The organism is Flagellimonas lutimaris (assembly GCF_051494225.1).
GTDB classification, from domain to species: Bacteria; Bacteroidota; Bacteroidia; order Flavobacteriales; family Flavobacteriaceae; genus Flagellimonas; species Flagellimonas lutimaris_A.
Genome location: NZ_JBNPYE010000001.1, coordinates 634,385 through 749,727, shown reverse-complemented (window position 1 = coordinate 749,727; position 115,343 = coordinate 634,385). Strand labels below are relative to the sequence as shown.

The 115,343-nt window shown below is 38.8% G+C and carries 115 protein-coding genes (2 of these 115 running past the window's edge); 63 read left to right on the top strand and 52 right to left on the bottom strand.

Annotated features, from left to right (window positions below):
• The 3 genes in view from ACQQ5U_RS03405 to ACQQ5U_RS03395 are tightly spaced (at most 32 nt apart) and all read right to left on the bottom strand, a layout consistent with a single transcriptional unit that may run on beyond the window.
• A protein-coding gene (locus ACQQ5U_RS03405; protein WP_437395536.1) for a TerC family protein crosses the window boundary here: on the bottom strand, window positions 1-315 show its 5' portion. 504 nt of this gene lie to the left of the window's left edge; the window shows 315 of its 819 coding nt (coding positions 1-315); it begins with the start codon at window positions 313-315; the stop codon falls past the left edge of the window.
• A 2-nt stretch (window positions 316-317) separates the two neighbouring features.
• Entirely contained in the window at window positions 318-695 is a 378-nt protein-coding gene (locus ACQQ5U_RS03400; protein ID WP_437395535.1) for a DNA topoisomerase IV, read from the bottom strand.
• A 32-nt stretch (window positions 696-727) separates the two neighbouring features.
• On the bottom strand, window positions 728-1,123 hold the full coding sequence (locus ACQQ5U_RS03395; protein WP_437395534.1) for a helix-turn-helix domain-containing protein: 396 nt from the start codon (window positions 1,121-1,123) through the stop codon (window positions 728-730).
• Window positions 1,124-1,406: 283 nt separating this feature from the next.
• On the opposite strand from ACQQ5U_RS03395, the gene ACQQ5U_RS03390 reads away from it, so the two are divergent.
• From ACQQ5U_RS03390 to ACQQ5U_RS03380, 3 genes are all read left to right on the top strand, one after another.
• Window positions 1,407-2,510, top strand: coding sequence for a M14 family metallopeptidase (locus tag ACQQ5U_RS03390; RefSeq protein ID WP_437395533.1), 1,104 nt, complete (start codon window positions 1,407-1,409; stop codon window positions 2,508-2,510).
• Window positions 2,511-2,609: 99 nt separating this feature from the next.
• On the top strand, window positions 2,610-3,089 hold the full coding sequence (locus tag ACQQ5U_RS03385) for an Lrp/AsnC family transcriptional regulator (RefSeq protein WP_119609545.1): 480 nt from the start codon (window positions 2,610-2,612) through the stop codon (window positions 3,087-3,089).
• A gap of 16 nt (window positions 3,090-3,105) precedes the next feature.
• Window positions 3,106-3,624 (top strand): DinB family protein, encoded by a 519-nt coding sequence (locus ACQQ5U_RS03380; RefSeq protein WP_437395532.1) that lies wholly within the window; start codon window positions 3,106-3,108, stop codon window positions 3,622-3,624.
• 1 nt (window position 3,625) lies between these two features.
• Here ACQQ5U_RS03380 and ACQQ5U_RS03375 read toward each other — a convergent pair whose 3' ends face one another.
• On the bottom strand, window positions 3,626-3,952 hold the full coding sequence (locus ACQQ5U_RS03375; protein WP_437395531.1) for a hypothetical protein: 327 nt from the start codon (window positions 3,950-3,952) through the stop codon (window positions 3,626-3,628).
• 94 nt (window positions 3,953-4,046) lie between these two features.
• Window positions 4,047-5,102 (bottom strand): 3-dehydroquinate synthase, encoded by a 1,056-nt coding sequence (aroB, locus tag ACQQ5U_RS03370; RefSeq protein WP_437395530.1) that lies wholly within the window; start codon window positions 5,100-5,102, stop codon window positions 4,047-4,049.
• Between the two features lie 91 nt (window positions 5,103-5,193).
• Between aroB and ACQQ5U_RS03365 the strand changes: the two genes are divergently transcribed.
• A complete protein-coding gene (locus ACQQ5U_RS03365) occupies window positions 5,194-6,366 on the top strand; it encodes a proline dehydrogenase family protein (RefSeq protein ID WP_437395529.1) in 1,173 nt (390 codons plus the stop codon).
• Here the strand turns inward: ACQQ5U_RS03365 and ACQQ5U_RS03360 are convergent.
• The 6 genes from ACQQ5U_RS03360 to ACQQ5U_RS03335 all read right to left on the bottom strand — a co-directional run bounded on the left by ACQQ5U_RS03360 (window position 6,363) and on the right by ACQQ5U_RS03335 (window position 10,904).
• Window positions 6,363-6,737, bottom strand: coding sequence for a DUF4258 domain-containing protein (locus ACQQ5U_RS03360; RefSeq protein WP_437395528.1), 375 nt, complete (start codon window positions 6,735-6,737; stop codon window positions 6,363-6,365). The genes ACQQ5U_RS03365 and ACQQ5U_RS03360 overlap by 4 nt on opposite strands.
• A gap of 5 nt (window positions 6,738-6,742) precedes the next feature.
• On the bottom strand, window positions 6,743-7,942 hold the full coding sequence (locus tag ACQQ5U_RS03355; protein ID WP_437395527.1) for an alanine dehydrogenase: 1,200 nt from the start codon (window positions 7,940-7,942) through the stop codon (window positions 6,743-6,745).
• 44 nt (window positions 7,943-7,986) lie between these two features.
• Window positions 7,987-8,532 carry a hypothetical protein gene (locus ACQQ5U_RS03350; RefSeq protein WP_437395526.1) on the bottom strand — a complete coding sequence of 182 codons (546 nt, stop codon included), beginning with the start codon at window positions 8,530-8,532 and terminating at the stop codon, window positions 7,987-7,989.
• Window positions 8,533-8,627: 95 nt separating this feature from the next.
• Entirely contained in the window at window positions 8,628-8,759 is a 132-nt protein-coding gene (locus tag ACQQ5U_RS03345) for a hypothetical protein (RefSeq protein WP_437395525.1), read from the bottom strand.
• Between the two features lie 175 nt (window positions 8,760-8,934).
• Window positions 8,935-9,351, bottom strand: coding sequence for a tRNA (adenosine(37)-N6)-threonylcarbamoyltransferase complex ATPase subunit type 1 TsaE (tsaE, locus tag ACQQ5U_RS03340; protein ID WP_437395524.1), 417 nt, complete (start codon window positions 9,349-9,351; stop codon window positions 8,935-8,937).
• An 8-nt stretch (window positions 9,352-9,359) separates the two neighbouring features.
• The gene (locus ACQQ5U_RS03335) at window positions 9,360-10,904 is read right to left on the bottom strand and encodes a PglZ domain-containing protein (RefSeq protein ID WP_437395523.1); all 1,545 of its coding nucleotides are present in this window, start codon (window positions 10,902-10,904) and stop codon (window positions 9,360-9,362) included.
• Window positions 10,905-10,941: 37 nt separating this feature from the next.
• Here ACQQ5U_RS03335 and ACQQ5U_RS03330 point away from each other — a divergent pair, with 37 nt between their 5' ends.
• From ACQQ5U_RS03330 to hisIE, 22 genes are all read left to right on the top strand, one after another.
• Window positions 10,942-12,165 carry an HD domain-containing protein gene (locus ACQQ5U_RS03330; protein ID WP_437395522.1) on the top strand — a complete coding sequence of 408 codons (1,224 nt, stop codon included), beginning with the start codon at window positions 10,942-10,944 and terminating at the stop codon, window positions 12,163-12,165.
• A 23-nt stretch (window positions 12,166-12,188) separates the two neighbouring features.
• Window positions 12,189-13,214, top strand: coding sequence for a UDP-3-O-(3-hydroxymyristoyl)glucosamine N-acyltransferase (lpxD, locus tag ACQQ5U_RS03325; protein ID WP_437395521.1), 1,026 nt, complete (start codon window positions 12,189-12,191; stop codon window positions 13,212-13,214).
• Window positions 13,207-14,619, top strand: coding sequence for a bifunctional UDP-3-O-[3-hydroxymyristoyl] N-acetylglucosamine deacetylase/3-hydroxyacyl-ACP dehydratase (locus ACQQ5U_RS03320; RefSeq protein WP_437395520.1), 1,413 nt, complete (start codon window positions 13,207-13,209; stop codon window positions 14,617-14,619). The genes lpxD and ACQQ5U_RS03320 overlap by 8 nt, the downstream gene beginning before the upstream one ends.
• Window positions 14,620-15,405, top strand: a complete 786-nt coding sequence (gene lpxA / locus ACQQ5U_RS03315; protein ID WP_437395519.1) for an acyl-ACP--UDP-N-acetylglucosamine O-acyltransferase — start codon at window positions 14,620-14,622, stop codon at window positions 15,403-15,405.
• A gap of 4 nt (window positions 15,406-15,409) precedes the next feature.
• A complete protein-coding gene (efp, locus tag ACQQ5U_RS03310) occupies window positions 15,410-15,976 on the top strand; it encodes an elongation factor P (RefSeq protein ID WP_437395518.1) in 567 nt (188 codons plus the stop codon).
• 6 nt (window positions 15,977-15,982) lie between these two features.
• Complete coding sequence (locus ACQQ5U_RS03305; protein ID WP_437395517.1) at window positions 15,983-16,918, top strand: UDP-3-O-(3-hydroxymyristoyl)glucosamine N-acyltransferase; 936 nt, start codon at window positions 15,983-15,985, stop codon at window positions 16,916-16,918.
• A 62-nt stretch (window positions 16,919-16,980) separates the two neighbouring features.
• Entirely contained in the window at window positions 16,981-17,853 is an 873-nt protein-coding gene (sucD, locus tag ACQQ5U_RS03300) for a succinate--CoA ligase subunit alpha (RefSeq protein ID WP_437395516.1), read from the top strand.
• Between the two features lie 107 nt (window positions 17,854-17,960).
• On the top strand, window positions 17,961-18,710 hold the full coding sequence (gene fabG, locus ACQQ5U_RS03295) for a 3-oxoacyl-[acyl-carrier-protein] reductase (RefSeq protein WP_437395515.1): 750 nt from the start codon (window positions 17,961-17,963) through the stop codon (window positions 18,708-18,710).
• Between the two features lie 4 nt (window positions 18,711-18,714).
• A complete protein-coding gene (locus ACQQ5U_RS03290; protein WP_437395514.1) occupies window positions 18,715-20,748 on the top strand; it encodes a VWA domain-containing protein in 2,034 nt (677 codons plus the stop codon).
• Between the two features lie 12 nt (window positions 20,749-20,760).
• Window positions 20,761-21,576: a prohibitin family protein gene (locus tag ACQQ5U_RS03285; protein ID WP_119609562.1), complete on the top strand. Its 816-nt coding sequence runs from the start codon at window positions 20,761-20,763 to the stop codon at window positions 21,574-21,576.
• Between the two features lie 199 nt (window positions 21,577-21,775).
• The gene (gene hisG, locus ACQQ5U_RS03280) at window positions 21,776-22,633 is read left to right on the top strand and encodes an ATP phosphoribosyltransferase (protein WP_437395513.1); all 858 of its coding nucleotides are present in this window, start codon (window positions 21,776-21,778) and stop codon (window positions 22,631-22,633) included.
• Window positions 22,634-22,643: 10 nt separating this feature from the next.
• Window positions 22,644-23,081, top strand: a complete 438-nt coding sequence (locus tag ACQQ5U_RS03275) for a GNAT family N-acetyltransferase (RefSeq protein ID WP_437395512.1) — start codon at window positions 22,644-22,646, stop codon at window positions 23,079-23,081.
• Entirely contained in the window at window positions 23,078-24,367 is a 1,290-nt protein-coding gene (hisD, locus tag ACQQ5U_RS03270) for a histidinol dehydrogenase (protein ID WP_437395511.1), read from the top strand. The genes ACQQ5U_RS03275 and hisD overlap by 4 nt, the downstream gene beginning before the upstream one ends.
• A 33-nt stretch (window positions 24,368-24,400) precedes the next feature.
• Window positions 24,401-25,450, top strand: coding sequence for a histidinol-phosphate transaminase (gene hisC / locus ACQQ5U_RS03265; protein ID WP_437395510.1), 1,050 nt, complete (start codon window positions 24,401-24,403; stop codon window positions 25,448-25,450).
• The gene (gene hisB, locus ACQQ5U_RS03260; RefSeq protein WP_437395509.1) at window positions 25,450-26,586 is read left to right on the top strand and encodes a bifunctional histidinol-phosphatase/imidazoleglycerol-phosphate dehydratase HisB; all 1,137 of its coding nucleotides are present in this window, start codon (window positions 25,450-25,452) and stop codon (window positions 26,584-26,586) included. Before hisC ends, hisB begins: the two co-directional genes overlap by 1 nt.
• 81 nt (window positions 26,587-26,667) lie before the next feature.
• The gene (gene hisH / locus ACQQ5U_RS03255) at window positions 26,668-27,252 is read left to right on the top strand and encodes an imidazole glycerol phosphate synthase subunit HisH (RefSeq protein ID WP_437395508.1); all 585 of its coding nucleotides are present in this window, start codon (window positions 26,668-26,670) and stop codon (window positions 27,250-27,252) included.
• Window position 27,253: 1 nt separating this feature from the next.
• Window positions 27,254-27,670, top strand: coding sequence for a GNAT family N-acetyltransferase (locus ACQQ5U_RS03250; RefSeq protein ID WP_437395507.1), 417 nt, complete (start codon window positions 27,254-27,256; stop codon window positions 27,668-27,670).
• 3 nt (window positions 27,671-27,673) lie between these two features.
• Window positions 27,674-28,405, top strand: a complete 732-nt coding sequence (gene hisA, locus ACQQ5U_RS03245) for a 1-(5-phosphoribosyl)-5-[(5-phosphoribosylamino)methylideneamino]imidazole-4-carboxamide isomerase (protein WP_437395506.1) — start codon at window positions 27,674-27,676, stop codon at window positions 28,403-28,405.
• Window positions 28,398-28,925, top strand: a complete 528-nt coding sequence (locus ACQQ5U_RS03240) for a DinB family protein (protein ID WP_437395505.1) — start codon at window positions 28,398-28,400, stop codon at window positions 28,923-28,925. The genes hisA and ACQQ5U_RS03240 overlap by 8 nt, the downstream gene beginning before the upstream one ends.
• A 157-nt stretch (window positions 28,926-29,082) precedes the next feature.
• Window positions 29,083-29,361 carry a GIY-YIG nuclease family protein gene (locus ACQQ5U_RS03235; protein ID WP_437395504.1) on the top strand — a complete coding sequence of 93 codons (279 nt, stop codon included), beginning with the start codon at window positions 29,083-29,085 and terminating at the stop codon, window positions 29,359-29,361.
• A 43-nt stretch (window positions 29,362-29,404) separates the two neighbouring features.
• Window positions 29,405-30,160, top strand: a complete 756-nt coding sequence (gene hisF, locus ACQQ5U_RS03230; protein WP_437395503.1) for an imidazole glycerol phosphate synthase subunit HisF — start codon at window positions 29,405-29,407, stop codon at window positions 30,158-30,160.
• A 48-nt stretch (window positions 30,161-30,208) separates the two neighbouring features.
• Window positions 30,209-30,805, top strand: coding sequence for a bifunctional phosphoribosyl-AMP cyclohydrolase/phosphoribosyl-ATP diphosphatase HisIE (hisIE, locus tag ACQQ5U_RS03225; protein ID WP_437395502.1), 597 nt, complete (start codon window positions 30,209-30,211; stop codon window positions 30,803-30,805).
• A 13-nt stretch (window positions 30,806-30,818) separates the two neighbouring features.
• On the opposite strand, the gene ACQQ5U_RS03220 is transcribed toward hisIE, so the two are convergent.
• The 5 genes from ACQQ5U_RS03220 to ACQQ5U_RS03200 form a co-directional block, all read right to left on the bottom strand.
• Complete coding sequence (locus ACQQ5U_RS03220) at window positions 30,819-31,541, bottom strand: head GIN domain-containing protein (protein ID WP_437395501.1); 723 nt, start codon at window positions 31,539-31,541, stop codon at window positions 30,819-30,821.
• A 188-nt stretch (window positions 31,542-31,729) separates the two neighbouring features.
• On the bottom strand, window positions 31,730-32,395 hold the full coding sequence (locus ACQQ5U_RS03215) for a hypothetical protein (RefSeq protein ID WP_437395500.1): 666 nt from the start codon (window positions 32,393-32,395) through the stop codon (window positions 31,730-31,732).
• Window positions 32,396-32,468: 73 nt separating this feature from the next.
• Complete coding sequence (locus ACQQ5U_RS03210; RefSeq protein ID WP_437395499.1) at window positions 32,469-33,560, bottom strand: hypothetical protein; 1,092 nt, start codon at window positions 33,558-33,560, stop codon at window positions 32,469-32,471.
• Window positions 33,538-34,080 carry a hypothetical protein gene (locus ACQQ5U_RS03205; protein ID WP_437395498.1) on the bottom strand — a complete coding sequence of 181 codons (543 nt, stop codon included), beginning with the start codon at window positions 34,078-34,080 and terminating at the stop codon, window positions 33,538-33,540. The genes ACQQ5U_RS03210 and ACQQ5U_RS03205 overlap by 23 nt, the downstream gene beginning before the upstream one ends.
• Complete coding sequence (locus tag ACQQ5U_RS03200) at window positions 34,080-34,619, bottom strand: RNA polymerase sigma factor (protein WP_437395497.1); 540 nt, start codon at window positions 34,617-34,619, stop codon at window positions 34,080-34,082. Before ACQQ5U_RS03200 ends, ACQQ5U_RS03205 begins: the two co-directional genes overlap by 1 nt.
• A gap of 206 nt (window positions 34,620-34,825) precedes the next feature.
• Between ACQQ5U_RS03200 and ACQQ5U_RS03195 the strand changes: the two genes are divergently transcribed.
• The 4 genes from ACQQ5U_RS03195 (at window position 34,826) to ACQQ5U_RS03180 (ending at window position 40,840) form a co-directional block, all read left to right on the top strand.
• Window positions 34,826-37,231, top strand: a complete 2,406-nt coding sequence (locus ACQQ5U_RS03195; RefSeq protein WP_437395496.1) for a TonB-dependent receptor — start codon at window positions 34,826-34,828, stop codon at window positions 37,229-37,231.
• Between the two features lie 3 nt (window positions 37,232-37,234).
• A complete protein-coding gene (locus ACQQ5U_RS03190) occupies window positions 37,235-38,083 on the top strand; it encodes a DUF4249 domain-containing protein (protein WP_437395495.1) in 849 nt (282 codons plus the stop codon).
• Between the two features lie 115 nt (window positions 38,084-38,198).
• Window positions 38,199-39,362: a vWA domain-containing protein gene (locus tag ACQQ5U_RS03185; protein WP_437395494.1), complete on the top strand. Its 1,164-nt coding sequence runs from the start codon at window positions 38,199-38,201 to the stop codon at window positions 39,360-39,362.
• A gap of 8 nt (window positions 39,363-39,370) precedes the next feature.
• Window positions 39,371-40,840, top strand: a complete 1,470-nt coding sequence (locus ACQQ5U_RS03180; RefSeq protein ID WP_437395493.1) for a magnesium chelatase — start codon at window positions 39,371-39,373, stop codon at window positions 40,838-40,840.
• A 13-nt stretch (window positions 40,841-40,853) separates the two neighbouring features.
• Here ACQQ5U_RS03180 and ACQQ5U_RS03175 read toward each other — a convergent pair whose 3' ends face one another.
• From ACQQ5U_RS03175 to epsC, 3 genes are all read right to left on the bottom strand, one after another.
• Entirely contained in the window at window positions 40,854-41,336 is a 483-nt protein-coding gene (locus ACQQ5U_RS03175; RefSeq protein ID WP_437395492.1) for a hypothetical protein, read from the bottom strand.
• 148 nt (window positions 41,337-41,484) lie between these two features.
• Window positions 41,485-42,369, bottom strand: a complete 885-nt coding sequence (cysM, locus tag ACQQ5U_RS03170) for a cysteine synthase CysM (RefSeq protein WP_437395491.1) — start codon at window positions 42,367-42,369, stop codon at window positions 41,485-41,487.
• On the bottom strand, window positions 42,362-43,153 hold the full coding sequence (epsC, locus tag ACQQ5U_RS03165; protein WP_437395490.1) for a serine O-acetyltransferase EpsC: 792 nt from the start codon (window positions 43,151-43,153) through the stop codon (window positions 42,362-42,364). Before epsC ends, cysM begins: the two co-directional genes overlap by 8 nt.
• 92 nt (window positions 43,154-43,245) lie before the next feature.
• Here epsC and ACQQ5U_RS03160 point away from each other — a divergent pair, with 92 nt between their 5' ends.
• Window positions 43,246-43,929 carry a DUF2461 domain-containing protein gene (locus tag ACQQ5U_RS03160; RefSeq protein WP_437395489.1) on the top strand — a complete coding sequence of 228 codons (684 nt, stop codon included), beginning with the start codon at window positions 43,246-43,248 and terminating at the stop codon, window positions 43,927-43,929.
• Here ACQQ5U_RS03160 and ACQQ5U_RS03155 read toward each other — a convergent pair.
• Window positions 43,915-44,328, bottom strand: coding sequence for a glyoxalase (locus ACQQ5U_RS03155; RefSeq protein ID WP_437395488.1), 414 nt, complete (start codon window positions 44,326-44,328; stop codon window positions 43,915-43,917). The two genes, ACQQ5U_RS03160 and ACQQ5U_RS03155, sit on opposite strands and share 15 nt — an antisense overlap.
• Window positions 44,329-44,637: 309 nt before the next feature.
• Here ACQQ5U_RS03155 and ACQQ5U_RS03150 point away from each other — a divergent pair, with 309 nt between their 5' ends.
• Together ACQQ5U_RS03150 and ACQQ5U_RS03145 are read left to right on the top strand one after the other, a co-directional pair.
• Entirely contained in the window at window positions 44,638-45,537 is a 900-nt protein-coding gene (locus ACQQ5U_RS03150; protein WP_437395487.1) for a DUF72 domain-containing protein, read from the top strand.
• Between the two features lie 171 nt (window positions 45,538-45,708).
• Complete coding sequence (locus ACQQ5U_RS03145) at window positions 45,709-46,128, top strand: acyl-CoA thioesterase (RefSeq protein WP_437395486.1); 420 nt, start codon at window positions 45,709-45,711, stop codon at window positions 46,126-46,128.
• Here the strand turns inward: ACQQ5U_RS03145 and ACQQ5U_RS03140 are convergent.
• Entirely contained in the window at window positions 46,125-47,408 is a 1,284-nt protein-coding gene (locus ACQQ5U_RS03140; protein ID WP_437395485.1) for a dipeptidase, read from the bottom strand. The two genes, ACQQ5U_RS03145 and ACQQ5U_RS03140, sit on opposite strands and share 4 nt — an antisense overlap.
• A 102-nt stretch (window positions 47,409-47,510) precedes the next feature.
• Here ACQQ5U_RS03140 and ACQQ5U_RS03135 point away from each other — a divergent pair, with 102 nt between their 5' ends.
• Together ACQQ5U_RS03135 and ACQQ5U_RS03130 are read left to right on the top strand one after the other, a co-directional pair.
• Entirely contained in the window at window positions 47,511-48,317 is an 807-nt protein-coding gene (locus ACQQ5U_RS03135) for a hypothetical protein (protein WP_437395484.1), read from the top strand.
• Window positions 48,318-48,328: 11 nt separating this feature from the next.
• Window positions 48,329-48,688, top strand: a complete 360-nt coding sequence (locus ACQQ5U_RS03130; protein ID WP_437395483.1) for a hypothetical protein — start codon at window positions 48,329-48,331, stop codon at window positions 48,686-48,688.
• Between the two features lie 410 nt (window positions 48,689-49,098).
• Here the strand turns inward: ACQQ5U_RS03130 and ACQQ5U_RS03125 are convergent, their stop codons facing one another.
• Window positions 49,099-49,962, bottom strand: a complete 864-nt coding sequence (locus ACQQ5U_RS03125; RefSeq protein WP_100818963.1) for a sigma-70 family RNA polymerase sigma factor — start codon at window positions 49,960-49,962, stop codon at window positions 49,099-49,101.
• Window positions 49,963-50,207: 245 nt separating this feature from the next.
• Here ACQQ5U_RS03125 and ACQQ5U_RS03120 point away from each other — a divergent pair, with 245 nt between their 5' ends.
• Together ACQQ5U_RS03120 and ACQQ5U_RS03115 are read left to right on the top strand one after the other, a co-directional pair.
• Window positions 50,208-51,719 carry a DEAD/DEAH box helicase gene (locus ACQQ5U_RS03120; protein ID WP_437395482.1) on the top strand — a complete coding sequence of 504 codons (1,512 nt, stop codon included), beginning with the start codon at window positions 50,208-50,210 and terminating at the stop codon, window positions 51,717-51,719.
• A 115-nt stretch (window positions 51,720-51,834) separates the two neighbouring features.
• Window positions 51,835-53,070 carry a glycosyltransferase gene (locus tag ACQQ5U_RS03115; RefSeq protein ID WP_437395481.1) on the top strand — a complete coding sequence of 412 codons (1,236 nt, stop codon included), beginning with the start codon at window positions 51,835-51,837 and terminating at the stop codon, window positions 53,068-53,070.
• Here ACQQ5U_RS03115 and ACQQ5U_RS03110 read toward each other — a convergent pair.
• From ACQQ5U_RS03110 to ACQQ5U_RS03100, 3 genes are all read right to left on the bottom strand, one after another.
• Window positions 53,067-53,564 carry a hypothetical protein gene (locus ACQQ5U_RS03110; RefSeq protein ID WP_437395480.1) on the bottom strand — a complete coding sequence of 166 codons (498 nt, stop codon included), beginning with the start codon at window positions 53,562-53,564 and terminating at the stop codon, window positions 53,067-53,069. The genes ACQQ5U_RS03115 and ACQQ5U_RS03110 overlap by 4 nt on opposite strands.
• 93 nt (window positions 53,565-53,657) lie before the next feature.
• Window positions 53,658-55,340 (bottom strand): N-acyl-D-amino-acid deacylase family protein, encoded by a 1,683-nt coding sequence (locus ACQQ5U_RS03105; protein ID WP_437395479.1) that lies wholly within the window; start codon window positions 55,338-55,340, stop codon window positions 53,658-53,660.
• Window positions 55,341-55,408: 68 nt separating this feature from the next.
• The gene (locus tag ACQQ5U_RS03100) at window positions 55,409-56,122 is read right to left on the bottom strand and encodes an NUDIX hydrolase (RefSeq protein WP_437395478.1); all 714 of its coding nucleotides are present in this window, start codon (window positions 56,120-56,122) and stop codon (window positions 55,409-55,411) included.
• A gap of 83 nt (window positions 56,123-56,205) precedes the next feature.
• Here ACQQ5U_RS03100 and ACQQ5U_RS03095 point away from each other — a divergent pair, with 83 nt between their 5' ends.
• Window positions 56,206-58,617 (top strand): glycoside hydrolase family 3 C-terminal domain-containing protein, encoded by a 2,412-nt coding sequence (locus ACQQ5U_RS03095; protein WP_437395477.1) that lies wholly within the window; start codon window positions 56,206-56,208, stop codon window positions 58,615-58,617.
• Between the two features lie 45 nt (window positions 58,618-58,662).
• On the opposite strand, the gene ACQQ5U_RS03090 is transcribed toward ACQQ5U_RS03095, so the two are convergent.
• From ACQQ5U_RS03090 to ACQQ5U_RS03065, 6 genes are all read right to left on the bottom strand, one after another.
• Window positions 58,663-60,441 (bottom strand): serine hydrolase, encoded by a 1,779-nt coding sequence (locus tag ACQQ5U_RS03090; RefSeq protein ID WP_437395476.1) that lies wholly within the window; start codon window positions 60,439-60,441, stop codon window positions 58,663-58,665.
• A 243-nt stretch (window positions 60,442-60,684) separates the two neighbouring features.
• A complete protein-coding gene (locus ACQQ5U_RS03085) occupies window positions 60,685-61,308 on the bottom strand; it encodes a class I SAM-dependent methyltransferase (RefSeq protein WP_437395475.1) in 624 nt (207 codons plus the stop codon).
• Window positions 61,309-61,383: 75 nt separating this feature from the next.
• Window positions 61,384-61,983, bottom strand: coding sequence for a hypothetical protein (locus ACQQ5U_RS03080; RefSeq protein ID WP_437395474.1), 600 nt, complete (start codon window positions 61,981-61,983; stop codon window positions 61,384-61,386).
• A gap of 105 nt (window positions 61,984-62,088) precedes the next feature.
• Window positions 62,089-63,738, bottom strand: coding sequence for an AMP-binding protein (locus tag ACQQ5U_RS03075; RefSeq protein WP_437395473.1), 1,650 nt, complete (start codon window positions 63,736-63,738; stop codon window positions 62,089-62,091).
• 128 nt (window positions 63,739-63,866) lie between these two features.
• The gene (locus ACQQ5U_RS03070) at window positions 63,867-64,220 is read right to left on the bottom strand and encodes a DUF3088 family protein (RefSeq protein WP_437395472.1); all 354 of its coding nucleotides are present in this window, start codon (window positions 64,218-64,220) and stop codon (window positions 63,867-63,869) included.
• A gap of 94 nt (window positions 64,221-64,314) precedes the next feature.
• A complete protein-coding gene (locus tag ACQQ5U_RS03065; protein WP_437395471.1) occupies window positions 64,315-65,289 on the bottom strand; it encodes a carbon-nitrogen hydrolase family protein in 975 nt (324 codons plus the stop codon).
• 170 nt (window positions 65,290-65,459) lie between these two features.
• On the opposite strand from ACQQ5U_RS03065, the gene ACQQ5U_RS03060 reads away from it, so the two are divergent.
• Window positions 65,460-66,302, top strand: coding sequence for a 1,4-dihydroxy-2-naphthoyl-CoA synthase (locus ACQQ5U_RS03060; RefSeq protein WP_437395470.1), 843 nt, complete (start codon window positions 65,460-65,462; stop codon window positions 66,300-66,302).
• On the opposite strand, the gene ACQQ5U_RS03055 is transcribed toward ACQQ5U_RS03060, so the two are convergent.
• A complete protein-coding gene (locus ACQQ5U_RS03055) occupies window positions 66,299-67,459 on the bottom strand; it encodes an ATP-grasp domain-containing protein (RefSeq protein WP_437395469.1) in 1,161 nt (386 codons plus the stop codon). The genes ACQQ5U_RS03060 and ACQQ5U_RS03055 overlap by 4 nt on opposite strands.
• Window positions 67,460-68,001: 542 nt before the next feature.
• Window positions 68,002-69,336, bottom strand: a complete 1,335-nt coding sequence (locus ACQQ5U_RS03050) for a serine hydrolase domain-containing protein (protein ID WP_437395468.1) — start codon at window positions 69,334-69,336, stop codon at window positions 68,002-68,004.
• 51 nt (window positions 69,337-69,387) lie between these two features.
• On the opposite strand from ACQQ5U_RS03050, the gene ACQQ5U_RS03045 reads away from it, so the two are divergent.
• Genes ACQQ5U_RS03045 through ACQQ5U_RS03020 form a run of 6 tightly spaced genes read left to right on the top strand, consistent with a single transcriptional unit; the run spans window position 69,388 to window position 74,969 of the window.
• Complete coding sequence (locus tag ACQQ5U_RS03045; RefSeq protein ID WP_437395467.1) at window positions 69,388-70,260, top strand: pirin family protein; 873 nt, start codon at window positions 69,388-69,390, stop codon at window positions 70,258-70,260.
• A gap of 35 nt (window positions 70,261-70,295) precedes the next feature.
• Entirely contained in the window at window positions 70,296-71,786 is a 1,491-nt protein-coding gene (locus ACQQ5U_RS03040) for an FG-GAP repeat domain-containing protein (protein ID WP_437395466.1), read from the top strand.
• On the top strand, window positions 71,735-72,226 hold the full coding sequence (locus ACQQ5U_RS03035; RefSeq protein WP_437395465.1) for a 3D domain-containing protein: 492 nt from the start codon (window positions 71,735-71,737) through the stop codon (window positions 72,224-72,226). Before ACQQ5U_RS03040 ends, ACQQ5U_RS03035 begins: the two co-directional genes overlap by 52 nt.
• Entirely contained in the window at window positions 72,213-72,872 is a 660-nt protein-coding gene (locus tag ACQQ5U_RS03030; protein WP_437395464.1) for a peptidoglycan recognition protein family protein, read from the top strand. The genes ACQQ5U_RS03035 and ACQQ5U_RS03030 overlap by 14 nt, the downstream gene beginning before the upstream one ends.
• Before the next feature lie 2 nt (window positions 72,873-72,874).
• Window positions 72,875-74,323 carry a M14 family metallopeptidase gene (locus ACQQ5U_RS03025; RefSeq protein WP_437395463.1) on the top strand — a complete coding sequence of 483 codons (1,449 nt, stop codon included), beginning with the start codon at window positions 72,875-72,877 and terminating at the stop codon, window positions 74,321-74,323.
• Window positions 74,324-74,363: 40 nt separating this feature from the next.
• Window positions 74,364-74,969: a 3-keto-disaccharide hydrolase gene (locus ACQQ5U_RS03020; RefSeq protein ID WP_437395462.1), complete on the top strand. Its 606-nt coding sequence runs from the start codon at window positions 74,364-74,366 to the stop codon at window positions 74,967-74,969.
• 50 nt (window positions 74,970-75,019) lie between these two features.
• Here the strand turns inward: ACQQ5U_RS03020 and ACQQ5U_RS03015 are convergent, their stop codons facing one another.
• Window positions 75,020-75,967 (bottom strand): 3-keto-disaccharide hydrolase, encoded by a 948-nt coding sequence (locus tag ACQQ5U_RS03015; protein ID WP_437395461.1) that lies wholly within the window; start codon window positions 75,965-75,967, stop codon window positions 75,020-75,022.
• A gap of 73 nt (window positions 75,968-76,040) precedes the next feature.
• Window positions 76,041-77,123, bottom strand: a complete 1,083-nt coding sequence (locus tag ACQQ5U_RS03010; protein WP_437395460.1) for a vWA domain-containing protein — start codon at window positions 77,121-77,123, stop codon at window positions 76,041-76,043.
• A gap of 215 nt (window positions 77,124-77,338) precedes the next feature.
• On the opposite strand from ACQQ5U_RS03010, the gene ACQQ5U_RS03005 reads away from it, so the two are divergent.
• Both ACQQ5U_RS03005 and ACQQ5U_RS03000 read left to right on the top strand, forming a co-directional pair.
• The gene (locus tag ACQQ5U_RS03005; RefSeq protein WP_437395459.1) at window positions 77,339-77,590 is read left to right on the top strand and encodes a MoaD/ThiS family protein; all 252 of its coding nucleotides are present in this window, start codon (window positions 77,339-77,341) and stop codon (window positions 77,588-77,590) included.
• Window positions 77,590-78,237 carry an NTP transferase domain-containing protein gene (locus ACQQ5U_RS03000; RefSeq protein ID WP_437395458.1) on the top strand — a complete coding sequence of 216 codons (648 nt, stop codon included), beginning with the start codon at window positions 77,590-77,592 and terminating at the stop codon, window positions 78,235-78,237. Before ACQQ5U_RS03005 ends, ACQQ5U_RS03000 begins: the two co-directional genes overlap by 1 nt.
• Here ACQQ5U_RS03000 and ACQQ5U_RS02995 read toward each other — a convergent pair.
• Window positions 78,234-78,380 (bottom strand): hypothetical protein, encoded by a 147-nt coding sequence (locus tag ACQQ5U_RS02995; RefSeq protein WP_437395457.1) that lies wholly within the window; start codon window positions 78,378-78,380, stop codon window positions 78,234-78,236. The genes ACQQ5U_RS03000 and ACQQ5U_RS02995 overlap by 4 nt on opposite strands.
• A 58-nt stretch (window positions 78,381-78,438) precedes the next feature.
• Complete coding sequence (locus ACQQ5U_RS02990; RefSeq protein ID WP_437395456.1) at window positions 78,439-79,077, bottom strand: GntR family transcriptional regulator; 639 nt, start codon at window positions 79,075-79,077, stop codon at window positions 78,439-78,441.
• 86 nt (window positions 79,078-79,163) lie between these two features.
• Between ACQQ5U_RS02990 and ACQQ5U_RS02985 the strand changes: the two genes are divergently transcribed.
• Window positions 79,164-80,750, top strand: a complete 1,587-nt coding sequence (locus tag ACQQ5U_RS02985; RefSeq protein ID WP_437395455.1) for a trehalase family glycosidase — start codon at window positions 79,164-79,166, stop codon at window positions 80,748-80,750.
• A gap of 6 nt (window positions 80,751-80,756) precedes the next feature.
• Here ACQQ5U_RS02985 and ACQQ5U_RS02980 read toward each other — a convergent pair whose 3' ends face one another.
• On the bottom strand, window positions 80,757-81,227 hold the full coding sequence (locus ACQQ5U_RS02980) for a hypothetical protein (protein ID WP_437395454.1): 471 nt from the start codon (window positions 81,225-81,227) through the stop codon (window positions 80,757-80,759).
• Between the two features lie 148 nt (window positions 81,228-81,375).
• On the opposite strand from ACQQ5U_RS02980, the gene ACQQ5U_RS02975 reads away from it, so the two are divergent.
• The 3 genes from ACQQ5U_RS02975 to ACQQ5U_RS02965 all read left to right on the top strand — a co-directional run bounded on the left by ACQQ5U_RS02975 (window position 81,376) and on the right by ACQQ5U_RS02965 (window position 84,570).
• On the top strand, window positions 81,376-82,164 hold the full coding sequence (locus ACQQ5U_RS02975; RefSeq protein WP_437395453.1) for a hypothetical protein: 789 nt from the start codon (window positions 81,376-81,378) through the stop codon (window positions 82,162-82,164).
• Window positions 82,165-82,267: 103 nt separating this feature from the next.
• On the top strand, window positions 82,268-83,638 hold the full coding sequence (locus ACQQ5U_RS02970; protein WP_437395452.1) for an aldehyde dehydrogenase: 1,371 nt from the start codon (window positions 82,268-82,270) through the stop codon (window positions 83,636-83,638).
• Between the two features lie 131 nt (window positions 83,639-83,769).
• Window positions 83,770-84,570 carry a universal stress protein gene (locus ACQQ5U_RS02965; RefSeq protein ID WP_437395451.1) on the top strand — a complete coding sequence of 267 codons (801 nt, stop codon included), beginning with the start codon at window positions 83,770-83,772 and terminating at the stop codon, window positions 84,568-84,570.
• 640 nt (window positions 84,571-85,210) lie between these two features.
• Here the strand turns inward: ACQQ5U_RS02965 and ACQQ5U_RS02960 are convergent.
• From ACQQ5U_RS02960 to ACQQ5U_RS02935, 6 genes are all read right to left on the bottom strand, one after another.
• Window positions 85,211-85,861 (bottom strand): hypothetical protein, encoded by a 651-nt coding sequence (locus tag ACQQ5U_RS02960; protein WP_437395450.1) that lies wholly within the window; start codon window positions 85,859-85,861, stop codon window positions 85,211-85,213.
• A gap of 232 nt (window positions 85,862-86,093) precedes the next feature.
• Entirely contained in the window at window positions 86,094-86,495 is a 402-nt protein-coding gene (locus tag ACQQ5U_RS02955) for a DUF6527 family protein (protein ID WP_437395449.1), read from the bottom strand.
• Complete coding sequence (locus tag ACQQ5U_RS02950) at window positions 86,479-87,684, bottom strand: ThiF family adenylyltransferase (RefSeq protein WP_437395448.1); 1,206 nt, start codon at window positions 87,682-87,684, stop codon at window positions 86,479-86,481. The genes ACQQ5U_RS02955 and ACQQ5U_RS02950 overlap by 17 nt, the downstream gene beginning before the upstream one ends.
• Window positions 87,659-87,919 (bottom strand): multiubiquitin domain-containing protein, encoded by a 261-nt coding sequence (locus ACQQ5U_RS02945; RefSeq protein WP_437395447.1) that lies wholly within the window; start codon window positions 87,917-87,919, stop codon window positions 87,659-87,661. Before ACQQ5U_RS02945 ends, ACQQ5U_RS02950 begins: the two co-directional genes overlap by 26 nt.
• A 93-nt stretch (window positions 87,920-88,012) precedes the next feature.
• Window positions 88,013-89,014 (bottom strand): helix-turn-helix transcriptional regulator, encoded by a 1,002-nt coding sequence (locus ACQQ5U_RS02940; protein WP_437395446.1) that lies wholly within the window; start codon window positions 89,012-89,014, stop codon window positions 88,013-88,015.
• Window positions 89,015-89,022: 8 nt separating this feature from the next.
• Entirely contained in the window at window positions 89,023-90,978 is a 1,956-nt protein-coding gene (locus tag ACQQ5U_RS02935) for a DUF2779 domain-containing protein (protein WP_437395445.1), read from the bottom strand.
• 564 nt (window positions 90,979-91,542) lie between these two features.
• On the opposite strand from ACQQ5U_RS02935, the gene ACQQ5U_RS02930 reads away from it, so the two are divergent.
• A complete protein-coding gene (locus ACQQ5U_RS02930) occupies window positions 91,543-92,445 on the top strand; it encodes a DUF6268 family outer membrane beta-barrel protein (protein WP_437395444.1) in 903 nt (300 codons plus the stop codon).
• A gap of 96 nt (window positions 92,446-92,541) precedes the next feature.
• Here ACQQ5U_RS02930 and ACQQ5U_RS02925 read toward each other — a convergent pair whose 3' ends face one another.
• Entirely contained in the window at window positions 92,542-93,417 is an 876-nt protein-coding gene (locus tag ACQQ5U_RS02925; protein WP_437395443.1) for a hypothetical protein, read from the bottom strand.
• Window positions 93,418-93,670: 253 nt separating this feature from the next.
• Window positions 93,671-93,883: a helix-turn-helix transcriptional regulator gene (locus ACQQ5U_RS02920; protein ID WP_437395442.1), complete on the bottom strand. Its 213-nt coding sequence runs from the start codon at window positions 93,881-93,883 to the stop codon at window positions 93,671-93,673.
• Between the two features lie 200 nt (window positions 93,884-94,083).
• Here ACQQ5U_RS02920 and ACQQ5U_RS02915 point away from each other — a divergent pair, with 200 nt between their 5' ends.
• Entirely contained in the window at window positions 94,084-94,311 is a 228-nt protein-coding gene (locus ACQQ5U_RS02915; RefSeq protein WP_437395441.1) for a hypothetical protein, read from the top strand.
• A gap of 15 nt (window positions 94,312-94,326) precedes the next feature.
• Here the strand turns inward: ACQQ5U_RS02915 and ACQQ5U_RS02910 are convergent, their stop codons facing one another.
• Window positions 94,327-95,649, bottom strand: a complete 1,323-nt coding sequence (locus tag ACQQ5U_RS02910) for a hypothetical protein (protein ID WP_437395440.1) — start codon at window positions 95,647-95,649, stop codon at window positions 94,327-94,329.
• Window positions 95,650-96,024: 375 nt separating this feature from the next.
• Between ACQQ5U_RS02910 and ACQQ5U_RS02905 the strand changes: the two genes are divergently transcribed.
• The 8 genes from ACQQ5U_RS02905 to ACQQ5U_RS02870 all read left to right on the top strand — a co-directional run bounded on the left by ACQQ5U_RS02905 (window position 96,025) and on the right by ACQQ5U_RS02870 (window position 104,265).
• Window positions 96,025-97,239 carry an FG-GAP repeat domain-containing protein gene (locus ACQQ5U_RS02905; protein WP_437395439.1) on the top strand — a complete coding sequence of 405 codons (1,215 nt, stop codon included), beginning with the start codon at window positions 96,025-96,027 and terminating at the stop codon, window positions 97,237-97,239.
• Between the two features lie 247 nt (window positions 97,240-97,486).
• Window positions 97,487-98,101: a TetR/AcrR family transcriptional regulator gene (locus ACQQ5U_RS02900; protein WP_437395438.1), complete on the top strand. Its 615-nt coding sequence runs from the start codon at window positions 97,487-97,489 to the stop codon at window positions 98,099-98,101.
• Window position 98,102: 1 nt separating this feature from the next.
• Entirely contained in the window at window positions 98,103-99,353 is a 1,251-nt protein-coding gene (locus ACQQ5U_RS02895) for a TolC family protein (RefSeq protein ID WP_437395437.1), read from the top strand.
• 10 nt (window positions 99,354-99,363) lie between these two features.
• Entirely contained in the window at window positions 99,364-100,257 is an 894-nt protein-coding gene (locus tag ACQQ5U_RS02890; protein WP_437395436.1) for an HlyD family secretion protein, read from the top strand.
• Window positions 100,258-101,160, top strand: coding sequence for an ABC transporter ATP-binding protein (locus tag ACQQ5U_RS02885; RefSeq protein WP_437395435.1), 903 nt, complete (start codon window positions 100,258-100,260; stop codon window positions 101,158-101,160).
• A gap of 69 nt (window positions 101,161-101,229) precedes the next feature.
• Window positions 101,230-101,958 (top strand): ABC transporter ATP-binding protein, encoded by a 729-nt coding sequence (locus ACQQ5U_RS02880; RefSeq protein ID WP_437395434.1) that lies wholly within the window; start codon window positions 101,230-101,232, stop codon window positions 101,956-101,958.
• Window positions 101,955-103,061, top strand: a complete 1,107-nt coding sequence (locus tag ACQQ5U_RS02875; RefSeq protein ID WP_437395433.1) for an ABC transporter permease — start codon at window positions 101,955-101,957, stop codon at window positions 103,059-103,061. The genes ACQQ5U_RS02880 and ACQQ5U_RS02875 overlap by 4 nt, the downstream gene beginning before the upstream one ends.
• 85 nt (window positions 103,062-103,146) lie before the next feature.
• On the top strand, window positions 103,147-104,265 hold the full coding sequence (locus ACQQ5U_RS02870) for an ABC transporter permease (protein WP_437395432.1): 1,119 nt from the start codon (window positions 103,147-103,149) through the stop codon (window positions 104,263-104,265).
• A gap of 181 nt (window positions 104,266-104,446) precedes the next feature.
• On the opposite strand, the gene ACQQ5U_RS02865 is transcribed toward ACQQ5U_RS02870, so the two are convergent.
• From ACQQ5U_RS02865 to ACQQ5U_RS02850, 4 genes are all read right to left on the bottom strand, one after another.
• The gene (locus ACQQ5U_RS02865) at window positions 104,447-104,875 is read right to left on the bottom strand and encodes an FKBP-type peptidyl-prolyl cis-trans isomerase (RefSeq protein WP_437395431.1); all 429 of its coding nucleotides are present in this window, start codon (window positions 104,873-104,875) and stop codon (window positions 104,447-104,449) included.
• Between the two features lie 116 nt (window positions 104,876-104,991).
• Entirely contained in the window at window positions 104,992-106,428 is a 1,437-nt protein-coding gene (locus ACQQ5U_RS02860; RefSeq protein WP_437395430.1) for an amidohydrolase family protein, read from the bottom strand.
• 110 nt (window positions 106,429-106,538) lie between these two features.
• The gene (locus ACQQ5U_RS02855; protein WP_437395429.1) at window positions 106,539-107,627 is read right to left on the bottom strand and encodes an acyltransferase family protein; all 1,089 of its coding nucleotides are present in this window, start codon (window positions 107,625-107,627) and stop codon (window positions 106,539-106,541) included.
• Window positions 107,628-107,660: 33 nt separating this feature from the next.
• A complete protein-coding gene (locus ACQQ5U_RS02850; protein ID WP_437395428.1) occupies window positions 107,661-108,248 on the bottom strand; it encodes an ankyrin repeat domain-containing protein in 588 nt (195 codons plus the stop codon).
• A gap of 222 nt (window positions 108,249-108,470) precedes the next feature.
• On the opposite strand from ACQQ5U_RS02850, the gene ACQQ5U_RS02845 reads away from it, so the two are divergent.
• Entirely contained in the window at window positions 108,471-110,534 is a 2,064-nt protein-coding gene (locus ACQQ5U_RS02845; protein WP_437395427.1) for a helix-turn-helix domain-containing protein, read from the top strand.
• A gap of 129 nt (window positions 110,535-110,663) precedes the next feature.
• A complete protein-coding gene (locus ACQQ5U_RS02840; RefSeq protein ID WP_437395426.1) occupies window positions 110,664-114,059 on the top strand; it encodes an amidohydrolase family protein in 3,396 nt (1,131 codons plus the stop codon).
• A gap of 76 nt (window positions 114,060-114,135) precedes the next feature.
• On the opposite strand, the gene ACQQ5U_RS02835 is transcribed toward ACQQ5U_RS02840, so the two are convergent.
• Window positions 114,136-115,343 carry the 3' portion of a leucine-rich repeat domain-containing protein gene (locus ACQQ5U_RS02835; protein WP_437395425.1) on the bottom strand. Its footprint extends 481 nt past the window's final position, so the window shows 1,208 of its 1,689 coding nt (coding positions 482-1,689); the start codon falls outside the window, past its right edge — the gene reads right to left on this strand; its stop codon occupies window positions 114,136-114,138.

Here is a 115,343-nt window from a genome sequence, read left to right as displayed (position 1 = left end):
TTTATAAAGCAGAAAAAGTCCTCCTGCGAACAGAATCAAAGCTTGCCAACTAATTCCTCCGGTCAACCAAGACTCGTGAAATACCAAGAATGGTTTTTTCATTTTAGTTAACCAAGTAATTCCGAATAACAGTATGATCCGCAAAAGCATGGCTAAAACCAATCCAATGTTTGTCGCTTTTCGCCTATCATTTTTTTTCAATTTGCCTGCGGCAATGGAAATGAATATAATATTGTCTATACCTAAAACAATTTCCAAAAAAGTAAGGGTCAACAATGCCATCCAGGCATCTGGACTTGCGAAAATATCAAACATGGCTAGTCTATTTTATGGGCAGTTCCTTTAAATTTCCGATTATCTCCAACAACGTTGTACTCAAAAGTATAAGAGGAATCCGATGTGGTCAATATTTTAATATGTATAGGCTTTTCTTCCGCCTTGTTCTTTGGATTCAGGTTTTTAAGGATATATTCACAATCGTTTATCCAACGAACGGAAGATGAGTCCTTCTTCCCTTCAAATTCATCCACCTCAAGTTCCAGTGTTCTGTGAAAAGTCGTTTTTTTCTTCTCACCATTTACGGTAGCGGTAAATGAGAAATTGCCAGTTTTAAAATCTTCGCAATTACGTTTTGGTGGTTGACCACAGGCAAAAAAAAGTAGAATAATCAAACAAGAAAGAAGATGTGTTTTCATAATAACAAAGTAACGGAAAGTACTTCAAAGGGTCAATCCTTTTTTGGGTTGAATGTTTGAAAAGTTCCGTCAGGATAAAATAACACTATTCTAGAAGGTTCTTTGGCGTCCACTTCATTTCCTGTTGAAGGAATATAGCTCGTAATTGTATTTTCGTGCTTTTCCAAGGGGCCTGTTGGGACTTCATCCTTGGCTTGGGCATTTACTTCTTTCGGAAAGCTCCCTATTCCTTTTAGTAACCAATATAAATCAACCTCAGGGTAGGTGTCGACCAATTTCATTACAAAATCCAAACTGGGTTTGTTTCTACCACTCAACAAATGCGAAATGCTTGAACGCTGAACACCAATCTCATCGGCGAAGGCTGAAACAGACAACTCCAAATGATCGATGACAGTCTCTATGCGTACTACAATATCTTTATTCACAATTGTAAATTATTTTACAACTAAGATAGTACAATATGAGCAACCACAAAATAAAACACGCCATATCATTACATATTATTTAAAGTAACAAATGATATTATATAGCATTAATTACTAATATACAATATTATACAATACAATAATTATCTGTTGTTTACAATAATAACATATCCAAGGTTTAGTAACAAAAGTCGGTTACAAATGTATCTATTCTTTCTTTACGAAATGTTACATATGTAAATTCAAGGTTGGTTACTTTTGTAAACTTTAATTAATACGGTTCATGATTGACTATTCATTATATAAGGAGAAATCTATACACGGCAGGTACATTAACAACAAGGCATTACATTCTTGTTTTTCTAAAATTTCCCTGCCCCTAGTACCTATTGGAAATTCTGTAAACGGCATAGAGATATATGCTTTTAAATTAGGAACCGGTAAAAAGAAGGTGCTTATGTGGTCTCAAATGCACGGAAATGAATCTACTACTACTAAAGCACTATGGGACATGGTCAATTTTTTACAATCTGAAGAGCCCCTCGCGCAAACTATTTTAAAGGAATGCACTTTAATGGCTGTGCCCATGTTAAATCCAGATGGCGCAAATGTATACACCCGCGAAAATATTAATAAAGTGGATTTAAACCGCGATGCCAAAAATTTAACACAGCCCGAGAGTATTGCACTAAGAAATGTATTCGACTCATTTCAACCAGATTTCTGTTTTAATCTTCATGATCAGCGGACTCTTTTTAGCGCTGGAAATATAAATAAACCCGCTACAGTATCATTTTTATCGCCTGCAAGCAACAAAGAGCGACATATTACACCAACAAGGGAAGTAGCCATGAAATTAATTGTTGCCATGGATTCCATGCTCCAGCTACATATCCCTGGCCAAGTCGGGAGATATGATGATGGGTTTAACGATAATTGCGTAGGGGACACGTTCCAAATGCTCAACGTTCCCACTGTTTTATTTGAATCTGGCCATTTCCCTAATGATTACGAACGAGAGAAGACTCGCGAATTAATTTGTCTATCTATTGTAGAAGCACTAAAAATTATTGCTTCCGACAAAATCGAAGAGTTTAAAACAGGTGACTATTTCTCCATACCAGGAAACCATAAGCTGTACTTTGATGTTTTAATAAAGAAGCCCGAAATTATAAACACCGAGTTTGAAGCAGGGCATTCTGTCGGAATTCGATTCAAAGAGCTATTGGAAGACGATAAAATCGCTTTTAAACCAGAAATCGCCGAAATAGGACCTCTTGAAGGGTTTTATGGACATCAAACAATAGAATGTATTGATTCCAAGGATTTTGGCTTTACATCTTCCCAAAAAGAAATACTTGATTTGCTTTTGAATTTCAATAAATAAAAGAGATTTACACAAGTTTTTTGCATTTTATTTAAAAAATAACCATTTTTATTACTTAAATTTCCTTTTTTAACTACTTTTGCTGCAAAATTCAATGTAATGAACAAAGTTAAGCTAGACGAGATAGATCACCAGATATTGGACATGTTAATAGATAATACCCGTACACCATTTACGGATATCGCAAAAAAATTGCTGATTTCCGCAGGTACGGTTCACGTTCGTGTCAAAAAAATGGAAGAGTCCGGAATCATAAAAGGTTCTTCCCTTACTTTGGACTATGTCAAATTGGGTTATTCCTTTATTGCCTATGTTGGGATATTTTTGGAAAAAACACATCAAACCAAGTTTGTGCTGGAAAGGCTGAGCCAGATACCTTACGTGACCGTGGCCCACATTACAACAGGCAAATTCAATATTTTCTGTAAAATTAGGGCCAAAGATACGACGCATGCAAAAAACATCATTTTTAAAATAGATGATATTGAAGGTATCAGTAGAACAGAAACTATGATTTCCTTGGAAGAGAGCATCAACGATAAGAGACGTTTGATGCATACTATCTTCAACGAACTGTAAATTACTATTTACATATATGGTACTTTCGGAAATTCCAACTTCTGAATACAATCCTTTTTATCGGACCTATATCATGGCCTTGGGCAATGTGGAATTGGTTGAAGAATTGATAAATGGAAAAGAAGTCCTTTTATCTCTTTTAGAAGAGATTCCAGAAGAAAAACTTAACTATGCTTACGCCGAGGACAAATGGTCCTTGGCGGAGGCATTGGTGCATATGATTGATACGGAGCGGATTTTTCAATATAGAGTACTCCGCATTGCAAGGAACGACGAAACACCGCTTCCTGGCTTTGACCAAGACAATTATGTGCCGTATTCCAATGCCGACAATCGTTCTAAAAAGGATTTGATTGAAGAATATAAGGCTGTTAGGGACTCCACAATATCTCTTTTTAATTCTTTTGATGAAGAGGCCACAAAGAGAATCGGCACAACCAGCGGCTCAAAAATGAGTGTTAGAGCTTTGGGATTCATCATTAGTGGGCATCAAGCACACCATGTTCGAATTATAAACGAAAGATATTTATCTTAAATCAAAATTGACCGTCCTCTTCCATTTCCTCTGAAGCAGATTCCAGGCTATCAAAAGAATCACCTTCAAATTCAGAGGCCACTAAACCTTTGTCGAGCTCCTTTTCAATGGTCTCCTCAAAATTTGCGATAAAGTTAGACAGACTTTTACTGATTTTTACCAAGTAAACGGTATCCGCTGTTTTTACTTCAACGGCATCTATCACTTCACCGTTGGGTTTTTTAATGGTAATGATATCTTCATCACCGTAACCGTCTGGATAGGAATCAATTAATTTGGCCGCCACCTTGTGGTCCAACTTTTTGTAATCTATCAAAATTCGTTTCATAATGGTCAGTTATTAATGGTATTCCTAAACTAGGAATTTTTGAATTTGATAGATGTAAAGAGTTGTAAACCCTAAAAAAAAGTATGCGAAGTGTTTATTCTTTGTAGTAAGCAAAAGCTTTATGGAACAATTCTTCTGGAATTTTGATATCGGTAACAGCTTCGCCAATGGATTGTAACAATACAAAATTTACATTGCCATGGGAATTCTTTTTGTCATATTTAAGTAATTGGAGGATGGCATCAATGTCATCATCATGGAAATCCACTTTATCAAAATGCGTTAAAAATGCTTTTTTGATGTCATCCAAGGCCAATTTGGACAGTCCTCGTAATTCGTGGGATAAATATCCTTCTAGAATCATTCCCACAGCTATGGCTTCACCATGCAACAAGGTTTTTTTATCATGATTGTCCAAACAATACGATTCTATGGCATGTCCCAGCGTGTGTCCAAAATTTAAAATCTTGCGCAATCCTTTTTCTGTGGGATCTTGCAACACAACTTCGTTCTTTATGGTAATTGATCTTTGAATGCAAGAAGCATTGGTGAAATTATTTTTTTCCACAAGATCCTTCCAATAATCTTTATCCTGAATTAGACCGTGCTTTAACATTTCAGCGTATCCACTTTTTACCTGCCGTGGATCAAGCGTATTTAAATATTCAGGAAAAATCAATACCATTTGTGGCTGATTAATAACGCCGATCTGATTCTTCAAAGAACCTAAATCTACTCCCGTTTTGCCACCAATGGAGGCATCGACCATAGAAAGCAGGGTAGTGGGGATATTGACAAAATCTATCCCACGCTTAAAAGTAGAGGCAACAAAACCACCTAAATCAGTGAGTACTCCCCCGCCAAGGTTGATAAGTAAACTTTTTCGATCACCATCTAAATTGGAAAGGTCTTCCCAAACCTGTAAACATGTATGTATATGTTTGTTCTCTTCCCCGGATTGAATTTCTAAAATAGAATCAATAGGGTGTTCAAACATTTTTTTAAAAATGGGCAAACAATGCTCTTTTGTGTTCTCATCTACCAAAAGAAATATTTTGGAATAATCACTTTTGGCAACGTGTTGGTTTAGAGATGCTTTTGCCAATTCGTTAATATGTACCTCGTAAGACTGTGATTTAACCGATTCCATAAATTTAATTACACTGCTAAATAAAGATTATTTTTATATATATGGTTCTAGTTTGCGTACTTATATTTGAATCTTAAATGGATGATAATTAATGCGACCAAATTTTGAGAATACTGCAACAGCTTTTGAGCTGAAATCGGACTCGCAACTGGAGCGAGCTTATTTCCTATTTAAAATGATTTCCAACGAACCTCTGGTGCGTATTGGTACAGCAGCGACCAATTTTGCCATTAAGGCTCATTTGCCCGTAGAAGGTTTGATCAGAGCCACTGTGTTCGATCACTTTTGTGGAGGTGTAAATGAGAAAGATTGTCTACCTATTATTGACAATATGTACAGTAAAGGGGTCTATTCCATTTTGGATTATTCCGCTGAGGGCAAAGAGGTGGATAACCAGTTTGACTTTACTATGGAAAAAACCTTGGAAATCCTGGATTTTGTAAAGGAGAAAGATGCTATGCCTTTTGCAGTTTTTAAACCTACCGGGTTTGGGCGTTTAAAGATTTTTGAAAAAGTAAGCGCAAACATCGCATTGGATGAAAAGGAAACGGCAGAATGGAGCAGAATTGTCAACAGATTTGAGAAAGTCGGCCAAAAAGCACACGATTTGGAGGTATCACTTTTGATTGATGCCGAGGAAAGCTGGATGCAAAAAGCTGCGGATGATCTAGTACTCGATATGATGCGGAAATTCAATAAACAAAAAACCATTGTTTTCAACACGTTCCAAATGTATCGATGGGACCGAATGGATTATATCAAGAACTTGTACAAAATGGCAACGGAAGAAAACTTTAAGATTGGAGCCAAAATAGTTCGGGGTGCCTACATGGAAAAAGAAAATGATAGGGCTATTGATAAAGGGTACCAAAGTCCAATATGCAAATCCAAACAGGAAACAGACGAGAATTTTGATGCGTCAATCGATTATATGATGGCCCACCTGGATACCTTTACCATCTTCTCGGGAACACATAATGAGCAAAGTTGTATTAAGTTGATCGATATAATGCAAAAACAAGATATCAAGCCCAATGACCAACGGATATGGTTTGGTCAGTTATTTGGCATGAGCGATCATATTACCTATAATTTGGCCGCTCATGGTTATAATTCGGTAAAGTACCTGCCGTATGGACCTGTGCGGGACGTGATGCCTTATTTGATTCGAAGAGCAGAGGAAAATACTTCTGTGGCCGGGCAAACTTCCAGGGAACTGGCCCTATTACAAAAAGAAAGGAAAAGACGGAAGTTAGAGGGTTAATTCTTTGAGGAAACCATTTCTAAAATAATCTCTTCTTTGCAATTCTTGATTTTTAATTCTAGGTCAGCTCCGTTATATTCATGTAAAACAAAATATGTTTTACATGGCTCGGATTTGGTATCGCTCTTCCCAAAATCCACATCACCATCCTCTAAAAAGGCCTGAATCATTAGGGTGTCTTGGTACTGCTCCGGCAAAGATTCGGAGAAAGTCAGGGGTTTGGAGCGCATATCCTTAAGCACCCTACAATTCGGGAAATAGCAAAAGTCAATTCCTTCCTCACCAGATTTTTTTTTCAAAATAAAAACCAAAAAAACCAATCCAATGGACAGTCCAACCAAGTACCATCCCAATCGTTTCAAAAATGCCATCTACATTAAAAAATAAGAAAGTTAATATCGTTATAGCTCAGCCCGAACCAATCTCCCACAGATTTATTGGTTAAAATACCGTGGTACATATAAAGTCCGTTGCGTAAGCCTTTGTCAAAGCGAAGTGAATGTTCCAGACCGCCTTCTTCGCCGATTTTTAATAAATAAGGTGTAAATATATTACTTATAGAAATAGAAGACGTTCTTGGATATCGAGATGGAATATTTGGAACGCAATAATGGATTACACCATATTTGTCGAAGGTGGGTTTGCTATGGGTAGTAACTTCCGAGGTCTCAAAACAGCCTCCCATGTCAATGCTCACATCGATTACGACCGCTCCTATTTTCATGTTTTCTACCATGGAGTTGGAAACCACTACAGGAGAACGGTCCTTTCCGCGAGTGGCACCAATGGCTACGTCGCATCTTTTTAAGGATTTTAATAAATTCTTAGGCTGCATGGTAGAGGTATACAATGTTTGGTTCAAATTGGTTTGTAGATCTCTTAGTTTACTGATGGAATTATCAAAAACCTTGACATTGGCGCCCAACCCAAGTGCTGACCGCGCAGCAAACTGGCCTACAGTACCAGCTCCAATAATCACAACCTCGACCGGGGGCACCCCGCTAATATTTCCAAACATAAGTCCATTGCCCGTATTGGGGTTGGACATAAGCTCGGAAGCAATCAAAATAGAAGAAATTCCTGCAATCTCGCTCAGTGATCGAACGGCAGGGTAGTTTCCATCATCGTCCCGAATGTATTCAAAAGCAATGGCCGTAAGCCTTTTTTTGGCCATAATCTCAAAATACTGCTTGTTCTGTGTCTTGATTTGAAGAGCAGAAATAATTATGGTCTGCGGATTCAACAAGTCTATTTCAGAAAGGGTAGGGGGCTCTACTTTTAAGATTATAGGACAGGAAAATACTTTTTTGGTATCTCTGGTAATTTCAGCACCAGCATTGGTATAGTCAAGGTCCGAAAAATTGGCTCCTTCGCCAGCACCTGATTCCACCAAGACCCGATGCCCATGGGCCGTTATTGCATTAACAGCATCCGGTGTTAGACAGATACGCTTTTCTTGGTATTGATTTTCCTTAGGAATCCCAATAAAAAGTTCCCCTTTTTGATTTACAACCTCTAGGGTTTCTTCTTGGGGCAATAATTGTTGTTTGCTAAAAGGAGAGGAAGCTTGGCTCATAAAGGGTAAATCTATTCAGAATACCATAAGGTATTAAAACAAATTTACATTTTTTTTGAAACGGTCTTCCGGCGTTGTTCCAATTTCTCACGTTCCTTACGTAATTCCTCTTTTTCCTTTAGGATTTGAAGTTCTGTGTCCATAGCATCTAAATCAATACCATGCACATGTTTATCAACTAATTTAACCCTTATAAAATAGACCACTGGAACAATAACCATGGTGACAGCAACTATATACAGAATCTCATTTTCGTCTATTCTCTCCCTATTGGAGTAGTTCAAGGCGGAAAACAATTGAAAACTATACATTGCAATAGGAATCAAAATAGCATGGTACCACCAACTTTTTGAAGTAACAAACCAAATAACCAATAAAAGTAAAGGGACTAACTTGCCGAAATAATAGTAAAAGGCCAACGACACATCACCAAAGTTATTCTCTGTAAAAGTTATACCCAGAAAGGTCCATGAAGTGGCATCAGGTGGTAGGTATTTGTAGCAGTAAAACAATATTGGGGTAATCGCAATCAAGAATGCAATAGCCCCTTCAATAATAAAACGTTTTTTTATTGTAGATTTTTTGCTCATTACTTTGAAAACTCAAAAAATCCAGGATTATTGTAAAAAAAATCCCTTTTTCGAAAAAAAAAGGGATTAATTTTAAAGGTCGAAAAGAGTTAAAATTAAAGTTTAATCAATTTTTTCTTTTCAATGCTTACTGTTTGATTGTCGTCAAAGGTAACTGTAGTAGATACAGCAGTCATTGCCAAAAATGCAACAGCTAGCAATCCATAAAAAACTTTTTTAGTGTTCATCGTAAAAGAGTTTTTGGTTAATAAATGAATTCATTCACAAAGCAAATGTAGGAAAATATTTCAACCTAACATACCTTTTATCGATAAAATTGGTTTTTTAACGCAAAAAACTTACAGTTTATCGAAATCGGATTGCTCTGTGCAATAATTTGTCTGAAGATAGAGCGATTGTGTTTTAAGAAACATTTAACTCGATTGAACGAGTGTTTTCCTCGATAAAGTGCAAGAATACCCCCACAGCATCTTCCGGCAAAAGGGATGGGATTTTTTCTGGCCATTCTATAAATAGCCACGCATCAGAATTCAAATAATCTTCAAAACCCATATCCAAAGCCTCCATTTCATCATTTAGTCTATAAAAATCAAAATGATAGGCGAGGGGATTGTCATTTTCGTCAGAATATTCATTTACCAAACCAAAAGTTGGGCTATTGGCAATATCAGTAGCTCCAAGTTCTTTTACCAAGGCTTTTACCAGGGTTGTCTTGCCCACACCCATGTCTCCGTAAAGACAAAGAACCTTGTTTGGCGCTTCCTGCAATATTTCTTTTGCCACTTGGTGGATTTCGTCCAATTGAAAAATTCTCTTCACAACTAGGATTATTTTGGGTCCAAAACTACAAAAGGAACTACCATCTCTTCTAATGAAACACCACCATGTTGGTAGGTATTCCGGTAATAACTCACATAATAGTTGTAGTTGTTGGGATACGCAAAAAAGAGATCATTTTTAGCAAAAATGTAGCTGCTGCTCAAATTAATGTTGGGCAAGTGAATCTCTTGTGGATTTTTAGTGGCCAATACGTCCTTATCTTGATACGTGAGGCTTCTACCGGTCTTATAACGAAGATTTAAGCTGGTTTCCCGGTCGCCAATCACCTTAGAAGGCTGTTTTACATTGATGGTACCATGATCTGTGGTCAAAATCAATTTCATACCAAGCTCTTGCGCTTGTTGGATAATTTCCAGCAAAGGTGAATTTTTAAACCAACTTAATGTAAGTGAACGGTAAGCCTTGTCATTGGACGCTAGTTCCTTTACTACCTCCATTTCTGTTTTTGAATGGGAAAGCATATCCACAAAATTGTAGACAACCACGGTAAGGTCGTTATCCTTTTGTGATTTAAAGTTTTGTGCCAGTTGCTTGCCTTGTTTAAGGTTGCTTATTTTATGGTATTCCCAACTCAGGTCGAGCCCCAATCGTTTTAACTGTTCTCCCAAAAATTCGGATTCAAATAGATTCTTACCGCCCTCGTCCGTATCGTTTTTCCACCAATCCGGATACCGTTTCTCCATTTCGGATGGCATTAAGCCGGAAAAAAGCGCATTTCGGGCATATTGCGTTGCTGTTGGAAGAATACTGAAATATGCACACTCTTGTTTCTTTTTATAACTAACCGATAAAGTTTTCTCGAAGGCCAACCACTGGTCATACCTTAAATTATCAATCACGACCAAGAGCGTTTTGTTTCCTTCCAACTCAGGTTGAATCTTATTTTTAAACAGGGTATGTGACATTACAGGGGCATCGCCGTCATGGAACCAAGTCTTGTAATTTTTATCCACAAACTTCCCGAACTGGGAGTTGGCCTCCACTTTTTGGGATTCGAGTATTTCGAACATTCCAGAATCTTCAATTTGTTCCAGTTCCAGTTCCCAATAAATCAATTTTTTGTACAGTTCCACCCACTCTTCGTAGGTGTTTACCATGGAGAGGTCCATGGCTATTTTCCTGAATTCCTGTTGATAATTGGCGGTGGTTTTTTCTGAGACCAAGCGGGAATTGTCTAAACTCTTTTTTAAGGATAAAAGAATTTGATTCGGGTTTACAGGTTTTATAAGGTAGTCGGCAATTTTGGAACCGATGGCCTCATCCATGATATATTCCTCTTCACTTTTGGTAATCATTACTACGGGAATGGAACCGTCATATTTCTTTATTTCAGTAAGCGTTTCCAAGCCGGAAAGGCCGGGCATATTTTCATCCAAAAAAACAATATCAAAAAAAGCTTCCTTGATCTCTTCAATGGCATCTTGACCACTCTGGCTTGTGATTACTTTATAGCCCTTACTTTCCAGAAATAATATGTGAGGTTTTAAGAGGTCTATCTCATCATCGACCCAAAGAATTGTTATCTTGTTCATATAGTAGTTATCTTTGTGGGAATTAAAACAAAAACTCTTGGTAAAAACCAATAAGCTTAATGTTTTCAACGATCCAATTTACGGTTTTATTGGAACTCCCAACGAACTAATTTTTAGTCTGATCTCGCATCCTTACTTTCAAAGGCTGAGACGGATATCCCAAATGGGGCTTTCCTATTTGGTGTATCCAGGGGCGCACCATACAAGGTTTCATCATGCACTGGGCAGTATGCATTTAATGACCAAGGCCATTCAGGTTTTAAAATTAAAAAATGTAGAAATTACCGAAGAGGAAGAGAAAGGTTTGTTATGTGCCATTTTGCTTCACGATATCGGTCATGGGCCATTCTCGCATGCGTTGGAAGGTTTTGTGGCCAAGGAAATAAGCCATGAACAGATTTCCCTCCGTTTTATGATGGAGTTGAACAAAGAATTCGAAGGGCAACTGGATACTGCCATTGCCATTTTTCAAGGAGATTATCCCAAACCTTTTTTAAATCAATTGGTCTCCAGTCAGTTGGATATGGACCGATTGGACTACCTTAAAAGAGACAGTTTTTACTCCGGCGTTACCGAAGGAAACATTAATTCTGAAAGGCTCATCTCCATGTTGAATGTGGTGGAAGGTAATTTAGTGGTAGAGGAGAAGGCGATTTATGCGGTCGAAAAGTTTTTGATGGCACGTAGATTCATGTACTGGCAGGTGTATTTGCACAAAACAGGATTGGTGGCCGAGCAATTATTGGTTAGGATAATGCAACGAGCAAGATTGCTTTTAACCCAAGGCGAGAACCTTTCTGGGAGCCAACCACTTTTGTTTTTTCTGAAAAATAACGGAACGCTCAATTTTAATGGCGAAGTACTTGAAACTTTTGCAGAATTGGATGATATAGATATTCTTGGGGCCTTAAAAAATTGGCAGTTCCATAAAGATTTTGTGCTTTCTAAATTGTGCAAGATGTTACTGGATAGGAGACTTTTGCACGTGAAAGTCAAAAAAAGACCCATAACTTCCGAAAAAATACAGGAGAAATTGGATTGGATCATAAAAAAGCATGACCTTACACTAGAAGAAGCCTCTAATTTTGTATTTCAGGGAGAAATATCCAATAAGGCCTATAGCAAGGAGCAGGCCATTCAAATTTTAAAAAAGAACGGGAAAATATCAGATGTTTTAAAAGAGTCGGACCAGTTGAGCTTAAAAGCACTTGCCAAAACCGTCACCAAATATTATAGCTGCTATCCAAAGAAAGCCGTTTAACAAATTTTGTTACTTTTGCACCAATGAAATTTACAGCTACCCAAATTGCCGGAATCTTAGAAGGGGAAGTTGAGGGTAATCCTCAAATTGCTGTCCATAAACTGTCTAAGATCGAGGAAGGCGAAAAAGGGTCGTTGACCTTTCTAGCCAATCCAAAATATACATCTTACATATATACCACAAAGGCATCCATTACCATAGTAAATAAGGATTTTGTTCCAGAGCAAACCATATCCACGACCTTGATTAAAGTGGAGGACGCCTATAAATCCTTTTCCAAATTATTGGAATACTACAATCAGGTGAAAAATAATAAGGTAGGTATTGAAAGTCCTTGCTATGTTTCCGAAAGTGCAAATTACGGAGAAGATTTTTACCTTGGCGCTTTTGCCTATTTGGGAAACAATGTGACCATTGGCAACAATGTAAAAGTTTATCCCAATGCATACGTAGGAGATAATGTAACCATTGGGAACAATGTAGTAGTATTTGCAGGGGCCAAGATTTACTCCGAAACCATTATCGGTAACAACTGTGTTATCCATGGAGGAGCTATCATTGGGGCAGATGGGTTTGGTTTTACGCCAAATTCCAATGGAGAGTATAGTAAAGTACCACAGACGGGCAATGTTATTATTGAAGATAATGTGGATATAGGTGCCGGTACAACCATAGACCGTGCTACCTTAGGTTCTACCATATTGAGAAAAGGAGTGAAGTTGGATAATCAAATCCAAATAGCACACAATGTTGAAATAGGGGAGCATACCGCTATTGCTGCCCAAACCGGGGTTGCAGGTTCCACTAAAATTGGAAAGAACTGTTTGATCGGTGGTCAAGTGGGTATCGTGGGGCATATCACTATAGGTGATAGGGTTCGTATTCAAGCCCAATCGGGTATCGGAAGAAATGTAAAAGACGATGAAGTACTCCAAGGTTCACCAGCATTGAACTATGGGGACTTCAACAAATCATATGTACACTTTAAGAATTTGCCAAAATTGGCAAATCAAATCTCCAACATAGAAAAAAAGGTTGAAGGTGAGTAAAACAAGTAACAAACAACGCACCATAGCGAAAAAAGTAACGCTACAAGGTGTAGGACTGCATACAGGGGAAAATGTAACCATGAGTTTTCTTCCTGCGGACGAAAACCACGGTTTTGCGTTCAAAAGAATAGATTTAGAGGGAGAACCCATAATTGAGGCAGATGCCAATTATGTGGTGAATACCCAACGTGGCACCAATTTGGAAAAAAACGGGGTTAAAATCCATACTTCAGAGCATGTGCTTGCTGCCTTAGTTGGATTGGACATTGACAACGTTTTGATTGAATTGAATGCTCCGGAGCCTCCTATTATGGATGGGTCTTCCAAGTTTTTTGTCGAAGCTTTGGAAGAAGCGGGTATCGTTGAACAAGAGCAAGAGCGTGAAGAATATGTGGTAAAAGATGTTGTTTCCTATAAAGATGAAACCACCGGAAGTGAAATCACGATAATTCCAGCGGATGAATACCAAGTGACCACAATGGTAGATTTTGGAACCAAAGTTTTGGGCACACAGAATGCCACTTTGGAAAAAATGTCCGATTTTAAAGAACAGATTTCCGATTCACGTACATTCAGTTTTCTTCATGAACTTGAAATGTTGCTGGAAAATGGACTGATCAAAGGTGGAGACCTAAATAATGCCATTGTTTATGTGGACAAGGAAATATCCGAATCCACAATGAAAAAACTGGAAAAAGCTTTTGGCAAAGAAAAGCTTTCGGTAAAGCCAAACGGTATTTTGGATAATCTTACCTTGCATCATCCCAATGAAGCAGCCAGGCACAAGTTATTGGATGTAATTGGAGATTTGGCCTTGGCTGGCACGCGTATCCGAGGAAAAGTGATTGCGAACAAGCCGGGACACTTTGTAAATACCCAATTCGCGAAAAAACTGTCCAAAATCATTAAAATAGAAAAAAGAAACAAAGTTCCCAGCTATGATTTGAACCAAGAGCCATTAATGGACGTTAATGAAATCATGGCCAGATTACCGCACCGACCTCCTTTTTTACTGGTAGATAAGATTTTGGAACTTTCGGACTCCCATGTGGTGGGCGTAAAAAATGTGACCATGAACGAACCATTTTTCGTGGGTCACTTTCCGGGTGCACCGGTAATGCCGGGTGTTTTACAGGTGGAAGCAATGGCTCAGACAGGTGGAATACTTGTTTTGAGTACCGTTCCGGATCCTGAGAATTATCTCACTTTCTTTATGAAGATTGATAAGGTAAAATTTAAGCAGCAAGTTGTTCCCGGTGACACCTTAATATTTAAATGCGATTTGATTTCCCCTATCCGTAGAGGTATTTGTCATATGCAAGCTTACGCATACGCCAATGGAAAATTGGTATCCGAAGCAGAGCTTATGGCACAGATTGTAAAAACAAAAAATTCAGATTCTTAGATGAACCAACCATTAGCATATGTACACCCAGGAGCCAAAATTGCCAAAAATGTGGTAATTGAGCCCTTTACTACCATACACAGTAATGTAACTATTGGAGAGGGGACTTGGATTGGTTCCAATGTTACCATTATGGAAGGGGCCCGAATCGGAAAAAACTGCAGCATTTTCCCAGGTGCTGTCATTTCTGCCATGCCCCAAGATTTAAAATATCAAGGAGAGGACACTACTGTCGTAATCGGAGATAATACTACGATTAGAGAATGTGCTACAATTAATAAAGGTACCTCAGACCGAATGAAAACGGTCATAGGAAACAATTGTTTGATTATGGCCTATTGTCACGTAGCTCATGATTGCTTTGTTGGCGACGGCTGTATTTTCAGTAATAATTCAACCTTGGCAGGACACGTAACCATTGGTCAAAATGTAGTTTTGGCAGGAATGGTGGCCGTACACCAGTTTGTATCCATTGGAAACCACGCTTTTGTTACGGGAGGTTCTTTGGTACGTAAAGATGTTCCTCCATATGTGAAGGCGGCAAGGGAGCCACTGTCTTATGTAGGTATCAACTCCATTGGACTGCGTAGAAGAGGATTTGAATCCGATAAAATCAGGGAGATTCAGAATATTTACAGATTACTATATCAACAAAATTATAACAATTCCCAAGCTGCATCTATTATTGAAGCTGAGATGGAAGCAACCCCGGAAAGGGATGAAATCCTTCAGTTTATAAGGGATTCGCAAAGAGGAATCATGAAAGGTTATTTCAGTTCAAATTAAATTTATGGCAAGTACTTCTGATATAAGAAAAGGGTTGTGCATTAAGTACAACAATGATATCTACAAAATTGTGGAGTTTCTTCATGTAAAACCTGGTAAAGGACCCGCTTTTGTCCGTACCAAGTTAAAAAGTGTAACAACGGGCAAGGTGATTGACAACACTTTTTCCGCAGGACATAAAATTGAGGATGTCCGTGTAGAAACACGTTCTTACCAATTTTTGTACAATGATGGTGAAACGTACCACTTTATGAATACGGATGATTACACTCAGATTGCTTTGCAAGAGGAATCATTGGACGCTTCTGACCTTCTTAAGGAAAGTGAAGTAGTGACCATCATTTTTAACGCTGAGGATAATATGCCCCTTTCCGTTGAAATGCCTGCCAGTGTTGTATTGGAAGTTACCCACACCGAACCAGGAGTGAAAGGTAATACCGCAACAAATGCTACTAAACCTGCTACTGTGGAAACAGGAGCCACTATCAATGTGCCACTTTTCATCAACGAAGGAGATAAAATAAAGATTGATACAGAAAAAGCGGCTTATATGGAACGAGCCAAAGAGTAGTCTTAGATGAAATTTCCGAAAACCTATACACTAAAGGAAATATCAGGGATTATTGATGCCGACTTTGTGGGGGATGAAGATTTCCCTGTCTTGGGCATGAATGAAATCCATGTGGTGGAAGAGGGGGATATCGTATTTGTGGATCATCCCAAATATTATGATAAAGCCCTGCAATCTAAAGCAACAGTTGTTCTCATCAACAAAAAAGTGGAATGTCCAGAGGGCAAAGCCCTACTTATTTCTGATGACCCTTTTAGGGATTTCAACAAATTGACACGCCACTTCAAACCATTTGAAAGTGCTAGCTCGGCTATTGCTGATTCAGCTAAAATAGGAGAGGGAACGGTAATTCAACCCAACACTTTTATTGGTTACCATGTAAAAATCGGTAAAAACTGTGTGATTCACCCTAACGTAACCATTTATGATGGATGCATCATTGGTGATAACGTAACTATTCACGCGGGTACGGTATTGGGAGCCGATGCATTCTACTATAAAAATAGACCTGAAGGTTTCGATAAGTTACTTTCAGGAGGAAACGTTGTGATTGAAAACAATGTGGATATTGGAGCTTCCTGTACCATTGACCGCGGCGTAACAGGATCGACCACCATAAAAGAAGGGTCCAAGTTGGATAATCAAATTCAGGTCGGCCATGATACCGTTATAGGAAAGAAATGCTTGATAGCATCCCATGTAGGAATTGCGGGCTGTTGCATTATTGAGGACGAAGTGACCCTATGGGGACAAGTCGGTATAACCAGTGGGGCCACAATTGGCAAAAGAGCAGTGATTTTGGCTCAATCTGGTATTTCAAAATCTCTAGAAGGGGGTAAAACCTATTTTGGCTACCCAGCTGAGGAAGCTCGCGAAAAAATGAAACAAATAGCTTCCATCAAAAAGATTCCAGAAATCTTGCAAAAACTGAAAAAGATTTAAGAAATCAATAGATAAAAACTTTAGTAAACCATATTTTTGTATCTCTACATTAAGTTAAATATATGAGCGTCTTAGTAAACAAGGATTCAAACATAATTGTACAAGGATTTACCGGTAGTGAAGGAACATTTCACGCCGAACAAATGATTGAATACGGAACCAACGTGGTTGGTGGTGTGACCCCAGGAAAAGGTGGTCAAGAACATTTGGGGAAACCAGTTTTCAACACGGTGGAGGAAGCTGTGAAAAAAGCTGGTGCGGATACCACGATAATTTTTGTTCCGCCCGCATTTGCTGCGGATGCAATTATGGAAGCTGCTGATGCAGGAATCAAGGTGATTATTACGATTACCGAAGGAATCCCAGTGGCTGATATGGTAAAAGCCAACGATTACATCAAGGATATGGACTGCACATTGATTGGCCCTAACTGTCCAGGTGTAATTACTCCCGGTGAAGCCAAAGTAGGTATCATGCCCGGATTTGTCTTTAAAAAAGGAAAAGTAGGTATCGTTTCCAAATCAGGAACACTTACCTACGAAGCAGCTGATCAAGTGGTTCGTCAAGGATTGGGAATCACAACGGCCATTGGTATTGGAGGTGACCCAATTATCGGAACCACAACTAAACAAGCTGTTGAGTTATTGATCAATGACCCAGAAACTGAATGTGTTGTAATGATCGGTGAAATTGGAGGTCAATTGGAGGCGGAAGCTGCAAGATGGTATAAGGAAAGCGGTAGCAAAAAACCAATTGTTGGTTTCATTGCTGGTGAAACTGCTCCAGCAGGACGTACCATGGGACACGCTGGCGCTATTGTAGGTGGTAGCGATGATACCGCCCAAGCCAAGAAAAAAATTATGCGCGATTGTGGTATCCATGTTGTGGATTCACCCGCTGAAATTGGCGTAAAAGTTAAAGAAGTGGTTGGGTAACCAACCGTTAAAACCATACTAAATCCCGTTTTATGCGGGATTTTTTTTCGTCTAAACATAAAACAAAAACTATATTTGGTTAATAACCATTCAAACACAATCATTGTATGAAACTTTTGGAAGGGAAAAACGTAATCATAACAGGAGCTAGTAGAGGAATAGGAAAAGGAATTGCCGAAGTATTTGCAAAACATGGTGCAAATGTTGCCTTCACCTATAGTTCTAGTGAAGCTCCAGCATTGGAATTAGAAAAAGAATTGACCGAAATGGGTGTTAAGGCCAAAGCTTATAAAAGCAATGCCGCCAGTTTTGAGGAATCCGAAGCCCTTGTTGCCAAGGTTTTGGAGGATTTTGATGGCAGAATCGATGTTCTCATCAATAACGCAGGTATCACCAAGGACAACTTGTTAATGCGAATGGGAGAGGATGATTTTGATAAAGTAATCGAAATCAACCTAAAGTCTGTTTTTAACATGACGAAAGCTGTACAACGTACCATGTTGAAGCAGCGTAAAGGGTCCATTATCAATATGAGTAGTGTGGTTGGTGTAAAAGGTAATGCCGGACAGACCAACTATGCGGCTTCGAAAGCGGGTATGATTGGTTTTACCAAGTCCGTAGCTTTGGAATTGGGGTCTAGAAACATCCGTTGCAATGCTATTGCCCCAGGGTTTATCGAAACGGAAATGACCGAAAAATTGGATGAAAAAACCGTTCAAGGTTGGAGAGAAGGTATTCCATTAAAACGTGGCGGAAGTCCCGAAGACGTGGCCAATGCCTGTGTATTCTTGGCATCGGAACTTTCTGGTTATGTAACAGGACAAGTATTGAACGTTGATGGTGGAATGTTAACCTAAATGAATGGATTTGAGCACGGTACTTCTTATCTTTTTAGCAGTTGCTGCCGCGCTTACCCTTGTTTATTTTCAATACTTCCATAAAAACCCTAAAAAGGGTTCACATAAAATTATATTGGCCGCATTAAGGTTTGTTACCTTATTTAGCGGCCTTTTACTTTTGATAAATCCAAAGTTTGTTGACAAGGATTATTTTGTTGAAAAGGCAAACTTGATCCTGCTCATGGACAATTCCACATCCATGGAAGATTCCTCTTCCGAAACAGAGATTGCGCAAACCATTGAACAAATTCAACAGGATGAAGCTATAAACCAAAGGTTCACTATTCATCAATATGGGTTTGGAAATACCATAGTAGCTACCGATTCTATTTATTTTGACCAAGGAAACACCGATATTTCCAATGCACTTTCTACGTTGAATGATGTTTTTGTAAACGGAAACAATGCCATTGTTTTGTTTTCAGATGGGAATCAAACCCTGGGCAGGGATTATGAATACATCACGCTAAATGAAAATACCACCATAAACCCAGTTGTGGTCGGCGATACTACACAATATGAAGATATTTCCATCGGACTCATCAACGTCAACAAATTTGCTTTTTTACGGAACAGCTTTCCCATTGAGACCTCCATTCGGTATCAAGGTTCAAGACCTGTCACAAGCACGGTCACTATTTTCATCAACGGTAGTAGGGTACATCAGGAAAGGATAAATCTAAGTGGCACAAGGAATAGTCAAACCCTAAATACTTTGGTCGAGGCGCAAAGCGTGGGCATCAAAACCATCAAAATTGAGGTCGGCACACTGGAAAACGAACAGAATACAGCGAATAACACCAAAGAAACAGCCATTGAGGTAATTGATGAAAAAACCAATGTTGCCATTATTTCCGATATACTGCATCCTGATATTGGGGCTTTAAAAAAGTCCATCGAATCGAACGAACAACGCTCCGTTACCTTGGTAAAACCCAATGTCAGCCAGTCTGAACTCGAAGAATCCGACCTTATAATTCTGTACCAACCCAATCGAAATTTTAGAAGCGTTTACGAGTTTCTGGAAAACTCAGGTGCCAATTACTTCACAATAACTGGAAGCAAAACGGATTGGAATTTTTTAAATAATGTACAAAACAGCTATACGATTTCGGGTAGCAGACAGGCGGAGGACATTTTGCCTGTTTTAAACAACGCCTTTGGTTTATTTGGTCTTGGTGCATTTAGCGTTGATGGATTTCCACCTTTGCAGGGAACACTCGGCGACATACAACTGCATAAGGATAGAGAAATTCTGATGTTCCAGCAGTTGCAGGGCATCAATTTGGACAAACCTTTGTTTGCCATTCTTACAGCGTCCAACCAAAAAGAGGCTGTACTTTTTGGAGAAAATCTTTGGCGCTGGCGGGCACAGGTGTACCGAAACGACCAAAGTTTTCAAAAGTTTGATGACTTCATCGGAAATTTAATGGTGTATTTGGGCTCGAATAGACAGCGGAACCGATTGGAACTAGATTATGAGTTGGTTTTTGACAATGCCAGTATGGCTAAGGTTAGAGCATCATATTTTGATGAAAGTTACCAGTTTGACCCTAATGCTAGTATTTCCATAAAGATAGAAGGCAAGGACACGGATTTTTACAGAGTGTCACCCGTACTTTTAAAGGGTTCGTTTTACGAAGTGGATTTAAATGATTTGGAATCTGGGGAATATAATTTCACGGTAACTGTTCAAGATGAGAATCTCAATCGATCAGGGACATTCCGAATTTTGGATTTTAACCCTGAAAAGCAATTGATTTCTGCCAATTATAAAAAAATGCAGCGATTGGCTCAGAAAAATGGAGGTGAACTCTACTTTTTGGATGGCATTGAAGCCCTTCAAAACAACTTAGCTTCATCCCAACAATTCCTTCCTGTTCAAAAGAGCAGGGATAATGTTGTATCTTTAATAGATTTCCGTATTTTACTCGGACTGATAGTACTTTCCTTAACATTGGAATGGTTCATCAGAAAATATAATGGATTAATATAAATCAAAATACAAATGGATAAATTACCAAAAATTGCTTTGCCTGCATTGGCAGCGATTATTTTCTTAATTATTATTATTTCAAAATCAGCTATAACCATAGGATCAGGTGAGGCCGGTGTGCTTTATAAGACCTTTGGAGGTGGTGTAGTTACCGATGAGGCTCCATTGGGTGAAGGGTTTCACTTGGTGGCTCCATGGAACAAAGTCTTTATTTATGAAGTCAGACAACAGGAAGTCTTCGAAAAAATGCAAGTACTTTCCTCTAATGGATTGGAGATTAAGCTTGATGCTTCTGCATGGTTTCAACCAGAATATGAATCCTTGGGAAAACTACATCAGGAAAAAAGTGAACTGTACAAGGACCGTATCCTTCTTCCGGCAATACGCTCGGCTGCACGTAGTGTTGTGGGCAGATATACACCTGAGCAATTATATTCCAGCAAAAGGGACGCCATCCAACAAGAAATTTTTGAAGAAACAAGGAACATTGTTGGTGATCAATATATTCAATTGAACCAAATTCTTGTTAGGGATGTTACGCTACCCCCTACCATAAAAGAAGCCATTGAACGTAAACTGAAACAAGAGCAAGAATCCTTGGAATACGAATTTAGATTGATTACCGCTGAAAAAGAAGCTCAAAAAGTTCGTATTGAAGCACAAGGTAAGGCGGATGCCAATAAAATATTGAGTGCTTCGCTTACCGATAAGATATTGCAGGACAAAGGTATAGATGCCACCTTAAAGTTAGCGGAATCACCAAATGCTAAAGTCGTGGTGGTAGGTTCAGGCGATGACGGATTACCTTTAATTTTAGGAAATAACTAAATTGTCCTTTTTTGATATAAAAATATATCCTATTTTTGGACCATAATGAGAAACAAAAACACGCATCATCATTTTTATACTTGCCCTCAAGCGAGATAGAAATGTATTGTTGTTTTTAAAATATATTCTAACCCGTTTGAGAAATCAAACGGGTTTATTTTTTGTACCCATTTGGTTTTTCAGACAAAACGATTGAAAAATGACAAAAATTAGAATTGCTGTTCAAAAAAGTGGCCGTTTAAACGATGATTCCCTTAAAATTTTAAAGGACTGCGGTATTTCCATCGATAACGGAAAGGACCAATTAAAAGCGACCTCTCGTAATTTTCCTTTGGAAGTGTTTTACCTACGAAACGGAGATATCCCACAATATTTACGGGATGGAGTAGTGGACATCGCCATTATCGGGGAAAACGTACTTATTGAAAAAGGAAAGGATATTTCCATTGCGGAGCGATTAGGTTTTTCAAAATGCCGTGTATCCTTGGCAGTTCCAAAGAATGAGACCTACAATTCCATCAAGGATTTTGAAGGCAAAAAAATAGCAACGTCCTACCCAAATACGGTCAAGGACTACTTAGCATCCAAAGGGGTGACAGCAGATTTGCACATCATCAATGGTTCTGTAGAAATCGCTCCCAACATTGGCTTGGCTTACGGTATTTGCGATATTGTTTCCAGCGGAAGCACACTGTTCAAAAACAATTTAAAAGAAGTGGAAGTGATGCTGAAAAGTGAAGCTGTGCTAGCTGTATCACCGACCATTTCAGAAGAGCGCAAAGAATTACTGAAGAAAATCCAGTTCAGGATTAAATCTGTCCTTCAAGCGCGTCAGAACAAATATGTGTTGATGAATGCTCCGAACGATAAATTGGATAAAATTATTTCCATTTTACCAGGAATGCGTAGCCCTACGGTTTTACCACTGGCGGAAGAGGGCTGGAGCTCGGTGCATACGGTAATCAATCGCGAAACTTTTTGGGAGGTAATTGATGAATTGAAGGAAGCAGGAGCCGAAGGCATCTTGGTCTGTCCTATTGAAAAAATGGTGCTCTAATCAACAGGAAATGAAAAGTCAGTTTAACATAAAGTGGATTTCGAACGAAAATCTTGCATCCATTTTACCATTGGTTTTTATACTTAACGACGCTAAAGTTTCCATGGAAGTTTTGGAGCAGCGTCTTTCTACAATGATTCCAATGGGGTACAAATGTATTGGAGTGTACGATGGAGAAAGACTGGTTGGAATTTGTGGTGTTTGGGAGTTGAACAAACTCTATGTAGGTAAACACCTGGAACTGGACAATGTTATTATAGATCCAGAGTACCAAGGTAAGGGACTTGGTGAATCAATGATGTCTTTTTTGACCGATTATGCCAAACAATTGGATTGTGAAACCCTTGAAGTTAACTGTTACACCAAAAACACAAGAGGTAAAAAATTTTGGGAGAACCAAGGTTATGAGCCTTTAGGTTTTCACATGGTTAAAAAAATCAAAGCATGAAAAAGATGTCAGACCCAAAAAGAAGTACTTGGGAAAGCTTATTGAAGAGACCTACCCAAACAATTTCCGATATTGAAGAGGTAGTCAATAACATTTTCAAAGAGGTACAAGCTGATGGTGATACCGTCATCAAAAAATATACGGCCCAATTTGATAAAGTTGCTTTGGATTCCCTTTCAGCGACCGAAACTGAAATAGAAACAGCAAATGGAAACGTTTCAGATGCTTTGAAAAAAGCCATTAATCTGGCTAAATCCAATATTGAAAAATTCCACGCTGCTCAAAAAACAGCCAAAGTTGAAGTGGAAACGATGCCCGGGGTAGATTGCTGGCAGGAAAAACGGCCTATTCAAAAAGTAGGGTTGTACATTCCGGGCGGTACAGCTCCTTTGTTCTCAACCATTTTAATGTTGGCCATTCCAGCTAAATTAGCGGGATGCAGGGAGATTGTACTTTGCACTCCTCCAGATACCAATGGTGAGATCAATCCCGCTATTTTATACACTGCTCAATTGTGTGGTGTAACGCAAATCTTTAAAGTGGGAGGAATTCAAGCCATTGCGGGGATGACATTTGGCACGGAGAGCATTCCAAAAGTGTACAAAATATTTGGTCCAGGCAACCAATATGTAACCGTGGCAAAACAATTGGCCACAAAATATGGCGTAGCAATCGATATGCCTGCTGGTCCAAGTGAATTATTGGTGGTCGCAGATGATTCTGCTAATCCTGCCTTTGTAGCCTCTGATTTATTGAGTCAAGCGGAGCACGGGGTTGACAGTCAGGTGATTTTGGTATCTACATCAGAAAAGTTGATTGAGACCGTTGAAAAGGAGATTGAAAGTCAAATAAAGAAATTGCCAAGAGAAGAGATTGCTGAAAAATCTATTGGCAATAGTAAATTGATTTTGGTCAACAATGACCAAGAAGCTCTGGAACTTATTAATGAATATGGTCCAGAACACTTTATTGTTTGTGTGGAAAACGAAGACTTTTATCTTGAGAACATCCAGAATGCAGGGTCTGTTTTTATTGGAAACTATACTCCGGAAAGTGCCGGGGACTATGCTTCGGGTACTAATCACACCCTACCCACCAACGGTTACGCCAAGCAATACAGCGGTGTAAATCTGGATAGCTTTATGAAGAGTATGACCTTTCAGAAAATATCAAAAAAAGGCATACAGGGAATCGGTGCCGCCATAGAATTGATGGCCGAGGCAGAAGGATTGCAGGCACATAAAAATGCAGTAACACTAAGATTAAAAAGTTTAGTTAAAGAATAAATGTCAGGTCGAGCGCAGTCGAGACCAAATGCTATGCAAAAAACATTTGACATAAATAATATAGTCAGGGAGTCGGTTCGCAAGCTGCAGCCATACTCTTCCGCACGTGACGAATATGTTTCTGATGGTTCTGAAATGATATTTTTGGATGCTAACGAAAATCCGTTCGATAATGGAGTCAATCGCTATCCAGATCCATATCAACGAAGTTTGAAATCGCTTTTAGCAAAGCAAAAGGGTGTATCGGAAAACCAAATTTTATTGGGCAATGGGAGCGACGAGGTCTTGGATTTGATTTTTAGGGCATTTTGTGAACCGAATCGGGATAATATTATCAGTTTGCCCCCCACTTACGGGATGTATAAGGTACTTGCTGGAATAAATGCGGTAGAGAACAAAGAAGTATTGCTGACTAAAGATTTCGAACCCAATGTAGATGAAATTTTAAAAGTTGTTGATGCTAGCTCTAAGCTTATTTTTATCTGTTCGCCCAACAATCCAACAGGGAACACTTTCAAAAAAGAAAGGATTAAAAAGTTGTTGGAATCCTTCGGTGGATTAGTGGTCATTGACGAAGCTTACATCGATTTTTCAAAAGAACAAAGTTGGTTGTCGGAACTTAACACATATTCGAATTTGATTGTGACCCAAACCCTGTCAAAAGCCTACGGACTCGCAGGTATCCGATTAGGGATATGCTATGCATCGGAAGAGATTATCGGTGTGTTGAACAAAATCAAACCACCCTATAACGTCAACCAATTAACGCAGCAACGAGCTTTGCAACGTGTTTTAAACGAAGATCTAGTCAAGCAAGAGGTTCAGCAGATACTGGATGAAAGAGAAGAATTGATTAAAGCGTTGAACGGTTTGGAATTTGTAAAGGAACTATATCCAACCGACGCTAATTTTGTATTGGCCAAGGTTGATGATGCCAACAAACGTTACCAACAATTGCTTGAAAAACAAGTGGTGGTGCGGAACCGAAGTACGCAGCCTCTTTGTGAGAACACGTTGCGGTTTACCGTGGGTACACCGGACGAAAACAAAAAATTGATAGCCATACTAAAAACATTGAACTAATGGGCAAAAAAGTATTATTCATTGATCGTGATGGAACCATCATCAAAGAAACTGCCGATGAGCAGATTGATGCCTTTGAAAAAATGATTTTTTACCCCAAAGCATTTACTTATTTAGGTAAAATTGCCAAGGAATTGGATTACGAATTGGTGATGATCACCAATCAAGATGGACTGGGTACCGATATTTTTCCAGAAGACACCTTTTGGCCTGTGCACAACTTTATCGTTAAAACTTTTGAAAACGAAGGGGTCGTATTTGATAATGTTTTTATAGACAGGACATTTCCAAAGGACAATGCCAATACCCGTAAACCGGGTACTGGTATGTTGACTTCCTATTTTTCCGAGGAGTATGACTTAGAGAATTCCTTTGTAATCGGAGATCGTTTGACCGATGTAGAATTGGCCAAAAACCTCGGCACCAAAGGAATTTTCATTAATGATGAAACTCATTTGGGTACTGGAGAAATCACGGTAAAGCGTGAGGAACTGGATGATTACATCGCTTTGGAAAGCAATGATTGGGAGAAAATCTACGAGTTTTTAAAACTGGAAAACCGGGTAGCGGAAATATCCAGAAAAACCAATGAAACGGATATTCAAATAAAAATCAACCTTGATGGCACTGGAAAAAGTGACATTAATACCGGTTTGGCCTTTTTTGACCATATGTTGGACCAATTGGCACGTCACGGACAAATGGACTTGGAAATAAAAGTGGATGGTGATTTGGAGGTAGATGAGCACCACACGATTGAAGATACCGCAATTGCACTTGGAGAGCTGTTTTCAAAGGCTTTGGGCAACAAACTGGGCATTGAACGCTATGGTTTTGCCTTGCCAATGGATGACTGCCTTGCCCAAGTCGCTATTGATTTTGGGGGACGCAACTGGTTGGTTTGGGATACCGAATTCAAACGGGAAAAAGTGGGAGATATGCCTACCGAAATGTTTATGCACTTTTTTAAATCGTTTACCGATGGAGGCAAGGCCAATTTGAACATTAAAGCAGAGGGCACCAACGAACACCATAAAATCGAGGCAATTTTCAAAGCCTTTGCCAAGTCCATAAAAATGGCGGTAAAGCGCGATGCGGAGAAAATGGTTTTACCATCAACTAAAGGAATGCTGTAAAACATGTCATTTCGAAGGAGCTTGCGACTGAGAAATCTAGATTTCTCGCTAGGCTCGAAATGACAAAAAGACAAAATATAAATGAATATTGTAATCATAGATTACGGAGCAGGAAACATCCAAAGTATCATGTTTGCCATAAAGCGGCTAGGTTACGAAGCGGTTTTGAGTCACGATGCCGATGAAATCCGAAATGCCGACAAAGTCATTTTTCCTGGGGTGGGAGAGGCCAGTTCAGCAATGACCAAATTAAAGGCTACGGGCTTGGACAAGATGATTCCAACGCTGAAACAGCCTGTTTTGGGTATCTGTTTGGGGATGCAGTTGATGTGCCATTCATCCGAAGAAGGAAATACCGAAGGTTTGGGCATTTTTGATTTGGATGTGGTAAAATTTACCAACAAAGTAAAAGTACCCCAAATTGGATGGAACCAGATTTCAGACTTAAAAAGCAATTTGTTTACCGGTATTCCTGAGAAATCGTACATCTATTTGGTCCATAGTTTTTATGCACCAATTGGCAAAGAAACTATTGCAACTTCAGAATACAACTTAACATACAGTGCTGCGTTGCAGAAAGATAATTTTTATGGAGTACAATTCCACCCAGAAAAGAGCAGTGATATTGGCAGTGAAATATTGAATAATTTTTTAACCCTCAACTGAAATGAAATTCCATATTTCAACGGATAAGGACAAATTAGATATCCAAACGGTTCATAAAGAAGTTACATCCACCTATTGGGGAAAAGGTAGGAGCATGGAAGAGACAATGATGACCATTGAAAAAAGTACCTGCTTTGGAATGTATGATAAAAATGACCAACAGATTGCTTACGCCCGGATGATAACTGACGGATTAATCTTTACTTATATTATGGATGTAATCGTTTTTGACCCTTATAAAGGTAAAGGTCTTGGGAAAAGACTCGTCGAACATATTTTAAATCAACAAGGTGTAAAAAAAGTCAATACAGTTGCCCTTAAAACAATGGATGCACATAGCTTTTATGAAAATTTAGGATTTAAACGCGTGGGAGATTCAAAAATGTGGATGTCAATAGAACGAGTAAAATACGATTAGAAAATGAGATTGATTCCAGCTATAGATATCATTGAGGGGAAGTGCGTTCGACTTTCCAAAGGTGATTATAACACCAAGAAAATTTATAACGAAAACCCTTTGGAAGTGGCCAAAGAGTTTGAGGCGCACGGTATTCAACACCTTCATTTAGTGGATTTGGATGGTGCAAAATCCAAACACATTGTCAACCATAAGGTATTGGAATCCATTGCATCAAAAACCAGTTTGCAAATTGATTTTGGCGGTGGTTTAAAATCTGATAAAGATTTGCACATCGCTTTTGATAGTGGGGCAAATCAAATTACCGGAGGAAGCATTGCTGTAAAAGATAGAGAAACCTTCTTGGGATGGTTGGAAAATTACGGTGCAGAGAAAATAATTCTGGGGGCAGACGCCAACAATGAAAAAGTAGCAGTATCCGGCTGGCAAGAAGAATCAGATTTGGAATTGATTCCTTTTGTTCAGCAGTACCAATCAGAAGGCATACAATATGTCATTTGTACCGACATCAGCAAGGATGGCATGCTACAAGGGCCTGCCTTCCAGTTGTACAAAAAAATGCTGTCACAAACCAAAAAAGGCTTAAATTTAATTGCCAGTGGTGGCATATCCACTTTTGACGAACTCCCCAAACTAGCCGAAATCGGTTGCGAAGGCACAATTATAGGCAAGGCCATTTATGAAGACAAAATCAGTTTAAAACAATTGGAACAATACATTCTTGAAAATGGATAAGGAAAGACAACTTCAGGAAGACTTGGTTTGGAATGCGGGATACCGTATGAACGAAAGCCTTCGAATGATCAAAATCTGTATGAATCAGCTGTCCGAAGATCAGGTTTGGGAAAAACCCAATGAGTCGAGCAACAGCATTGCCAATCTCATACTTCATCTGTGTGGAAACATTACCCAATATGGAATTGCTTCCATTCAGAACTTAGATGACGAACGAAAAAGGGATGAAGAATTTTCCACTGAATCGGGTTATTCCAAGGCAGAACTTATCAAAAAACTGGAAGACACCATTTCTGATGCTAAAAGGGCATTTTATGATGCTCCGCTCAAAGAACTTTTACGTAAAAGAAATGTTCAGGGCTTCAACTTTTCAGGTGTGGGCAACATCATCCATGTAACAGAGCATTTGTCGTATCACACAGGACAGATAGCACTTTGGACTAAAATTTTACAAAACAAGGATTTAGGATTCCATGATGGAGTCAACCTAAATGTCAAGAATGAAACTGAAAATATATAATTATGAATTACGTCATGCTGAACTCGTTTCAGCATCTCATCAAAAATAGATAAGTGAGACCCTGAAACAAGTTCAGGGTGACGACCAGCAGCTGTGAATTTATAATGCTATGAATCAAAATGGTTATTACGAACTCATTTTCGGAATCCCATATGATATGAAGGAAAGTTTTGTTTACATAATGACCAACAAGTACAGAACAACTTTTTATATTGGAGTAACATCAAATCTTGTGAAAAGAATCACTGAGCATCACAAAGGTGTTGGTTCAAAATTCACTGGAAAGTACCAACTTACTGATTTGGTTTATTTTGAAGTCTATTCCGATATAAATCAAGCTATCGCAAGAGAAAAACAGTTGAAGAATTGGCGCCATGATTGGAAATTAAATTTGATAAAAGAACAAAATCCGATGTTAGAAACATTGGATTATTAATATGAGACCCTGAAACAAGTTCAGGGTGACGAAATAAAAAGAAATGCTAACAAAAAGAATCATACCCTGTCTCGATATCAAAAATGGAAGAACCGTAAAAGGAATCAACTTTGTTGACCTACGGGATGCGGGCGACCCCGTGCAATTGGCAGAAATCTATGCTAAGGAAGGTGCCGATGAATTGGTGTTTTTAGATATTTCTGCGACCGAAGAAAAACGCAAAACTTTGGCGGAGTTGGTGTACCACGTTGCAGAGACCATCAATATACCTTTTACTGTGGGCGGCGGAATTTCGTCCGTAGAAGATGTGGACAATCTTCTTAAAAATGGGGCCGATAAGGTTTCCATCAACTCATCAGCCGTAAAAAGACCGGAATTGATCAATGAATTGGTCGCCAAATTCGGTTCACAATGTATCGTTGTTGCCATTGATGCCAAGGAAATAGACGGACAATGGAAAGTCCATTTGGTAGGAGGGAAGGTACCCACCGAAATTGACCTTTTTGAATGGGCGAAAGAAGTGGAACAACGTGGCGCAGGGGAAATTTTGTTTACTTCGATGGACCACGATGGCACCAAAAATGGGTTCGCTAATCAAGCTTTGGCAAAATTGTCAGACCTGGTAAACATTCCAGTGATTGCATCCGGTGGTGCGGGAAACATGTCACATTTTACAGATACTTTTAAAGATGGAAAAGCGGATGCAGCTTTGGCCGCCAGTGTTTTTCATTTTAAGGAAATCGAAATCAATACACTTAAAAAAGAATTAAAGGAAGAAGGAATTCCTGTAAGAATATAAATATACATCTCGACTGCGCTCCATGTGACAGTTTAAGAAAAAATCATAATGCAAATAGACTTCAACAAAAATTCAGACGGACTTGTCCCAGCCATCGTTCAGGATGCAAACACCAAAAACGTGTTGATGCTGGGTTATATGAACCAAGAAGCGTTTGAAAAAACCAAGGAAACACAAAAAGTCACATTTTTTAGCCGGTCAAAGCAACGGTTATGGACCAAAGGAGAGGAAAGCGGTAACTTCTTAAACCTTGTGGATATGCAAGTGGATTGTGATAACGATACTCTTTTAGTAAAAGTAAACCCCGAGGGGCCTACTTGCCATAAGGGAACTGACACCTGCTGGGCCGAAGAAAATGTTCAAGGTTATGGTTTCTTGTCAACGCTGGAAAACATTATCGAATCCAGAAAAAACGATCAAGAGAATCCGGATAGCTACGTAGCCTCCTTGTTCCGAAAAGGCATCAACAAAATAGCTCAGAAAGTAGGGGAAGAGGCTGTGGAAACCGTGATAGAGGCCAAAGATGACAACGAGGAACTTTTCTTGAACGAAAGTGCCGACCTGTTGTTCCATTATTTGATTTTACTGAAGGCAAAGAATTATAATCTCAAGGATGTGGTCAAAGTTCTGGAAAAGAGACATTGACCACATTTGATGTTTAATTCTTTTTTATAATCTGGGAAGAGCCGGTAAGCTCACTTGCTTGTATTGTTGCATTTCCCTTATAATGTAATGTGCTGGCACCGGAAGCTTTTATGGAAATATTTTCATTGACGGATAGAAAGGCCGTGCTGGCCCCCGAAAGATTCATGTCCAGATTGGAAATATCCAGACCATAATCCAACAAGTCGCTACTTCCTGAAAGCTCAGCATCCAAAGATGAAATGCTTCCAGAAACATCAATGGCAGAAGCGCCTTCGAGTTCCATTTTCAATCGGTCTGCGACCAATTCTCCATTAAAATCAGAAGCTCCAGAGACCGTAATATTTCCATCATGCACGTCCCATTGATTTTCCAGAATCAGTCTGCTTGCTCCATCGATACTAAATTTGGAAAGGTTTTTGGTTGTGATGTAAGCATTCATAACAGCTTCACCACGTACCGAAGTATGGTTTTTTAATCGGATGATCAATTCATCATCATCTTTTTGGACAACAATTTTTTCGTGCAGATTGTTGTTGGCCACAATACGGATTTCCTCTTCAGATTCGGAAAAATTTACATAAACTTGGAATGCATCAGAAATCCTAAGTCCATCATATCCGTCTATGTCATGATAGACAGAGGTCACTTCGTCTTCGGCGTATATCTTCTCGTAATCACAGGAAGAAAAAAGGGCCAATAGCACAATGAGCAGTGCAAAGCTGATTTGTGTTTTCATTTTGCTCGATTTTTGATTGATTTATAGGGTGTGCAAGAAATGCTACGCGTTGAGAAATGGAATAGGTACCCATTGAAACGGAATGACGGCCCATCCACTATTTCCATATTGAGCGAATACTTGTTCGTTTTTTGTATATACCCGTAATGTTTTTATAGGATTGTGAAGCCGATTATTGCAATTTTCCATCAGTCCAAATGTTTTTTGTAGCGGTTACGCCCCATGTTGAACACCCCCAATTTCACTCCAACACCACCGGAAAAACCGTTGAGCCTGTCCACCGGGCTTTGTGCCAACTCAATTCTGCTGGACATTCTATATCGGAAACCGGCCTCCAATTGAACATATCTGGAAATGTTGAACAACACATTCATTCCCGGTTCAAGCACAAATACGGCATCTATATCGTCATCATTCAGGTCAACGTTCTCATCCCTAACCACGGCATCATGGTCCACGTAGCCCACACCGCCACCACCGATCAATATTGGAAAGGATAGACTTACCCTTCTCTTGCCAAATAATATAGGTTCCAAATGCAGTCCTCCGTATACGGCCACAATATCATCGTTGTTGTTTGTTCTAGGGTTAAAGATGTTCTGCTCGGAGTATAATACATTAGCCATAAAACCCACTTCAAACTGTCTGTTGGCCACATAGGCTACTTTTAGTCCTCCGATGTAGGTATCCTCTCCCTCGATTTCTCCAAAGTAGGTGGATAACCCTAGGTAGACCCCATGCACCACATTCTTTCGGTCATTGAAGGTAATATATTGGTCGTCATCGTTCTGGGCAAACCCCATGGTGGCCATTAGCAAAAAAAGTGAGAAAATCGTAGTTTTTTGATTGTTCATTTTTTATTGGATTTTTGATTGATTCTGTTTTAAAGACAACCCATTTGATGAAGGGTTGCATTTTTTGCTTTTTTTAATCGTTTATGGTCACAATTCCTTTTTCGCCTTGTATAGAAATATGTCCTTTCCTCTCCTTGCCATAAGTGGCATCTATTTTTCGGAGCCTACGGCCCTTGTCCAACATTTCTGAACTGACGTTCTCAAATGATTTGGGCAAGCGTACCACACCTTGTTCCAAGGTTGCCGTGAAGTTGTGGGGGAAATGACCGACGGTTAGCGTGATATCCGCGGATTCTTGCTGTATGGAAATATCAGCAGATGGATTTATAATGTTGTACACTTGAAAATCGGCAATTTTCATTGTAACGTCCACATCACCTGCCAATCGTTCCATTTTGAAGGTGGTAAAATCCAAGTTTCCAAACAGAGATCCTACTTCGTTTATGTAGATATTGTCCTTGTTGGAATATATCTCCAGCGAATTAACGGAATTGACATGAATTTCCGAGCCATCGCTTTTCAATCGCAGATTTTTTGAATTTTCCATGTTCAATTCTCCTATTTTCAAGTCAACATCTGCATAGTTTAAATCCTTGGCGCGGACTTTCCCATATTTCAAAACAATATCGGCCTTGTTCAAATTCTCCCCGATCCACAGGTCGCCATGCTCGATCAAGGTATTTAGGGTACCTGTACAATTTTCAATGACCACATCCCCAAAACGGTTGGTGACCTTAAGTCCAGCTTTTTTTGGTAGATAGACCTCATAATCTATTTGTACGTGGCTGCGATCAAAATCAATGGGATTGGCACGATTCAACAAATCGGCAAACCACCCTGTGCTTTTATTTGTGATTTCAGAAACAATGGAAATGTAATTGTTACTTGTTTTTATTTTTGGGCTGATACGTCCCAATAAATCTTCTGCATTTTCCTTTTTACGATGGTTCACCGTGACCTCAATATTCACTAGGACCTTATTCTGATCCCAGCCTTTAAGCGTTACGGTGCCATATTTGTTTTCTATTTGAAACGCTCCCGAGTTGGTGAACGGAAAACTTTTCTCAATGGTTTTATGAACCTTTTCCTGTGCTACGGCACAATGCACTGATACCAGTAGCAAGGCCATCCATAGGGCCATTCTATAACGTGTATCCATAATCATCTTCATCCTGTTTTTTAGATTCGTTCAACTGGTACAATAAGTTTTCAATGAGCTCAATGCGTTTTTTATAATTGCTCACTATGGCTTCCAGCACTTGCTCATTGTCAAGGTTTTTTTGCATTTCTTTCTTAAGAACCTCATATTCTGCATCGAGTTCTTCCATAAAGGATAGGAACTCGGTCTTGTTTTCTTCGGAAAGGGCCTGATTGTTCTTTACCAATTCCACTTGGTAGGAGACCAGGTCTTTGTAATACATGTCTATTTCCATCAGTTCTTTGGAGGCGTATTGTGTTTTTTTTGCATTGTTGTTCAATACTGATAGTCCAAAAAATGAAGCAAGACCCAGCAATAATAGCACAGAGGCCGCTACACGAAACAGGGGCCTTTTCCAGAGAGGAATTACCTTGGGTTTAGCTTGATGAAGTTCCTCTGAAATCTTCGCCCACATTTTGTCCTTGTCCGCCCTTCGTTCGTTGAACTGGGCTGCATGGTTCCTAATATGTTTTTCAAAATTGTCCATTACAGTTCATTGATGATTTCCAATAACTTTTTCTTCGCCCTGTGGTATTGTGATTTTGAAGTACTGGTAGAAATACCCAAGATTTCCGCAATCTCCACATGGTCATATCCTTCAATCAAATATAGATTGATGATTTCCCGGTAACCGTCCGGTAATTGGGAAATCCCCTTTTTTACCTTATCCAAATCTGTCGCCTCGGCCTCGACAGGTTCTTCATCCGTCAGATGAAACTCATGTGCATCCATAGGCACTACAGGGATACGCCTGGCCTTTAAGTAGTTGATGCTTTTATTGATGACAATTCGCTTCAACCATGCTCCAAAACTGCTTTCATACTTAAAACTGTCCAGATTTTTAAAGGCATCGACAAAACTGTCTTGCACAATATCTTCTGCATCTTCCGCATTGCCCAAAAATCGAAATCCCACATTGTACATAGCATCCACATAGCGGGAATACAGCTCGTATTGCGAGTTGCTATTGCCGGCTTTGCATTGCTCTACTATAGCCTTGTGCGTAAAACGGATTTCGGTTTCCAAAGGTTTTAGGTTGATGCCTTATCTGTAGCTAAAGACAACCGCAAAAGTAAAGGGTTGCACTATGAAGAAAAAAAACTTATAAAAATGTATCTAGTATAAAGTATGGACGGAAAGTTTCCGTAAAAAAACTTATGCATGCAACCCTTCATTTTTTGACCTGTCTATGATGATGAAAATTTTAAGTACAAACATCAAAACATCAAAAAATGAACAGTAAATCACAGTTGAATCCGGCAATCAAATGTAGCGTTTGGTTGCTTTGGTTTTTCTTTTTGGGCTGTATCCTGGCCATGGGCCAGACCAGTCACACCATCAGCGGTACCATTACCGACAAAAGCAATGGGGAAACTCTTTTCGGTGCCTCTGTATTCTTGAATGGCACCACCATTGGAGGGGTCACCAATGAATACGGGTTTTATTCAGTTACCGCACCAGAGGGCGATTATGTGTTGAGCATTTCCTATATGGGTTATAATGAGGTAAATATTGAGATTAACTTGGATCACGACATCGTACAGGATTTGGAATTATCCGAATTCTCGACCGCTTTGGATGAAGTGGTCGTTATGGCAGATGAGCCAGAACGGGCCATATTGCGCAAACCCGAAATGAGCGTGGTAAAGATGAATATGGGCACCGTGAAACAAATGCCTGTGGTATTAGGGGAATTGGATGTATTGAAATCCCTTCAAATGTTACCCGGGGTCACCAATAATGGAGAAGGCACGGGTGGGTTCCATGTAAGGGGCGGTGCACAGGACCAAAATCTTGTATTGCTGGATGAGGCTATCATTTACAACACTTCGCACATGTTCGGATTCTTCTCTGTGTTCAATGCGGACGCCATCAAAGATGTTAAACTCTACAAAGGAGGCATTCCGGCAAGTTTCGGGGGAAGGGTCTCCTCGGTGTTGGACATTCGACAAAAGGATGGAAACAGTAAAAACTTTGAATTGAACGGGGGCATTGGCGTCCTCTCAAGTAGGCTGACGGCCGAAGGGCCTGTTTTTGGGGATAAAGGCTCCTTTTTGATAGCCGGTCGCCGTTCCTATGTGGATCTGTTGCTCAAGGCAGCAGGAGAAGATAACAGTGTCAGCTTTTACGACTTGAACCTCAAGACCAATTACAGCATCAATCATAACAATAAGCTTTTTTTAAGTGGTTATTTTGGACGTGACGCCTTTAAACTGGGAAATAGTTTTGACAGTAGTTATGGCAATGCTACCGGCAACCTACGTTGGAACCATATTTTTAGTGACCGCTTGTTTTCCAATCTTTCGGCGATTTTAAGTCGATATGACTATGATCTGGAGTTTGCACAGGATGAATTTGATTGGGTGTCCTCCATCACCAACTACAATCTTAAATACGACTTTAAGTATTATTTGAGCAATGACTTCAAATTGGATTTTGGAGTTAACGGCATTTATTATGATTTCAACCCAGGGGAAGTAAACCCCACTGCCGAGACATCACCCGTTAATCCATTAAAGTTAGACCAGAAAAAAGCGCTGGAAAGCGGATTTTATTTGAGCGCAGAGCAAAAACTAGGCTCTAAACTTACAGCACAATATGGCTTGCGATACAGTACTTTCTCTAGATTTGGTGGGCAACCTATCAACACCTATGCGAACAATCAGCCTGTAGTGTACAATCCAGAGCTGGGCATTTATGAAAGGGGAACGGTAACAGGCGAAACCAATTTTGAAAAAAGGGATGTCATTGAATCCTTTGGGAATTTTGAGCCCCGGGTTTCCTTGGCTTACCTTTTAAATGAGGAATCATCCTTAAAAGCAGGTTTTTCACGCACCGCCCAGTATATTCATTTACTGTCCAATACATCCTCCGTCACCCCTTTGGATGTCTGGACGCCTAGTGGCCCCTTTATCAAACCACAATTGGCCAACCAGTATGCGCTGGGATACTTTCGCAATTTTAAGGACAAGACCTATTCGCTGGAAGTAGAGACCTACTATAAAACTGTGGAGAACAGAATCGATTATATAGATGGTTCCGAGCTAGTTGGTCAAAACACTATTGAAACTGAAATTTTGAATGGTAAAATGCGAGCCTACGGATTGGAACTGTTGCTTCGGAAGAACGAGGGCGACTTTACGGGTTGGATTGCATACACCCTTTCAAAATCAGAGCAACAAACCTTGGGAGGAATAGCCGGAGGACCCGGTATCAACAATGGAGAATGGTACAATGCTTCTTTTGATAGGACGCATGATATATCCATATCGGGAGCCTACCAATTGGACGACCAATGGAGTTTTGGAACCAATCTGGTTTTTCAAACAGGTAGACCCGTAACTTATCCCAATGGGCAATATGTGTACGAGGATTTGTCCATAGCAAGTTACGCCCCAAGAAATTCAGACCGCTTGCCAAGCTACCATCGGATGGATGTTTCTGTCAACTACAAAACCAGAAAATATCAGAATAAACGCTTCAAGGGCGAATGGGTGTTCAGCATCTATAATCTCTACAACAGAAAAAATGCCGCTTCGATTTCCTTCGGTCAAAATATGGAGACCGGGGCCAACGAAGCTACACGAACAGCGATTTTTGGCATTGTGCCCTCATTGACCTACAACTTTAAATTTTAAATCATGAAAACATTGAAGAAAATTACATGGATGGTTATTGTCATCATTTTTGCCTCATGTTCGGACGTGGTGGATGTGGAAGTCCAAGAAGGCCCAAAACGATTGGTGGTTGAAGCATCACTGGACTGGGAAAAGGGAACCGAAGGAAATGTACAGACCATCCGATTGAGAGAATCCACCCCATTTTTTAGCACAATTTCGAATACGGAAGTAGCAGGAGCCTCAGTTATGGTTACGAATGTTGATAATGGAATCAGTTACATTTTTGAAGATCAGGGCAACGGCGAATACCTGACCACAAATTTTGAGCCTGTTTTGGAACAGACCTATTCCCTTAGGATAGAATACAATGGTGAGGTGTATACCGCAACAGAGACCATGACCCCCGTGACGGATATCACCAATGTTCTTCAGGGTCGTAAAGAGGGCTTTGATGATGAATTACTGGAAGTACATGTGGTGTTTACCGACCCGGAGGAAGAAGGAAACAATTACCTTTTCAAATTTCAACGGGAAGGTGATCTATTACCTGATTTGGAAGAAGGGAAAGATGAATTCTTGAATGGCAATGAGATTGATTGGTGGTACGAAATCGAGGAGGACAAGGATGCCCATATCGAACCTTTTAAACCTGGTGATGTGGTAAATATAGAAATGTATGGAATCTCCAGAGCCTATTATGATTATATCAAGATACTCATCTCACAATTAGGTGGTGTAGGTCTTTTTGAGTCCACGCCGGTGGACGTAAAAGGCAATTGTGTCAATACTACAAACCCCGAAAACTATGCCTTTGGATACTTCAGGTTAACACAGGTGGTAAAAACCAGTTACGCTTTTGTGGAAGACTAGTTTAGGTTGGTTGGATTTAGGCGTCGGGCTTCTTGGCTCGACGCTTTTTTGATTTATAGCGTTAAGTTTTTTGTAAACCTTTAGCCTTTACAGCGAAATACCGTAAATTTATATAATGGCTATGAATTCAAGAAAAGGGTTTCGTTTTACCAATTACGAGGCGCCAGACCAAACTCCGTTCGAAAAACTCTTCGAGATTTTCCAGGAACTTGTCACCCACACTTCGGGCGATGTGGAGGAAGCTTTGGATTGGCTCCGTGAGTTGGACAAGGAATACGAACTTACCGACGACGATTACACCATAGATGATTTTATAGAAGACCTCAAGGCCAAGGGATACATCCGTGAGGAATTTGATATGGATGGACCGCAGGGCGGCGAAGGTGAAGAAGGTGACGAAAATGGAAGAAGTGGAAGTCTTTCCATTACTTCAAAACTGGAGCGAATACTTCGCCAACGTGCTTTGGACCAAATCTTCGGTAAAATCAAACGAAGTGGTTCTGGCAACCATAAAACGGGGAAATCAGGCAAAGGCGATGAGCACACAGGGGAGTTCCGTGAATACCGCTTTGGAGATTCGTTGGAACACATCAGCATGACCGAAAGTCTAAAAAATGCCCAAGTGAACCACGGGTTGGATAATTTTTCACTTAGCGAAGAGGATTTGGTGGTAGAGGACACCCAATACAAGGCACAAATGAGCACGGTGTTGATGATCGATATCAGTCATAGTATGATTTTGTACGGAGAAGACCGAATTACACCCGCCAAAAAGGTGGCGATGGCGCTTGCAGAACTGATTACCACCCGTTATCCAAAGGATACACTTGATATTCTGGTTTTTGGAAATGATGCCTGGCCCATTCCCATCAAAGATTTACCATATTTAAAAGTAGGTCCATACCATACGAATACGGTGGCAGGCCTTCAATTGGCGATGGATATGCTCCGCAGAAAACGGAATACCAACAAACAGATTTTTATGATCACTGACGGAAAACCATCCTGTTTAAGGCTTCCGAACGGTGATTATTACAAAAATAGTGTGGGGTTGGACGAATATATCGTTGAAAAATGTTACGCAATGGCCCAGCAAGCCAGAAAACTTCATATCCCCATCACCACTTTTATGATTGCAGAAGACCCTTATTTGATGCAATTTGTACGCGAATTTACCAAAGCGAACAAAGGAAAAGCCTTTTACACAGGTCTTAAGGGATTGGGGGAAATGATTTTTGAAGATTACGAACAGAACAGAAAAAGAAGAATTAAAGGATAACGCAACATATGAATTTGGATCATACCAATATTAAAACGCTAGGTGAACTTAAGTCAGCTGGTTATAAAAGCAAAAGCATTAAAAATGAGCTACGCGAGAATCTTTTGGAGAAAATATCCAAAGGAGAACAAGTGTTCGAAGGTGTCTGGGGTTACGAGAATTCTGTGATTCCAGAATTGGAAAGGGCAATTCTTTCCCGTCACAATATTAATTTATTAGGATTGCGCGGACAGGCAAAAACCCGTTTGGCTCGTTTGATGGTACAGTTATTGGACGAATGGATGCCTATTGTCGAAGGCTCTGAAATTCACGATGACCCATTGGAACCGATTTCCCGATATGCAACAGAGCTTATCAAAGAAAAGGGAGGTGATACTCCGATAAGCTGGATACACCGAAGTGAACGTTTTTATGAAAAGTTGGCTACACCAGATGTTACTGTAGCAGATTTGATAGGTGACGTTGACCCTATTAAAGCGGCCAATCTTAAACTTTCCTACGCTGATGATCGTGTGATTCATTTTGGAATGATACCGAGGGCCAACCGTTGTATTTTCGTAATCAATGAGCTTCCGGACCTTCAAGCAAGAATTCAAGTAGCCTTATTTAATATATTGCAGGAAGGTGACATACAGATTAGAGGATTCAAACTTCGTTTGCATTTGGATATTCAGTTTGTGTTTACCGCCAACCCTGAAGATTACACTAACCGGGGAAGCATTGTAACCCCTTTGAAGGATAGAATCGGTTCCCAGATTCTTACCCACTACCCAGAAACCATAGAGATTGCCAAAAAAATTACCAAGCAGGAAGCGCAGTTGGATAAACGTCAATCCGACTTTGTCTATGTACCCGAAATTGCAATGGATTTGTTGGAGCAAATCAGTTTTGAGGCAAGAAGGAGTGAATTCGTGGATGCAAAAAGCGGGGTAAGTGCCCGCATGAGCATCACAGCTTTCGAAAATTTATTGAGTACCGCCGAGCGTAGAGCCATTGTTGCAGGGGATAAGAAAACCAATGTCCGCTTAAGTGATTTTATGGGCGTAGTACCCTCTATTACAGGAAAAATAGAGTTGGTTTATGAAGGAGAGCAGGAGGGAGCTGGTTCCGTAGCTGAAAATTTAATCGAGGATGCTGCCAAGTCTTTGTTCCCCAATTATTTTCCGAAAATTGATAAACTTCAACGTAAAGAAGAAGAAAACGAGTACGATGAATTAATCAGCTGGTTCTTTGATGGTGAAGGTTTTGATTTAATGGACGATGAAAAAGAGGAAGATTATAAATCCAAACTGGATTCGATTGGCCCATTGAACAATCTTTTGAAGGAATATCAACCAGAAGTATCCAAAGAAGACTCCTATTTTCTAAAAGAACTATTGCTTTGGGGATTGGTTGCCCACAAAAAATTGAGCAAACATCGTTTTGAACAAGGGTACCAGTTTAAAGATTTGTACGGAAGTTTTATCCGAGGTCTATAGACTCTCATTATAATTACTGCCAAATATTTAGGTTGTCATTGTAGTTTTCAAAATTGAATATTCCAACATATCGTTTTCTCAACCAAAAAGTGTAAAGCGTTAGAATGGGGAGAATACTATATAGTACCAAAGAAAGAGTAGCCATTGGTTTAAAACTTGCAGGGATTACATGCTCACTATAGACGTTTATTGAATTTAAAACCATTGCGCTATCATAAATCTTAAAAACATATACAATTATTATAGCATATAAAATATACTCAATGTTTCGCATTTTTGGGTCCGGTAGCTCATCCTCAGAAATTTTAAACCATACAACATATAGATAAAGAAAATGTACCGAAGTAAGTACCGGGATGATGTAATTATCGGGTTTTAAAAAATAGAATTGGTTGGTATAAACACCATAAAAACTCAGAACAACCAAGGTTGATAAAACTACTACACTGGCCAGAATATTTCTTTTCCAAGTGATGATTTTTGACAGGGTTTTCATATCAAATTATAGATTTGGGACTATATTCAATATAAAGAACGGGTTTTTTAAAAGGCTATTTCAAAGAAATCGACAACCCGCAAATAATGTTGGATAATGCGAAAAATCCGACATAAAACCTGTAAAAGTTGATATGAAAATTGGGGGTTTAATCAAATAAGTCGGAAGACAAATAACGATCACCTCGATCACAAACAATGGAAACGATAGTTCCACTCTCCAAAGTTTCCGCAAGACGTAATGCAACAGCAGCAGCACCACCACTGCTCATCCCGGCAAATATACCTTCATCCTTGGCCAATCTTTTGGCCATTTCCGTGGCATCCTGCTCACTAACTTCCATTACGGTATCCACCTTCTCAGGATTAAAGATCTTAGGTAGGTATGCCCGTGGCCATTTTCGAATTCCCGGTATTTTGGAATCATCGGTTGGCTGTACACCCACGATTTGCACGTTGGGATTTTGCTCCTTTAAATAAGTTGAAGTTCCCATGATGGTTCCGGTAGTTCCCATACTGGATACAAAATGAGTAATTTGACCTTCCGTATCCCTCCATATTTCGGGGCCTGTGGTCTTATAATGTGCCTTCCAGTTATCATCATTGGCAAACTGGTTCAACATCTGAAATCCTTCATTCTTAACTTTTGCCTCAGCGTAATCCCGAGCTCCTTCAATGCCTACGTCCGCAGGGGTCAAAGTCACCTTAGCTCCATAGGCACGCATAGTTTGTACACGCTCTTTTGTAGAATTTTCAGGCATTACCAATTCAATATCAAGACCAAAAACACCAGCAATCATAGCCAAGCCGATACCGGTATTGCCACTTGTTGCCTCAATCAATTTAGTGGATTTGGAAAAATCCCCACGCTCCAGGCCACTTTTGATCATATTATATGCGGGTCTGTCCTTTACACTGCCTCCGGGATTATTTCCTTCAAGCTTGAACAGAATTTTTACGTTGGGGTTTGTATTCAATACTTTGGACTCCACCAAAGGTGTATTTCCAATAAGGTCTAGTATACTGTTAGACATTTGGGGTTGTCTTTATTTTAATTTCCGGTGTATGATAAACTTTTGAGTTGGGGGGAACGGACGAGGTAATCCATGCATTACCACCAATAATGGAATTTTCTCCGACTACGGTATCCCCACCCAAAATAGTTGCATTGGCATAAATCGTAACATTATTTTCAATGGTAGGGTGTCGTTTTGTTTTTTCCAAATTCTTGGCAACATAGAGTGCTCCCAAGGTAACCCCTTGATACAATTTGACATTATCATGGATTACTGCTGTTTCACCGATGACTACACCTGTAGCGTGATCTATAAAAAAGGATTTTCCAATTTTGGCTCCTGGGTTAATATCGACACCTGTTTGTCTGTGCGCATATTCCGTCATCATGCGTGGAATAAGGGGTACTCCTTCCACACATAGTTCGTGGGCCAACCTGTAAATCGCGATAGCGTAAAATCCTGGGTAAGCCATATAAATTTCCTGGATGGACAGTGAAGCTGGGTCACAGTTCAAAATGGCCTCGGCATCCAAATTCAAGTTTTCTAATATTTGTGGTAAATGGGAAATATAACTTCCCCAAAGTTCTTCACTAGGCTTTTCTAGATCCCAACAAGCCATATCCATTAGCTTATCGAACTTTTTTTCTAACAACTCCAAGTTAACGGCCACGGGTGTATTGGCATCAAATAAAGTGTAAAAAAGCGTATCTGTAAAATCTTCAGTTTCCTGCTTTAACCTATAATCTAGATAAGGCAGTTTTTTGTGCCTGTTGAGTTCGGCGATTATTTTTTCCTTGTCCATACTGCTCTTTATTGTCTTAAAATTAGACAAAAGCTTACCATAGGCCCATATAAAAGGGTAACTTTAGTTTAAAAATAACATATTATCGACATATGACGTCCAATATTAGAGTTTCCAAAGAGGTTTTTAATTTTCTAAGTGACCTTAAAAAAAACAACAATAAGGAATGGTTTGAAGAACATAAGCCCGAATTTAAAAAGTATCAATCCGAGGTGAAGACTTTTCTTGAAGCGGCAAAGGACAACTTGAACCATCATGATGAGATAGAAAAAACAAAGATGTTCCGTATTTATCGGGATGTGCGTTTTTCCAAGGACAAAACACCGTATAAAAGTCATTTTGCAGGTTTTTTCTCCCGCTTGGGTGCACATTTACGAGGCGGATATTACATTCATATAAAACCTGGAGAGTCTTTTTTGGGCGCAGGTTTTTTTGCTCCGAACAAGGAAGACCTCTTCCGAATTAGAAAAGAATTGGAAATGGATGCAGGTGAACTTCGAGAAGTCATCAACCAAAAAGAATTAAAAGCTATTTGGGGAGAGTTGAGAGGTGATGAGTTAAAAACCGCTCCCAAAGGATTTGATAAAGAACACCCCGATATTGACCTGATCCGAAAGAAACAGTTCATGTTCATACGCAATCTTACGGATGAAGAAGTTCTTGCCCAATCATTTTTAGATGAAGTGGACAAGTCGTACCGGGCCATTCGCCCTTATTTTGACTTGATGAGCGATATCCTGACCACTAACTTAAACGGAGAATCAATTTTGAAATAGGGCTTCCTCTTCCAAAAGTTGGATTTGATCTTTTAGCCGTTCCACTACCATATTCATCATTCTTTTGTTCAGGGCAGAGGAATTGGTAATGTAATCGCGGTATTCATCCACGGTAAATTGGCCAATGATCATTCCCTTTAGGGAATTCCTGAATTTGATATCCTTTTGGATGGCCCGCTCAATGTAATGGAACTTTTTCTCCAAGGAAAGCTCATAGAAAACACCCTTGTGTTTGTTCGCATAATTTTTGAATGCCTCTACCAATAAATCGTTTTGGAGTTTGATTACTGGTCGAAGGGTTTTGTTCTGAAAATGCTCATCAAAACCCATTTGACTGTTAAAATGTGACGCTGGGATCGTGGGACGAATGTCCAATCGACGGTCGGATTGTGAATCCATGGTAATGGTTTTTACTAAAATTACAGAATGATCCACCGCACGCTTGTAAATATGGCAATAGTTGTCAACGATGTTATGAACAACTTGAATCCTATAAAACAAAGTCGTATTAGAATAATTTAGATATCCAATAAAGGATAACACATAGCGCACAGATAGAGAATTCCAGGAACAACCAGTATCTGAATAGCTTGGAGAATTTAAAAGATATATTGAAGAATGACATATTTAAATATACTAAAACAATAGTAAGAATTTACCCCGCTAATAATCTTATTTTTATAAATTAACACCAAAGCATGCCCAACTATGAAATTCGGAAAAGTAGACCATCCAGAACTTATAGATTTTACGATTCCCCCCGACCATCCTGATACTTCAGCGATTTTAGCCAAAAATAAAACTGGTGCGGATACAAAAGTTTTTGTCGGCTGTGCCAAATGGAACAGGCAAGAACTCAAGAATTTCTACCCAAGAGGCACAAAAGATGAATTAGCGTATTATTCCACGCAATTCAACAGCATTGAGCTCAACGCTACATTTTATCGCATATTTCCGGCAGAACAATATGAAAAATGGCGAGACAAAACACCCGAAGGTTTTAAGTTTTTTCCAAAAATGACCAATGAAGTCAGTCATTTAAGGCGAATGAACGATAAGGCACTGGATGCCGCGGACCGCTATTTGGAAGTGACTTCTTTGCTTGGTGATAAACTTGGGACCATATTTTTGCAAATGCACAACAACTTTGGTCCCAAAAATTGGGACAGGGTAGTGCGCTTTGTGGAATACTGGCCCAAAGAGTTTCCTTTGGCCATGGAATTTAGACATACAGATTGGTTTACCGACGAAAAAGTGGCGCAAGAACTATATCATTTACTCGAAGAAAACAATATTTCCAATATTTTAGTGGATACTGCAGGGAGGAGAGACCTTATGCACATGCGGTTGACCAATAATGAGGCTTTTATACGATATGTTGGGGCCAATCATAAATCCGATTATCCGCGTTTAGATGATTGGATAGAGCGTTTATCCTCTTGGAAATCCATGGGGCTAGAGAACATCCATTTCTTTGTACATCAGAACCTTGAATTGGAATCTCCATTGTTGTCAGCCTATTTTATTGAGCAATTGAATGCTAAAATGGGCTTTGACCTTCACATTCCTAAGACCACTTTACCACCACAAAAGGATTTATTCGATTAAATGGGAGCAAACCCATCAAGTTCAAAATTCCGGGGCATCTAAATTATTTACTCAACACTTGCCCTCTATGAAATATTTCAAATTCGTAATTCGCATCAATTAAAGGGGTTAACAGGAAAAATCTTCAAAGGATTGATCTAACTTTGTACTAGAATTTTAAAAGTTTCAATTATGCGATTTCATACAAGGAAATGGGTAAAGCCAGAGGATTTGAACGCCAATGGAACTCTTTTTGGAGGCAAAGTCCTTGCCTGGATAGACGAAGAAGCTGTTCTATATACCATTATACAACTCGAGAACAAGAAAATTGTAACCAAATACATGTCCGAAATCAACTTTATGAGTACCGCCCACGAGGGAGATATCATAGAAATCGGGATAGAGGTTATAAAATTCGGGGTCACCTCAATTTCGCTCAACTGTGAAGTTAGAAATAAGATGACCCACGAAAGTATTGTTACGGTAGACAATATTATTATGGTGAACCTAGACGATAACGGAAATCCAAAGGCCCACGGCAAAACGAAAATAGAATACGTTAAGGACCGTTTGGCCAAAAAGGAAAAAGAAGAAGAAAAAGCCTCTTCTTAATTCAAGGATTTAGCTACGGCCTGAACCTCGTCCAATACTCTTAATAGGTTTTCACCCCATAGTTTGGCAATTTCCTCCTCGGTATAGCCTCTCTTCACCAATTCCAAGGTTACATTAAAGGTTTCAGATGCATCTGACCAACCTTCGATACCACCACCTCCGTCAAAATCGGAGCTGATACCTACGTGGTCAATTCCAATCAAATCCACCATGTAGTCAATGTGATCCACAAAGTCGGATACATTTACGGCTGGTGGTACATTGGGGTCGGTTTCGGCCATTTCTTTACCAATGTTCATCACTTTTCTGTAGTTCGCAAAAAACTCTTCACGTTGCTCATCTGTTAAAGAACCAAACTGAGAACGCTCGTACCATGCAATATCCAATGAATCTGCTACTTTTTTATAAACTTCGGTCATATAAGCCGACCGGGCTTCGTGCTTTTCTGTGTTCAAATAAGAGCTAAAAGCTACGGTCTGCACTACGCCACCGTTTTCTTTCATCAACATCAATTGCTCATCATCCAAGTTACGGCTATGGCCGCAAAGTGCCCTTGCCGAAGAGTGCGAAGCGATAATTGGAGCTTTAGTAAGCTCAATCATCTGTTTCATGGCTTCTTTGGATGGGTGGGACACATCGATCATAATCCCTACACGGTTCATTTCAGCAACCGCTTCCTTACCTAGGTCACTAAGTCCATTATGAAGCCAAACGCTATCTTTTTCTCCAGTATTGGAATCACTGAACTGGCTATGCCCGTTGTGTGCCAATGAGATGTATCGGGCTCCGAGTTTTTCGTATTCTTCAATTTTGGAAAGGTCTTCGCCAATCGGATAAGCATTTTCCACACCGATCATAGCTACTTTTTTTCCAGCGGCCACAATTCGTCTGACATCATGCGAAGTCAAAGCCAATTCAATCTGGTCAGGAGCAATTTCTTCACAAAGTTTGTGGATGGCATCAAATTTAGAGATTGCATTTTCGGAGGCTTTTGTATACCCTTCAATGGTGAGGGTATCCTGTCCCGTGTACACAATAAACCAGGCTACGTCCAATCCACCCTCTTTCATTTTGGGCAAGTTGACTTGTGTGTCCAAATTTTGGGTGTAGTTGATGCTGTCCGTGAAATTTTGAACGTTGATATCATCATGGGTATCAATCGTAATCACAGAATCGTGGATTCTCTGGGCTTTTTCTTCCAAGGTTTCGGTCTTTTCAGTTTTTTTTTCTCCACAGGAGATTAATAGGGTAAGGCTAAAGAACAAATAAAAATATTTCATGGTTGGTTTTTTTTACACATACAAATAACGCAATTTGACAACAATATCCGAGCGCTACGGAACAATAAATTGTAATACCTCAGTTTTATCAACATTTTTAGAATGATTAATAACCATTATAGCAATAAGTTGGGAACACGAGAATTGTTAACGTATCTAGAAAAGCTGGAAATAGGATTGAGCTCATTCTCTTACGAGGAATTAGGAGTTGTTGAAGCAGGAGAACTCAAAAAATCTTTCGAGGTATTCAAGATAGGACTGGAAAACAAAGTTTTTGGGGTTTCGGAAATGAAACAACTGGAAAACATTTATAAAAAAGTTGGAATCCAAAGTCTTGACAATAGACAATTCAACATATCCGAAAGCACCAAGTTTTTATCACTGATCAAAGCCCTTGAGAATTCCCCATTATCCAAAGAGCAAAATGAAATCGTGAAAGAACTTAAAAAGATAGTACATAGTACAAAGGAAGAAGCTCAAAATTCAGATAAAACTACCCATAGCATGTCTACCGATTTTGAATTTATAGAAAAAAGCTTGCAGGCCGGGTTTGCCAACCAAAGTATTGATCTAAAACCTGTTTTGGAAGATTGTATGGGGCAGATGGAGCTCTTGGAAGAGTTAGTTCGCATGTTCAAGCAAAACGTATGGGAGTTTATAGGCAATGCAAAAATCAACTTATTAAACGAAAACTTTAGCGCGCTGGAATTAGCTTGCCAAAAAGTTATGCCTTCGTTGCGAATGTTAAAAACCTATGGTCTTTTGGAAGTCGCACAACAAGTATCAAGATTGTGTAAAACTGATAAGGACTTAAAGCATCTTGCTTTTTTATACGATCAGTTTCTGCAAGAATATCCGCGCATTCAGGAGCAGATAGACTTTGAAATGGAAATGTACAGGACTATGTAAAAAAAACTACCATGGAAAACAGCAATCTCCCAAAGTATTTACAAAGTGTTTTTTATCCCTTGTTCCAGCATGCAAAGGATCTTGAATGCCGGTTAATGCTTCTGGATGAAATGTTGGAGGTAGGGGATAAGAAGGAAATTCCTTTTCTAACTGAGTTGGAATCCCATGAAAATCCAAAAATATGCAATAAGGCTTTTGAAATTAAAAATGAATTGCGATCCAAATTGGGCGTAATGTCCGATACAGAACGACGAAGGTTGCCTATGAACCTTTGTTTTATCTATGATGAATTCAATATTAGACCGAGCAAAGTTGATAAAGATCTCGACTTTGAGATAGAACTGGACATTTTAAACATGAAACAGAAATAGGGTTTCACCACCCAAAGTGGGATTTTCACCACATTTTAGGATTTTAAAATAATCTTTAAAATGAATTAACGTTATACCTAAAACCCCGACAAATAAACCAAAGATTACAATGTTATACGATACCTACGGAGAAGAATACCTGGCATTTTTACAAGAACTGAACGAAATTTTGACAGTTAACGAACTTGCCGAACTTGATTACCTATAGTAGACAAACACCCCAAAATTTGTTACCATGAAAAACCATAACAAAGAAAATACCGCTTACTTAAATTTTATTCAAGATTTAAAAGACATACTCACTGACTTTGATATTAGTCTTTTGAGTAAACCATGATGCTTAAGTGTATATCATAAAAAAGGGGATGCTGATAACAACATCCCCTTTTTTATTTATAACATTTTGGCAATTATCCCAAGTAGGACTTAAGAATCTTACTTTTTGAAGTATGCCTTAATTTTCTAATTGCTTTTTCACGTATTTGACGCACACGTTCTCTTGTCAAATCAAAGGTGCTGCCTATTTCTTCCAAGGTCATGGAAGGTTGGTCCCCAATTCCATAATATAATCGTACCACATCGGCTTCTCTTGGAGAGAGCGTGTCCAATGCCCTGTTGATTTCTGTATTCAACGACTGGTGCATCAAACCTTTGTCGGGCTTTGGAGAGTCACCGGCATTCAATACATCATACAAATTGGACGTTTCTCCTTCTTTTAAAGGTGCATCCATAGACACGTGACGTCCAGTATTCTTTAAGGATTGTTTTACTTCTGAAACCGTCATATCCAGCTCTTTTGCAATTTCTTCTGGCGATGGCGGACGCTCATGAGCTTGTTCCAGGTAAGAGAATGTCTTTTTAATCTTATTGATAGATCCGATTTTATTCAGTGGCAATCGAACCACACGGGATTGTTCTGCCAAGGCCTGCAGAATGGATTGTCGAATCCACCAAACCGCATAGGAAATAAATTTAAATCCACGGGTTTCATCAAAACGTTTGGCGGCCTTTACCAACCCAACGTTACCTTCATTGATCAAATCCGGTAATTTTAATCCTTGATTTTGATATTGTTTTGCTACAGACACCACAAACCTAAGGTTTGCATTCGTTAATTTTTCTAAAGCAGCTTGATCGCCGGCCCTAATCTTTTGTGCTAACTCAACTTCCTCTTGCGCTGTGATCAGATCAATTTTACTGATATCCTGCAAATATTTGTCAAGTGATTTGGATTCCCGGTTCGTGACCTGTTTGATTATTTTTAGCTGCCTCATTCTTAATATCTGGTTTACAAGTGTTATAAGCTATCATTATACATCATAATCTCCATTTTTCCAAGTCCAAAATGTTATTCTTATCAAAATGTTATAAGCAAATTCGGGAAATAATGAAAATAACACACAATTATGGATTGTTGATACAATTTTGATAGAAAAGCCTTCGAGTATTGGTCTCTCGCACAAAAAACCTCTAATTTTGTAGGGTTTTTTATTTAAGAATCCATAATGCCATTTTTCCTTTGGAAGTAAACAAAACAGTTAAGAAGAAAACCTTATACGATTATCAGGAAGAAGACCTGAATAAAATCTTCAAACATTTGGAGAAGCTTCCTCCAGGTACCAATATTTTGTATCAATTGCCCACCGGAGGTGGTAAAACCGTGGTGTTTTCCGAGATAACCCGACGGTTTATCGAGCAGACCGGCAAGAAGGTGATGGTACTTACACACCGGATTGAGCTTAGTAAGCAAACTTCCAAAATGCTCCATGGTTTCGGGGTGGCCAATAAAGTCATCAATAGCGAAGTCAAGGAACTGCATGATCAGGACGACTATATGTGTTTTGTGGCCATGGTGGAGACCCTGAACAATCGTTTACAGGAAGAAAAGGTGAAAATCAATAATATTGGGCTGGTCATTATCGATGAGGCCCACTACAATTCCTTTAGAAAACTCTTCAAATATTTTGAGGATTCCACCATTTTGGGGGTTACGGCAACTCCATTGAGTTCCAATATCAAACTTCCCATGAAGGACAACTATAAACATTTGATTATAGGGGAATCCATTAAATCATTGATAGATAAACAGTTTTTGGCCAAGGCCAACCTTTATAATTACGACGTAAGCCTTCGCACCTTAAAGTTAGGTATCAATGGGGACTACACCGTAAAATCTTCCGATGAGTTCTACAGCGCCCACAGCATGTTGGGTAAATTGCTCACGGCCTACGAAGAGATTGCAAAGGGTACCAAAACATTGATTTTCAATAATGGTATCAACACCTCGCTCTACGTTTACGAAACCTTTAAAAAGGCAGGTTATAACGTTCGACATTTGGACAATAAAAATACGGCCACGGAACGAAAGGAGATTCTAGAATGGTTTGCAGAGACTCCAGATGCCATTCTAACTTCGGTTAGTATTCTTACCACTGGTTTTGATGAACCCACGGTCAAATCCATTATTCTGAATCGGGCAACGCGTTCCCTTACGCTATATTTTCAAATGATTGGTAGGGGTTCCAGAGTTTTGCCCAACAAGGATAAGTTCAATGTAATCGATATGGGTAACAACTTAGCCCGTTTTGGACCCTGGGATGCACCTATAGACTGGCAGGAAATCTTTCACTTCCCGGACTTTTATCTGGAGAACATTAAAAATGATGAAGAAATTGAGCGCGAATTTGTCTATGAAATGCCTGATGAGTTGCGCGCCAAGTTCAGTAAATCCGACAATATAACTTTTGATGTAAAAGCAGAATACAAAAAGATATTCGCACAAGGACAAAAATCCAAGGTGGTATTGGAAAAAAGTATTGAACAACACGCCCAAATTTGCGTGGAAAATAGCGAAGATGTTTTCGATGCCCGTATTTTGGCCAAGGAACTCAAGGATGAGATTTCCTACCGAGTGAAACAGTATTCTTATTGCATCATGAACAATACCAAAAACTACAAAGAGTGGTTGGAGGAAGATTATGAGCGCAAACTCCGTTCCAGTATTTCCAAAATGTTCGCGGCAAAAATGTAGGTTGGATTATCTGATCTTGAATTGTTGGATTCTTGGAATATACTTTTCGAAATTTGATTTATTAGCTTGAGTTTGCTCTTTTACTTTAAACTCCCAACTTCGTACTTTTATCCACATGTCAAAAAAACTCCTTGTCATTGGTTATGTATGGCCAGAGCCCGCCACCACGGCCGCTGGATGTCGCATGCAGCAGTTGTTGGAAGCTTTTAAAAATTTTGGCTACGATATTGTCTTTGCCAGCACGGCCGGCAAAACGGAGTATAGTTTGGATTTACAAACAATGGGGGTCAAGGAAGCTGGGATACAGCTCAACCACTCCAGCTTTGATGGATTTATACAGGAACTAGCTCCCGACATAGTGCTGTTCGACCGTTTTATGGTCGAAGAGCAATTTGGATGGCGTGTCTCGAAATTTGTCCCCAACGCTTTGCGTATTCTAAACACCGAAGATCTACATGCCTTACGCAAGAGTAGGGAGGAGGCTCACAAAAAAAACCAACCCTTTAAGGTTGATGATTGGAAAAACCATCCAACAACATTACGGGAAGTGGCCAGTATTTATCGTTGCGACCTTAGTTTGATGATTTCCTCTTACGAGATGGAAATTTTACAGCGAGAACTCCAAATCCCAGCAAAATTATTACTCCATTTACCCTTTATGGTCGATAAACCGACTGTATCTCAGTCAAACTTTGAAGAGCGTAAACACTTTATTAGTATCGGTAACGGTAAACATGCCCCTAACCTAGATGCTGTAAAAGTATTGAAGCAGGAAATTTGGCCAAGAATCCGAAAACAACTTCCAGAAGCCGAACTACATATTTATGGCGCGTATTTACCGCAGCAAATCATGGAAATGCATACCCCAAAAACCGGTTTCTATATTAAAGGTTGGGCAAACGATGTAAATACCGTACTTAACAATTCGCGTGTTTTGTTGGCCCCATTACAGTTTGGTGCCGGTATCAAAGGAAAATTATTGGACGCAATGAAAACGGGAACACCAAGTGTAACAACATCCATTGGTGCTGAGGGCATGCATGGCAATTTACCCTGGAACGGTACAATAACCGACAATTGGGATCATTTTGTGAAAGCCTCAGTGGAATTGTACCAAAACCAAACTACTTGGCATAATGCCCAACAACAAGGAAATGAATTGCTACAAGCTTTCTATAACAAGGAAGCTTTACAAAGTAAGTTGAGCGAAAAATTACGAGAATTAAGCAAAGTTTTGGAAGCTCACCGTGCACAAAATTTTATTGGAAAATTGTTACAGCACCAGACCATGGCCAGCACCAAGTATATGGCCAAATGGATTGAGGAGAAAAATAAAAATAAGGGAGACTAATCCAAACGACCAATAATGCCTTCACCAGTCTGTGTATCCACTAATCCACGTTCGGTACCTGAATGAGCATCTCGATTTTCATGGATTTGAATTTGCTGTCCCATTTGAAATTGCTTCTGAAGTGATTCAATATCCAAAACAGTATCAAAATACATCCAATCCGCAGTTTGTTTGGTCCAGCTACGACCATAAAAGGTCATGGGAATGCTCTTTTCCAGCAAATGGTTGGCCAGCTGCCTCAAATATGGGGACTGAATCCAGTTTGTTTTGTCCTGAAAATACCTTTCAAATTCGTGCAGCGTAGTTAGGAGGGGGTGGGGCAGGCCCACTGCTTCACGAACCAACAAGGCGAACGAGCGATCAAAGTCGGCATGTCCCTGTAGAGAGCGGACTTTGTTTATGAGCTGTTGTAGTTTTTTTTTGTTTTGAGGTTGATTGATTTCGTTGGTCAAAGCCAATAATAGCTTTGTCTTTTCATCTGAGAAATTTTTCATCGATTTCAATCATTGATTTAATAGGTTTTGGTGTATTGACATTTACACTCAAAGTGGTTTTACCATCGTAATCAGGTTCTTCCCATTTCCGATTTATTTTTTGTTGTATCCAGGTCCACGAACCACTCGTCCTGGGGTTTCTCCTGTATGTTCGCTATCTTTTAATACTTGGATGCCATTCACAAAAACATGCCGTACTCCTTCAGAATATTGATGGGGATCTTCAAAAGTGGCCTTATCGGTAATAGTTTTGGGATCAAACAATACCACATCAGCATAATTCCCTTCGGTAAGGCTCCCGCGTTTTTGGATCTTAAGGTTACTGGCGGGCAGTTGTGTTAACTTATGTACTGCTTCTTCCAAGGAAATCACCTGCTCGTCCCGCACATATTTGCCCAATAAGCGAGCAAAGTTGCCATAAGTTCTAGGATGCGTACTCGATTTAAGGAAAACACCTTCGGTAGCTGGAGAACCGGCATCCGAGCCAAAACTCATCCAGGGTAGGGCAATTTGTTTTTTTACATTTTCTTCGGACATCAAAAAGTAAATGGTTCCTACACGACTGCCATCTTGCACCACCAAATCCATTGCGGTTTCTTCTGGAGAAATACCTCGCATTTCTGCAACTTCTTTTAGGTTTTTTCCTGTTAGATATTTTAAAGAGTCTGCTCTAAATCCAACCAACAATATTTTACTTGGGTCACCTGCGGCCATCATCAGACTTTCCCATTCATCCGTCGGCGTAGTCATTTCTTCTTTTACTTTTTTTCGGATGGCTGGATCTTGTAAGCGCTCTGCCCATTTATCGTACCCGCCTTCCTGTACCCACGGTGGCATGGAAGCATCCAAACCAGTGGCCCCGGCCACATAATTATACATGTCGGCGGTAATGTGCAATCCCGCAGCATTGGCTGAATCCACTTTGGCCACTACATCATCGAACTTTTCCCAATTTTCTTTGCCACTTTGCTTTAAGTGATAGATTTCTGCTCGAATACCTGCCTCATCAGCTATCCGAATCAATTCATCCAAACTCTCCAATAAACGAGAGCCTTCGCTACGCATATGGCTGATGTACATGCCATCATATTTGGCAGCGACCTTACAGAGTTCAATCAATTCTTCGGTACTGGAATAAAATGCAGGGGCATAAATTAAGGAGGAACCCACACCGAGGGCACCTTCTTCCATGGCTTGTTTTACCATCAATCGCATCGTGTCCAATTCTTGTGGAGTAGGGGCACGGTCTTCATAGCCTACCGTGTTTATGCGTAAAGTGGTTGCGCCTACAAAAGATGCTACATTGGGAGAAATGCCTTTACGGGTCAGATATTCCAAATACTCATTCAAGCTGTTCCATTCGATGTCATATTTGATATCTCCCTGATTCTCTTGTTCTTCTTTTTTCATGGATTCGTTGAGCGGCCCCATAGACCAGCCTTCACCAAAAACCTCCAAGGTGACCCCTTGTTTAATGTCGGCCATGGATCTACCGTCCTCAATCAAGGATTCTGTGGCCCAGCTCAACATATTGATAAATCCAGGAGCGACGGCCAAACCAGTAGCATCTATCTCTTTGGTTCCCGTAGCATCTTCCAAATCGCCAACAGCGGCAATCGTATCCCCATTGATACCTACATCTCCAGTGTACGATGGATTCCCCGACCCATCCACAATTTGTCCGTTCTTAATCAGGACATCAAAATTTTGGGGTTGAGAACAGCTGGCCAAAATAAGAAGCACGGCAAGCCATGGGTAATAATGGATGGGTTTCATAGGTTGGTTATTTAGTGAGAGAACCAAGTTATGCTATTTTCGGCAAACCAAAAAGTAAGTCACTGATGCTAAGCCTTTTTAACTCGATATTGATATGGATTACGTCCAGGCGTCTCTTTTTTGAGCTTTGGCAAGCGCTCAAATGCACCAGATGCAATCATTTTTTTCTGGAAACGGCTTCGGTCTAAATTTTCTCCTAAAATAGTCTGGTGCAATCCATGTAATTGCGGCATGGTAAACTCCTTGGGCAGAAGGTTATATGTTAACTGCTCGTGCTGAATGTCTTCTTTTAAACGCTTTTTAGCAGTCAGTACAATTTTCTTATGGTCCATCCACATCTTGGGAAGTTCATCTATATTAAACCATGCAAAGGCGTCATCCAAATTGCCTATGACAGGTTTGGTCTTTTCAAAATCCACCAAGGAATAATGTGCCAGCGTCACAAAGCGGTCATTTAACCAAGTGTTTTCTTTGAAGGGAAGATGGTTCTCCTCAAAAAAATGTTTCCATTCCTCAGTAAACTTTCGGTTTTCACCACCGAAAACGGACAAAAACTTAAAATGTGGGTCTTTGAGTCCAGTACGCTCTCTTAATATTCTAACCGTGGCATCTTCCACTGACTCTGTCCTGAGTATATACCCTCCAGGAAGTAGCCATTTATCTCCAATTTGAAGTAGAAGGCACTTGAGTTCACCCTCATGGAATCCAATTATTACCATATCAACCGAAAGGTTGGGTAAAAAAAGCTTTTCTCCTTTTTCAATGAATTCCTTAAAGTCCATTTAACAAAAATAATGATTTGTGTCACATTGCCACAAAAAAATGATGTTTATATTTGTGACTTATTGTCACAAACTAAACGACCATGAAAAAAGCATTTCGAATTACATTAAAAACATTAGGTATCATCCTTGCTATCTTAATTTTTGGAGGATTACTGGGATGGTGGTACGTAAGCTCTCAATTTCTGAATTTTGAGAACGACTATACAGAAAAAAAAAATATTCCAGCACTTACTATTGATGGATATACCTTTCTAGACCGAAACGATAATGGAGCATTGGATGTGTATGAAGATGATAGAGCATCCCTTGAGGATAGAGTAGTGGACCTATTTTCTCAAATGACCTTGGAAGAAAAAATTCATATTCTGAAAGGTTCCGGAATGGCATCAGGTATGGGCATGGTCGACCCCGAAGAGGGCATTCCCGGTGTGGTAGGCACCATTGTCGCAACTCCTAGATTGGGTATTCCCGCCATAAACCTGTCCGACGGCCCTGCAGGACTTCGTATTGAACCAACTCGGGAAGGGGTTGATCGCACATTTTATGCTACAGCTTTCCCTATTGCTACGCTTTTGGCCTCTACTTGGAATACCGAATTGGTATATAATGTGGGAAATGCCATGGGCAACGAAGCATTGGAATATGGAATTGATGTAATTCTTGGGCCAGGCGCCAATATCCACCGTCACCCGTTTTGCGGTCGAAATTTTGAATACTATTCCGAAGACCCGGTGGTAACAGGGAAAATTGGAGCCGCCATGGTCAATGGTATTGAATCCAACGGAATCGGGACATCGGTAAAACATTTTGTGGCCAATAACCAAGAGACCAACAGAAACTATAACGACACTCGGGTTTCTGACCGAGCCATGCGCGAAATTTACCTGAAAGGATTCGAAATTATCGTGGAAGATGCCCAACCTTGGACTATCATGTCCTCTTACAATAAAGTCAATGGGACCTATACTGCTGAAAGTAGAGATTTGTTGACCGATATTTTACGGGATGATTGGGGCTTTAAAGGACTAGTGATGTCCGATTGGTTTGGTGGCAATGATGCCGTGGCCATGGTAAATGCAGGAAACGATTTATTGGAGCCTGGCACCAAAAAACAATGGAAAGCTCTTACCAAAGGTTATGGAGATGGTACTTTGGATATGGATGCGGTGGACACTTCAGTTAAAAGAATCCTGACTCTGGCTTTAAAAAGCAAGAAGATGAAAGATTACACCTATGGTGAAAATCCAGATTTGGAAGCACATGCCGAAATCACTAGAAAATCAGCTTCAGAGGGAATGGTCTTATTGAAGAATGACAACGTATTGCCGTTGGAAAAAGGTAAAAATGTGGCGCTTATCGGAGTATATTCCTATGATTTTATCGCTGGTGGAACCGGTTCAGGGGATGTAAATGAAGCCTACACAGTTTCTCTGGAAGAAGGGCTTGCCAATACTGGGTTTTCCATAAATCAAAAAGCAAAAGAAGTCTACCAAAAACATAAAAGTGCCAATCCAGAAGCATTTATAAAACCAGAAGGCATGTCGGCCATGTTCAACCCATACCTTCCTCCAGAAATGTCGTATGATGATGCTATGATGCAAGATATTGCCCACGATAGTGATTTGGCAATTATCACCATTGGTCGAAACAGTGGAGAAGGCGGAGATAGAGTAGTGGAGGATAATTTTCTCCTTTCAGAAGCAGAAAAAAAGATGTTGAGTGCAGCCTGTGAAGCTTTTCATGCTGTAAACAAAAGAGTTATTGTGGTTTTGAACATTGGTGGGGTCATCGAAACTGCATCTTGGAAAGACCAACCTGATGCTATTGTTCTGGCTTGGCAAGGTGGGCAAGAAGGTGGGAATGCCGTAGCCGATATTTTGAGTGGAAGGGTAAATCCAAGTGGGAAGCTGACGATGACCTTTCCCATAGATATAAATGACCATGCCAGTAATTCCAATTTCCCACAAAATGGGTTGCCAATGCAAATTACAGATATGCTATTTGGCAAAGATGAAGTTCCTGAAGATGAAATGGTTAAAAATGTTGATTACACCAATTATGAAGAGGGGATTTACGTAGGATACCGTCATTTTGATAAAGCCGGTAAGGATGTCTCCTATCCCTTCGGTTATGGAATGTCCTACACAAATTTTGAATATGGTGATATGGAATTGATTCATGAGAATGATACACTTAAAGTGTCCATACCGATAACCAATATTGGTGATGTAAAGGGCAAGGAGGTTGTGCAATTCTATGTTTCCAAGGATTCTACACAAATAGATAGACCAGTACAAGAGCTGAAAGCCTTTGCCAAAACTACGATGTTAACCTCTGGAACTACAGACACACTTGAAGTAAACATACCCGTAAAAAGTCTTCGGTATTGGAACGAAAAAAGTTCTCAATGGACCCTGGAGCCTGGCAGCTATGTTATCAGGGCCGGGGCTTCGTCCAGAGACATTGAAAAGTCAGTGCGAATAAAAATTTAACTAGGTAGTCTCCCAAAGTTTAGAAAAGAATTCAGGCAATTATAATTATTGCCTGAATTTTTTTTGATATTTGACTGTTGTATACGGAATATAATTTTCCCACTCCCACGGAGTGTACACATCCATCAAGGTAACTTCCAGTAGCTCCTTGAAAATGCTATCTCCTCGTTCAAAATTGGTCATGATCATAATGCCTTTACCAGTTTCTGGAAATAGTACAGAATGATGTACAAATCCACTTCCATGCCCTTCCTTAAAAACCGCTTTGCCGTAAGGGGTCTCAAAATAACCCCAACCCAGACCATAGCCTAAATTAATATCATCATATGCATCAGTAATTGTATTGGCTTCTTCCCCAAATTGCTTTTTAAACCTTATTCGTATGTGAGGACTAAAAATCTCATCATAAGACTCTTTACTGATAAGTTTTTGATTTAGTACAGCGGTTAAGAATTTTGTGTAATCCCTTGCGGTGGTTTCCATAGTTCCACCACCTCTAGGTTCATTGTCCTTGTCTTTCTTAAGTGATTCCACCTTCTCGTTATGTCCCAGTGCAAAATCTTTGTCAAATTTAGTTTTCCATTCGTAGGCAGAATTTTCCATATCCAATGGTTCAAAAATATTTTCTTGGGCAAGCTGTTCCAACCCTTTACCAGTCAATTTTTCCAGAACAACTTGCAGGTAAATAAAACCTTCTCCACTATAACCAAATTTGGTTCCCGGCTCCCAATGTACCCTTAACTTGTAATCGTCTTCAAACCATCTATAGTTCTTAAACCCTGTGGTATGGTCCAAACACATTCTTGCCGTTATTTTATGGTAAAGGGAATCTTCTTTCAAACTGGAAAAATCATCATGCCAGCGGCTCTGTGGTTCGTATTCGTAAAGTTTTTTGGGTAGATACGGTTCCAAGGGAGTGTCCAGGTCGATAACACCTTGCTCCACTAATTTCATTGTCAAAACCCCAAACACCGCTTTACTAAAAGATGCTCCGTAGATGTTTGTTGAGTCCGTCAACAGCAATTTGTTAGGGTAATCCTTGTAACCGAACGTTTTTTGGTAAACGGGTTGATTGTCATTAAAGATGGATATGGCCATACCATATACTTTGGCGTCGACCATTAACTGGTCAATTTTTTTAGTGATTGAATCCTTGGTGATTATAGAGCCATCCAAACGCTCCACAGTTTCCTGCTTTGAACCTGCACAACCGCAAAGCATTACTATACCAAGCATAAGGAACAGACTAAATGCCTTATGCTTCTTCAAACTTAAAAAAGGAATGGACAAAGGGTAGTAGCACTTATTTTTTCGAACAACGTAGATGATATTGAAAATCATGATACCCAAACAAATGGGAATTACGGAAATAAAAATGATGAATCCCCATTTTTCAATTGTCAGTAAACTGATAAAAGACAAGACAGCCAAAATCAACACAGTAATTTGAAAATTGATGACCTTGATACCATGCTCGTTATAAATTGGGTTGTCTTCCCGTTTATGTATCCACAAAAAAAGTGGGATGAGTACATTGAGTAAGGGAAGGAACAATCCGGCTAGAGGAGTGGCATGCAATAAAAGCAGCCATTTTGTCTTCACTGTTTCTTCTCTTGGATTTTCCAACGGAACGAGGTCATCAACTTCTATTTCCAGTGCTACCGCCAATAACTTTATGGTATTTAGGTGAGGGGAGACTTCTTCTTTTTCAATACGCTGAATAGTTCTTACGGTGACATTGGTTCTGTGGGCGAGTTCCTCCTGTGAATATCCTTTTATTTTACGCTGATATTTAAGTCGTTCTCCAATTGATGTATTGCTCATAATTTCTGATTTTTAATTCTTGAACAAAGTTATCTGCAGTGGATGGACACCACCACGACATTTAGATGTCACCTTTATGTCATCACCAACAAAATCAATTGATTGAACCATCTTTTAAGGATAATTTCAATTTCATTATGAACTTAAGGCTAAAATTCAAAAACCCCTATAAAAGGGCGATAAAGCTATTGAAAATTCAGGTATCTCATTTCCATTCATGATGATTACTTCGAGAGGCAGAAATCATTTTTTCCTAGCCAAAAAACGGATAACCGACCCAGTTCCCACATGACCATCTCCCTCGTTAAGCTGTACGGTCGTTTGTTTAAGGTCCAAGATTTCATAATCGGAAAAATCGGATTGTAATTCTTCCATCGAAAACAAATAATCCGGGTTGCCTGGACCACCTACATTTGGATTTTTCTTTTTGTAGTCCAAATGAGCCTTGCTAAAAGCTTCAAAAATGATAGTTCCACCTTTTTTTAAGTAGGTGTGGAGCAATTTATGGTAATCGGAACGAATATTTGGAGGAAAGTGGGCATAGATCAAGGCAATAGCATCAAACTGTTCCGGTTTATATCCCAAGTTGGCCAATTCCCCGATTTCGTAATCGATTGAAACCTGTTTCTTCTTGGCCAGTTTCAAAGCCTTCTTTTGTCCTTCTTTGCTAATGTCAAAAGCGGAGACTTTCCACCCTAATTGAGCAGCGTAAACGGCGTTACGTCCTTCACCCTCGGCTGGGAAAAGAATTGAGCCTGTTGGCAGGGTCCCCAGTTTTTCTTTTAAATAGTCGTTAGGTTGGGTTCCATAAGCATATTCTTTCTGCCCAAATTTGGCATTCCACATTTTAAGCCAATCATTTGCCATATCCCTTACACGTGTTTAACCACAAATTTACGGAGATTCTAATAGGTGTAAAATTACATTGAAGAATGAAAAATCTTAGTAAATACCTGTTGGTTTTCCTTTTGGGATATAGCCATTGTTTTGGTATAATCGTAATTCATCCCCTGAACTAGAAATAACAATAGTTGTAACCTCACTGCTATATTTAATGCCACCACTACTCATCATGGTAAAATTTACTTTTTCATAGAATGGCAAGAGCCCTCTTTTATAATGATGGAAAGCTGCGTAATCTTTGGGCAATTGAATAGTATACAAATCAGTTCCGTTGTATTCAAGATACGTTTTCTCCAAAATCTTACCCAATACAAAGATTTTATTATTTGAGAGTTGTTTTAAAACAAAATGATTGTCTTCATCAATGGTAAAGCTGTAGTCATCATCATATAGCGAATAAATATTGCTAATATAATACCGATTCCCTGTTGACATGGTTTTGTATTCATCGCCGAGGTTTGGAGCTATTTGTAAACTCCCGACATAATCGTTTACATATATACGGGTATAGGGGATGGGGTCTATTTTTTTGATAAAATATGCGTCTGGATTGATGGTCCTTGATAACACCAAATACCATGAAACACCTAACACCATCAAAATACCAAGGAATATCCACATTCTTTTAAAACGTAACATGGATAAAAGATATGGTAAAACCTATCGACTTATAACTGTGAATTGATGGATGTGGGAATCGATCTTATGAATGGCATAGAAACGACAATAATTACCCATTCGTGATTATTGATCACTTTCATAAACCACTCGTTCTTCTCTCGAGAACCAATCCAAATACATAGGCTGGTGGATGGCTTCAATACGATTTCTCCTAATCTTCATGGATGGTGTCATCAAACCATTATCTACGGTCCAATGTTCTTTCATAACGATCGCTTTCTCGATTTTCTCGTGTTTTTTTAACTTAGGGTTTAAGGCATCCACAGACTCCAAGATGGATTTACTTAAAGCCTCCCTGTCTTTTGCCCATCCAGCTTCCGATGGAATAATTAAAACTATGGGCTGTGAGATTCCGGTACCTACCAAACAAATGTGTTCCAAGTCCGTATTTTTGGTCAACTCCAATTCAATGGGTGAGGGGGTCACGTACTTACCTTTATCTGTCTTAAATTGATCCTTTATCCGTCCAACAATGGATAAAAACCCATCATGGTCAAATTCCCCAAGATCACCTGTTTTTAAAAAACCGTCCTCCGTGAACATTGACTTTGTTTGGCCTAAGGATTTATAATACCCCGCCATAAGACAGTCACTTTTTATAAGAATTTCACCTTCTGGGGACAATTTGGAGACGACCCCAGGCACCGGCTTGCCCACGGTTCCAAATTTATTGGTTCCAGGAAGGTTAAAATGAGACAGGATACAATCTTCCGTCATCCCGTAGCATTGCATGATTTCAATTCCCAATTTCTTGTACCATTCTTGAAGACTAACAGCTAGCGGTGCCGCTCCCGACGCACAGTAAGAAGCTTCGGTTAAACCCAATTTGCCTACAATCTTCTTTTTGATAATTCCACTGATGATGGGTATTGATAACAATTTGTCCAATTTCTTTTGGGGAATCTTATTTAAAACTCCCTCCTGAAATTTCTGCCAAATTCTGGGAACGGCAAAAAATGTATTGGGCTTCACGGAGGCCAAATCTTCTGCAAAAGTTTCCAAAGATTCTGGAAAACTGGCTGTACTTCCAGTATATAAACAAATCATTTCTATCCCTATTCGCTCTGCAATATGGGACAAGGGCAAATAGGAGAACATTCTTGACTGGTTTTTAATCTCCAGAACCTCAACCCCTGTACTTGCCACCTGATTAAAGGATTTGATCCTGTGCATGACCCCTTTTGGATTCCCAGTGGTACCTGAGGTGTACATGATGGTAATAAGGTCCTCTGGATTTTGTTCATATGGTTGAAAATTGGTGGGGGTTTTAACAATATCCTCCCATGTAGATGTTTCTTGAATTCCATAAAGTGCCACCCCAATTTTTGGAATATTGGGTATGCCTGGCTGTTGGACTTCATAATTATCCAATTTGCCCACAATGACGGCCTTACTTTCACTATGAATCAATATTTCGTTGATACTTTCCTTGTCCAAGGTAGGATAGAGGGGCACCGAAATAAACCCGCCTAGCATAATAGCCAAGTCGGCCATAAACCAATGCGCACAGTTTTTGGAGAACAACGCAACATGGTCTCCTTGTTTTAGTCCCATGTCGTGTAAGGCAGCAGCAATTCTTAAGGCTTGATCATAAGCATCTTGTCTGGAATATTCTATAAACTTTCGATTGATGGGTTGTCGTAAAAATATGCGATTTGGGTCCTTTTCCAGCCAAAAGGCAAATGCCTCCAGCGGAGTTTTAAAATTTTCCATGGCTTGGTTGATTATGTGCACTTCAAGATAATGAAATAATAAGTTGAATCCGCCATGAGATACTGAAACCCGGTTACCAAAGCGCGAGTCATCTTAGCCTGAATACTGGAAATTCGATACCTCATTGATCAATGAGGAACCCCAATGCCATAATTCTCAGCTAAAAATTCGGCAATCAACGACGGGTTGTTCTGAAAGTAATAATCCCCATATTCATCCAGATAACTCGCATCACCCTGTTCTGTCAATTCATCTTTGCTTAAAATGAGGTTGGGACATCCTTGGTTCTCTTCACCTACTAGATCTACAATTTCTTTTCGAGGCCTTTTAAAATCGATAAAAGTGATATCCAATTTTTCCTTGAGTTCAGGATAATAAGTGATAATCCCCAACACTTGGGCACAAGACGGACAATAAAATTTGGAATCTTCATCCATGTTCATATCTGTAAAATTAGGTTTAAGAAGAAATAGTTTAGCCATAATACGATGTTTTGCGATTATTCTTTTTAAGTCATACTGTTCATTAAATCCAGTCACCGTTCATATCGGAGTTGGTATCTAAGTTTATTGATATCTACTTAAAATCGATATACTCCACAACGGATTGTCTGTCCCTGTTCACTGATAATTTTGTGATATCCGGTCGGGAATAGTGCCCAACGGGATCAAAATTTTGCCGTTCCTCCAACACTTGATTAAAATCAATGGTAGTAATGATAAGTCCTTCCTTGTCGATTACCGGTTCCAAAACCCACTCCCCGGAAGGTGCCGCAATGCAAGAACCTCCGTTCCCTAAAACTTCTGGGGCATTTTCCAGTAACAGTTCATAACCGGGTATATCCGATGTAAAGTCCGTTTTTCTCATTAAACTTGACACAGAAACAACAAACGAGCGGGATTCTCTGGCTATGAACCTGGTAATGTCTCTTGTGTTATAATTGGAACCGGGCCAAACTGCGATATGTAGGTTTTCTCCCAATCCATACAAAGCAGTTCTTGGTAATGGCATCCAGTTTTCCCAACAATTCAATCCTCCCACTGTAAAATCTTTAAGCGGATGCGTTTGCAGACCATTACCATCCCCAGGTGACCAGACCAATCTTTCCTCATAAGTAGGCTGCAGTTTTCTATGCACCGATTTTATTGTGCCAGTGGCATCTATATACACCAATGAGCAATACAGGCTGTGTCCTCCACGGCCAATAGGTTTTTCAATGACACCCAAATATACCGCTATGCCAATCTCCTTTGCCAAAGCACAAAGTTCATCTAGATCTCCATTTTCAATTTGAACCGCATTGTTGGCATAGTGTGCAAAGAGTTTTTTCTGATATGGGGAATCAAACTCAGAGCCATTGGTGATGGACACCCAAAAGGGATAACCTGGCAGTAGGGCTTCCCCGAATACAATAAGTTCACAGTCGCTTTCTCCTGCATCAACAATACAGGATTTAATCTTTTCCAAGGTTTTTTCTTTGTTGAGCCAAACAGGGGCAATTTGGGCCATAGCCACTTTGAGTTCATTGTTTTTTATCGTCGATTGTTTCATGTTTTATTCAAATTAATCAAGTAATATCGCAATATTCTATCCTACAATGTTGTCATAATATTTGTGTCCAATAAAGATAAGTTTTTAAATACTCAAAACTTTGAGCAATCTTTTGTTATGGGTAATGATGCATATTTTCCGTTATTTTGTAGTTCAAAATTTTTTGAACTATGGAATCACCCAAATGGCAGACCGCCATGGAATTTGAGGATATCACCTATAAAAAATGTAACGGCGTAGCTCGTATCGCTTTTAACCGTCCTGATATACGTAACGCCTTCAGGCCAAAGACCACCAGCGAACTCTATAAAGCTTTTTACGATGCACAGGAGGACACTTCTATTGGTGTAGTGCTGCTTTCCGGTGAAGGACCTTCGTCCAAAGATGGCAAATGGGCCTTTTGCAGTGGTGGTGACCAAAAGGCTCGTGGGCATAAAGGTTATGTGGGAGAAGATGGTTACCATCGTTTAAATATTCTGGAGGTTCAACGTTTGATTCGTTTTATGCCCAAAGTGGTGATTGCCGTGGTTCCTGGATGGGCCGTAGGGGGAGGACATAGCCTACATGTGGTTTGTGATATGACCCTTGCCAGTAAGGAACATGCTATTTTTAAACAAACGGATGCAGATGTAACAAGTTTTGATGGTGGATATGGTTCAGCATATCTTGCAAAAATGGTCGGACAGAAAAAAGCACGAGAAATTTTCTTTCTGGGAAGAAACTATTCCGCACAAGAAGCTTATGAAATGGGTATGGTGAACGCTGTAATTCCACATGATAAGTTGGAGGATACGGCCTATCAATGGGCACAGGAGGTGTTGGCGAAGTCCCCAACATCTATAAAAATGCTCAAATTTGCCATGAACCTAACCGACGATGGAATGGTAGGACAACAGGTATTTGCGGGAGAAGCTACACGTTTGGCTTACATGACGGATGAGGCCAAAGAAGGAAGAAACGCCTTTTTGGAAAAAAGAAAACCGGATTTTGGAAAGGACAAATGGATTCCTTAAGCCTGTCGATTGAAAATCTTATTGGACATGGAAGCAATAATATTTTTTAAGGTCCACGAGTAATGATAAACTGTCATGGTAGGATCGTTTATCAAATAACCTAATGGGGTATTGTTCCATAAATATTTCCACCGAAACAGCAACATAGGATCTTTTTTTAATCGGTACGGTAATCTTTTGAGGTTCCAATAGTCAATTTCTTTAAAATCGGGCAATTGAAATTTATCATCAAGAACTATTCTACAATACAACCATGGAAAGTTTACCCCGGCCATACAGGATGCCAACAGGGTTAACCAATAACGCGGATTTACTTCCAAAACATAATATTGCCCGGTCAGGTTGTCATAACGCATATCTACATTGGCCACTCCGTTCCAACGAAGTGATTTCATAAGGTTTTTTACTATTTTGATTACCTCTTCATTGTGCACCATGTCCAATCCAACTTGTGGAGTATATGCTTTTTTCAAAAACATGTTCCCCACCTGAATGGTATAGGCCATCACTTCCCCATCCCTACAAATTACATTGCAGCCCAAATCGTGTCCTTCAATGAACTCTTGTATTAGGTAGTCCTTACCTGAATCATGATTGGATAGAAAGTCTCTCAGTTCCTCCTCGTTCTTTAATTTTACAATACCCATTCCACCGCCACTGATAATGGCTGGCTTTGCCAATACGGGGTAGTGTTTCGACAAACTTTTTAATCCATCGGAACGGTTTTTTGTCGGCGCCCAAAACGTGGGTGGGGCAATACCTATATCCGACATATGAAGTGCCAAAAGGCGTTTATCCCGTATTTCATCAAGCTCTTTAAGTGTTTCTGGAACGAGCACTTTTCCATCAACCTGTAATCGATTCTTATATTGAATGAGCATTTCCAATGTATTTTCGGCAATCGGCATAACAACATCAACTTGATAACGCCCAATACAATCATTGATCTTGTTCACCCAATTTTTGGCATCCATGGCACAGTGGATATACTTCCAAACAAAACGCGAATATCGCATGCTTGAAGTAGGCTTATCGGATATAATAATAAGCCTTAGATTTTTGACCTTGGACAAGCATTGGAGCACCGCCATCAAGTGATAATTTTCACCATCCAAAAGCAGTACGGTAGTGAGTGTTTCAGGTGGTTTTGGTCGCATATGCGTGGATTGTAGAATAGCAGAGGGGAAAGTTACTAAAATAGAAAAGAGCCTTGCCGTTAGGTCAAGACTCTTTTACGAGAACACTATATGAAAATGAAAAAATTACTTTCGTTAATTAATACATTGTAAATGTAGCCCGTAACTCAACTTTAGTGAAATTATTGTTGTGAAGTGACCGCTACTTGTTGTCAGCAGGGTATTTCTTGTAATTCTTTGATTAATTATTGCCTTAGCATCGTTTTTTTTAGAGGGTATACCGACTAGAGAATCTAGGTTTCCAACTTCATCCTAAAATCGGTATATCATTCCGTGATTCGTGGAATTGGAGTCATGCTATAAGTTCAGGATAGCCCCAAATAGAAAAGAGCCCTGCCACTTGGGTCAAGACTCTTTTACGAGAACACTATATGAAAATGAAAAAATTACTTTCGATTATTATTACATGATAAAAGTACCACCAGTGTTCCCGTAAACGAAATTATTGTTGTGAAGTGTCAATATCCTGTGGTTTTATGGTCGTTTTAGTATATCACACCGATCTATGGTACTGCTTTTACGATGTTTGACAAGACTCCGTTTATATCAAAAAACGGTTCCTCGGCCAAACCGGTTCGTACAACGACCAAGTCTTTTGAAGGAATCACAAATACATGTTGACCTTCAAAACCATTGCAAGAAAAAAGGTCTTTAGGCACATCGGGATACTTTCCTTCGGCATTCAACCAAAAGTGAGCCCCATACGTGCCATCAGAATGAATAGTGGGCGTAGTGATGTAATCTACCCAAGTAGAATCGAATAGTTGCTCACCGTTCCAGTTTCCCTTATCTAAATACAGTTGACCAAATCGCGCCCAGTCCCTTGAACTGGCCCACGAATAGGATGAGCCTACATAATTTCCGGCAATATCAGCTTCCATGATCATGGAATACATACCAATTTTATCAATTAATGCGGAGTAGGGGAAATCCAAATACTCTTGATGACTACGAAACTGTTGTCTCAGGATACCTGATAATAAATTCGTGGTTCCGGAAGAATAGTTCCAAATCTCCGTAGGTTTTGCAATGGCTTTTTTACTTCGCTGGGCCTGTGTCATATCACTATCCAAAAACAACATTCGGGTAACATCGGATATGCCCGTATAATCCTCATCCCAAGCCAATCCACTTTGCATACGGAGCAAATGATTCAAGGTAATGTTCTTTCGTTCGTCATCTTTCCATTCTGGAATGGGTGCCGGCCAATCCATTTCCAATTTTCCTTGGTGTTCCAAAATTCCAAAATAGGTGGCCAAAACACTTTTTGTCATGGACCAACCCAAAATAGGAGTATCCTTATCAAAACCGTTAATATATCTTTCGGCAATTAAATGGCCTTTGTATAAAATAAGTAAGGTTCGTGTTTTTTGTGTTTCCGGTTCAGAAAAAGCCATGGCAATGGCCTTATTGATTTGGTCCATATCCACTTCCGGTAAAACGGTATCAATCGGAGCTGCTTGCCCAAACGGATAGGGAATGGTATCAGGGGGCTGATTTCTTTGTGGACGGATAGTCAGTTTTTCAGGATCATAATCATCATTGACCAAAACCGCTCCCAATCCATCACGATACACTGCGGTACGCTCCATCAAACCATATACGGTTGAAGAAGCTGATTCCTCCTCTCTATTCACCTCTGTCGAAGCAATTTCAATCAAAGGAGCACTATTATCGTATTGATTAATGCTAGCCGGAGAACGGTGAGCCACATAAACCCCGGAAGCCATATTTTTGGCGGCATATCCGGAAATAATGTTCAATTTGGGATAATTAAAATAGATGGCCACTCCGATTGCAATAAGTAGGAGCAGCAAAACACGCTTAAGTAGTTTCATGGTTATACGATGTATTTGTAACTTTCTGCATCTAAATATAAACAATTATACATGTCCAACATTGGATTGATTATTGAAGAACGAAGTAGGGATATTGGCGACTTTTTAGTGGGAAGACTTATTCCTTTCCGTAAAAAGCGCATGATCGGCCCGTTTATTTTTATAGACCATATGGGGCCCACGCTGTTGGGACCTGAAAAATATATGGATGTAAACCAACATCCACACATAGGTTTGTCAACCTTAACGTTTATGCTCGAGGGCGAAATAATCCACGAAGATGGCTTAGGCACGAACCAACGTATACGGCCAGGCTCCGTAAACTGGATGACGGCTGGGAAGGGAGTTACCCACACTGAACGCACGCCTCCCGATATGCGCAATGGGAACACATTTACCGCCCACGGCTATCAGATTTGGGTGGCATTACCTAAGGAATTGGAGGATATGGAACCTGAGTTTCATCATATTGATGCGAAAGATATTCCTAAATGGACCGATGGAAATACCGAATTCAAGTTGGTTGCAGGCGAAGGCTATGGAAAAAAATCACCAGTACCCGTGCATTCCAATCTTTTTATGGTGGAAGTCAAAACTGAAGATGCTTATACACTTAATGCAAATGGGAATTTAAAAGGAGAAATCGGTATCTGTATTGTGGAAGGAGGTATAGAAGCCTGTGGTGAAGCGGTACAAGAGGGATATATTTTAGTTTCCAAAGTTGAAGATACATGCAACATAAAACTACAACCCAACACTCATTTATTGTTGTTTGGGGGCGAACCTTTTCCAGAGGAACGTTATATTTATTGGAATTTTGTTTCTTCCAGCAAAGAAAAGCTGAAACAGGCCAAAAAAGCATGGTCCGATAAAACTTTTCCGATGATGGAAAATGACAATACCTATGTTCCTTTACCAAACTAAAGTGGCGCACTAAACCTTAAAACCATAACCAGCCAATGCCAGATAGACTAAAGATTTCCCCAAAAATAGTTTTCGTTACACTCATTTTTATAATGGGTTCCTGTAAAAAAGAAAAATCAAAACAACAAGAGCAAGCACAACTCTACAATAAATATTGCGCCAGTTGCCACCTAGCACCAAAAATTGATGAATTGACCAAGGAGGTTTGGAAAAAATCTGTGCTGCCAGCAATGTTGGAGCGCATGGATGTTGAAGGCCTCTACCAAGAACCAGGTGCAGGGCAAACTGGATTTCGACCAAAAATCACCATAAATGAATGGGCTCAGCTGGAGCATTATATTGTAAGCAATGCGCCCGAAAATTTAAAACCCATACAAGTGCCCGAAGCGGATACCTTAAAGCTGTTTAAGCCTAAACCCTTTGCTGTGGATACTCAAAATGGGGCTATGATCACCTATTTGCAATTTGTAGATGGCCTTAACCAGGTATACTTCGGCGACCTTACCGGAAATCTGGGTTTCTTCAATTTTGATAAAGAGAACTCCGAACAGCTTTATCAAGGAGAAACACCTGTTACCTGGTATAGTAAAAAAGATTCAGTCGAAATTATCAGTGAAGTTGGAATCATCCGACCTTCAGAATTGGAAAAGGGAAAAATAATTCGAAAAATAGGACAGGATACGCTCTCTATTGACCAAAATTTTCATAGACCTGTACATACCCTATTGGAGGACCTTAATGGTGATGGCAAAAATGAGATTGTTGTCAGTGAATTTGGAAACGAATCCGGTCGATTATCCCTTTTGATCGAGAACGAATCAGGACAGTATGACAAAAAAGTATTATTGAATCTTCCCGGGGCCATCCGAACCGTGGCAAAGGACATGAACAATGATGGAAAAAAAGATATTGTAGCTCTAATGACGCAAAGCAACGAGAGTATCACTGTTTTTCATCAAACCGATAACTTGGTTTTTGAAGCAACAAAAGTATTGGAGTTCAGCCCGGTTTTTGGAACCAGTTGGTTTGAATTGGTAGATTACAATGGGGATGGTCTGGAAGATATTATTACCGTTCAAGGCGACAATGCGGATATCTCCTATGTACACAAGCCCTATCATGGCATGCGAATTTATCTCAACAATGGTGATAATACATATTCAGAATCGTTCTTTTATCCAATGTACGGAGCAACCAGGGTGGTGTCGCGAGATTTTGACCAAGATGGAGATCTTGATTTTGCCTTGATCAGCACTTTTCCAAATTACCTGGAATTTCCAGAATTGACTTTTGTATATCTTGAAAATAAGAATTCTGAAGACTATGTTTTCGCTACAAATATTTTGGAAGACCCATCCATGGCACGTTGGTTTTTAATGGATGCGGCGGATATTGATAATGATGGTGACGAAGATTTGGTATTGAGTTCGTTAACGCTTGGATTCACACCTGTTCCCGAAGTATTGTCCAACCGATGGAAAAACAGCAATGTGGACATTATGGTTCTGGAAAATACATTACATTGAAAAAGGGTTTTTCCATAGTAATCTTAGTCCTTATCGGTTGCTCACCAAAAGAGAATCCCCTAACCGAACCTGCCCCAAAACACGAATGGTTCGGACATGAGGTCACAGCCTCGGCTTATAACTCAGTGTTCTGGCAAACGGATAGTATCAGTCCTGCTGTTGCAGCATGGGGAGATACACTAAAACCGGGCATGAAGAGTATCGCTGTTTCACGAGACCTCATTAAAATGGGCCTTACCCATAATACCATGGTCAAAATAGATACATTTCCCGACACTTTTTATGTGAAGGACAAAATGCATTATAGATGGCGGAACCGAATTGACATCTACATGGGAAAAAATGTAAAAAAAGCAAGAGAATGGGGTAGAAAAAAATTGATGATCTGCTATGCCGTTCCCACCGACTCCATATTAAATACTACCAATGAAAAAAACTAGCTTAATTTTATTGGCAATTGCCTTAGGAGCATGCTCCACCCAAAAAGAGATTGTGGACATTCCCATTATTTTTGATGAACAACGTATTGAACTGACCAAAGAATACCTTTTGAATCGGTATAAGTTAGACCAAGATACCCCAGAAATAACTCCAAAAATGGTGGTACTGCACTGGACTGCCATCCCAACGTTAAAAAAATCGTTCGAAGCCTTCAATCGTCCCACACTGCCCAATTGGCGGCCCGATTTGGTAAATGTAAGCGGGCTAAATGTATCCTCCCATTTTTTGGTGGATCAAGATGGAACCATTTATCGATTAATGCCCGAAACCACCATGGCACGCCATACCATTGGGTTGAACCATTGCGCCATTGGCATTGAAAATGTAGGGGGCACGGAAGGAATGCCGTTGACCAAACAGCAATTAAAATCAAATATTTATTTGGTAAAGTATCTGGCTTCAAAATATGATATCGATTACGTGATCGGCCACCAAGAATATACTTTATTTGAAGGTCATCCACTTTGGCTTGAAGTAGATGATGGTTATCGAACTAAAAAAACAGACCCAGGAATGGATTTTGTAGAAAAGGTCCGAAAAGCCACTAAAAAATTTAACTTTAAACCTGTTCCAACAAAACAATAGAGATGGTAAAGAAACTTATTCCTTTGATAATTATACTGTTCGCTTTTACTGCGCATGCACAAGATGAGCTCACTTCCAAACTATACGAGACCTATGAGGATTATAAAGAACCGAGTATAGGGGAGCGTAGAATAAAACACGCCGACATCCAGCCGTTGATTGAAAAACTTAAGGTGAACCCAAAGTTTGAAGTTCAGAAGGTAGGACAATCCATTCAAGGTCGGGATTTACATTTAATCAGTATTGGATCTGGAGATAGTAACATTTTTCTTTGGTCACAAATGCATGGAAATGAGCCTACGGCAACCCAAGCAATTTTTGACATTCTCAATTTTTTGGATGCCCCGGAATTCCAAGAAGAAAAGGAAGCAATTCTTTCTAACTTAAAGCTTCATTTTTTGCCCATGCTCAATCCTGATGGGGCAGAAGTGTTCACCCGAAGAAATGCCTTGGGTATCGACATCAACCGGGATGCTTTACGGTTACAATCGCCGGAAGGACAGACATTAAAACGGTTACGCGATAGTTTGGATGCGGATTTTGGTTTTAATCTCCACGACCAGAGTACATACTACAATGCAGAACGTACAGAAAAACCTGCCACAATCTCCTATTTGGCTACGGCCTATAATTATGAGAAAGATATCAATGAGGTGCGTGCCAATGCTATGAAAGTGATTGTTTATATGAACAAAATCATCCAAAACTATGCTCCTGGGCAAGTAGGAAGGTACAGTGATGATTTTGAACCCCGTGCTTTTGGAGATAACATTGCAAAGTGGGGTACAAGTTTAATCCTAATTGAATCTGGAGGTTATCCCGGTGACCCGGAGAAGCAAGAAATCAGAAAACTGAACTATGTGTCCATACTTTCTGCCTTGTACACGATTGCCAATGAGTCTTTCAAAAATATTCCAAAGGAAGACTATGAAAAAATTCCACGTAACGATCGAAAACTTTTTGATTTGAAAATTGAAAATGTCACCTATGAACTTTTAGGAGATGATTACATCCTTGATCTGGGAATTTTCAACAATGAGGTGGATTTAGAGGAACATAACCAGTTTTATTACAACAGCTCCGTAGCGGACCAAGGTGATTTGTCTACCTATTACGCGTACAAAACATTTGATGCACAAGGATATAAAATCGTACCACCAAAGGTGGCCAAGGTAGAGCAGATTGGAAATGCCATGGATTTATTAAAAGATGGAATAGCCTATATTAAAACAGAAAAACCAGAAAATAGTGAATTTGTTCACCTGCCTTTGATTTTGGTAAACAAAGACTTTGAATTAAAAAGTTTTAGAATGCAGCCGGGTATCAATCCTACCTTCTTTTTGGAAAAGAATAAAAAATTAACGCATGCCGTAATCAATGGTTTTCTTATTGACCTTTCCAAACCCTTAAATCAACAGGATATAGGAAATGGATTGATTACTGACCAGTAAATTTCAGAAAACATTTCAATAACCCCTTTAACACATAAAAATGAAAAAACAAATTTTAGTAGGACTATGTCTATTGGCTTTACAATTGACATTTGCACAAGAATCCATCAGTCTTTTTAATGGTAAAAATCTGGATGGTTGGGTAAATCATGGAGAAGAAAAATGGTTTGTGGAGGATGGAGAGTTAATTTGCGAAAGTGGTCCAAAGGCAGAATATGGTTACTTATCAACTAAAAATTTCTATAAGGATTTTGAGTTGACCTTGGAGTTTAAACAAGAGGCCGATGGTAACAGTGGTGTTTTTATCCGTTCTACTTTTGAAGGAACCAAAGTAACCGGATGGCAAGTGGAAGTAGCCCCTCCAGGAAAACATACGGGAGGTATTTATGAATCCTATGGGAGAAATTGGTTGATAAAACCGGACCCAGAAAAAGACAAGGCTTTAAAAATGGGGGAGTGGAACACCATGAAAATTCGAGTGGAAGGTCCCGAAGTCACATCATGGCTAAACGGGGTGGAAATGGTACACCTGAAAGATGAAAAAATTGGCAAGGGCGAAGGAGCCATTGCACTTCAAATACATGATGGAGGAGGTATCCGTGTTAAATGGAGAAACATTCAGCTCGTTTCCTTGGATGTACAATAAAAAAAGCCCGATTATAAAAATCGGGCTTTTTAAATTTTAAATCTTAGTTCCTAATTTTTCAGAGGAGTTACTTCAAAACTTCTGTATTCAATTGGGCCATGATCTCCCTGAATCATAAATGGTCCTGGTTCACCTTCTTTGCTATCCAAAGCTCCCCCAGTAATCCCCGGAATGGTTGCATCGGAAATAACGGTTTTGCCATTTAGGGTTACCGTAACCCTTCGTCCAATCAAGGTAATATCATACGTTTGCCATTCACCAGCAGGTTTAGAGGCATTCTCATTCGGCTCCAAAAAGCCGTAAACGCCACCTAGGTAAATATCAGATGGCTCTAAGCCTTCACTATCTACAATCTGAACTTCGTAGCGTCCTCGAAGATAGATGCCGCTATTACTTCCTTCTGGATAACGGAATTCTACGTGCAATTTAAAATCTTGGAATTTTTCATCAGTAATCAGGTTGGAACCAGACTCTGGACTGGTCAGCACACCATCTTTTACCACCCATTGGTTTTTTTCACCATCCACGTGCCAACCAGAAAGGTCTTTCCCATTGAAGACTTCTATGGTTTTCCCCCATTTTGGGTTTTCGGTATATTCCAGTTCCGGTGCTTTTACACCCGTCCAATTAATGATGGAACCATCAGTAAAGATCAGGGTACCTTTTAATGCATCACCATCTAATTCACCATGAAAAATCATATCGCTGCCCTTGGGTTCCCATTGATTGGGAATGCTAAAGGTAAACTTGTTGTCTCCGTAGGTTTCCACTTCTGCTATGGGCCTTGCGCTACCAAAAGCGAAGACAAAACGGCCTAAAAGCGTGGCGGTTCCCGAATGTCTAATTTCCAACCAAGAAGGTGAGGTTTTCCCCATAAAATCCATTTCCAAGTCCCATCTACCTTCTAATGGGCTGATGTGTTGGGCGTAAAGACTGCTTGTAAAAGCAAAAAGTAAGGTGCAAACGAAAGTGTAAATCGTTTTTCTTTGGGTCATCATATATCTGTTTAGTTTTATTGCTGAACAAGATACGTATAATCCAAAAATTATTTAGTTTGGCATGTGACCCGACTTACTCGCATCCGCCTTCAAATCCTTTAGCGCTAAATTTGGTCTGCACGGCACCTTCGAGTCCATTGTGCGTCAACTGAATTACCAAATTGCTTTCACCGCTACCGTCACGTTTTGGCGTACAGTATTCAAAAAGGTAGTAGCTTCCTGCCTGTTCCTCTACACGTTCGGAGATATCGTTGAAAGTATTTTCCAATTCTTCCGAATTGCTGGCAAAAACACTGGCCGTTTTACCAATTTGCTCTAAGACTTCCGTATCAATTTCTGCCCCCAGTCCGATGGTGAAGAAAGAAATGTTTCGATCGGCCTCTTCCACAGCTTTTAATGCATCGGATTCCCTGTAGCGGGAAGCTTGGTCGGTACCATCGGTAAACAACACTACAGATGCGGCGTTGATTACTTCTGAATTCTCATTGAGTAAACTCTCTGTAATATCCGTTGCTTTTATTACGGCACCATACAGGTCAGTAGATGGGTCGTTGCTGATATCCGTTGTAATACCATCTACGGAGGCTGTTAATTCGGTAGCTGATGAAGTTAATGGGTTCAATAAATGAAGTTCGTCCTCACCATCAAACCAATAAATGGCCATTCTAAAGGATTCTGAAGCTGGGGTAGGCATAACATTGTTGATAAAGCTTGTGGTAGCAGCCTTCAATTCGTCCAAACTGCTTTCCAAAACACTATTACTCAAATCCAACACCAAAAGGGTGTTATTATTGAATACTTGCGAGTTTGGAGAAATCCGGGCAAAGGATTCAGAAGAAGATATGGAATTGAAACAATCATCGTTTCGACCTTGCTCGTATATGGAAAATTGGTCCGCAGACAAACCTGAAATAGGATTCCCCATCAAATCTGAAACCCTAAAGAGCACGGAAACTTTTCCTGGCAAGGTGGTAAACTCATCTTGGATAGACAATAACAGTTCATTCTCGTCAAAACCTAGACAATCATCTGGCTCTTCGCCAAGTCCAAGTTCCCTGTTATTGATGTCGAAACTAACATCATCATCCGAATTTCCGCAGGAAAATATAATTAGGCTAAATGATAATAGGAATGTGTATTGAAGTATACTTTTCATTTTCATATAAAGTTTAAGGTCCTGCATGCACAACGCTAAATTTGGTCGAAAAGTATTCACAAACCAAAGAATTAAACTAAAGAAAAGTTAAAAGAAATATGGGCTTGTTAAAATGATAGCGGTCCAAGCAATTTTTAATATTTTCACCCTCAATAAAACCTACCGACCTATCTAACCAAAATCAAAACAAACAATAACACTAATAGGTTGATACTATGACTATACTTTTGTTCGGAGCTACCAAAGATATTATTGGAACGCCCACATTATCTGTTCCAACAGCAAGCTTGAGCGGGAGAAAAATTCCAAATACAGTAGGAGAGCTCAAAAAATTTCTTGAAAACACATACCCTGAACTCAAATCCATACCTAAAGTAACCGTTGCGGTCAATCAGAATTATGCTTTGGATCATGAAAAAATTAATTCTTATGACGAAATTGCATTGATACCACCGCCAATCGTGTGATGCATAAGACCAACCTAGTGAAACCAGAACTTAAAACGCCAACTAAAAATCAATCCAAATTGTTTGGGCTGGTGCTATCCGGTGGAGCGAGCACCCGTATGGGAAAGGATAAGGGACTTGTAGATTATCACGGTCTTCCACAGCGTGAATACCTGTATCAGCTTTTAAAAGGAGTGTGTGACGATGTATTCCTAAGCGTTCAAGAAAAACAGCTTGATGAAATTCTCCGTGGGTTCAAAACCATTGTGGATCAAGACAAGTTCAAAGGCCCATTCAACGGTATTTTAAGCGCCCATGAAGTCTATAAAGATGTGGCTTGGTTGGTATTGGCATGTGATTTACCTTTTATGAATTCAGACGCTTTGCAGCATTTGATTGAACAAAGAAACCCTGAAAAATATGCAACAGCCTTTGTTAACCAAGAAATGGGGCAACCAGAACCGTTGGCCTGTATTTGGGAAACAAATGGGTTAGAAAAAGCTTCGGAATTCCTAAAGGATTCCAACAATAGAAGCCCGAAAATATTTTTAATGAATACCGATATTGAATTGGTACAACCAAAGGATGGACAGGTACTTTTTAACGCAAATTCACTATCGGATTATGATTTTGTAAAAAAGAAGTTGGAAGGGCAGGAGAGGGATTAGTTTCTTGGCACCGCTCTTTTATGGTTGTCCAAATCCAAAGTTTCCAGATCTTGGAAGGTACCACAGGAAATTTGTCTTTTAACAAGTGATTTTGACTTTTTTCGCTTGGTACGTGATTCTATTTCTTTGTTTAAGAAATTCATTGTGAATTATTTTACCTAAAAACGAAATTAGGGTTATTTTATTTTGATAATCAGAAGATTAACCTTTTTTAACGTTGATTTGTCCTCCAATATGATCTAGAATGGACATCCAATGCATACGTAATATTAATGCTGCTGTAGGGACATTATCTTCTTGGATTGCCTCGACTACAGAACGGGTTTGAATGCTCAGATTTTTAAAGAATTCAAAGTCTTGGATAAAATCATATTCATAAAAATGAAGCCTTAGCTTAAGATCTTTCAAAATTTGCAACAACACCTTGTTGGTAGCGTGCTGTGCCAAATGATTATGAAATTTAAATCGTGCCGTAAGTCCTTCAGCAAGACTCTCCGAAGCTTCCATTTCCGATTGAAGTTGCTTCAAAATGGTCATTTCATGCAGATTGAACTCAGAATGCTCCAATGCCATCACCTCTAACTGGGCAACAATTTCTATGAGGTTCTTCACCTCGGGTTTTGAAAGTTTTGCCACCATAAAACCCCGATTGGGAATAGCTTGCAATACCTGAGCATGCTCTAACTGACTCAATGCCTCACGGATAGGGGTCACGCTAATGCCCGTAGCTCTCGAAAGTGCCGCTAGATTTACAGTTTTGCCTACTTTTAATTCCCCATTTTGAATCTGTAGCAACAAATGTTCCTTAATTTTGTCGCGCAATACAACTCTCGGTCCCATAGTACTAAAATAAAAATCGTATACGATTTAACGGGTTTCTATTGCACTTATTATTCTATATTTAGCCTAATTTAAAATTGAATACAATGAAAAAAAGGTTGCTGGGAGCACTCCTGTTATTGTTCATCATAGGTTGTAAACAATCGGAAACAACTACAAAGGAATCTGTAAGCCTATATGAAACAGAGCTGTTCAAAGAGGTGCAGATGTCCGCCATATTTGAAGATTCAAAAACTTTTGTGGATTTAGTACCTAAAAAGGATATAGCAATACTTGAAGAAGAATATCTTAACAATAAAGATAATCAGGGATTTAAATTAGAAAATTTTGTTCTTGAGAATTTTGAGAACAAGTCTCTAAAAGGGCTTCAATTTGAACTGGACACTATCCAAAACATGTACGGCCATATCTCCCATATGTGGGATATTTTAAAGCGAAATCCAGATAGTGTTTTTGCCCATTCTTCCCGTATAGCACTTCCGCATAAATATATTGTTCCGGGAGGTCGCTTTCAGGAAATTTATTATTGGGACAGCTATTTTACCTTGGAAGGTTTATTAGTGGATGAAGAAGAAGAAATTGCCAAAAGCATGGTAGATAATTTTGCTTTTTTAATTGATTCCTTAGGATTTATACCTAATGGCACTAGAGATTATTACAAAACACGCTCCCAGCCACCCTATTTTGCCTTAATGGTAGATGCCATTACTCGCGACAATGAAAATTTAATAGTAAAATATCTGCCACAAATAACTGCTGAATACCAGTATTGGATGGAGGGCGCGGAAATAGGGGATAGTCTTAATCCTGTTAAACGGGTGGTGAACCTTAACGAAGGAAAAACATTGAATCGTTATTGGGATTCGGGCAACACGCCACGACCGGAATCCTATAAAGAGGATTACTTGTTGGCCCAAAATCTAACATCGGACTCCTTAAAACAGCGACTGTATAAAAATTTACGTTCTGCAGCGGCATCAGGTTGGGATTTTAGCACCAGATGGTATGGCGAAGCGGGAGGACTTGCTTCCACGGAAACCATTTCCATACTGCCTGTAGACCTTAACTGCTCACTTTATTTCATGGAAAAGAGCCTTGCCAAAGCAAACGGCATCAAAGGGGATGAGAAAGCTCAAAAACGCTTTTCAGAGTTGGCAGCTAGCAGAAAAGCTATCATTCAAGATTATTTTTGGAACGAAACCACTGGATTTTATCACGATTACAATTTTGAGGATAAAAACATGACCTCAAAACTTACCTTGGCCGGGGTAACCCCTTTGTTTTTTGAAATTGCTACCCTACAACAAGCAGAAAAAGTGAAAGATGTGATTATGAATACCTTTTTAAAAGAAGGAGGATTGGTTACTACTTTGGACCACAGTGGACAACAATGGGATGCCCCGAATGGGTGGGCACCGTTGCAATGGTTGACGGTCAATGGGTTATTGAACTATGGTTACGTGGATGAAGCCAAAGAAATTATGAACCGTTGGTTGACTCTCAACGAAAGAGTATATGCCAATACCGGAAAAATGATGGAGAAATATAATGTGGAAGATCAAACCTTACTTTCGGGAGGAGGGGAGTACGAAACTCAAGATGGCTTTGGTTGGACCAACGGTGTGGCCCTAGGCTTTAAAAAAATATTGGAGGATTTGGAACGACCGGATTAATACCAACTACCTCCGTTCGTAAACATACGTAGCGACTCCAGGCAATTCGCTGGCCACTACTTTGATCATGGTATTATTGCTCAATTGTAATGTTCCCAATAATGAACTACCTTGGAAAACAATTTCTACGCCATCGCTAGCCCAAGCGCCAGTGGCCTGGGACAAACCGGAACACTGCACAACATATTGGTTGTTGGTTATTGGGGTAAGATTAAAGTTTGATAATTCAAATTGATAAGTGGTGTCATCCTTTAAAACAATGGACCCAGAGATGCAATCTTCCTCATCCAATAAGTTTTTTGATGAGCTACCATCACCGTTAACATCCACAGCTGAACTTACATTGACCGCCACCAAATCCCAAGTCCCCACAAGCGATGCAGTAGAAAAACCACCATCATTGCCATCATCATCACTACACGAAATCATAAGTATCAACATAGAAAAGTACAGAGCAAACAACTTGAAATTTTTCATGGAATCCGTTTATTGGTCATGGTGAAAATAATACATTTTTTAGGAAAATCATTTTAAACACACCCGTATTTCATCGATCAGTATTGTTTAAACACACTAAATATTTCCGACAATCGTTAGTCCATCAGAAATACTTAACCAATTTAAAATGAAGAAACTTACCCAAAAAATCTTATCAATTGTCCTTATTAGCGTTACCCTGATTAGCTTCCAATCGTGCAGCGAGGATGCTATTCCCGGTGATGGCGAAAAACTAACCCAAGCAGAGTTACAGACAATTTTATCGACCGATGACATCGCTGGTATCGCTGATACTGCATTAGCGGAACTTTTTGCGGGCAATTCGGCCAAATCTTCCACAGCAAAGGAAGGAGATTGCTATACGGCAGAATATACCGAAACCGGATTTGTGGCTACATTCAACAATTGTGTACTCAACGGAACGGATAATGTAAATGGAACTGTGACCGTTACCTATGAAGTAGGGGAGGAAGCATCCTCTTTTACGGCAACCTATCAAGATTTTTATGTTGGCACTGTTAAAATAAACGGAACCAGATCTTACGAAATTACTGCAAGCGGTGACCAAACATCAATTTCATTTACGGTGGTAAGTGATATGTCCGTAGAAATGGAAGATGGTACGATCATTTCTGAAAACGGAACCAAAACATTCAGTATCATCTTTGGTGATAGCTTGGAAACTACTGTTTTTACAGTTTCTGGAAACTGGACCGTTATGGCCAATGGAAACACCTATGCAGTGGAAACTTTGGAAGACCTGCAGGGAAATGCATCTTGCGAACACCTAACCACTGGAGCTATGACGGTTTCCAAAAATGGATTGGCAGTTACAGTGGATTTCGGAAATGGTGAATGCGATAATATCGCCACTATTATTTATCCAAATGGAGCTACCGAAGAGATTACATTGTAGTCTTTTTAAAAAATATGGGAAAGCACCGGAATGTACCGGTGCTTTTTTTGTTTTAATAGGATGCTTTTTTCAGTTTGGTTATATTTAAGGAAACAATCAGTTTATGGTCAAACAATTGGTAGCGGCCCAAAATGAATTTTTTGCTACGCAAAAAACAAAGGAAGTCGCATACAGAAAGCGGTATCTTAAAAAGCTTCAACAGGAGATATTAGATCAAGAAGATGCCGTTTGTGATGCGTTATATGCCGATTTTAAAAAACCAAAATTTGAAACTTTGGCCACAGAGACCCAATTGGTTTTGGCCGAGCTGAAACATGCGATCAAAAACGTTAAAAGTTGGAGCGAACAGAATCGGGTAGGGGCTTCACTTCTAAATTTCCCCTCAAAGGAATGGATTCAACCCGAACCTTATGGCAAGGTACTCGTTATTTCACCGTGGAATTATCCGTTTATGCTTAGCATGTCACCTTTGATAGGTGCTTTGGCCGCAGGTAATACGGCAATCTTGAAACCTTCGGAATTTAGTCCGAACACCTCAAAAATTATAGCCCAAATTATAAGAAAAGTATTCCCGCCCGAATATGTTACCGTGGTAGAGGGTGGAGTAGAGGCTTCTACTGAATTATTGGCAGAAAATTGGGAGTATATCTTTTTTACGGGCAGTACCCGTGTAGGAAAGATCGTGTACAAAAAAGCAGCGGAACACCTAACGCCGGTCACTTTGGAACTGAGCGGAAAAAATCCATGTATTGTTGACGAAACGGCATCCATACCACTGGCGGCTAAACGTATTGCCTGGGGTAAATTGATCAATGCGGGACAGACCTGTATTGCCCCGGATTATATTTTGGTGCATAAAAGGGTTAAAAAGGCATTGGTGGATGGACTTAAAGCAAACATCACCCAGTTTTATGGTGAAAATATTGAAGCTTCCAACGATTTTGCACGGATTACCACAAGCAAGCATTATGAGGAACTTAAAACGATGCTTAAAGGTCAAAACCTTTTATTTGGGGGTAATTGTAATGACGACGACCAATATTTGGAGCCCACTTTAGTGGACGAACCCCAACAGGACAGTACCATAATGCAAGGAGAGGTGTTTGGCCCCATTCTTCCTATAATTTCTTATGAAGATGAAAGTGAATTGGACGAGTATATCTCTCGTTTTCCCAATTCCTTGGCATTTTATGTGTTCTCCAACAATAAAAAATTCCAAAAACGTATGATGCGTCAATATTCCTTTGGCGGAGGCACTATCAATGATGTTGTAGTGCACATCAGTAATAAAAATTTGCCCTTTGGCGGTGTGGGACAATCCGGGATAGGGGGTTACCACGGAAAATACTCTTTTGACCTGTTCTCACATCATAAATCCATAGTGAAAAGGGGTACTTGGCTAGACGTACCTTTACGATACGCACCTTACAATATTTCATTGAATTTGATAAGAAAGATTAAACATTTCTTTTAGTTTATTAATAAATATTTAATTTTAATGCTTTAAATGTATCAAAACCACATTTATTTATTAAGTAAAAGTTAAATAGCTGGAAAATAAAGGCTTTGATGTTATTTTTAAGGAAACGACTAACATCCACACCTATGAAAGCGAACCAAAAAAAATATCGTATCTCAGTATTGTTGGACATGTCAAAAAGTTCTGCGCTTGTATTGGAAAGTGCCGTGGAACTTGCCAAGAGAATGGACGGGTCCATTGAGGTTTTTCATGTAAAACCCACTACAAATATCATTAAGGGGGATAGCCAACTCTCCGCCATACGTACTCTGAACCAGGACGACCGTTCCACAAGAGCGAAAATCAAGGATTTTATTTCATCGATCGGCAAAAAGGAAAATTTGTCCATCAGCTACAAATTGGAATATGGGAATGTGAAGAACAGGGTACGGGATTATTTGGCCCTGCAAAAACCGGATATCTTGGTGTTGGGCAAACGTAGACCGATAATGGGTAGTTTCTTTGAAAGCATAACGGATTTTGTCATTGACAACGTAAGCGACACCAATGTGTTGATTCTTGGCGATGATCATAAATTCCATTCGTTTGAGGATATCAACTTGGGCATTTTTGGAACTGGATTCAAAGAAACCGATTTGGAAGTAATCCAGGATTTAAAACGGAATAGTGAAAAACCGGTAAGGCATTTTGGTATTTCTGATGATTCAGAAAGCACCGACCATGCATATCCTTGGCAAAAAACAATTAATTATACCTTTAGTAAAGGCGCCAATGCACTGGATGGATTGGTAAATTATGTTTCCCGGACCAATACACAGTTGTTGTGCGTTCCCAAAAAGAGTTCCAAAAACTTCTTGTTTGGAGCAAGCCGTTTAAAAGAGGTGGTTAGGAAAGCTAATGTACCTTTAATGATTTTGGGCAAATAATAGATAAAGGGGAGTATTTTTGCTCCTTCTTAAATATTCTATTTTACATAATGTAAATTATAGTACAAATGCTTATCTGGGTAAAACTGCGCCAATACCACCGTATTTGATATAATTGTAGATATGACTGCCTTTAGGCTCATATCGTCAACAATTATGTCATAGCAGTTTTACAAGCCAGGTTATTACTTTGCAGCATTCGTAAGCTATAATTTTCCATTATGTAAAATATCCCTCGTGTGAGCGTCATTGAATGAAATTTTCAACGGGGTCATGAATAATTCCAATTCGGTCTGCTTCGCACAGTTAGTTTTCATTTGTACCTATAATTTGTCGCTATGTAAAATAGCCGCTCGGCCAACAGCACATTGCTTTCATAAAAAGTAAATACCCAAGCATTTATTTTTATACGCAATTCTCAGCCACTTGGCCAGCGCCATTAAAAGCTCAGCTTTTCGTTTGAATTGAAACGTTTGGTTTCATTGTGATTTTGGAAAAGAAAAATTTCAGGGGAATCTCGTCAGCTTGTCGCAAAAAGCTTAAAATTTAGCGGAGCATAAATTTCTAAGCACTTGCTCAAATACTCCCCCAAATTTAAACTTATTTTTTGCTCCTTGAATATTATGTCAAATAGAAAAAACTATTTCACTTTAGAAATAAGCCCGTATACAGTATTCGAATCTTCTAAATCAGTCCTATAAGATTTGTATAGATATGTATTCTCATTTAAGACTTCAATAATTTCCACTTTAATCAATCCCCCTATTTTGTGTTTGTCCTTGGCTAGTGGGAGTTTAAGAGTTTTTAAAGTGTAAATATGGTCGGCAACCCAATTAATTTCATAAACTTGACGCTGGTCTTTAAATTCTGTTTTTTCAATTTGCTTCTTTTTCCTACGAACTATTTTAGTGTTTATGTAGGCTGGATTATGATATTTATATATCCCAGAATGAAAAGCCTTACATAGTTTCTGTTCCTCTTCGGATAATGATTTAGTTTTTAAATTCTCATTGACAAAATAGTAAACTTGCTGCCAACAATCATTTGTCATCTTCATTGGGTAAATCAATTCTGCTTTCTTAAAACTCTCTACACATCCCAGTTGCCAGCCCTCATCCTTATATGTTGATTTTTCTTGATTTACAACAATATTATAACGTTTACCCTCATCATCAACACAATAATCTAAAACCACAGTACCAACTCTTTCTACATTGTTTACAAAAACTTGGGAAAACATATTTGTAGTTCCGACAACTGACACTAAAATCAAAAAAAATATTCTATTCATTATATGTTGTTATTCCTTTTAAAGTGATTCCTTTCTTTTGCCTTGATGCAAAAGAAACAAAAAATCAAGAAGAAAATATGCTTCCGCGCGCCCTTTGTGTCTTATAGCTTCGCTATTTGGGCGTTTCACGCCCTTACACAAAGCCCAGGGCAATGGCGCTGCTGTGTTACCCACAAATTCACTCCCCTACCGGCCCGCATTTTCTTCTAGCCCTACAATGCCACAGGTTTAATTATAAGCCAACAAACTTTAATAACCTTCTAAACCAGTTTGGATTTTTAACCTGTCTCCTACCTTTCATTTCCTCATAATATTCAGAGTTTTCACGTCTTTCTTGTATTCGAACTTCTTCAATTTCAGAATTAGAATATGTTCTAGACCATTCGATTTTATTTCTTTTTATCCAATAATGAGATTTACACTTAGCTCCCCAGACTCCAACCGAAGGACTAAATGAAATAGTTTCTCCATCATAGGTGAAATTCCATTCCGAAGGGTCAATTGGAGTAACAATTTCTGTTTTACATCCACATGGGCATAAATGAATAGCAGTGTTGACACTTACCGAAATATAAATTATCCCCTCCTCTAATTTAGATGGAATTCGATCAACAAAATTAGGCACAATGGTCATTCTCCAAAAAATTGTGATCGTTAGTCGAATAGTACGTGAAATTTTCGTGGTTTTTATCTTGATAAAAACCAAAATATTTTTTCCATTTAATAACTGCTAAACAAGCATTTAGGGAGTTCAATTCTGCAATCTGAATATTCTCATTATAAAGATCATCCTCGGCATCTGAAAAATCTATACGGTTATTTTCTCTTAGAAAGTTTCTACAACCTTTCTTACTGGACACCACTTTCAACGTACCTATCAAGCTCTCATTATCGACTAATTCTACACTTATGCCCACATCTATAAATGGTTTATCTAATTCTTCTAATCTCTGAACAATCTTTTGTTTTATTGAACCTTCATCGAAGCACATGAAAACAAAATCTAAATCCTTTAAAAACCTTAAATCATCCGATGAAAAATAATCTGAATGATCAATTATCCCTTTTCGCATTTTAGAATATATCGCATGATAATAACTTGTTTTCTTCTGTTTTAAACTTATTTCTTCTTTTGATGCTGCACCCGGAGCTCTAAATGCATTATGTTGTAGAAAGTAATCACCATCAAAAAGATGAATTTCTTTAACTTCAGTCTTAGCAACTAAGTCTAAAATATATGAGCCTGTTCCTCCGAGACCTATAATACCAATCTTATACTCTTTTAATTTGCTACTTATCGAAACAATTTCTGCTCTGCTCGAATTTGTGTCAAAATAATTAAAAACGGATTCTTCTTCAGTTTCAACTAGATTAAAACTTCTAGCAGTAACCTTTGAATCAATTTCTCTCGCATGGGTCTCCATCATTTGCACATAATTTGTTACCAAATTGTAATAATTTTCAGGAACCTTTCCCTCAGGTTTTATTGAAAATGCCCAATTTGGCATTATCCCTTCGGCAATTTTAGTTCTTGAAGGCCTTCTTAATGGTTCGATTGGAATTCCATTAGAATAACAAGGAAGTTCACCAATAAAAAAAGCAACATGCGTAGTAGGCCTACCTGCTATCTCTTTAACACTTCCATCAACTTGTGTTTGAGACCTATTTAGCTGAGTTATCAAAATGCCCCTTTGAATTTCTCGATTTTCATTAACATAAGGTATATCATGAACAAATAAATGGCCATGATTAATCCTAATGTCAAATCCTTCGTCTCTTAATCTTTTTAAGTCTGGACTAAGACTTGTTATTTGGCTTTGCATTTATAATCATTCCATCTTTAACTTTAACATCCTTTGTTTTTGTGATTTCCCCTTTAGGCTCTTCATCAATACCTTTGGAATAAGTTATTATGTAATAAACCGTAGTTGATTCACTTACTCCTATTAATCCTAATACTTGATTAAAGGATATTCTTTTTTCGTTCCATTTGTAGTCTCTACCATTAATTGTTATGGTATACTCTTTGTTCTTCATAGAAGATTTTTCTTCACTCATGATATTTCATTTTATAATTTAACGTTACAAATAAACTACCACTAGGCGCAACCTACTTGCGCCACCTAAAAAAATAATTTTTCGTTTTATAACCTAGGATTTATATCTATCTATAGCCTTTTCAAAAGTCTTTAAAACCTTATTAGCAATAGGTTTAGGAGATATGATTGTAGCATCTGCCCCGTAACTGAAAATTTTTGAGTAAAACTCATAGGATGGCTTAACAACAACTTTTATAATAAAGCTATCATCATTATCTTCCAAAATTTCTTGGGTATTATGAATAGGAAGTGTTCTAAGGTAATTTCCTTGTTTTGGATTAAAATTAATAACAACCTCTATTGGTTTTTCATCTGAGACAGTAATCCCAAAAGAATATTTAAAATACTCCGAACTCTTAAATTCTACGGGGTCAAAATTATCATTGGTTGCCGTTATTTCAATGATTCTATCTAAAGCAAATGTTATTAATCTATCATATTTAGTATTTACTCCAAGTACATACCACATTTGCTTGTCTTCCTTTAGTAAAATAGGTTTAATCTTATGAATTTTAGAATTACCATCAAATTTTTGATATTCAATTTCAATAACTTTCCTTTTAGTTATTGAGTCAAGTATATCTGCCATTAATTCTATTCCTCGTATATGATGATGTTTCTCAACCTCTAATAGGGTTTCCTTTTCAAAAAGTTCTTTAGTTTTTGGGGAAATATTTGAATTTTCAATTACCTTCTTGACAGCATTTGAAATTTCATTAAAAATTGGGTATTCCTTATATTGTCTTACCGTTTTAACATAGAATAATAATGCATTAATTTCTTCCTCTTCTAACTCAATGGAAGGAAAAATATTTTCAGGTATTTCTTCGTAATAATAAGTTTTTGTTCTCTTATCATTCTTTATAGGTAAAAACAAAGCTAGTTCAGTATCATGTGCTAAATCACTTAAATCTTTTTGAATAGTTCGGATACTAACAGGAATACCCGCGTCATTGCATATTTCTGTAATTCTACTTGATTTATGCCTCCCTCCTCTTCTAAGGACACTATGAATAATTCTATACCTTTTTAATGCCTCTTTATTATTTGGCATAATCTAAATTAATATGTTAATTCTTTAAAATGTTCATAAACCATAACCATAGCTAAAGTATCTAACTCACAATATTTCAATAGAGCTGTACTCAATTCGTCAATTTCTTTTTGAGTCATATCTGTATATTGCATTTTGCTATATGTTGTCATTGCAGCTCCACCATCTGCAATTCCTTCTATTTCAGAAAGTGTATTTTCTAAAGCTTCTTCAGTCCAATTGTCAAAAACGGGAGGCAATAACTTATAAGGGTTTAATATATCCCCATTATCTTGTTTCAGCCATACATGATTATCCAAAAAATTCTTACTTGTTAGATTTATTTGTCCTATTGATTGAGAATACTTTTTTAACAAATAAGGACTTGAATTAATTGAAGCAGGTAAAACTTCTTTTAGTGAATTTGAACCTTTAGTAAGAGGATTATAATAATAACGTTTCTCTATGTCCCATAAGTCAATCATGTCTCTTTCTCCAAACCATTCTATTGCACTTCCACGTTTTGAATGAGAAATGGATTGAATAAAATCAATTAAGTCTTCTTTATCGGGTTCATTAGAATCTTTTAATTGAAAATAAATAGCGTTTAAAATTGTGTTTTCATGATGTGAGTATCTAAAAATTGTTCCTTTATAATTACTTAATGCATCTTTTAAAGCTCTTATAAATTTAAAGTTTGGGAATTCCCCTACCGTATTATTTATGTACTGATTAGCATGTTCTATTTTTCCATTTTCATGATAGATATGATGTGAAAATTGAAAAGCCACTTGTTCATAGGGTTTGAGTCCTTTATTAAAAGGTAATGCAGACATACTAGTTTCAAAATCAATAAAATGTAATGGAAACACAAACTTTTCCATTTCACTTATCATCCCATCTTTATCAACATAAATAGAAGCATCATTATTTACTTCTTTTTCTATCTGTAACCATTGTCTATGAGAAGTAGTTAATTTTTCTGCTTCCGTCTTTAAGCCAATATTATCTTTTGTCAAGTCTTTTTTGAAGATGATTCCCTCTTGAAATAATTTATTTCCTTTTCGGAAATCATATATATCAAATATATTCGGTTGATTAAATTCTTTCTCGCCCCAATCATGTTGTTTATTAAAACACTCGTTAAAACCAGATTTCAATTTTTCATCATCATCGCTTAACTTAAATTCACAATTTTTACAAGCACTAAAAGAAGTTGGCCAATTAGCATATGTTTTGCTTTCGTACAATTCTTTAAATAATGAAATAGATTCTTGAAAGGTTAAATCCTCAATATACCTATGCTTATTAGATTCGATATCCTCAACTATTTTTGTAATGTTTTTTCTTCCCAATACTGAATTACCTGTTTCTCCAACAGTACTAACTTTACTAATTATACCTGTACGTTTCTGCTCTTTTTTGGTAATTCTAAATAATTGATTTAACCCATTTATACTAGCCGTCTTGGTTTTATCCGCCATCATTATGAATGAACTTATTTTCCAATGTGGATAACATAATTGCATTACGTGTTTTTGATAAGCAACATCGAATAAGTAAGGCTTCCAACCTGCAAGCATTTTATTACTCTTACCTATGAATAGATAATCATCATCTGGATCAAATGATTTAGATTTAACCTCAATCAAATCAATATTATTACCCTTTTTTACTAGGATATCTGTTTTTATATATAATCCTTCAATTAGAAAAGCGGCTTCATAAATTATTACGTTTTCTTTACTTAAAAGATTCCGAGTTAAATCCCAAGCCTTTTCATATTCCCAAGTATCCTCATCAATTAAATGACCTCCAGGAAAATGCAACCTCGCAAGCTCTTCAACTTGAAATCCTCCTTGTGCCAAAGCCTCTAAAAAAGAATCTTCATTTTTAATATTAGCATAATCTTTATTATTTGTATAGTAAAGCTTATTTGGACATTCTAATCCAAGTTTAAATCTTGATTTTGATAATACTCTCATAATTTTCAATACTATTTGAACCAAAGTAAGGTAACTACAGTTTGGTTATGCTGAATAAATTAGTTGAGGGAGAGTTTAAAAATACCAAAAATTAACAAGTATTTAATTACGGTTTTTAGTAATTTTCAACAAGTTATGTACAATTCCATTCCACACACATTACCCTCCCCTCCTACCTCGGGTCGTGTAAAAAGTGTTCCATTATATTTTTAAGGAAGTTTTTAGATGAAATTTTTCAGGAAGTGCAGAATAAACTTTCGCTTTTACCAAAGCTCAAGTTACATAACGCGAGAACATTATAGTACACGTGACAATCTGGAAAGTCTAGTAGACTTTTTAGATTGGTGGCGAGACTTGTGCGGCTGGCTCTCTGAAGAATCTTTAGCGTCATAACTTTAGATTTTATGTAAAAGCAATTTGCGATAAACATTCGTTGTTTAATTTCCGCTGCACCATCTCACCGATAAATAAAATTATCCAATGGCAAGCGAATTACAGTTGTGTTTGTGCAAATCGACACATACCGACCGTGTATTTAATATAAAGGTTATATTAGATACGATTATGAAATATGTATTCGGTATTTTTTTTAGTTTTTCACTTGGTATTGGATATGCACAAAATTATTTTGACGTTGCCACTATTTCATTTACAACTACCACACCCAATCATTTTGAAATTTCTGATGCACAAACCACGGTTGAGGAATTTGCTTTAGAAGTAAACTATCCCATAGTTTTAAACGAAAAAAACATTTTACTAACGGGCCTTTATACCAATAAAACAAAGGTTGGTCTAGATGCTGATCATAACCGTTACAACCTAAATGCACTGAGCTTAAATTTTGGGATAAACACCATTTTAAACGATTCTTGGTCGGCAACATTCATGGTTTTTCCCAAGTTGGCTTCTGATGAGATTACGTTTTCTAGGGAAAACTTGCAAATTGCCCTTTTGTCGTTGTTCACCAATAAAAAGAAAGACGATCTTAAATTAAAATACGGTGTGTATGCCAATACCGAAAAATACGGAATGATCATCGTTCCTATTATGGGACTGTACTATTTGAGTGCCAATAAAAAGTTTGAAGCAAATTTGAATTTACCCATTGTAGCAGATGCCAATTATAACATATCCAATAAAATTTGGGTTGGGATGAAGTTTGATGGCCTAGGCACAACGTATAATTTAATGAATCAAAACTATAGTGTTAATGGGGCTTATGTTTCTAAAACTTCAAACGAATTGGTGGGTTATTTACGATTTCAGTTGAATAAATCCATTTACCTTAACGCTAAAATGGGTTATGCCATTAGTAGAAATTATAAAGTGTTTGATTCTGATGATAAAGTGAAATTTTCTATAGCTTCTCTATATTTTGGCGATAACCGAACACAGTTGAATGAACGCTTTACAGATGGCGCCATTTTTAAAATAGAACTTTTATATAGATTTCATTTTAATTAATGTGAGTACAGGAATAAATTCACCCCAACGCCAGCCCGCATTTTCTTCTGTCCCCTACCCTGTATTGGTTTGAATCATTAACTATGCACGGTTCTTTTAATATCCCCGCAATGCTTTTAATTCATCACCATAAATTATCTCATTCAACAAATAAGCTGGAACAACCGCCGCAATACCCAAATTTGTTACAGAGGCTGGGGTGTTTTTTGTTTGAACTACATTCAAAGGAACGTTGAGCCCAAAAAAACCAGACATCACACCAGCCAGCCTAGCCTTTTTATTGAAAGTAGGTGTAGTCAAATCTTCATTAAAGACATTTAAATCAAAAAAGACAGGTGCTCCACTATTGCCCCAATAGGTCATAGCTTCAATAAGGTACAAATCTCTCATTGCGCCATTCCAATAAACTTTTTCATCCGTTACCAGTGCAACTCTGCCAAATCTAACTATGGGATAGATTTGATTTTCCCCGGTATAAGAAGTAAATAGTCCTGTAAAAAAAGCTTCTGCCCCTTCATAAACTCTTAAACGTTCGTCATTATTATTAGAGAATATAATTTCTTTACCTATAAATCTAATATCGTATTTTGTAGGGTCTGGAACTTGATTAATCACCGCTAAATCCACAGATTCATCATTATGAAAGAAAACATTCTTTTTAGGTCCTTGTCTTTCTAAGGGTATACGTACATAACTCGATGAATTATTTAAATCATTGATTCTTATGTATATTGTATCTAAACGCTTATCATCCAATTGAATAACGTGTTTTGCAGTTGCAAAATACAAGTGGTTTTGTGTACTGTCTTGGCTATTAACAACTAAAAAGAATCCTGTTCCTTCAGGGTTGAACTTTTTTTCATCACTAGAAGAATAAATAAATCCAACAGATTTTTTAATTATTTCATATTTTGTTTGACCAATCGCACCAAATCCCATTAGTAAAAAAAACATGTAGCAAATCAATTTCATTTCTAACTTTTTTTACAATTTAAATAATAAATTTATTACAAAAAGAAGTCAACCTTTGAATAATATATTTTAGAAAATATTTTCGAGCTACCATTTAACAGCCTTCAATTTTTATGACAGGTATAATAACGGAGATGGGGACAATTTTCTAATCCCTGATAGATCCCTCAAAAAAACCCTAATACAAATTACCCACCTAGTTAATTTCTCTAGAAAAATGTAATTTAAAACTTGGGGGGATTTTATAAAAAATCTATTCTTTTTCTTTGGTAGGCACTAAAAGCTCTCTTATGTCCACATCAAGAATTTCCGCAATCTTCTTTAGATCTTTTAAATGCGGCTGAGATTTGTTATTACAAATTGAAGTAATTGTATTTGGATTTCGGTCAAGTTTAACCGCCAATTCCTTTTGGCTCATTCCCTTGATAACGAGCACTTCTTTAATTCTGTTTATTCGCTCAGACATAGTCTAAAGCTAGGAATAATCAAGGTTTGAGACAACGTTGAATTTCAACAAGTATTCACTAAAACAATATTAATATCGTTTTAAACAATATTAATACAATATAAAGCAATGAATTTTATTCTCGTTTTTATAAATAATAACTATATTTATATAGTTATTACCAGTATTTATACTCAATAAACAAATAGAATTGTCCCAAAATGAGCTTAAAAACAAAAGACCTACACCCCTTCCTCTCCTACTTTGAAGAATGTCACGAGGGAGATTTGCTCTCCTTTACCCAAAGTTTGGACAAGGCCATTTATATGTTCCACTACCTTCCAGCTGACACTTTTTCAGAAGTGGAACGCCAAAATGTTTGTCATGTACTTAAGGAACTCAAGGAAGCGGTTATGAAAATCCATCTTGAGCATAATAATTGTGCCTAAAACCCATTCCATACATTAGTTTTCTTCCTCCTCGTCATTATCCTCCTTTCCATTGACTTTTAAACTAAAACCTCCGACAAATCGAATAGAAAATTGAAATTGTGTATCTGTTAGTCCTTCAATATCGCTTCTAGAAGCCCCTCCAATCATTGGCATGGTAAACTCAGCTATAATATTGTTTAATCTAAAGCCAAAAGAGGGCTCCCAACCACTGAAATCTTTATCTGTTGTACCTAAAAATTGCTCTCGAAACGTGTCATTACTCTCCGAGGAAATGTCTCCAGTTATATTTCTAGAACTATAATTTAAACCCAAGCGTATACTGTACTTTCTTTTATTTTCTTCGTCTCTTATTTTATTGTTGGGAAGAAACTCATGAAAAAAACCAAATCTAAAGCTTATGGCTCCACCATATTTGCTGAGATTAGAAGTCTCGTCAGTATAATTCCATAAGATATTTGATGCATTCACCCTAACATTAGCACCACTTATAACTTTTGTAATCCAACTCCCATTTCTCCAAGTTAATTCTGGGTTAAAGAAAAAATTTGAATTAATAAATATGGATTGTTTGGGACTTACAGGATTAAGAATATATGTGCCAAAATTACGCTGATTTGTTACTACACCCATTTCATCCACATCAGCTCTTAATGAATCAACACTGGAAGCTACATTAATATATGCCTCCATATCCAGGCTTTCAAGAAACTTATTACGATACTCCTCTTTAATATGGCCATTAATGTCTCTCCTTAAAAAATAGCGCTCGAAAATAACACCCAGACCTGCCGAACCCTGAACCTCTTCACTTGCTTCACTTATATTTTGTTGCAAGTTTGCTGTACCAACAAAGTCAATATGGAACTGATTTGGCCCATCAGTTGGAATACCTTTTTTTAGAAAGACTTCCAATTTTTGATATTTAGCTTTATTAATTTGGTTAAATGGCTTATTCTCAACTATTAATTGGATGTCTATAACCACTTTACTTTTTCTATCTGGCAAAGAATCCCTCGTTATTTCCAAGAAAACGGTTTTTTCTTCCTCTAGCTCGGAAAGAGAGAATGATTCCGAATGTAGTTTGTAAAACTGATTATTTATGTCGGTTTCATCTTGATTTATCATTAAATTTAAGGTATACTCCCTCAAGTTCTCCTTAGATAAGTTTTGCGACTCAAATAATACGTTAATAGGTATAAAAAATCTTTTCTTCACTACTTGAACTTTAATTTCAGACGTATCAAATCCAACATTAAGTTCTATTTCTTTGCTTTGTGTTTGCGCTGTGATAAAAAGACAATTCAGAAATACGGTAGTTAATAGTAATGATTTCATAATTACAATATTTGGTTAGTGGATTCTTGATAATTATATAGTATTAGGTATAACCTTCTTAAGAATATTCTTGGCGGGGGAAGTAAATTGTAGGAAGTCAATAACTTGGAGAACAACAAGATAGCTATTGTATCTGAAAAACAATTGCACGAAATCCTTAAAAATTCTGGGGTTTTTATCCATTCCATACACTTCTACCTCCCCTACTCCCTTCGACTTCGCTCAGGACAAGTGAGGGGTCGGGAAAACAGTATTCATTACATTTTTTAAAAGAATGTCTTTAGTACAAGCGGTAATCAGGAAAGTCAGATAAACTTTAGAGATAGCCGAGGTACAAATAACTTATATTAGTAGCAAATCCCTAAAAAAACACCCATGTATAAGAAAATTATACTATTGTCCTTGGCCCTTGTTATTTTGCAGACTAGTCATGGTCAACAAAATGCGGAAAACCCTGTTGGTTCAAGTGCTTTCTACAAAGACGTTACTAAAACACATTTGCCTTACAAAGACTTACAATTGCTCAGCATGGATGCCGGGATTGCCGATTTGGACCACGATGGAGACATGGATATTTTAATTGCCAATGAGCACAGGCCCAACATTCTACTTATTAACGATGGAAAGGGAAGGTTCACTAACGAGAGTGCCCTACGGATACCTCAGGTAGCCCATGATAGTGAGGATATTGGCATTGCCGACTTTGATGGGGATGGCGACCTGGACATTTTCGTGGTCAGTGAGGACGACAAGACCAATGAGCTCTACGTGAACAATGGCGATGGCACTTTTAGGGATGGTGGGGACAGGATTCCAGTCACCGGAACCTCCAATTCCGTGGTGGTTTTTGATATAACTGGTGATGGCGCCCCCGATATTTTGATCGGAAACAATGGCCAGAACAATATCCTGATCAATGACGGAACGGGTCATTTTAAAGATGAGACCCTCGAACGGTTTGGTGCATTTGTGGATGTTACACAAGACCTTACCCTTGCCGATGTGGACAACGACGGGGACCAAGATGTACTCGTGGGCAATGAGGATGCCAATAGAATATTGATCAATACAGGAAATGGCTTTTTTGAAAATCAATCTTCCGATAGGCTCCCCTACCGCAGTGAACCCGAGGAAACCCGCGAAGTGGATGTAGCCGATATTGATGGGGATGGTGATCTGGACATTCTATATGGCAATGTTCAGGCTTTTGTGGACAATGCCCTGAGGCAGAACCGATTGTTATTGAACGATGGCAAAGGCTTTTTTACGGATATTACCGCCACCCATTTGCCCAAAGATGACAATCGTTGTTTTGGAGTGGCCTTTTTGGACATTGATAGTGATGGTGACCCGGATATCATGACCGGAAACACAAACGGTGCCCGGTTTGGCGGCAATACACCGTACAGCGTTTACCTTAACGATGGCAAAGGAAAGTTCATAGAAGCAACTGACAAGATTATTCCCAAGGGCATTGGCGGAAGAGGTTTTGATATCGATTTTGTGGATCTGAACGGCGATGGCATCAACGACCTTTTTTTGAGTAATCGCGGCTCACAGGATTTTCTGCTTTTTGGCATCAAAAAATAAACATTTTGTAAGATTGCCCCGTTCCATGCACGGTACCCTTCCCTTCTCCCTTCGACTCCACTCAGGACAGGCTCGGGTTCGGCAAAACAGTATCTTCAGTAACTTCCTATAAACTTCACTGTTTAATTTTCACCCCAACATCAAATCAGGCTAATCCTTAAGAAACGGCCGGTCGGTAAATTTTTTGGGGATTCTTGTCAATTATTTTTATCTTTGTTAACCAAATGGTTAAACTTTATGGTTAATTATGGCAAAAACTAAAGACGAAAATACGGAGGAACAAATACTAAAAGCAGCCAAAAGCATATTTCAAACTAAGGGCATGGATGGTGCTCGGATGCAGGAAATAGCCGATAAAGCAGGGATCAACAAGGCAATGTTGCACTATTATTACCGTAGCAAGCAATTATTGTTCGAAGCCGTTTTTAAAAATGCATTTTCATTGTTGGCACCTCAATTAAACGCTATTCTTAACGACGATTCTTCCATTGAAGAGAAGGTCAAAAAATTTACATCAAACTATATTTCATTTATAAGTAAGCATCCATACCTACCAAACTTTATCATTCAAGAGCTTAATCGCAACCCTAATTTTGTTTTAAGCCTGAAGGAAAACAAAAATTTCCCAAATATTGAAAAATTCAAAAAACAGGTAGATGAGGAAGTCAGCAAAGGCATTTTAAAACCCATTAGTGCCGAACAATTATTTATTAACATAGTGGCACTAAATATTTTTCCATTCGTGGCAAAACCTTTGATTATGGCATTTACCAATATAAATGATAGTGCTTACAAACAGCTTCTAGAAGAGCGTAAAACCGAAGTCGCAAATTTCATTGTCAATTCCATAAAGAACCCATAAAATGAAACGCTTATTACTGTTAATTTTAAGTATCACCTCACTTACAGGACTTGCGCAACAAAGCATTACGTTGGAGGAATGCTACAACTTGGCAACTAAAAACTATCCATTGGCCAAGCAGTCACAACTACTGGAATCACAATATGAACTGGATGCCGATGCCATTTCCACGGCAAAATTACCACAGCTAAATCTGGATGCGCAAGCCACTTATCAATCTGATGTGACCAAAGTGCCTTTCCCAAACTCAACTATTCAGCCCTTGAACAAAGACCAATATCGCGCCATAGTATCGGCAAACCAATTGATTTATAATGGTGGCTTGACCAAAGCTTCGTTAAAAGTGAAATCTGCACAACTTAAAGCGAAACAAAAACAGATTGAAGTCAATTTATATCAATTAAAACAACAAATAAACCAACTGTATTTCTCTATTTTACTATCACAAGAGTCAGAGTTATTATTAAAAGCCAAACAAACACAATTAGAAGCCAAACTAAAAGAGGTCGAATCCGGAATTAAATATGGCGTTATTTTACCTTCTTCAGATAAAGTATTGAAAGCCGAATTATTAAAAATAAACCAAAAGTTTCAGGAGCTGGAAAGCAATAAAATGACTCTTATAGAAACACTTTCAAGCCTAATGGACAAACCAATAGACGCTTCTACCCTATTTAAAAACCCACTCATAGAAACACAGATTCAAAATGATTTGAACAGACCTGAGTTGGAGCTATTTCAACTTAAAAAAGAGGAAATACAACGTTCGGAAGCATTGATTTCCAAGCAAAACGCACCAAAATTACTTGGTTTTGCAAATGGTGGTTATGGTAACCCGGGATTGAATATGTTGGACAATTCGTTTCAGGCATTTTATACCGTTGGCTTAAAATTACATTGGAATATTTTTGATTGGAACTCCAACAAAATGCAACGTGAATCGCTTGCCATCAATAAAGATATTATAGATACTGAAACCGAAACTTTTAAGCTGAACACTACTATCGAACTGGATAAGCAACAAAAAGAAATAGAGAAAATAAAAGCTATAATAGTATCGGACAAAGCTATAATCAATCTTAGAAAAGAAGTGTTACAGACCGCAGATTCCCAACTTGAAAATGGCGTCATTACATCTTCGGCATATATCACAGAACTGACTAATTTATATGAAGATGAAAACAATTTGGTAAGACATAAAATCCAGTTACAACTGGCAAAAGCAAATTACAATGTCATTAAAGGACAATAAATACAAACAGATGAAAAAGGACAACTATATAGTAGGGATATGCCTTATGGCAATAAGTTTGTTTTCTTGCAGTGATTCTAATGGTAAAGCAGATGGCTACGGGAATTTTGAAGCCACAGAAATAATCATTTCAGCTGAGAACAATGGAAAATTGATGCAGTTTGATGTCAATGAAGGTGACGTGCTCAAAAAAGACCAGTTTATTGGTTATATCGACACAATTCCCTTAGCACTGAAACGTGAGCAATTACAGGTTTCCAAAGAGGTGATTGGTTCAAAATCCAAGGGGGTCTTGTCGCAGATTTCAGTTTTAAATGCAAAATTAAAAACCGCCAATACCAACAAAACCAGGGTTGAAAATTTAATCAAAGGTAACGCTGGAACACAAAAGCAATTGGATGATATTGATGGTGAAATAAATGTGATTAAAAATCAAATTAGAAGTGTTGAAATTCAGAATGCGCCCGTTGTCAATGAATTGAAAAGTATCGATGTACAACTCAAGCAAATCAATGACCAAATCCAAAAAAGTAAAATTATAAACCCAATAAATGGAACTGTTTTAAGCAAATATGCGGAACCTAATGAAGTGACGGTTTTTGGAAAACCATTATATAAAATAGCCGATATGAACACCATGCAATTGCGTGTTTATATAAGTGAAAAACAACTGGGAAATGTAAGGATCGGTCAAGAAGTCACTGTAAAAATTGATGATGCAGACACAATGAAATCCTATAAAGGGATTATCTCCTGGGTGGCTTCAGAAGCCGAATTCACACCAAAAATCATTCAAACAAAAGAAGAACGTGTCGCTTTGGTCTATGCTGTAAAAGTAGATGTTTCCAATGATGGGAGTCTAAAAATTGGCATGCCTGCAGAAATGTGGCTAAATGATCAATAAATGAGCATCTCGGTTTTCAACATATCAAAATCTTACAAAAGTGTAAATGCCTTACAGGACATTTCCTTTGAAGTTAAAAAGGGAGAACTCTTCGGACTTATAGGTCCTGATGGTGCAGGCAAGACAACACTTTTTCGCATTTTGACGACACTCTTATTTGCTGATAAAGGTACAGCAACGGTTGCTGGTTTTGATGTGGTCACACATTACAAAAGCATTAGAAACAGTGTTGGTTACATGCCCGGAAAATTCTCATTATACCAAGATTTAACCGTGGAAGAAAACCTTGAGTTTTTTGCTACCATTTTTGGAACGACCATCAAAGAAAACTACGATTTAATAGCAGATATCTACACACAGATTGAACCTTTCAAAAACCGTCGCGCTGGCAAGCTGTCCGGTGGTATGAAACAAAAACTGGCGTTATGCTGTGCATTGATCCATAAACCAGAGGTATTGTTTTTAGACGAACCAACCACAGGTGTTGACCCAGTGTCCCGAAAGGAATTTTGGGACATATTAAAACGCCTGCAACAAAAACATATTACTATTTTGGTCTCCACACCTTATATGGACGAAGCTGCTTTATGTGACAGGATTGCATTGATTCAAAATGGGAAAATTCTTGAGATTGATACACCCGAAGCTATAGTAAAACACTATCCAAAACCAATCTATAACATAAGTTCAAATAATATGTATCAGCTCATTATTGGTTTAAACGACTACGAACACAGTCACAGTGTTTATCCTTTTGGTGAGTTTGTGCATTACACAGATAGCAGAACAGACTTTGACCCGAAGGAGTTAAAAGTGTATTTGGAATCGAAAAATCTATCCAATATTATCATTGAAAAAACAAAAGCGACCATTGAAGATACTTTTATGGAATTAGCAAAATAGATGTCAGTTCGAGTGAAGTCAAGGACTATAGGGCATCGTGACCGCACTCGATGAGGCAATGCAAGAATTATGAATACAAACAAGGTCATACAAGTAGAAGGTTTAACCAAAATGTTTGGGGATTTTACAGCTGTAAATGCTATTACATTTGAAGTTGTCAAAGGTGAAATCTTTGGCTTTTTAGGAGCCAATGGCGCAGGAAAAACAACTGCTATGAAAATGTTGATAGGTATTTCAAACCCGACTTCTGGAAAAGCCAATGTAGCAGGGTTTGATGTGTACACACATACGGAGGATATTAAGAAGAATATTGGTTATATGAGTCAGAAGTTTGCCTTGTATGATGATTTAACCGTGAAGGAAAACATCACCTTTTTGGGGGGTATTTATGGATTGTCCAGAAAACGGATAAAAGAAAAATCGGATACCTTAATTGAAGAATTAGGATTGCAGAATGTTGCCAATACATTGGTTGGCTCGTTGCCTTTGGGCTGGAAACAAAAATTATCATTTTCGGTGGCCTTACTGCACGACCCTAAAATTGTTTTTTTAGACGAACCTACAGGTGGTGTTGACCCAATTACCAGACGTCAATTTTGGGAGCTTATTTACAAAGCGGCCAACCAGGGAACCACTGTTTTTGTTACCACACACTACATGGATGAAGCCGAGTATTGCGATAGGGTTTCCATTATGGTCAACGGGAAAATAGAAGCCTTAAATACGCCAAATGCGCTTAAAGAGCAGTTTAAAGCTACTACTATGAACGATGTATTTTTAAAATTGGCAAGAGGATGAAACGCTTTATAGGATTTATAAAAAAAGAATTCTACCACATCTTTAGAGATAAGCGTTCGTTGTTTATACTGTTTGGGATGCCCATTGCACAAATTTTGCTGTTTGGTTTCGCCATTACCAATGAAATCAATAATGTGGATATCGCCATTTTGGACCATTCCAAAGATGCCACCACAAAGGAAGTCATCGATAAAATAGCTGCTTCAAAATACTTCAGCATCAAACAAATGGTGACGCAAGAAGAGGATATTGAATCGGTATTTCAAAAAGGGCAAGTGAAAGCGGTTTTAAATTTTGAAAAGGACTTCAGTAAAAACCTAATCAAAGAGCACAAGGCAACCGTTCAAATAATTACAGATGCCACTGACCCAAATACGGCAAACACTATAAGCAATTATGTAAATGCCATCCTTAGGCAGTATCAAACGGAGCTCAATAAAGAGGTTGTCCTTGCTTACCAAATAATTCCGGAAACACGAATGGTTTACAATCCGGAATTAAAAAGTGTATATATGTTTGTACCAGGTGTAATGACGATTATTTTGATGTTGGTTTCGGCCATGATGACCTCTATTTCCATTGCAAGGGAAAAGGAATTGGGCACCATGGAAGTTTTATTAGTGTCGCCGTTAAAACCAATTCAAGTCATTGTAGGCAAGGTGTTCCCATATATATTTCTATCCATAATAAATGCGGTAGTTATTGTCCTTTTAAGCATTTTTATCTTTAAAATGCCTATTCAGGGAAGTTTGATGTTATTGGCATTGGAGAGTATACTCTTTATTATAAGTGCCTTGTCATTAGGAATTTTAATCTCAACCATTTCAGCAACCCAACAAACGGCAATGATGATTTCCTTAATGGGTCTCATGCTTCCTGTAATATTACTTTCCGGATTTATTTTTCCCATTTCAAGTATGCCATTGCCATTGCAATGGATCAGTAATATTATTCCAGCCAGATGGTTCATTATCATCATTAAAAGCATTATGCTCAAAGGTGTGGGATTACAGTTTATATGGAAGGAAACCCTGATATTGATAGGTATGACCCTTTTTTTTATTGTAATAAGTGTGAAGAAATATAAAATCAGGTTGGAGTGAAAAAATAAAGCTGTCTCGTTAAATGCAATCGAGACATTTATGATAAACAATCTAAAAAGAAGTTCCTACCTGCACAGAAAGTTATATGAAAACCATTCTATACATCATACAAAAAGAGTTCAAGCAAATCTTTAGAAATAAAGGCATGCTTCCTATTATTTTTGTGATGCCGCTGGTTCAACTTATTATTTTATCAAATGCCGCCACATTTGAAGTAAAAAATATCAAATTCGGTTATATAGATAACGACCATACGCCAACATCAAGAGCCTTGATTGAGAAGTTCACTGCCTCAACATATTTTAATGTACTAACAGATTTTCCATCTGAAAGATTGGCCAGTTCCGCAATGCTCAATGGCGAAGTCGACGTTTTGTTGGAAATTCCACAGTATTTTGAGCGTGACTTTCAAAAAGAAAAGTATATCAGTTTAGGGGTGACAATTAATGCCATTGATGGGGCAGCAGCTGGCATTGAAAATGTATATATCACTCAAATTATTCAACGTTTTAACCAGCGTTTAAAAGTTGATTTGCAACCTTCCAATAAACTGGGACAGCCAACAAGCATAAACACGATTCCTTTATTTTGGTATAACAAGACATTGAATTATAAAACCTTTATGGTTCCTGGTATTTTGGTTTTGTTGGTGACCATGATAACATTGTTCTTATCGGGAATGAATATAGTCCGTGAAAAGGAAATAGGGACTTTAGAGCAAATTAACGTGACGCCAATTAAGAAAGGTCAATTTATTATTGGGAAATTATTTCCGTTTTGGGTCATTGGATTGGGTTTATTGACCATAGGTTTAATTATAGCTAAGCTTATATTTGATGTACCCATAATTGGCAGTTTACCGCTAATGTATTTATATACTTCCATTTATATTTTAGTGGTTTTAGGAATCGGTTTATTTATTTCAAATTTTACTGAAACGCAGCAACAAGCCATGTTTATTGCATGGTTTTTTATGGTGATTTTTATTTTAATGAGTGGTTTGTTTACTCCCATTGAAAGCATGCCAAAATGGGCTCAAATTATTACAGAATTCAACCCGATCAAGTATTTTGTAGAAGTGATGCGAATGGTGATGTTGAAAGGTTCTGGATTTATGGATATTCTTCCGCAATTATTAAAAACATTACTTTATGCTTTAATCATGAATGGTTTGGCTGTTTGGAGTTATAAAAAAACCATTTGATTTTATATCAATGTCGAGGGGAATTACGGATAAAAGTAAAGGAATGATCTATATAAATCCATTCTAACACTTAAAAACACCTAGTGGTCTTGTCGTACAAAAATAAATAAGGAGAGAACCAGATGTAACTAGGTCCTCTCCTCAAACTTATTATTGCTCCTAACTTTGTTAGGACTCTGTTCTATAGTATCTCAACCACTTCCAGGTCAAATACCAAATCTTGACCGGCCAAGGGATGGTTGGCATCTATAATAATGTCCTCCTCCTCTACTTTGGCCACTCTGAATTGTTGTTCTTGCCCTTGAGCATTGGCACCCACCAAGCCCATTCCAACTTCTGGCTTAAGATCTTCTGGCAATTGTGACTTGGAGATTTTTTGAAAAAGTGCTTCGTTCACTTCTCCATAAGCATCTTGCTTGTCTATGGTAATTGTTTTCTTTTCGTTTACGCCCATATCAATCAATCCCTTTTCAAATCCAGGTATTAATTGACCTTCGCCCAATTTTATTTCTAACGGTTCTCTTTGTAATGAGCTGTCAAAAATCTGCCCATCAGCAAGTTTACCCGTGTAGTGTACTTTTACAGTATCGTTCTCTTTTACTTTACTCATAAATGTTTGTTTACAGTTTTAAAATCAAAACGTTGCAAAGATAAGAGGTATAAAATGGTTCAACGAAAGAGTTGGCCTAAAATGGGTTTTGAGCACATATTTACCTGTTCATGTAATTATTTTTCAATGATCAAGTTTTCGGCATATCGTATCCCCGAGGCCAACAGGTTTTTGCGGTCTTTGGCCTTTTCCTCAAAGGAATCGAGAGTTTTTCTATCCAATTTTCTACCATTTACAAAAACAGTAGATGGATGTTCCAATGCCGAGAGGTCCGACGATAAGGGATTGTTATCCGTCAATATGAGATTTGCGACTTTCCCTGCTTCTATAGTTCCCATATTATTCATGATGGAATGTGTTTTGGCGGCATTCACTGTAGCTGTTTTCAATACTTCAAAATTGGACAAGCCAGCTTCTTTGTAAAACTTCAATTCCTGATGGATGGAAAATCCTGGAGATGTAACACCGATACCGGAATCTGTACCACAAATAATCCTCACATTGGCTTCATGCAGTTTTTTTATGATGTACAAATGAAAATCATGCTGGTTTTTGATGCGCTCGGTAACTGAAGGATCCTCTAATTTGGTGTTGTGCCATCTATCAAACTGTGCCCTGCTATCCACCCTTTTAATTAATGGGCTCATATATTGCATTGACTCGGATTCCAAAATATTGTCATCTATCAGCATTTGATAAATATTATTGAAGACCACCAATGTGGGACAATGGGCACTGTATTCCGCTTGAGCATATAAATCAACCACATCTTTTAATTTAACCGTGTCCAAATCATAACCCAAGGGCTGTTGAACAAACTCTTCCGTATGTTCAATCGATTTTATCTGAGGATCAAAATGATAGGAATATGGCACTTTTTGTGATGGATGGGCAACAATATCCACCCAGGATTTCTTTGCTTGATCTAGTACGGCTTCGAACAGCTCGGGAGTTAATCCGTAGTAGGTTTTAACAAAGTCGTAGCCTCGTTCCTTATAGGAAATCACTTTATTTTTTGCTTCTTCGGGGGTTTTCAAATTTAAATTGTCATCTCCTATAAACTCTGGTCCCGTAAGTTTTGGACCCGTGGTAAAGAACATGGGTGAAATTATTTCATCGTTATTTACATCTTCCTTGATGCGCAAATGCATGGGCATTCCCCATAAATTGCGAACTGCGGTAACCCCATTGGAAAGGTAGAGTCCCAATTCATACCTATCCCAAACATGAACGTGCATATCAATAAGACCTGGCATTAGATACTTGTTTTTCGCATCGATAACTTCAACACCATTGATGTTTATATTCTCCGTGATAGTTTGGATAGTACCATCCTTTATATACACCATTTTATCAGTGAGAACAGTATCTTGGGTCATAGGGACGACATTCACATGGGTAATAAGATAAGAGCTGATATCGCCATTCTCGATATGGTCAATATTCAAGTACTTCGTTCTTTGTGCATCGACACCAATAATTATAAGAATGGCTATGATGAGTACCCCTATAAGAGCGAAAACAATCTTTAAAATCTTTTTCAATAGTTTCATTGATACAAGTAATAACTTTTTACTGTTTAATCTGACGCCTTGAATTAAAATCTGTTACGTTATTAGCACTTTTTTTTCGATTTGATACCAGACAAGGCCACCCAAAGACATCAGGGTTCACTCACCAGCACTTTTGCTATCCCATTCTTTTGCTTTCCCTTTAAACCAAACAGAGGTCGTAGAAACCAAACCCTGCGGATAAGTAACTCATATAGGATATAACACACCGCAAAAGTGAATACAATTATCCCCAACAATTGTAACCATGGATTAATTTTTAACGGTAAGATCAATAGCCCGCCCAAATACATCACAAACATATGGATGATGTACACTGGGTATGCAGCCTGACTCAAATAACTCAATAGTTGACTGGGTTTGTTCAGGTAGCGGTATGAGAGACCAAATACCCCAAAAATCCAGCAATTGGATTCCAAGGCCATAAGATACCCCGGTGCCTCCAACTGAAATTCAACATACCTAACAGCATACAACACCAAAGCAAGTGCCAAATAACCCCATCGCCATTTTTTAACTGTATCCCAGAAATGTTGACCGCTATACACAAAAATATATCCAAAAAAGAACGCCAAACCTCCTAAAAAGAAGCCATGCCAGGTTTCGGCGTATAAGGAAAATATTTGCGGTTTGACCAAAATGGCTTCGAGCATAAAAAAGAGGGAAATCAATAAGGGTCCGCCTGGGTTGGACATTATCTTGTTCAAAATTTGCTTGAACTTTCCTCCTTCTCTATTTTTCAATAGATAAAAAACCGGTAAAAACAGTAGCACATAGACAAAAATGTTTCCTAAAAACCATAAGTGGCCCACATGTGGATAGTACCCCAACGGAAGTTTATAAAATTCTTGGAAAACAAACATGTGCAAAGGGGTTATCGCTACTACACCAAAAAGGAACGGCAACAAAATGCGGCGTGTCCGCTCTCCAATCAATTGTTTCCAATTACGTTTGCGCATGGCGAAAAATAGTCCCATACCCGATACAAAGAACAAAATTGGAATACGCCATACATTGAGCATGGTCATTGGCGTCCATAAGCCTTCCAGAGGCTGTTCGCTCTTAACAAAGCCTATAAACATGGCCCAGGGCTGAAAAATGATTGCAATATGGTAGATCAATAGCAAGGCAATGGTAATTACCCGCAACCAATCAATATCGTGTCTACGTGCTATTTTCATGACTATCGTTTTTTTAGTTTTTGATTATTGTGATTATTGCAACATCATAGCGATTACCGGACGGGTCTTTTCAACCTCGGCCAAATCAAGCTGAAGTCCAACTGGCGCCAATTGTTGTTGCATCATTTTATATATAGGTTTTATATCCTCAAACGGACCCATAACCGTCTCACGTGGAGTAGCCCCATAGTTGTTTTTCATGGTCTTATCTGCTCCGGCATCCATCAACATCTGAACAGCTTCTACCCTACCAAAGAAAGCGGCCACATGTAAGGCTGTAGCACCATCGTTGTTTTTGATTGTCAAATCTGCATCGGCGTCAATCAACGCTTGGGCAATATCATTTTCACCAAAGGTTATCGCCGCAATTAATGGCGTAGACCCGCTAAGGGCATCTTTTTCATTGATGTCTGTTCCGGCAGCAATATGCTGTTTGACCACATCCAAGTTTCCAGCTACCACAGCAGCAGAAAGGGCCATGTCCGGTGCATTAACTTCTGTTTTGGCAGTTGTTTCCTTATTGGATTCTGACTTTTTTTGACCGCAGGAGGATAGGCTTATCATTAGAATAAGCATTGCATACATTAAATGTTTCATTGAATTGTTTTTAAAATTTTTCATGACTTTTAGTTTTAATTGTTGAACATTAAATTTTACCCTACAAAGGTTCTCCAAAACATGATGCAGCACCAATCACCTATGCTGCGTTGTATATAAGCCCTGCACAGGCAGTAAAAATTATGGCGCATGGATATAAATTATGCGGCAAACCTTGCATTTTTGCCCTGATGAGGAATCGTTTATATTTGTTACATCCATGCAGCTATTAATCTGCAAACCACTATGCTGGACAAACCAAAAGGGCAAAAATTTACCGAGGAGGCCAAAGCTATCGTACTTGAACATCTTAGTGATGAACATTTTGGCGTTTCGGAATTGGCAGATGCCATGAGCATGAGCCGCTCCAGCCTGCTGCGTAAATGCAAAAAACAAACGCAACTCTCCGCCAGTCAATTTATTCGTCAGATACGACTACGGGAAGCCATGGAATTGCTTAAGGAAAAGGACCTCACGGTTTCTGAAGTTTCCTATCAGGTTGGCTTTGGAAGCACCTCCTATTTTATCAAATGTTTTCGGGAACACTATGGCCATCCTCCAGGAGAAGTTGGCAAAGCTGATTTTGAAGAAATAGTAAGGGATCAATCATCATCATTTCTAAATAAATATAAATGGGTAGCAATTGCCGTAGCAATTCTAGTTTGTGGAGGTATTGCTTTTATATTGATACCCTCCCACTCTCCTACTACTGATGTAGCACAAAAAACAGGTTTAGAAAAATCCATCGCAGTACTCCCCTTTAAAAATGAAAGTAGCGATTCCACCAACCTGTATTTTGTAAACGGTTTGATGGAGGCATCTCTGGGCAATCTTCAAAAAATTGAAGATATGAGGGTGATAAGTCGCACCTCAGTGGAAAAATATCGAAATTCCAATCAGAACATCGGTGAAATTGCTTCGGAACTGGATGTAAATTACATTGTAGAAGGCAGTGGTCAAAAGGTGGGCGACCAAGTAATGCTCAACATCCAACTAATAGATGCCAGCACAGATACCCGAATCTGGGGGGAACAATATACTCAGGAGTTAGTGGATATTTTTGCCGTACAAAACGAAGTTGCCAAGAAAATTGCCGATGCTATCGAGGCCAAGGTCACCCCATCCGAATTGGAACAAATTGATAAAAAGCCGACAGAGAATCTTGTCGCTTACGATTATTATCTGAAGGCCCAAGAACCCTTTAATCGACAAACTGAAGAAGGCCTATTGGAAGCCATCCCACTGTTTGAGAAAGCCATTGAAGAAGACCCGCAATTTGCCTTGGTCTATGCTGATTTGGCCATTGCCTATTACTATCTTGACCTGTACAAAAAAGAAAAAGAATATACCGAAACCATCAACAACTATGCGGACAAGGCCTTGCTGCATGACTCCAAACTTACAGAAAGCTTAATTGCAAAGGCCTTGTATTATATGCATATCGGTGATTATAGGTTAGCAGTCCCCCATTTAGAAAAAGCGTTGGAATACAACCCCAATTCATCGGGGGTAGTTAATATTTTATCTTCTATTTACTCCAATGCCCTCCCCGATACCGGAAAATATTTAGAATATGCCCTAAAGGGCATTCAGTTAGATGTTGCCGATAATGATACGGCAAAAAGCTATATTTATTTACATTTGAGCAATGCCCTGATACAATCTGGGTTTACCGACGAGGCACTGGAGTATATTGACAAAGCAATTGAACTATTTCCACAAAACCCCTATGCCCCATACCTGAAGGCGTATATCCGTTATGCGAAGAATAAAGATATCAAGCAGACTCTGAATGCTATGAAAAAAGAGCTTCAGAAGGATACCACTCGATTGGACATTTTACAGGAAGTGGCCAAACTACATTATTTTCAGAAAGAATACGACAGTGCTTATCGATATTACAAGTCTTATAATGAGATGAAAAAAGCCCGCGGATTGGATATTTATCCACAAGAGGATATCAAAATTGGTGTTACCTATGAGAAGATGGGATTCCAAAAAGAAGCCGATGAATTATTGAAATCCTATACCGAGTATTGTGAAAATGACCAATCTATTTATCAACCAGCAAGCATGGCTGTAAAATATGCCTACGAGGGAAAAACAGACCTGGCCATAGAACAATTGGAGGAGTTTGCCGCTAAGAACCACTTTCAATATTGGATTCTGCTGTTTATGGGATTGGACCCCAACCTTCAAAAGCTTGAGACAAATCCTAAATACGAAGCTGTCATGCAGAAAATCGAGGACAGGTTTTGGGAAAATCATGCCAAGCTTAAAGAAACCTTGGAAGAGAAAGGATTACTTTAATTCCAAACCCTTTTTCGATTAATCAAACATTAAAAATGGCTTAGACTCTTTCAAATACAAGCCTTATAAATAAAAGTAATTTTTATTTTTTCATACCTTGTTAGCTTAAGTCATCAATAAATCAACTAAATGAAAAAAAATTATTTCCTATTATCCTTGGTCCTATTGCTTGGGTTTTTCCCAATTTTAGCGCAGGACAAGGAGCAAGAAACCGATAGTACCAAAAAAGCTACCAAAGAACTTCCTTTGGAACCGGAAAGAAAAATTTCATTCACCACTAAAGAAGGTACTTGGTTATCCTTGGATGTGAGCCCGGATGGTAAAAACATCATTTTTGATATGATGGGCGATTTGTACACCATTCCCATCCAAGGTGGAAAAGCCACCCAAATCACAGAAGGGTTGGCCTATGATGTACACCCCCGGTACAGTCCGGATGGAAAATCCATCGTATTTATTTCCGATAAGAGCGGTTCGGATAACATCTGGACCATGGAGCTGGAATCGGAAGAAACCAAACAGATAACAATAGACAATAACCAAAACTTTTTCTCTGCCGATTGGAGCCCAGATGGTGAGTATATTGTTGGTGCTCGTGGTCGTAGAAACATTAAGCTGCACATGTATCACAAAGATGGAGGCGGTGGAGCCCAGCTTATTGACAAACCCGACAATTTAAAAACCATTGATCCTGAGTTCTCCCCCGATGGCAAACTCATTTATTTCTCCCGAAGAATGAGATCTTGGAACTACAATGCTCAATTACCGCAATATCAATTGGGCACTTATAGCATGGATGATGGAGGAATTTCTACCATTACCTCGCGTTACGGGTCAGCATTCACCCCTACCCTTTCACCAGATGGTAAATGGTTGGTATATGGTAGCCGATTTGAAACAGAGACCGGACTGGTATTGCGCAATTTGGAAAACGGCGATGAGCGTTGGTTGGCCTATCCTGTGCAACGTGACGAACAAGAATCCATTGCACCTTTGGGCGTATTGCCCGGAATGGCTTTTACTCCAGATAGCGAAAGCTTAATTGCCAGTTACGGAGGTAAAATCTATACCATTAATGTTGTATCCAATACTGCGACAGAAATCCCCTTTGAGGTTGATGTGAACCTTGAACTCGGACCACAACTCTCGTTCAAATATCCTATAAAGGATACCCCTGAGGCATTGGTTACCCAAATACGAGATGGAGTACCTTCACCAGATCGCAGCAAATTGGCATTTACAGCTTTAAATAGGCTGTATGTCATGGATTTGCCCAATGGGACACCTAAGCGATTGACCAAAAACGACTTCACGGAAGCGCAGCCTGCATGGTCACCAGATGGAGAAAGTATTGTTTTCGCCTCTTGGGAAACGGACGGTGGACATCTATATAAAGTGAATGCCAACGGACGTGGAAGAGTAGAAAAACTAACCGAGGAAGCTGCCATTTATAATAACCCTGCATGGTCTTACAATGGTAACAGAATTGTGTTCACCAAAGGTTCTGCTCAAGTTTATAGAGATGCCATTGGGCCAAGGGCTAGCGGTGCACAGGAAGATTTGGCATGGATTTCCGCTGATGGAGGTACAATTACTGTGATTGACAAAGCAGAAGGCCGTTCCAATCCACATTTTACCAAAGTGGACAACCGAATTTATTTGAGCAAAGGGAAATCCTTATTATCTATTCGATGGGATGGAACCGACCAAAAAGAACATCTAAAATTAAGTGGAATTACCACTTATGGTTCTTCGTCTTTTGGTTTCCATGACGAAAATGGAGGACACAACATTTTACCGGGATCAGAGCAATTTCAAGCTCCCGAAGATAAATCCTCCTCCCCATCCGAAATAAAGATATCTCCGGATGGAACCACGGCATTGGCCAAAATCAACAATGATATATACACGGTTACCATTCCAAAGTTTGGAAAAACCCCTAAGATTTCGGTTGCCAATGCAGAAAAAGCGGCTTTCCCTGCTAAAAAGCTTACTGTAATGGGAGGAGAATTCCCCGAATGGGCCGGCAATAGCAAAAATGTACACTGGTCATTGGGAGCCAGCCATTTTATCTATAACATCTCAGCTGCCGAGGCTTATGCAGATAGCGTGGCCACAGCCAAAAAAGAAGCAGAAAAGCTTAAGGATAAAGAGAAGGAGGAAGATAAAGAAGATGATGATAAAGAAAAGGATAAGGAAGAAGAGGACAAAGGGTACACCGCAAACGAAATAAAGGTAAAGGTCACCTATACCAAAGATATTCCAGAGGGAACCATACTGCTTAAAGGTGCCAGAATCATCACCATGAAAGATGATGAGGTGATTGAAAACGGTGACATCCTTATCGAGAACAATCGAATCAAAGCTGTTGGAGCATCCGGTACTTTGGACGTGCCCAGAGGAACAACGGAAATAGATGCCAGCGGTAAAACAATCACACCTGGTTTTGTAGATACCCACGCCCATATGTGGCCCAACTGGGGAATTCACAAAAATCAGATCTGGATTTACTCAGCGAATTTAGCTTACGGTGTAACCACAACACGCGATCCACAAACCGCCACTACCGATGTATTGACGTATTCCGATATGGTGGATGCCGGTATGATGCACGGTCCCCGTGTTTATAGTACTGGACCTGGTGTTGGGTATTGGGCGTACAAAATCAAATCCCTGGAACATGCCAAAGAGGTGTTGCAACAGTACAGTGAGTATTACAATACCAAGAGCATCAAAATGTATCTGGTGGGGAACCGACAGATGCGCCAGTGGATCATTATGGCAGCCAAAGAATTAAAATTGATGCCAACTACCGAAGGTGGACTTGATTTTAAACTCAACATGACACAATTGTTGGACGGGTATCCAGGGCATGAGCACTCGTTGCCCATCTATCCCATTTATAAAGATGTGGTACATTCCATTGCGGAGTCCAAAATGGCGGTTACCCCCACCCTTTTGGTGTCCTACGGTGGGCCATGGGCAGAAAACTATTACTATGCGACCGAACAACCTTACCACGACAAGAAACTTCAATATTTTACCCCATATGAAGAATTGGCGCAAAAATCACGAAGAAGAGGCTCCTGGTTTATGCCAGAGGAACACATTTTCCCGAAACATGCCGAATTCATGAAGGATTTGGTGGAAGATAATGGGATTGGTGGTGTTGGAAGTCATGGCCAGTTGCAGGGATTGGGTTACCATTGGGAACTTTGGTCCGTGGCCAGCGGAGGCATGGAAACTATCGATGCTTTAAAAGTAGCTACCATATTAGGGGCCGAAGCCCTAGGACTTGATAATGACTTGGGAAGTATCGAAGAAGGTAAATTGGCGGACATCCTAATTATGGATAAAAATCCGTTGGATAATATCCGAAATACCAATACACTTACTCATGTGATTAAAAATGGAAAGGTGTATAATGCCGATACGCTTGATGAAGTTGCTCCTGTTGAAAAAGAAGCAGAAACATTCCATTGGCAAACTAAAAAACCAGAGGGCGTTCCAGGAATTGAAAAGTAAGTTTATATTTTATTGAACGTAAAAAGGCGCACCTAACGGTGCGCCTTATTTTATATTAAGTCGTATGAGCCATCAATTAACCATTATTAAATGACCAATTATAATCCAGTGCTAATTCGTTGATTTTAGCAATAGTAGATTGGTCAATCAAATCGGTACCTGGATTGTTTTGGAAATCTATATATCCCGGATTGATTGAATTTAAAACGGCATTATCGTAAACACCTGAAATTATCAAATCCAATTGGGCTCCACTGAATTGATTACTGCCAATATACAAATGGGATACCAAGGGGTTGTTGGATAAATCCAAACTACTTAAATTATTGTTATGAATGGATAACCTTTCGAAACTGCTATGCACACTTAAGTCTATGTTGTCCAATAAATTATCACCGATATATAAATCCCTAAGTTTTAGATTTGCAGAAAGGTCAATCGAGCTTATTTGATTTTCATACAGGTCTATGCGTTCCAATTTGGTGTTTTTAGAAAGATCTATCTGTGTCAAATTGTTTCTCCCAACATTTATTTCCCTTAAATTCAAGTTTTGAGAAAGGTCAATACTTGAAAGTAAATTATTCCCTAAATTTAATTGTTCAAGAACTAGGTTATTGGAAAAATCAATTTGGGTCAATGCATTACCACTAGCAAGTAAAGTAATTAGTTTGGAATTGTTTGAAATATCTAATTCGGAAATTTGATTACTCGAAATAGTTAATATCTCCAAATCCGAATTTTGGGAAACGTCCAAATTTGTCAATTCATTATGACCGATATATAATGATTTTAGTTTAGCGTTATTTGTAACAACCACACTGGAAATCTTATTGCTCGCTATCCAGAGTTCCTCCAATAAATTGTTTTGAGAAACATCTATTGAAGTTAATTTGCCTCCATAAGCACCAAAAGTCTTTAACAATATCAAATTATTCAAATCAACAGATACTATGTTAGTGTAATAATCATCCTCTTGAACACCGCCTAAAATCACATAAGTCAAAACCTCAACGGCCCCAATAATTTTAATTTCATAAATACCGTTCTCTACATAATCATGGGACAGCTCATTATTTATATTTATATCGCTTAGGGTTGAAACATATTCGTCGACGGTGCCATCTCCCCAATCAATTTGATAGGTCGAACCTGTCAGCGATTTCAAGGAAATTACTTTTGTTGTTAAGTTTTCTGAATCATCAACGGTTAACGTAAAAAAATCTTCGGCCTCAGTAAAACCAAGGTCATCTTCCTCATATCCAAACTCCACCCATGAATAACCGG

Coding starts and splice junctions, on each gene's coding strand:
- ACQQ5U_RS03400 (WP_437395535.1), bottom strand. CDS start 695: ATGAAAACACATCTTCTTTCTTGTTTGATTATTCTACTTTTTTTTGCC.
- ACQQ5U_RS03390 (WP_437395533.1), top strand. CDS start 1,407: ATGATTGACTATTCATTATATAAGGAGAAATCTATACACGGCAGGTAC.
- ACQQ5U_RS03385 (WP_119609545.1), top strand. CDS start 2,610: ATGAACAAAGTTAAGCTAGACGAGATAGATCACCAGATATTGGACATG.
- ACQQ5U_RS03380 (WP_437395532.1), top strand. CDS start 3,106: ATGGTACTTTCGGAAATTCCAACTTCTGAATACAATCCTTTTTATCGG.
- ACQQ5U_RS03375 (WP_437395531.1), bottom strand. CDS start 3,952: ATGAAACGAATTTTGATAGATTACAAAAAGTTGGACCACAAGGTGGCG.
- aroB (WP_437395530.1), bottom strand. CDS start 5,102: ATGGAATCGGTTAAATCACAGTCTTACGAGGTACATATTAACGAATTG.
- ACQQ5U_RS03365 (WP_437395529.1), top strand. CDS start 5,194: ATGCGACCAAATTTTGAGAATACTGCAACAGCTTTTGAGCTGAAATCG.
- ACQQ5U_RS03360 (WP_437395528.1), bottom strand. CDS start 6,737: ATGGCATTTTTGAAACGATTGGGATGGTACTTGGTTGGACTGTCCATT.
- ACQQ5U_RS03355 (WP_437395527.1), bottom strand. CDS start 7,942: ATGAGCCAAGCTTCCTCTCCTTTTAGCAAACAACAATTATTGCCCCAA.
- ACQQ5U_RS03350 (WP_437395526.1), bottom strand. CDS start 8,532: ATGAGCAAAAAATCTACAATAAAAAAACGTTTTATTATTGAAGGGGCT.
- ACQQ5U_RS03345 (WP_437395525.1), bottom strand. CDS start 8,759: ATGAACACTAAAAAAGTTTTTTATGGATTGCTAGCTGTTGCATTTTTG.
- ACQQ5U_RS03335 (WP_437395523.1), bottom strand. CDS start 10,904: ATGAACAAGATAACAATTCTTTGGGTCGATGATGAGATAGACCTCTTA.
- lpxD (WP_437395521.1), top strand. CDS start 12,189: ATGAAATTTACAGCTACCCAAATTGCCGGAATCTTAGAAGGGGAAGTT.
- lpxA (WP_437395519.1), top strand. CDS start 14,620: ATGAACCAACCATTAGCATATGTACACCCAGGAGCCAAAATTGCCAAA.
- efp (WP_437395518.1), top strand. CDS start 15,410: ATGGCAAGTACTTCTGATATAAGAAAAGGGTTGTGCATTAAGTACAAC.
- ACQQ5U_RS03305 (WP_437395517.1), top strand. CDS start 15,983: ATGAAATTTCCGAAAACCTATACACTAAAGGAAATATCAGGGATTATT.
- sucD (WP_437395516.1), top strand. CDS start 16,981: ATGAGCGTCTTAGTAAACAAGGATTCAAACATAATTGTACAAGGATTT.
- fabG (WP_437395515.1), top strand. CDS start 17,961: ATGAAACTTTTGGAAGGGAAAAACGTAATCATAACAGGAGCTAGTAGA.
- ACQQ5U_RS03290 (WP_437395514.1), top strand. CDS start 18,715: ATGGATTTGAGCACGGTACTTCTTATCTTTTTAGCAGTTGCTGCCGCG.
- ACQQ5U_RS03285 (WP_119609562.1), top strand. CDS start 20,761: ATGGATAAATTACCAAAAATTGCTTTGCCTGCATTGGCAGCGATTATT.
- hisG (WP_437395513.1), top strand. CDS start 21,776: ATGACAAAAATTAGAATTGCTGTTCAAAAAAGTGGCCGTTTAAACGAT.
- ACQQ5U_RS03275 (WP_437395512.1), top strand. CDS start 22,644: ATGAAAAGTCAGTTTAACATAAAGTGGATTTCGAACGAAAATCTTGCA.
- hisD (WP_437395511.1), top strand. CDS start 23,078: ATGAAAAAGATGTCAGACCCAAAAAGAAGTACTTGGGAAAGCTTATTG.
- hisC (WP_437395510.1), top strand. CDS start 24,401: ATGCAAAAAACATTTGACATAAATAATATAGTCAGGGAGTCGGTTCGC.
- hisB (WP_437395509.1), top strand. CDS start 25,450: ATGGGCAAAAAAGTATTATTCATTGATCGTGATGGAACCATCATCAAA.
- hisH (WP_437395508.1), top strand. CDS start 26,668: ATGAATATTGTAATCATAGATTACGGAGCAGGAAACATCCAAAGTATC.
- ACQQ5U_RS03250 (WP_437395507.1), top strand. CDS start 27,254: ATGAAATTCCATATTTCAACGGATAAGGACAAATTAGATATCCAAACG.
- hisA (WP_437395506.1), top strand. CDS start 27,674: ATGAGATTGATTCCAGCTATAGATATCATTGAGGGGAAGTGCGTTCGA.
- ACQQ5U_RS03240 (WP_437395505.1), top strand. CDS start 28,398: ATGGATAAGGAAAGACAACTTCAGGAAGACTTGGTTTGGAATGCGGGA.
- ACQQ5U_RS03235 (WP_437395504.1), top strand. CDS start 29,083: ATGAAGGAAAGTTTTGTTTACATAATGACCAACAAGTACAGAACAACT.
- hisF (WP_437395503.1), top strand. CDS start 29,405: ATGCTAACAAAAAGAATCATACCCTGTCTCGATATCAAAAATGGAAGA.
- hisIE (WP_437395502.1), top strand. CDS start 30,209: ATGCAAATAGACTTCAACAAAAATTCAGACGGACTTGTCCCAGCCATC.
- ACQQ5U_RS03220 (WP_437395501.1), bottom strand. CDS start 31,541: ATGAAAACACAAATCAGCTTTGCACTGCTCATTGTGCTATTGGCCCTT.
- ACQQ5U_RS03215 (WP_437395500.1), bottom strand. CDS start 32,395: ATGAACAATCAAAAAACTACGATTTTCTCACTTTTTTTGCTAATGGCC.
- ACQQ5U_RS03210 (WP_437395499.1), bottom strand. CDS start 33,560: ATGATTATGGATACACGTTATAGAATGGCCCTATGGATGGCCTTGCTA.
- ACQQ5U_RS03205 (WP_437395498.1), bottom strand. CDS start 34,080: ATGGACAATTTTGAAAAACATATTAGGAACCATGCAGCCCAGTTCAAC.
- ACQQ5U_RS03195 (WP_437395496.1), top strand. CDS start 34,826: ATGAACAGTAAATCACAGTTGAATCCGGCAATCAAATGTAGCGTTTGG.
- ACQQ5U_RS03190 (WP_437395495.1), top strand. CDS start 37,235: ATGAAAACATTGAAGAAAATTACATGGATGGTTATTGTCATCATTTTT.
- ACQQ5U_RS03185 (WP_437395494.1), top strand. CDS start 38,199: ATGGCTATGAATTCAAGAAAAGGGTTTCGTTTTACCAATTACGAGGCG.
- ACQQ5U_RS03180 (WP_437395493.1), top strand. CDS start 39,371: ATGAATTTGGATCATACCAATATTAAAACGCTAGGTGAACTTAAGTCA.
- ACQQ5U_RS03175 (WP_437395492.1), bottom strand. CDS start 41,336: ATGAAAACCCTGTCAAAAATCATCACTTGGAAAAGAAATATTCTGGCC.
- cysM (WP_437395491.1), bottom strand. CDS start 42,369: ATGTCTAACAGTATACTAGACCTTATTGGAAATACACCTTTGGTGGAG.
- epsC (WP_437395490.1), bottom strand. CDS start 43,153: ATGGACAAGGAAAAAATAATCGCCGAACTCAACAGGCACAAAAAACTG.
- ACQQ5U_RS03160 (WP_437395489.1), top strand. CDS start 43,246: ATGACGTCCAATATTAGAGTTTCCAAAGAGGTTTTTAATTTTCTAAGT.
- ACQQ5U_RS03155 (WP_437395488.1), bottom strand. CDS start 44,328: ATGGATTCACAATCCGACCGTCGATTGGACATTCGTCCCACGATCCCA.
- ACQQ5U_RS03150 (WP_437395487.1), top strand. CDS start 44,638: ATGAAATTCGGAAAAGTAGACCATCCAGAACTTATAGATTTTACGATT.
- ACQQ5U_RS03145 (WP_437395486.1), top strand. CDS start 45,709: ATGCGATTTCATACAAGGAAATGGGTAAAGCCAGAGGATTTGAACGCC.
- ACQQ5U_RS03140 (WP_437395485.1), bottom strand. CDS start 47,408: ATGAAATATTTTTATTTGTTCTTTAGCCTTACCCTATTAATCTCCTGT.
- ACQQ5U_RS03135 (WP_437395484.1), top strand. CDS start 47,511: ATGATTAATAACCATTATAGCAATAAGTTGGGAACACGAGAATTGTTA.
- ACQQ5U_RS03130 (WP_437395483.1), top strand. CDS start 48,329: ATGGAAAACAGCAATCTCCCAAAGTATTTACAAAGTGTTTTTTATCCC.
- ACQQ5U_RS03125 (WP_100818963.1), bottom strand. CDS start 49,962: ATGAGGCAGCTAAAAATAATCAAACAGGTCACGAACCGGGAATCCAAA.
- ACQQ5U_RS03115 (WP_437395481.1), top strand. CDS start 51,835: ATGTCAAAAAAACTCCTTGTCATTGGTTATGTATGGCCAGAGCCCGCC.
- ACQQ5U_RS03110 (WP_437395480.1), bottom strand. CDS start 53,564: ATGAAAAATTTCTCAGATGAAAAGACAAAGCTATTATTGGCTTTGACC.
- ACQQ5U_RS03105 (WP_437395479.1), bottom strand. CDS start 55,340: ATGAAACCCATCCATTATTACCCATGGCTTGCCGTGCTTCTTATTTTG.
- ACQQ5U_RS03100 (WP_437395478.1), bottom strand. CDS start 56,122: ATGGACTTTAAGGAATTCATTGAAAAAGGAGAAAAGCTTTTTTTACCC.
- ACQQ5U_RS03095 (WP_437395477.1), top strand. CDS start 56,206: ATGAAAAAAGCATTTCGAATTACATTAAAAACATTAGGTATCATCCTT.
- ACQQ5U_RS03090 (WP_437395476.1), bottom strand. CDS start 60,441: ATGAGCAATACATCAATTGGAGAACGACTTAAATATCAGCGTAAAATA.
- ACQQ5U_RS03085 (WP_437395475.1), bottom strand. CDS start 61,308: ATGGCAAATGATTGGCTTAAAATGTGGAATGCCAAATTTGGGCAGAAA.
- ACQQ5U_RS03080 (WP_437395474.1), bottom strand. CDS start 61,983: ATGTTACGTTTTAAAAGAATGTGGATATTCCTTGGTATTTTGATGGTG.
- ACQQ5U_RS03075 (WP_437395473.1), bottom strand. CDS start 63,738: ATGGAAAATTTTAAAACTCCGCTGGAGGCATTTGCCTTTTGGCTGGAA.
- ACQQ5U_RS03070 (WP_437395472.1), bottom strand. CDS start 64,220: ATGGCTAAACTATTTCTTCTTAAACCTAATTTTACAGATATGAACATG.
- ACQQ5U_RS03065 (WP_437395471.1), bottom strand. CDS start 65,289: ATGAAACAATCGACGATAAAAAACAATGAACTCAAAGTGGCTATGGCC.
- ACQQ5U_RS03060 (WP_437395470.1), top strand. CDS start 65,460: ATGGAATCACCCAAATGGCAGACCGCCATGGAATTTGAGGATATCACC.
- ACQQ5U_RS03055 (WP_437395469.1), bottom strand. CDS start 67,459: ATGCGACCAAAACCACCTGAAACACTCACTACCGTACTGCTTTTGGAT.
- ACQQ5U_RS03050 (WP_437395468.1), bottom strand. CDS start 69,336: ATGAAACTACTTAAGCGTGTTTTGCTGCTCCTACTTATTGCAATCGGA.
- ACQQ5U_RS03045 (WP_437395467.1), top strand. CDS start 69,388: ATGTCCAACATTGGATTGATTATTGAAGAACGAAGTAGGGATATTGGC.
- ACQQ5U_RS03040 (WP_437395466.1), top strand. CDS start 70,296: ATGCCAGATAGACTAAAGATTTCCCCAAAAATAGTTTTCGTTACACTC.
- ACQQ5U_RS03035 (WP_437395465.1), top strand. CDS start 71,735: ATGGAAAAACAGCAATGTGGACATTATGGTTCTGGAAAATACATTACA.
- ACQQ5U_RS03030 (WP_437395464.1), top strand. CDS start 72,213: ATGAAAAAAACTAGCTTAATTTTATTGGCAATTGCCTTAGGAGCATGC.
- ACQQ5U_RS03025 (WP_437395463.1), top strand. CDS start 72,875: ATGGTAAAGAAACTTATTCCTTTGATAATTATACTGTTCGCTTTTACT.
- ACQQ5U_RS03020 (WP_437395462.1), top strand. CDS start 74,364: ATGAAAAAACAAATTTTAGTAGGACTATGTCTATTGGCTTTACAATTG.
- ACQQ5U_RS03015 (WP_437395461.1), bottom strand. CDS start 75,967: ATGATGACCCAAAGAAAAACGATTTACACTTTCGTTTGCACCTTACTT.
- ACQQ5U_RS03010 (WP_437395460.1), bottom strand. CDS start 77,123: ATGAAAAGTATACTTCAATACACATTCCTATTATCATTTAGCCTAATT.
- ACQQ5U_RS03005 (WP_437395459.1), top strand. CDS start 77,339: ATGACTATACTTTTGTTCGGAGCTACCAAAGATATTATTGGAACGCCC.
- ACQQ5U_RS03000 (WP_437395458.1), top strand. CDS start 77,590: ATGCATAAGACCAACCTAGTGAAACCAGAACTTAAAACGCCAACTAAA.
- ACQQ5U_RS02995 (WP_437395457.1), bottom strand. CDS start 78,380: ATGAATTTCTTAAACAAAGAAATAGAATCACGTACCAAGCGAAAAAAG.
- ACQQ5U_RS02990 (WP_437395456.1), bottom strand. CDS start 79,077: ATGGGACCGAGAGTTGTATTGCGCGACAAAATTAAGGAACATTTGTTG.
- ACQQ5U_RS02985 (WP_437395455.1), top strand. CDS start 79,164: ATGAAAAAAAGGTTGCTGGGAGCACTCCTGTTATTGTTCATCATAGGT.
- ACQQ5U_RS02980 (WP_437395454.1), bottom strand. CDS start 81,227: ATGAAAAATTTCAAGTTGTTTGCTCTGTACTTTTCTATGTTGATACTT.
- ACQQ5U_RS02975 (WP_437395453.1), top strand. CDS start 81,376: ATGAAGAAACTTACCCAAAAAATCTTATCAATTGTCCTTATTAGCGTT.
- ACQQ5U_RS02970 (WP_437395452.1), top strand. CDS start 82,268: ATGGTCAAACAATTGGTAGCGGCCCAAAATGAATTTTTTGCTACGCAA.
- ACQQ5U_RS02965 (WP_437395451.1), top strand. CDS start 83,770: ATGAAAGCGAACCAAAAAAAATATCGTATCTCAGTATTGTTGGACATG.
- ACQQ5U_RS02960 (WP_437395450.1), bottom strand. CDS start 85,861: ATGAATAGAATATTTTTTTTGATTTTAGTGTCAGTTGTCGGAACTACA.
- ACQQ5U_RS02955 (WP_437395449.1), bottom strand. CDS start 86,495: ATGACCATTGTGCCTAATTTTGTTGATCGAATTCCATCTAAATTAGAG.
- ACQQ5U_RS02950 (WP_437395448.1), bottom strand. CDS start 87,684: ATGCAAAGCCAAATAACAAGTCTTAGTCCAGACTTAAAAAGATTAAGA.
- ACQQ5U_RS02945 (WP_437395447.1), bottom strand. CDS start 87,919: ATGAGTGAAGAAAAATCTTCTATGAAGAACAAAGAGTATACCATAACA.
- ACQQ5U_RS02940 (WP_437395446.1), bottom strand. CDS start 89,014: ATGCCAAATAATAAAGAGGCATTAAAAAGGTATAGAATTATTCATAGT.
- ACQQ5U_RS02935 (WP_437395445.1), bottom strand. CDS start 90,978: ATGAGAGTATTATCAAAATCAAGATTTAAACTTGGATTAGAATGTCCA.
- ACQQ5U_RS02930 (WP_437395444.1), top strand. CDS start 91,543: ATGAAATATGTATTCGGTATTTTTTTTAGTTTTTCACTTGGTATTGGA.
- ACQQ5U_RS02925 (WP_437395443.1), bottom strand. CDS start 93,417: ATGAAATTGATTTGCTACATGTTTTTTTTACTAATGGGATTTGGTGCG.
- ACQQ5U_RS02920 (WP_437395442.1), bottom strand. CDS start 93,883: ATGTCTGAGCGAATAAACAGAATTAAAGAAGTGCTCGTTATCAAGGGA.
- ACQQ5U_RS02915 (WP_437395441.1), top strand. CDS start 94,084: ATGAGCTTAAAAACAAAAGACCTACACCCCTTCCTCTCCTACTTTGAA.
- ACQQ5U_RS02910 (WP_437395440.1), bottom strand. CDS start 95,649: ATGAAATCATTACTATTAACTACCGTATTTCTGAATTGTCTTTTTATC.
- ACQQ5U_RS02905 (WP_437395439.1), top strand. CDS start 96,025: ATGTATAAGAAAATTATACTATTGTCCTTGGCCCTTGTTATTTTGCAG.
- ACQQ5U_RS02900 (WP_437395438.1), top strand. CDS start 97,487: ATGGCAAAAACTAAAGACGAAAATACGGAGGAACAAATACTAAAAGCA.
- ACQQ5U_RS02895 (WP_437395437.1), top strand. CDS start 98,103: ATGAAACGCTTATTACTGTTAATTTTAAGTATCACCTCACTTACAGGA.
- ACQQ5U_RS02890 (WP_437395436.1), top strand. CDS start 99,364: ATGAAAAAGGACAACTATATAGTAGGGATATGCCTTATGGCAATAAGT.
- ACQQ5U_RS02885 (WP_437395435.1), top strand. CDS start 100,258: ATGAGCATCTCGGTTTTCAACATATCAAAATCTTACAAAAGTGTAAAT.
- ACQQ5U_RS02880 (WP_437395434.1), top strand. CDS start 101,230: ATGAATACAAACAAGGTCATACAAGTAGAAGGTTTAACCAAAATGTTT.
- ACQQ5U_RS02875 (WP_437395433.1), top strand. CDS start 101,955: ATGAAACGCTTTATAGGATTTATAAAAAAAGAATTCTACCACATCTTT.
- ACQQ5U_RS02870 (WP_437395432.1), top strand. CDS start 103,147: ATGAAAACCATTCTATACATCATACAAAAAGAGTTCAAGCAAATCTTT.
- ACQQ5U_RS02865 (WP_437395431.1), bottom strand. CDS start 104,875: ATGAGTAAAGTAAAAGAGAACGATACTGTAAAAGTACACTACACGGGT.
- ACQQ5U_RS02860 (WP_437395430.1), bottom strand. CDS start 106,428: ATGAAACTATTGAAAAAGATTTTAAAGATTGTTTTCGCTCTTATAGGG.
- ACQQ5U_RS02855 (WP_437395429.1), bottom strand. CDS start 107,627: ATGAAAATAGCACGTAGACACGATATTGATTGGTTGCGGGTAATTACC.
- ACQQ5U_RS02850 (WP_437395428.1), bottom strand. CDS start 108,248: ATGAAAAATTTTAAAAACAATTCAATGAAACATTTAATGTATGCAATG.
- ACQQ5U_RS02845 (WP_437395427.1), top strand. CDS start 108,471: ATGCTGGACAAACCAAAAGGGCAAAAATTTACCGAGGAGGCCAAAGCT.
- ACQQ5U_RS02840 (WP_437395426.1), top strand. CDS start 110,664: ATGAAAAAAAATTATTTCCTATTATCCTTGGTCCTATTGCTTGGGTTT.